At 29.7% G+C, this 115,343-nt stretch carries 88 protein-coding genes (2 of these 88 cut by a window edge); 49 read left to right on the top strand and 39 right to left on the bottom strand.

From position 1 onward, the window contains the following. The 4 genes in view from ACYPV9_RS11070 to ACYPV9_RS11055 are tightly spaced (at most 45 nt apart) and all read right to left on the bottom strand, a layout consistent with a single transcriptional unit that may run on beyond the window. Nucleotides 1–982 carry the 5' portion of an AI-2E family transporter gene (locus ACYPV9_RS11070; RefSeq protein WP_459743722.1) on the bottom strand. The gene continues 101 nt to the left of window position 1, outside the view, so the window shows 982 of its 1,083 coding nt (coding positions 1–982); it begins with the start codon at nucleotides 980–982; its stop codon lies beyond the left edge, outside the window. After that, nucleotides 982–2,259 (bottom strand): hypothetical protein, encoded by a 1,278-nt coding sequence (locus ACYPV9_RS11065; protein WP_459743720.1) that lies wholly within the window; start codon nucleotides 2,257–2,259, stop codon nucleotides 982–984. The genes ACYPV9_RS11070 and ACYPV9_RS11065 overlap by 1 nt, the downstream gene beginning before the upstream one ends. 45 nt (nucleotides 2,260–2,304) lie before the next feature. Continuing rightward, nucleotides 2,305–2,964, bottom strand: coding sequence for a pyridoxamine 5'-phosphate oxidase family protein (locus tag ACYPV9_RS11060; RefSeq protein ID WP_459743718.1), 660 nt, complete (start codon nucleotides 2,962–2,964; stop codon nucleotides 2,305–2,307). Between the two features lie 3 nt (nucleotides 2,965–2,967). Beyond that, nucleotides 2,968–3,258 (bottom strand): DUF1272 domain-containing protein, encoded by a 291-nt coding sequence (locus tag ACYPV9_RS11055; RefSeq protein WP_459743715.1) that lies wholly within the window; start codon nucleotides 3,256–3,258, stop codon nucleotides 2,968–2,970. An 82-nt stretch (nucleotides 3,259–3,340) separates the two neighbouring features. Here ACYPV9_RS11055 and pdxR point away from each other — a divergent pair, with 82 nt between their 5' ends. Beyond that, entirely contained in the window at nucleotides 3,341–4,834 is a 1,494-nt protein-coding gene (gene pdxR, locus ACYPV9_RS11050) for a MocR-like pyridoxine biosynthesis transcription factor PdxR (protein WP_459743713.1), read from the top strand. Here pdxR and ACYPV9_RS11045 read toward each other — a convergent pair. The 7 genes from ACYPV9_RS11045 to dnaN all read right to left on the bottom strand — a co-directional run bounded on the left by ACYPV9_RS11045 (nucleotide 4,809) and on the right by dnaN (nucleotide 14,032). After that, entirely contained in the window at nucleotides 4,809–5,672 is an 864-nt protein-coding gene (locus tag ACYPV9_RS11045) for an RluA family pseudouridine synthase (protein WP_459743710.1), read from the bottom strand. The two genes, pdxR and ACYPV9_RS11045, sit on opposite strands and share 26 nt — an antisense overlap. Before the next feature lie 59 nt (nucleotides 5,673–5,731). Next, nucleotides 5,732–8,974, bottom strand: a complete 3,243-nt coding sequence (locus ACYPV9_RS11040) for a S41 family peptidase (protein ID WP_459743707.1) — start codon at nucleotides 8,972–8,974, stop codon at nucleotides 5,732–5,734. Nucleotides 8,975–9,044: 70 nt separating this feature from the next. Beyond that, on the bottom strand, nucleotides 9,045–9,461 hold the full coding sequence (locus ACYPV9_RS11035) for a VOC family protein (protein ID WP_459743705.1): 417 nt from the start codon (nucleotides 9,459–9,461) through the stop codon (nucleotides 9,045–9,047). A 4-nt stretch (nucleotides 9,462–9,465) separates the two neighbouring features. Continuing rightward, the gene (locus ACYPV9_RS11030; protein ID WP_459743703.1) at nucleotides 9,466–10,239 is read right to left on the bottom strand and encodes a hypothetical protein; all 774 of its coding nucleotides are present in this window, start codon (nucleotides 10,237–10,239) and stop codon (nucleotides 9,466–9,468) included. Between the two features lie 10 nt (nucleotides 10,240–10,249). Then, nucleotides 10,250–11,935 carry a gamma-glutamyltransferase gene (gene ggt / locus ACYPV9_RS11025; RefSeq protein ID WP_459743701.1) on the bottom strand — a complete coding sequence of 562 codons (1,686 nt, stop codon included), beginning with the start codon at nucleotides 11,933–11,935 and terminating at the stop codon, nucleotides 10,250–10,252. Further along, on the bottom strand, nucleotides 11,935–12,528 hold the full coding sequence (locus ACYPV9_RS11020; RefSeq protein WP_459743699.1) for an acyl carrier protein phosphodiesterase: 594 nt from the start codon (nucleotides 12,526–12,528) through the stop codon (nucleotides 11,935–11,937). Before ACYPV9_RS11020 ends, ggt begins: the two co-directional genes overlap by 1 nt. Before the next feature lie 385 nt (nucleotides 12,529–12,913). After that, a complete protein-coding gene (gene dnaN, locus ACYPV9_RS11015) occupies nucleotides 12,914–14,032 on the bottom strand; it encodes a DNA polymerase III subunit beta (RefSeq protein ID WP_299061629.1) in 1,119 nt (372 codons plus the stop codon). A 179-nt stretch (nucleotides 14,033–14,211) separates the two neighbouring features. Between dnaN and ACYPV9_RS11010 the strand changes: the two genes are divergently transcribed. The 4 genes from ACYPV9_RS11010 (at nucleotide 14,212) to lon (ending at nucleotide 22,405) form a co-directional block, all read left to right on the top strand. Further along, complete coding sequence (locus ACYPV9_RS11010; protein ID WP_459743696.1) at nucleotides 14,212–16,731, top strand: PIG-L family deacetylase; 2,520 nt, start codon at nucleotides 14,212–14,214, stop codon at nucleotides 16,729–16,731. Nucleotides 16,732–16,947: 216 nt separating this feature from the next. Beyond that, nucleotides 16,948–18,816: a sodium:solute symporter family protein gene (locus tag ACYPV9_RS11005; protein WP_299061622.1), complete on the top strand. Its 1,869-nt coding sequence runs from the start codon at nucleotides 16,948–16,950 to the stop codon at nucleotides 18,814–18,816. Further along, entirely contained in the window at nucleotides 18,806–19,783 is a 978-nt protein-coding gene (locus ACYPV9_RS11000; RefSeq protein WP_459743692.1) for a Gfo/Idh/MocA family protein, read from the top strand. The genes ACYPV9_RS11005 and ACYPV9_RS11000 overlap by 11 nt, the downstream gene beginning before the upstream one ends. Before the next feature lie 168 nt (nucleotides 19,784–19,951). After that, complete coding sequence (gene lon, locus ACYPV9_RS10995; protein WP_459743690.1) at nucleotides 19,952–22,405, top strand: endopeptidase La; 2,454 nt, start codon at nucleotides 19,952–19,954, stop codon at nucleotides 22,403–22,405. A gap of 52 nt (nucleotides 22,406–22,457) precedes the next feature. Here the strand turns inward: lon and ACYPV9_RS10990 are convergent, their stop codons facing one another. Further along, nucleotides 22,458–23,564 carry an MBL fold metallo-hydrolase gene (locus ACYPV9_RS10990; RefSeq protein ID WP_459743688.1) on the bottom strand — a complete coding sequence of 369 codons (1,107 nt, stop codon included), beginning with the start codon at nucleotides 23,562–23,564 and terminating at the stop codon, nucleotides 22,458–22,460. A 218-nt stretch (nucleotides 23,565–23,782) separates the two neighbouring features. On the opposite strand from ACYPV9_RS10990, the gene ACYPV9_RS10985 reads away from it, so the two are divergent. Next, the gene (locus tag ACYPV9_RS10985) at nucleotides 23,783–24,379 is read left to right on the top strand and encodes an MCP four helix bundle domain-containing protein (RefSeq protein ID WP_459743686.1); all 597 of its coding nucleotides are present in this window, start codon (nucleotides 23,783–23,785) and stop codon (nucleotides 24,377–24,379) included. 39 nt (nucleotides 24,380–24,418) lie between these two features. Here ACYPV9_RS10985 and ACYPV9_RS10980 read toward each other — a convergent pair whose 3' ends face one another. Next, nucleotides 24,419–24,967, bottom strand: coding sequence for an acyl-CoA thioesterase (locus tag ACYPV9_RS10980; protein ID WP_299061609.1), 549 nt, complete (start codon nucleotides 24,965–24,967; stop codon nucleotides 24,419–24,421). A gap of 7 nt (nucleotides 24,968–24,974) precedes the next feature. Beyond that, entirely contained in the window at nucleotides 24,975–25,346 is a 372-nt protein-coding gene (locus ACYPV9_RS10975) for a 6-phosphogluconate dehydrogenase (RefSeq protein WP_299061606.1), read from the bottom strand. A 147-nt stretch (nucleotides 25,347–25,493) separates the two neighbouring features. Between ACYPV9_RS10975 and ACYPV9_RS10970 the strand changes: the two genes are divergently transcribed. Next, a complete protein-coding gene (locus ACYPV9_RS10970; protein WP_459743683.1) occupies nucleotides 25,494–26,669 on the top strand; it encodes a GlmU family protein in 1,176 nt (391 codons plus the stop codon). 69 nt (nucleotides 26,670–26,738) lie between these two features. Here ACYPV9_RS10970 and ACYPV9_RS10965 read toward each other — a convergent pair whose 3' ends face one another. The 5 genes from ACYPV9_RS10965 to ACYPV9_RS10945 all read right to left on the bottom strand — a co-directional run bounded on the left by ACYPV9_RS10965 (nucleotide 26,739) and on the right by ACYPV9_RS10945 (nucleotide 30,685). Further along, entirely contained in the window at nucleotides 26,739–27,473 is a 735-nt protein-coding gene (locus ACYPV9_RS10965; RefSeq protein WP_459743681.1) for a head GIN domain-containing protein, read from the bottom strand. A 28-nt stretch (nucleotides 27,474–27,501) separates the two neighbouring features. Further along, entirely contained in the window at nucleotides 27,502–28,581 is a 1,080-nt protein-coding gene (locus ACYPV9_RS10960; protein WP_459743679.1) for a hypothetical protein, read from the bottom strand. After that, complete coding sequence (locus ACYPV9_RS10955; RefSeq protein WP_459743677.1) at nucleotides 28,565–29,086, bottom strand: hypothetical protein; 522 nt, start codon at nucleotides 29,084–29,086, stop codon at nucleotides 28,565–28,567. Before ACYPV9_RS10955 ends, ACYPV9_RS10960 begins: the two co-directional genes overlap by 17 nt. Beyond that, on the bottom strand, nucleotides 29,076–29,642 hold the full coding sequence (locus ACYPV9_RS10950; protein ID WP_459743675.1) for an RNA polymerase sigma factor: 567 nt from the start codon (nucleotides 29,640–29,642) through the stop codon (nucleotides 29,076–29,078). Before ACYPV9_RS10950 ends, ACYPV9_RS10955 begins: the two co-directional genes overlap by 11 nt. A gap of 194 nt (nucleotides 29,643–29,836) precedes the next feature. Then, nucleotides 29,837–30,685, bottom strand: coding sequence for a DUF2911 domain-containing protein (locus ACYPV9_RS10945; RefSeq protein ID WP_459743672.1), 849 nt, complete (start codon nucleotides 30,683–30,685; stop codon nucleotides 29,837–29,839). Nucleotides 30,686–30,798: 113 nt separating this feature from the next. Here ACYPV9_RS10945 and ACYPV9_RS10940 point away from each other — a divergent pair, with 113 nt between their 5' ends. After that, the gene (locus ACYPV9_RS10940; RefSeq protein WP_459743670.1) at nucleotides 30,799–31,464 is read left to right on the top strand and encodes an MIP/aquaporin family protein; all 666 of its coding nucleotides are present in this window, start codon (nucleotides 30,799–30,801) and stop codon (nucleotides 31,462–31,464) included. A gap of 20 nt (nucleotides 31,465–31,484) precedes the next feature. Next, on the top strand, nucleotides 31,485–32,246 hold the full coding sequence (locus ACYPV9_RS10935) for a Rossmann-fold NAD(P)-binding domain-containing protein (protein ID WP_459743667.1): 762 nt from the start codon (nucleotides 31,485–31,487) through the stop codon (nucleotides 32,244–32,246). Between the two features lie 5 nt (nucleotides 32,247–32,251). On the opposite strand, the gene gldG is transcribed toward ACYPV9_RS10935, so the two are convergent. The 5 genes from gldG to ACYPV9_RS10910 are packed head-to-tail and all read right to left on the bottom strand — an operon-like array spanning nucleotide 32,252 to nucleotide 36,292. Further along, nucleotides 32,252–33,892: a gliding motility-associated ABC transporter substrate-binding protein GldG gene (gldG, locus tag ACYPV9_RS10930; protein ID WP_459743665.1), complete on the bottom strand. Its 1,641-nt coding sequence runs from the start codon at nucleotides 33,890–33,892 to the stop codon at nucleotides 32,252–32,254. Further along, nucleotides 33,885–34,601, bottom strand: coding sequence for a gliding motility-associated ABC transporter permease subunit GldF (gene gldF, locus ACYPV9_RS10925; protein ID WP_459743663.1), 717 nt, complete (start codon nucleotides 34,599–34,601; stop codon nucleotides 33,885–33,887). The genes gldG and gldF overlap by 8 nt, the downstream gene beginning before the upstream one ends. Nucleotides 34,602–34,603: 2 nt before the next feature. Then, the gene (locus ACYPV9_RS10920; RefSeq protein WP_459743661.1) at nucleotides 34,604–35,131 is read right to left on the bottom strand and encodes a GNAT family N-acetyltransferase; all 528 of its coding nucleotides are present in this window, start codon (nucleotides 35,129–35,131) and stop codon (nucleotides 34,604–34,606) included. Beyond that, on the bottom strand, nucleotides 35,132–35,428 hold the full coding sequence (locus tag ACYPV9_RS10915; protein WP_299061568.1) for a putative quinol monooxygenase: 297 nt from the start codon (nucleotides 35,426–35,428) through the stop codon (nucleotides 35,132–35,134). A 3-nt stretch (nucleotides 35,429–35,431) separates the two neighbouring features. After that, complete coding sequence (locus ACYPV9_RS10910; protein WP_299061565.1) at nucleotides 35,432–36,292, bottom strand: SAM hydrolase/SAM-dependent halogenase family protein; 861 nt, start codon at nucleotides 36,290–36,292, stop codon at nucleotides 35,432–35,434. Nucleotides 36,293–36,421: 129 nt separating this feature from the next. Between ACYPV9_RS10910 and ACYPV9_RS10905 the strand changes: the two genes are divergently transcribed. The 6 genes from ACYPV9_RS10905 to ACYPV9_RS10880 all read left to right on the top strand — a co-directional run bounded on the left by ACYPV9_RS10905 (nucleotide 36,422) and on the right by ACYPV9_RS10880 (nucleotide 41,243). Then, nucleotides 36,422–37,375, top strand: a complete 954-nt coding sequence (locus tag ACYPV9_RS10905) for a PhoH family protein (RefSeq protein WP_299061562.1) — start codon at nucleotides 36,422–36,424, stop codon at nucleotides 37,373–37,375. A gap of 3 nt (nucleotides 37,376–37,378) precedes the next feature. Then, entirely contained in the window at nucleotides 37,379–37,999 is a 621-nt protein-coding gene (locus ACYPV9_RS10900) for a hypothetical protein (RefSeq protein ID WP_299061558.1), read from the top strand. Nucleotides 38,000–38,045: 46 nt separating this feature from the next. Continuing rightward, entirely contained in the window at nucleotides 38,046–38,996 is a 951-nt protein-coding gene (locus tag ACYPV9_RS10895; RefSeq protein ID WP_299061555.1) for a phosphoribosylaminoimidazolesuccinocarboxamide synthase, read from the top strand. A gap of 119 nt (nucleotides 38,997–39,115) precedes the next feature. Next, complete coding sequence (fabV, locus tag ACYPV9_RS10890) at nucleotides 39,116–40,303, top strand: enoyl-ACP reductase FabV (protein WP_459743656.1); 1,188 nt, start codon at nucleotides 39,116–39,118, stop codon at nucleotides 40,301–40,303. 99 nt (nucleotides 40,304–40,402) lie between these two features. Further along, on the top strand, nucleotides 40,403–40,885 hold the full coding sequence (locus tag ACYPV9_RS10885; protein ID WP_459743654.1) for a hypothetical protein: 483 nt from the start codon (nucleotides 40,403–40,405) through the stop codon (nucleotides 40,883–40,885). Further along, a complete protein-coding gene (locus tag ACYPV9_RS10880) occupies nucleotides 40,878–41,243 on the top strand; it encodes a glyoxalase (protein WP_459743652.1) in 366 nt (121 codons plus the stop codon). The genes ACYPV9_RS10885 and ACYPV9_RS10880 overlap by 8 nt, the downstream gene beginning before the upstream one ends. A 52-nt stretch (nucleotides 41,244–41,295) precedes the next feature. On the opposite strand, the gene ACYPV9_RS10875 is transcribed toward ACYPV9_RS10880, so the two are convergent. Both ACYPV9_RS10875 and ACYPV9_RS10870 read right to left on the bottom strand, forming a co-directional pair. Then, the gene (locus tag ACYPV9_RS10875; RefSeq protein ID WP_459743649.1) at nucleotides 41,296–42,096 is read right to left on the bottom strand and encodes a TerC family protein; all 801 of its coding nucleotides are present in this window, start codon (nucleotides 42,094–42,096) and stop codon (nucleotides 41,296–41,298) included. Between the two features lie 93 nt (nucleotides 42,097–42,189). After that, entirely contained in the window at nucleotides 42,190–42,972 is a 783-nt protein-coding gene (locus ACYPV9_RS10870; protein WP_459743647.1) for a sulfite exporter TauE/SafE family protein, read from the bottom strand. Nucleotides 42,973–43,025: 53 nt separating this feature from the next. Between ACYPV9_RS10870 and acs the strand changes: the two genes are divergently transcribed. Next, a complete protein-coding gene (gene acs, locus ACYPV9_RS10865; RefSeq protein WP_459743645.1) occupies nucleotides 43,026–44,933 on the top strand; it encodes an acetate--CoA ligase in 1,908 nt (635 codons plus the stop codon). A gap of 61 nt (nucleotides 44,934–44,994) precedes the next feature. Here acs and ACYPV9_RS10860 read toward each other — a convergent pair whose 3' ends face one another. From ACYPV9_RS10860 to ACYPV9_RS10840, 5 genes are read right to left on the bottom strand one after another with little or no spacing between them, the layout of a single operon-like run. Next, a complete protein-coding gene (locus ACYPV9_RS10860) occupies nucleotides 44,995–47,619 on the bottom strand; it encodes a carboxypeptidase-like regulatory domain-containing protein (protein WP_459743643.1) in 2,625 nt (874 codons plus the stop codon). 5 nt (nucleotides 47,620–47,624) lie between these two features. After that, nucleotides 47,625–47,927, bottom strand: a complete 303-nt coding sequence (locus tag ACYPV9_RS10855) for a GLPGLI family protein (RefSeq protein WP_459743641.1) — start codon at nucleotides 47,925–47,927, stop codon at nucleotides 47,625–47,627. Beyond that, nucleotides 47,905–48,330: a hypothetical protein gene (locus tag ACYPV9_RS10850; RefSeq protein WP_459743639.1), complete on the bottom strand. Its 426-nt coding sequence runs from the start codon at nucleotides 48,328–48,330 to the stop codon at nucleotides 47,905–47,907. Before ACYPV9_RS10850 ends, ACYPV9_RS10855 begins: the two co-directional genes overlap by 23 nt. Before the next feature lie 4 nt (nucleotides 48,331–48,334). Further along, on the bottom strand, nucleotides 48,335–49,030 hold the full coding sequence (locus ACYPV9_RS10845) for a GLPGLI family protein (protein WP_077808902.1): 696 nt from the start codon (nucleotides 49,028–49,030) through the stop codon (nucleotides 48,335–48,337). A gap of 54 nt (nucleotides 49,031–49,084) precedes the next feature. Then, nucleotides 49,085–49,294: a hypothetical protein gene (locus ACYPV9_RS10840; RefSeq protein WP_077808903.1), complete on the bottom strand. Its 210-nt coding sequence runs from the start codon at nucleotides 49,292–49,294 to the stop codon at nucleotides 49,085–49,087. A 490-nt stretch (nucleotides 49,295–49,784) separates the two neighbouring features. Here ACYPV9_RS10840 and ACYPV9_RS10835 point away from each other — a divergent pair, with 490 nt between their 5' ends. Further along, nucleotides 49,785–51,551 carry an ABC transporter ATP-binding protein gene (locus ACYPV9_RS10835; protein ID WP_459743637.1) on the top strand — a complete coding sequence of 589 codons (1,767 nt, stop codon included), beginning with the start codon at nucleotides 49,785–49,787 and terminating at the stop codon, nucleotides 51,549–51,551. 71 nt (nucleotides 51,552–51,622) lie between these two features. Continuing rightward, nucleotides 51,623–52,390, top strand: a complete 768-nt coding sequence (locus ACYPV9_RS10830) for a DUF6503 family protein (protein ID WP_459743635.1) — start codon at nucleotides 51,623–51,625, stop codon at nucleotides 52,388–52,390. Between the two features lie 37 nt (nucleotides 52,391–52,427). On the opposite strand, the gene ACYPV9_RS10825 is transcribed toward ACYPV9_RS10830, so the two are convergent. Then, nucleotides 52,428–52,970 (bottom strand): NUDIX hydrolase, encoded by a 543-nt coding sequence (locus ACYPV9_RS10825; protein ID WP_459743631.1) that lies wholly within the window; start codon nucleotides 52,968–52,970, stop codon nucleotides 52,428–52,430. A 61-nt stretch (nucleotides 52,971–53,031) separates the two neighbouring features. Beyond that, nucleotides 53,032–54,120 carry a M42 family metallopeptidase gene (locus tag ACYPV9_RS10820; protein ID WP_299061530.1) on the bottom strand — a complete coding sequence of 363 codons (1,089 nt, stop codon included), beginning with the start codon at nucleotides 54,118–54,120 and terminating at the stop codon, nucleotides 53,032–53,034. A 140-nt stretch (nucleotides 54,121–54,260) separates the two neighbouring features. Here ACYPV9_RS10820 and ACYPV9_RS10815 point away from each other — a divergent pair, with 140 nt between their 5' ends. From ACYPV9_RS10815 to porD, 10 genes are all read left to right on the top strand, one after another. Then, a complete protein-coding gene (locus tag ACYPV9_RS10815) occupies nucleotides 54,261–54,677 on the top strand; it encodes a hypothetical protein (protein WP_299061529.1) in 417 nt (138 codons plus the stop codon). 10 nt (nucleotides 54,678–54,687) lie between these two features. Then, complete coding sequence (locus ACYPV9_RS10810; protein ID WP_299061528.1) at nucleotides 54,688–55,578, top strand: ATP-binding cassette domain-containing protein; 891 nt, start codon at nucleotides 54,688–54,690, stop codon at nucleotides 55,576–55,578. Nucleotides 55,579–55,659: 81 nt separating this feature from the next. Next, nucleotides 55,660–59,316: an ABC transporter permease/M1 family aminopeptidase gene (locus ACYPV9_RS10805; protein ID WP_459743627.1), complete on the top strand. Its 3,657-nt coding sequence runs from the start codon at nucleotides 55,660–55,662 to the stop codon at nucleotides 59,314–59,316. Nucleotides 59,317–59,804: 488 nt separating this feature from the next. After that, nucleotides 59,805–60,320: a DUF6913 domain-containing protein gene (locus ACYPV9_RS10800; protein WP_459743625.1), complete on the top strand. Its 516-nt coding sequence runs from the start codon at nucleotides 59,805–59,807 to the stop codon at nucleotides 60,318–60,320. Nucleotides 60,321–60,424: 104 nt separating this feature from the next. After that, entirely contained in the window at nucleotides 60,425–61,300 is an 876-nt protein-coding gene (gene dapA / locus ACYPV9_RS10795) for a 4-hydroxy-tetrahydrodipicolinate synthase (RefSeq protein WP_299061525.1), read from the top strand. A gap of 21 nt (nucleotides 61,301–61,321) precedes the next feature. Continuing rightward, nucleotides 61,322–61,831: a ferritin gene (locus ACYPV9_RS10790; RefSeq protein ID WP_459743623.1), complete on the top strand. Its 510-nt coding sequence runs from the start codon at nucleotides 61,322–61,324 to the stop codon at nucleotides 61,829–61,831. A gap of 125 nt (nucleotides 61,832–61,956) precedes the next feature. Then, nucleotides 61,957–62,817, top strand: coding sequence for an outer membrane protein assembly factor BamD (locus ACYPV9_RS10785; RefSeq protein ID WP_299061523.1), 861 nt, complete (start codon nucleotides 61,957–61,959; stop codon nucleotides 62,815–62,817). 9 nt (nucleotides 62,818–62,826) lie between these two features. After that, nucleotides 62,827–63,147 carry a DNA-directed RNA polymerase subunit omega gene (locus ACYPV9_RS10780; RefSeq protein ID WP_299061522.1) on the top strand — a complete coding sequence of 107 codons (321 nt, stop codon included), beginning with the start codon at nucleotides 62,827–62,829 and terminating at the stop codon, nucleotides 63,145–63,147. Continuing rightward, nucleotides 63,147–64,358, top strand: a complete 1,212-nt coding sequence (gene coaBC, locus ACYPV9_RS10775; protein ID WP_459743619.1) for a bifunctional phosphopantothenoylcysteine decarboxylase/phosphopantothenate--cysteine ligase CoaBC — start codon at nucleotides 63,147–63,149, stop codon at nucleotides 64,356–64,358. Before ACYPV9_RS10780 ends, coaBC begins: the two co-directional genes overlap by 1 nt. 57 nt (nucleotides 64,359–64,415) lie before the next feature. Continuing rightward, entirely contained in the window at nucleotides 64,416–65,306 is an 891-nt protein-coding gene (gene porD, locus ACYPV9_RS10770) for a type IX secretion system protein PorD (protein WP_459743617.1), read from the top strand. A gap of 11 nt (nucleotides 65,307–65,317) precedes the next feature. Here the strand turns inward: porD and ACYPV9_RS10765 are convergent, their stop codons facing one another. Then, the gene (locus ACYPV9_RS10765) at nucleotides 65,318–65,542 is read right to left on the bottom strand and encodes a helix-turn-helix domain-containing protein (protein ID WP_299061517.1); all 225 of its coding nucleotides are present in this window, start codon (nucleotides 65,540–65,542) and stop codon (nucleotides 65,318–65,320) included. 264 nt (nucleotides 65,543–65,806) lie between these two features. Between ACYPV9_RS10765 and ACYPV9_RS10760 the strand changes: the two genes are divergently transcribed. The 9 genes from ACYPV9_RS10760 to ACYPV9_RS10720 all read left to right on the top strand — a co-directional run bounded on the left by ACYPV9_RS10760 (nucleotide 65,807) and on the right by ACYPV9_RS10720 (nucleotide 78,648). Further along, entirely contained in the window at nucleotides 65,807–66,304 is a 498-nt protein-coding gene (locus tag ACYPV9_RS10760) for a hypothetical protein (RefSeq protein ID WP_299061515.1), read from the top strand. A 170-nt stretch (nucleotides 66,305–66,474) separates the two neighbouring features. Continuing rightward, nucleotides 66,475–67,092: a hypothetical protein gene (locus ACYPV9_RS10755; protein WP_459743614.1), complete on the top strand. Its 618-nt coding sequence runs from the start codon at nucleotides 66,475–66,477 to the stop codon at nucleotides 67,090–67,092. A 64-nt stretch (nucleotides 67,093–67,156) separates the two neighbouring features. Continuing rightward, nucleotides 67,157–68,809 (top strand): DNA repair protein RecN, encoded by a 1,653-nt coding sequence (gene recN, locus ACYPV9_RS10750; RefSeq protein ID WP_459743612.1) that lies wholly within the window; start codon nucleotides 67,157–67,159, stop codon nucleotides 68,807–68,809. 23 nt (nucleotides 68,810–68,832) lie between these two features. After that, nucleotides 68,833–69,639, top strand: a complete 807-nt coding sequence (locus ACYPV9_RS10745; protein ID WP_299061508.1) for an enoyl-ACP reductase FabI — start codon at nucleotides 68,833–68,835, stop codon at nucleotides 69,637–69,639. Nucleotides 69,640–69,853: 214 nt separating this feature from the next. Then, complete coding sequence (locus ACYPV9_RS10740; RefSeq protein ID WP_459743610.1) at nucleotides 69,854–70,801, top strand: glycosyltransferase family 2 protein; 948 nt, start codon at nucleotides 69,854–69,856, stop codon at nucleotides 70,799–70,801. A 485-nt stretch (nucleotides 70,802–71,286) separates the two neighbouring features. Beyond that, the gene (locus ACYPV9_RS10735; protein ID WP_459743608.1) at nucleotides 71,287–74,112 is read left to right on the top strand and encodes a sensor histidine kinase; all 2,826 of its coding nucleotides are present in this window, start codon (nucleotides 71,287–71,289) and stop codon (nucleotides 74,110–74,112) included. A 3-nt stretch (nucleotides 74,113–74,115) separates the two neighbouring features. Continuing rightward, nucleotides 74,116–74,868, top strand: coding sequence for a LytR/AlgR family response regulator transcription factor (locus ACYPV9_RS10730; RefSeq protein WP_299061500.1), 753 nt, complete (start codon nucleotides 74,116–74,118; stop codon nucleotides 74,866–74,868). A 104-nt stretch (nucleotides 74,869–74,972) separates the two neighbouring features. Further along, the gene (locus ACYPV9_RS10725; protein ID WP_459743606.1) at nucleotides 74,973–77,510 is read left to right on the top strand and encodes a T9SS type A sorting domain-containing protein; all 2,538 of its coding nucleotides are present in this window, start codon (nucleotides 74,973–74,975) and stop codon (nucleotides 77,508–77,510) included. A 136-nt stretch (nucleotides 77,511–77,646) separates the two neighbouring features. Continuing rightward, a complete protein-coding gene (locus tag ACYPV9_RS10720; RefSeq protein WP_299061494.1) occupies nucleotides 77,647–78,648 on the top strand; it encodes a N(4)-(beta-N-acetylglucosaminyl)-L-asparaginase in 1,002 nt (333 codons plus the stop codon). A gap of 70 nt (nucleotides 78,649–78,718) precedes the next feature. On the opposite strand, the gene ACYPV9_RS10715 is transcribed toward ACYPV9_RS10720, so the two are convergent. Further along, nucleotides 78,719–88,075: a LamG-like jellyroll fold domain-containing protein gene (locus ACYPV9_RS10715; RefSeq protein ID WP_459743603.1), complete on the bottom strand. Its 9,357-nt coding sequence runs from the start codon at nucleotides 88,073–88,075 to the stop codon at nucleotides 78,719–78,721. 292 nt (nucleotides 88,076–88,367) lie between these two features. On the opposite strand from ACYPV9_RS10715, the gene ACYPV9_RS10710 reads away from it, so the two are divergent. From ACYPV9_RS10710 to ACYPV9_RS10660, 11 genes are all read left to right on the top strand, one after another. Continuing rightward, complete coding sequence (locus ACYPV9_RS10710; protein WP_459743601.1) at nucleotides 88,368–91,175, top strand: helix-turn-helix and ligand-binding sensor domain-containing protein; 2,808 nt, start codon at nucleotides 88,368–88,370, stop codon at nucleotides 91,173–91,175. A gap of 208 nt (nucleotides 91,176–91,383) precedes the next feature. Next, entirely contained in the window at nucleotides 91,384–94,458 is a 3,075-nt protein-coding gene (locus ACYPV9_RS10705; protein ID WP_459743599.1) for a SusC/RagA family TonB-linked outer membrane protein, read from the top strand. A gap of 10 nt (nucleotides 94,459–94,468) precedes the next feature. Beyond that, the gene (locus ACYPV9_RS10700) at nucleotides 94,469–95,959 is read left to right on the top strand and encodes a RagB/SusD family nutrient uptake outer membrane protein (RefSeq protein ID WP_459743597.1); all 1,491 of its coding nucleotides are present in this window, start codon (nucleotides 94,469–94,471) and stop codon (nucleotides 95,957–95,959) included. A gap of 10 nt (nucleotides 95,960–95,969) precedes the next feature. Continuing rightward, on the top strand, nucleotides 95,970–97,961 hold the full coding sequence (locus tag ACYPV9_RS10695; RefSeq protein WP_459743595.1) for a carbohydrate binding domain-containing protein: 1,992 nt from the start codon (nucleotides 95,970–95,972) through the stop codon (nucleotides 97,959–97,961). Between the two features lie 30 nt (nucleotides 97,962–97,991). After that, the gene (locus tag ACYPV9_RS10690; protein WP_459743593.1) at nucleotides 97,992–99,704 is read left to right on the top strand and encodes a glycoside hydrolase family 16 protein; all 1,713 of its coding nucleotides are present in this window, start codon (nucleotides 97,992–97,994) and stop codon (nucleotides 99,702–99,704) included. A gap of 133 nt (nucleotides 99,705–99,837) precedes the next feature. Further along, nucleotides 99,838–103,272 (top strand): hypothetical protein, encoded by a 3,435-nt coding sequence (locus tag ACYPV9_RS10685; protein ID WP_459743591.1) that lies wholly within the window; start codon nucleotides 99,838–99,840, stop codon nucleotides 103,270–103,272. A 21-nt stretch (nucleotides 103,273–103,293) separates the two neighbouring features. Next, nucleotides 103,294–104,562, top strand: coding sequence for a glycoside hydrolase family 17 protein (locus ACYPV9_RS10680; protein WP_459743764.1), 1,269 nt, complete (start codon nucleotides 103,294–103,296; stop codon nucleotides 104,560–104,562). A gap of 15 nt (nucleotides 104,563–104,577) precedes the next feature. Next, a complete protein-coding gene (locus ACYPV9_RS10675; protein WP_459743589.1) occupies nucleotides 104,578–105,588 on the top strand; it encodes a glycoside hydrolase family 2 TIM barrel-domain containing protein in 1,011 nt (336 codons plus the stop codon). A gap of 7 nt (nucleotides 105,589–105,595) precedes the next feature. Beyond that, on the top strand, nucleotides 105,596–107,092 hold the full coding sequence (locus ACYPV9_RS10670; RefSeq protein ID WP_459743588.1) for a glycoside hydrolase family 30 protein: 1,497 nt from the start codon (nucleotides 105,596–105,598) through the stop codon (nucleotides 107,090–107,092). Between the two features lie 5 nt (nucleotides 107,093–107,097). Continuing rightward, entirely contained in the window at nucleotides 107,098–108,522 is a 1,425-nt protein-coding gene (locus ACYPV9_RS10665; protein WP_299061463.1) for an MFS transporter, read from the top strand. 376 nt (nucleotides 108,523–108,898) lie between these two features. After that, a complete protein-coding gene (locus ACYPV9_RS10660) occupies nucleotides 108,899–110,317 on the top strand; it encodes a T9SS type A sorting domain-containing protein (protein ID WP_299061460.1) in 1,419 nt (472 codons plus the stop codon). Nucleotides 110,318–110,386: 69 nt separating this feature from the next. On the opposite strand, the gene ACYPV9_RS10655 is transcribed toward ACYPV9_RS10660, so the two are convergent. From ACYPV9_RS10655 to ACYPV9_RS10640, 4 genes are all read right to left on the bottom strand, one after another. Beyond that, a complete protein-coding gene (locus ACYPV9_RS10655; RefSeq protein ID WP_459743585.1) occupies nucleotides 110,387–111,037 on the bottom strand; it encodes a peptidoglycan-binding domain-containing protein in 651 nt (216 codons plus the stop codon). A 48-nt stretch (nucleotides 111,038–111,085) separates the two neighbouring features. Then, entirely contained in the window at nucleotides 111,086–111,451 is a 366-nt protein-coding gene (locus ACYPV9_RS10650) for a YchJ family protein (protein ID WP_459743583.1), read from the bottom strand. A gap of 2 nt (nucleotides 111,452–111,453) precedes the next feature. Further along, nucleotides 111,454–111,810, bottom strand: a complete 357-nt coding sequence (locus tag ACYPV9_RS10645; RefSeq protein WP_459743762.1) for a hypothetical protein — start codon at nucleotides 111,808–111,810, stop codon at nucleotides 111,454–111,456. A gap of 82 nt (nucleotides 111,811–111,892) precedes the next feature. Continuing rightward, nucleotides 111,893–114,370, bottom strand: a complete 2,478-nt coding sequence (locus ACYPV9_RS10640) for a M14 family metallopeptidase (RefSeq protein WP_459743581.1) — start codon at nucleotides 114,368–114,370, stop codon at nucleotides 111,893–111,895. Nucleotides 114,371–114,576: 206 nt separating this feature from the next. Here ACYPV9_RS10640 and bshC point away from each other — a divergent pair, with 206 nt between their 5' ends. Beyond that, on the top strand, nucleotides 114,577–115,343 hold the 5' end (the start) of the coding sequence (bshC, locus tag ACYPV9_RS10635) for a bacillithiol biosynthesis cysteine-adding enzyme BshC (protein ID WP_459743579.1). The gene runs 826 nt beyond the window's last position; only the first 767 of its 1,593 coding nucleotides appear in the window; the start codon lies at nucleotides 114,577–114,579; the stop codon falls past the right edge of the window.

The raw sequence follows: 115,343 nt of genomic DNA, 5'->3' as shown, positions 1-115,343 counted from the left end.
CAATAACTCCAAAAAGTAAACCTCCAATAATAATAACTAAAAATATTTCTAAAGGATGAGATTTAGTTGTTTTCGAAAAAATTAATGGTTGACTGGCGAAATTATCTATTAATTGTGCTATTAAATAACCAATCATCACGTAAATTGTAGTTGGTAAAATTTCTTCTTGAAAGTTTAAACCAATATTACTTGTCATCGATAAAATAAACATTAAAACTGCGCCAATCATAGGGCCAACGTAAGGAATTAAGTTTAATAATGCGCATAAAAAAGCAATAACTACAGCATTTGTAATACCAAATATTAGTAGAATTAAAGTATATACAATAAATAGGATAGTAATTTGAAGTAGCAAACCAATAAAATATCTAGAAAGTAAATTATTAATTGTTTCTAATGATTTAGAAAATCTTGTTTCTGTGCCGTTTGGTATTATTGCAAGTACTCCTTTTTTTAATATTTGACTGTCTTTCATAAAAAAGAAAGAAATAAATAATACAGAAAATAAGCCAACGCTTAAAGAACCTACAGCACCTAAAACCGAATTTAAAAGGTTTGGAATTTCTTTAAATTGAGATAATAAATCCACATTTTTTAGTTCGCTTAAAACGTCAATTCCTTTAGAAGAAAAATATGAAGTTATTTGGTTAAAAATTTCTTGAATGTTATTTTGTAATTTGTTTACTTCTAATAAAGATAAGCTTTTTCCTTGTTCTGCTACCAAAGGAATAAACATCACAATTAAACCTGTTAAGAAACCGAGCATTAAAATCATTGTAAAAACAACTGCAAGCGTATTTGGGAATTTTAATTTTCTTCTAAGAAAAATAATTAAAGGTCTTGCTATTAAAGAAAGTACACTTGCAATAATTATATATACAATTACAGATTGAATAGCGTACAAGAAATAACCGAGTAAAACGATACCAATTATTATAGCTAAAGCTCTTAAAATACCGTTTGCAATTGTTTTAGAAGTCATTAATTATAAGCTTTTACGGTTCCCATACTTAAATTATTCCCATTAGCAAAAGTATGATTAGTTGGCAGCATTGTACCACTTTCTGTAGTAATCCAATCTTGCCAAGTTGCCGGAACTTCTACCATTTTCATACTAGGAACATTCATTTTGTAGCTAATTGGTATATAGTTTTCATCCAATATCCAAAGATAAGAATCTCCTGGTGTTGTTCCGCCAGAAGTATATTTTACTAAAAGCGCATCTTTATCATCTACTTTTTTAATTGTTCTAATGGTACCATTATCAAAAAGTTTGTGTGGTGCAACTAACCAAAAAGAATCGTTATTAAAAATATCCCAAGCACGTTTTACAATTTTTTCATCAGCAATATCTTGCTTAACATCATTATAAAAAACGGTGCTTTTTTCTTTTGCTTGTGGATGCAAGTTTACACGAATAGTATCCCAAGAAACATCTACAATATGATTTTTTTTATCCCATTTAAAATGCCTTCTACCTCCAAAGCTCCATTCTATAAAACGTGTTTTTTTATAGTTTTCATGCTTTATTGCTTTTAATATTTTGTGTGCCAACTCATCTGCTTTTTTGTTGTATGCTTTTACATTATTCATAGGTATTTCTAAACCAAAAAGCGATAGTTTATGTTTGGTTGGTAATTTTATACCAGATTGGGTTTCTTTCCAATCAGACCAAGTTGCAGAAACACCTCCAAGAGGTATTATAGAGGTCCACATTTTATAAGAAATCGGGATATTGTTTTCATCTAAAATCCATAAATAAGAGTCTCCAGGAGTAGAGCCACCCGTTTTGTATGTAATTAAAAGAGCTTCATTATCGTTGTAATTTACAAGGCGTCTTTCTGTGCCACTATCAAAAACTTTGTAAGGTGCAATTAGCCAAAAAGAATCGTTATTAAAGTAACTTTCTGCTTGCTTAATTAAATCTTCATTTTTAGTAAGTTTATTATTTATATAAACTTCAGAATCTGATGAATTGTTAGTTTTTAAAAGTACTTTATTATTATCCCAAGTTACTTCAACTAAATTTTCTTGTTTGTGCCAAACATAAAAATGTTCGTTTCTAAAATTCCATTCTATAATTTCTGTAGCGTCAAAAGCATCTTTATTTAGTGCATTTAACATTTTAGAAGCTAAGGCATCTGCTTGTTCGCCTTTTACTCCGTTTGGTAATTTTTCGTTATTAGCAAAGTAATAAATACCTAAAAATAAGATTAAAATTAAAAATAGAAAACCTATAATTTTGAAAAACTTCTTCATGAATATTAGATAAATTAGACTGTAAATTTATCAATTTTATATAAGTTATGATTTGTTTTCTTCATAATATTCTAAAATGTGTTTAGGTATTTCCATTTTCTTTGGTTTACCTTCATCAGCAATTGGGAATTTTGCAATTTGTTTTATTGGAATTACTCCAGCCCAAACATCGGTGTTGTAGTCTTCGGGTTCATCATTAACACCAACATCTCTTATTTTGGCAGAAGCCGTCTCTATTTTAAAAGCTACAACTAGAGTTCTATCTAATTCTTTTTCATTTATTGGTCTTAAAGAATCCCATTGTTTTGGTACCATTTGGTTTACAATTAACTTTAGAATTTCTGTTTTTTCGATATCATTTTCAACCTTAGTTAATTGCCCAAATAAGGTTGCAGATCTGTAGTTTACCGAGTGATGAAAGCCAGATCTTGCCAAAACTAAACCGTCTAAATGCATTACAGTAATAGAAGTTTCGCCACTTTTTAAAATTGCTTGCAACATTCTGTTTCCTGTAGAACCATGAATGTAAATCTTGTTTTCTCTTCTTGCATAAGCCATCGGAATGGTAATTGGTTTGCCATCATAAATGTAGCCAACATAACATAAAAAACCTGCATCTAAAATAGCATTGATTTTTTCTACATCATAACTTGCTCTATTTGCGCCTCGTTTTACTCTATTTAATTTCGATTGCTGATATTCCATGTTTTATCTTTTTGACGGATGAATATTTTTATACTGATTTGTATTTAATTTTGCTTTTGCTAAATCTTTTGGTTGATGTACAATTTTTGATGAAGCGACATATTTTTTAATCATTTTTGTAGGACGAATTGGTCGTTCCACAAAATTACCCGAACAACTTGGGCACACGTTTTCAAAAATTTCTAAAGCACATGTTTTACAATAAGTACACTCGAAAGAGCAAATCATTGCTTCTGTAGAAGTATTAGGTAAAGCTTTGTTACAATGCTCGCAATTTGGTTTAATTTCTAACATATTTATCTATCTATTACTCAAAAATAGTATATTTATGGACTCTTAAAGTAATCCAGAATTAAAATAAATAATAGTCCAGTTTGTGTTTCCATATAAAACAAGTATAAATTTAGATAGAAATAATAGGCAAGCCCTATATGTACAATTGTCAAATCAATTTATACAATTAATTAAAAATAAAAAACTTTTACCCAATACTAAGTTGCCTGGTAGTAGAACACTATCTACTTTATTAGAGGTTCATCGAAAAACAGTAGTAGCATGTTACGAAGAGTTAATGTTGCAAGGTTGGGTAGAAAGTATAGCCAAAAAAGGAACTTTTGTAAATGCCAATTTACCGGAATTACATGTACAAGATTTTAAATTTGATAATCAGGGAAAAGAAACAAATACAACTGGTTTTAGTTTTTATAAAAATGAAGAATTAGTAAGGAAACTTCCTGAAAAGAAAGATGGTTTTATGTATTTGAATGATGGAGTTTCTGATGCAAGATTAACACCAACAGAAGACATAGCAAGGATTTACAGAAGAATTTGTAGTAGAAAACATATTTATAAAGAAATGTCTTATAGTTCTTTATTCGGAAATGAAAAGTTGCGTAAAACATTGGCTAACTACCTGAATAAAACACGAGGTTTATCTGTTTCTTATGAAAATATTTTAATAACCAGAGGAAGTCAAATGGGAATATATTTGTCTTCTAAATTATTGTTAAAAAAGGATGACTTCATTGTAATTGGTGAAACAAATTATTCATCAGCTGACTCCACATTTTTACAAAGTGAAGCAAATTTAGCAAGAGTTTCTGTGGATGAAAATGGTTTAAATATTCAAGAAATTGAAGAAATTTGTAAAAAGAAATCTATAAAAGCAGTTTATGTTACTTCTCATCATCATCACCCAACAACTGTAACTTTGTCGGCTGAAAGAAGAATTCATTTATTGAATTTAGCAAAAAAATACAGTTTTGCAATTATTGAAGATGATTACGATTACGATTTTAATTACAATCATTCACCGATTTTACCTTTGGCAAGTCACGATGCAAATGGAAACGTAATTTATATTGGTTCTGTTTGTAAAACAGTAGCACCAGTTTTTAGAGTTGGTTATTTAATTGCGTCAAAAGAGTTTGTAAATGAAGCTTCAAATCAACGAAGGTTTATTGACAGACAAGGAGATGCATTGTTAGAATTAACGTTTGAAGAGTTTATAAAAAATGGCGATTTAGACAGACATATTAAAAAAGTAATGAAGGTTTATAAAACGAGAAGAGATTTGTTTTGCAGGCTTTTGGAAGATAAATTCAAAGATGTTTTCACTTTTGAAATTCCAAAAGGAGGAATGGCAGTTTGGTTGACTTTAAACAAAAAATATTCCTGGAAATCAGTTTCTGAAATTGCCCAAAAATACAAATTAGAAATAGGAGAGTGGCAACGTTATGATATTGCCAAATCTGGTCATAATTCTATACGATTAGGTTTTGCAATGTATAACGAAGAAGAAATTTACGAATTGATAAATAGACTTACTAAAACAATGAAAGAAGTTAAAAATTCGGAAAAATTTTTCTAAACTTTTTTGGTAATTCTTTCGAAATAGTAATTTTTTCTTGTGTAAACGGATGAATAAAATCTAAACTTGCTGCGTGTAAATACAATCCTTTTCCGTTTAAAACCAAACCTTCTTTAAAGTGTTCTTTATCTCCTAAAATAGGATTTTTTAGAGATAATAAATGTTTTCTTAATTGATGTTTTCTTCCTGTTTCTGGCTTTAGTTTTACCAAGTTTAAAAAATCAAAACGTTTAGAAGTTACAGATTCTAAAACTTCATAATTTGTAAAAGCTTCTTTATTATCTATTGGTTTGTCTGTGTAGCCTTTAGCGTTCATTTTACCAATTGTTATTGCAAAGTATGTTTTTTTGATGTTCTTTTCTTTAAACAATCTACCAAGTTCAATGATAGATAAACTAGTTTTACCAACCAAAAGTAAACCACTTGTTGGGTAATCTAATCTGTGAATTGGTTGCGGTTTTACTGCATCTGCAAGCGAACTCTTAATAAGGTTTTGCGATAACGCATTTGCAACAGTTACAAATTTATTACCGCTAACTAAAATTCCAGCAGGTTTGTAAATAATTGCTAAATAATCATCTTCAAATAAAACTTCTAAATTTAATTTCAATCTCTCAAAAGTAGTGGTGTTTTCAGATTCAAAAAGATCTATTTTTTCACCTCCAGAAATATATATTCCAGTTGAAGCTATTTTATCATCAATAAAAATATGTCCTTTTTTAATAGCTTTTTTAATTCCTGATTTTGTTGGTATAGCATTAAATATTCCGACGCTGTATTCTTGAAAACGAACCGGTTTCTCTAATTTTTTTACAAAATGGGTTTCTAATAAATTCAATACATAAAAATTTTTATAAAATAATAATTCCCACAAAAGTGGGAATTATTTTAATCATTTTAATTGTCTTTTTGATATCCTTTTGGTCTTTTAGATCGAATAGGTGCTTTTGGCTCTGGTTTTAAAATAAACTCGTTGTCTTTTAATAAACGTAAAGCTTCAGAAACTGCTCTTTCTAATTGAGGATCTTTACCAGATAATACCTCTTTTGGTGTTTGATGCACTTCAATATCTGGTGAAACACCTTCTGCTTCTACGGCCCAATTACCATCAATATCGTAAAATCCACCTCTTGGTGCAACCATTCTTCCGCCATCAATAAATTGCGGAGTATCCCAAGTACCAACTAAACCACCCCAAGTTCTTGTGCCAACTAATGGTCCTAAATTTTTTTCTTTAAACATATAAGGTAGTAAATCTCCACCAGAACCCGCTCTTTCATTAATAATCATCACTTTTGGTCCCCAAATTCCTGCCATCGGAGTTGTCCAAGGTTTTCTGCTCTCAGTTTTACTGTTAAAATAACCAACAACTTCTCTAGACATAATATCTATCATATAATCTGCAGCAGATCCACCGCCATTATTTCTTTCGTCAATTACAACTCCTTTTTTGTCTTGTTGAGAAAAATAATATCTATTAAAAGATGTAAAACCAGGATTACTTGTATTTGGTACATAAACGTAAGCAAGTTTTCCGTTAGATAATTTATCAACTTTTCTACGATTACTTTCTACCCAATCGATATTTCTTAAACCTCTTTCACTAGCTGTTGGTGTAATTAAAATTGATCTAGCACCCTTTCGAGATGGTTTATTATTTACCTTAATGTAAATTTCTCTACCAGCGGTTTGTTCTAATAATTTATAAGGATTCATATCCGAAGTTAAATCTGTACCATTTATCGCTACTAAATAATCACCTTTATTTACATTGATACCAGGCAAACCTAAAGGCGCAAAAATGTTCGGATTCCAGCGTTCACCTTTATAAATTTTCTTAAATCGATAAAAACCTCGATTCTTTTCTAAATCTGCACCCAGTAAACCAACCCCAACTCTGTCAATATTTGGGAAATCTCCACCAGAAACATAAGAATGGCCAATAGCAACTTCACCACTCATAATGTCTACAACATAGTTTAAATCAGATCTATGTTTTACATCATTTATCCACGGAGAATACCATTCGTATATATCATTCCAAGGAGCTCCATGAACATTATCTACGTATAGAAAATCTCTCATATAACGCCATCCTTCTTTAAAAATTTGATGTGCTTCTGCTTTAGGATCTACCTTTATTTTTAAATTGGTATTTAAGTTTTCTTTACCAGCTTTTGCCGTACTAGCTTTGTTGATGCTCCAGCTACCTCCTTTAGATAATAAAATAGAATTTGCGTTACTAGATGCAGTCATAGAAGAAACACCGGTAGCAAAAGTTGTTGCTTTTTCTTTAGTTACATCAAAACTATGTAAAGTTAAACCTCTAGAGTTAGGGATAGATTCTGCAACAAAAACTTTGTTTTTTGGACCTTTTAATAAGCCAACATAATTTCTTTCTGGTAAATTTAAAGCGACAGCTCTGTCAAAAATTCCATTTTCATTAATAATAGTTTTTGGAGTAGTTTCTTTTTTATTTTCCTTCTTTTTAGATTCATCTGATTTTAATTTAGATTCTTCTTCTTCGTCTGTTTTTGGAAGATTAGGCGCTTTATCGGTAGAATTTAAAACAATTGTGTATAGAGATCTTGTAACATTAGGGTCGTAAGATGACATATCTAACCAACCCGTTTGTAAACCATAATTTGTGCTTGCTAAAGTGTAAATATATTTACCTGAAGCATCCCAAACTGGTGAAATTGCATCTGCAATTTTGTCTGTAATTTGAACAATTTTTTGAGTACTTAATTGATATGTGTAAATAGATTTAAAACTGTTGTCGTTTTGTTTTGCATACACAATCCAATCACTATCAGGAGAAAACTTAGGATTCATAGTTCTATTAGGATGTGCAAAACCATCTGCATCTGCTTTTACAATCTTTTTTGTTTCTAAGTTGATAATCCAAATTACAAAATTGGTATCTGTATAGGCAATAAATTTACCATTTGGAGACCAATCTGGTTGAAAATAAAAAGTAGGATTTGGTAATTTTATAAACTCTTGATTATTTCCGTTTTGGTCGGCTAAAACTAGTTCATATTCGCCATTTTTATCAGAAAACCAAGCAATTTTATCTCCTTTAGGCGACCAGATAGGAGAACGATCTGCAACACCAGATGAATTGGTTAAATTTCGCCAAGTACCATTTTCTTTTGGTACTGTAAAAATTTCTCCTCTGTATTCGAAAATGGCTCTTTTTCCTTTTGGCGAAACATTAGGGTTGGTTAAGTTTCTGCCAGAAACATCCATCCATCTTGTTCTAGAGTAATTTAAATCACCTTTAACGTTTATTACAATTTGATTGGTTTCTTTAGTTTCTGGATTTAAAAAATGTAAAAAACCACCTTGTTCGTAAACAATTCCATTATTATTGGCATCAATATTTTTTACATCGAATTTTTTATGAAATGTAACTTGTGTTTCTTGCTTAGTTTTAATGTTGTAAGACCAAATATTTGCAGTATAATCTCTTTCTGAAATGTAATAAACATCATCCTTATACCAAACAGGGTTAACATGCCTTTCGTTGTCTAATTGTGGTGTTTTAATTAAATCTTTGGTTTTTAAATCTACAATCCAAATTGGCATTGCTTGTCCTCCTCTATAATTTCTCCATTCAGCATCCCAACTCGTAATTGGTGTGTAGGCGATGTACTTATTGTTTTCTGATATTTCACCATAAGCAGCTCTCGGAATATCAAAGGCTTCTGGCAAACCACCATCCGTAGAAATTGTATAAAATTTACTAGTTTGCGTAGGTTTACTTTCTCTGTTAGATCTAAACAATATTTTTCCATTAGGCGTCCATCCTTGTACATTGTCAGAAGCAGAATGATACGTTAATCTTTTAGGCTCGCCACCGTTTACAGAAACTACATAAACATCTGTATTGCCGTCATATTGCGCTGTAAAAGCTATCCATTTACCGTCTTTAGAGAATTTAGGTGTAGATTCAGAACCTTCATCACTAGTAAGCCTAACCGCATTACCGCCATTTAAAGAGACTTTCCATAAATCTGAAGCATGCACAAAAACAACTTGACTATTGCTTAAAGTAGGTTGCCTTAATAATCGTGTTCCTTGTGAAAAACTTGTGTAACTGAGAATTACAAAAAGTAAGAATGTAATTTTTTTCATGAGTATAAAGTTTGATTGAATCATTAAAGATACAGAAATTCAAACTTAAATAAATCATAAAAAAACGTGCTTACTTTGCAAATAACTGGTTCATATCTTTAAATGCTTTAAATTCTAAAGCATTTTTTTCTGGGTCTTGAAAAAACATCGTTGCTTGTTCGCCTACTTTGCCTTTAAAACGGATACAAGGCTCAATAATAAATTTAGTGTTGTGTTTTTTTAATCTTTCTGATAAATCATGCCAATCTTCCCAAGATAAAACCACTCCGAAATGCGGAACAGGTACATCATGACCATCTACAGGATTAGAAATTCTTTCTGGATTAAAACCATCTTTTTGATGAATAACTAATTGATGACCGAAGAAATTAAAATCTACCCAATTTTCTGTACTTCTACCTTCTTCACAATTTAAAATTTCTCTATAAAAAGTTCTGCATTTTTCTAAGTTTTGAACAGGAATAGCTAAATGGAATGGTTGTGTCATTTTTTTAATTTTGATTAGTTAATGTGTTAAGACCGTATTTGTTTAAATATGTTTCTATGTCTGATATATGAAATGCATACGAATAATTATCTAAGTCATCTAACGCTCTCATTGCATGATTAGAGCATCTACCAGATTCTAAAATTATAGAATCTTTTTTAATTTTAAAGTCGATATAATCTAAAGTTTTAAAAGGTAAACTATTTAAACAATCTTTATAAAGCCATATTGATTCATTAATTATTTCTTTGTCTTCGATGGTTGCTTTCTTATTTTCTAAATGAACAATATAATTTTCTATTTTCTTTCTTTTTTTATGAGATAATATTTTAATTAATTCTTTTTTACCTTTTGACGTTAAAATTGTATCTAAAGTTATTTTGTTTCCATTTCTTAAATTAAAATTATAAGAAATATCAAATTCTTCACAGTAGGCGCCACAACTTTCCGAATAAAAAGTTACAGAATATATATTCTGATTTAGTGTATTTACTTTATAATTTAAAAATGAAAGCCTAGACATAGGTCTATTTTCGGTTGCCCAAACATTTTCAAAAATACTCTTATACTTATCGTTTAAATTAATATCTAAAAGTTCGTTTGCAATTTCTCTATTAATTTTATTCGCAATTTCTTCTGATCCGTTCAGAAGTGGAAATTCATAAAAAAGAGTTGGGTATTTCGGACTTGGCTCTTTAATTTTTGTTATATAAAATTCATTTTTTTTACAGTTTGTAAAAAAAAGAGTTATTATAAAAAGGGATATAATTTTTTGCATTGTTACATATTTAAAATCCAGCTGCAGCATCATCACCTCGCTTATCTGCACCCGCTTCTAGTTTTCCGTTTGGTAGAACTAAAATCGCATCAACTCTACCAATTATTAACGAGTTTCTCTCTAGAATTTTATAACCTAAAGTTTCTAATTTAGATTTTGTTTCTTCATTAAAACCGTTCGGTTCCATTCGAACTACATCTGGCAGCCATTGATGATGAAATCTAGGTTGATCTACAGATTCTTGCATACCCATTTTATACTCAGTTACATTTAAAATATTCTGTAAAACAGAAGTAATTATTGTAGAACCCCCAGGTGTACCAACAACCATTTTTAATTTACCATTTTCTTCTACGATAGTTGGTGTCATAGAACTTAGCATTCTTTTTTCTGGAGCAATAGAGTTTGCTTTAGAACCAACTAAACCATAAACATTTGGTACGCCAGGTTTGCTACTAAAGTCATCCATTTCATTATTTAAAATAAATCCGGCACCTTTTACCACAACTTTAGAACCGTAACCAGTATTTAGAGTTGTAGTTACAGAAACAGCGTTTCCGAATTGATCTACAATAGAATAATGAGTGGTTTCATCGCTTTCAAAACCTAGAATTTTACCATGAGAAACTTCTGAAGAAGGTGTTGCTTTATCCCAAGAAAAACTTTCCATTCTTTTGTTGATGTATTTAGCATTTGTTAAGCTATCTACTGGCACATTTACAAAATCTATATCACCTAAAAAATTAGCTCTGTCTGCATAAGAGCGTCTTTCTGCTTCGGTTAAAAGTTGAATGTATTTTGTAGAATTATGTTCTATTTTTGATAAGTCATAAGGTTCTATTGCCTTTAAAATTTGTGCTAAACAAATTCCGCCACTAGCAGGCAAAGTCATAGAAGTAATTTTAAAATCTTTATAATTAAAGCTGATTGGTTTACGCCAAATTGCTTTGTATTTTTCTAAATCTTCAAGAGATATAATTCCGCCCAATTCTTTTATATAATCAACAAATAAATTGGCAGTTTTACCTTTGTAAAATCCGTCTTTACCAAAATCACGAATACGTTCTAAAGTATGTGCTAATTCTTCTTGTTTTAAAATGTCGCCTTTTTTCCATTCATTTTCAAAAACGGTAGCATAATTATTAACTTTTTTAAACCTTTCTGTGGCGCTGTTTAAAGATTTTGCTTGTTTTTCTGTTACGGTTATTCCGTTTTTTGCTAAATCTATTGCTGGTTGAATTAGTTCTTTAAAAGGAAGACTTCCAAATTTATTATAAACCTCAAAAACTCCGGCAATCGAACCCGGAACACCAACAGCAAATGCACCCAAAGTACTTTTGTTTTTAATAACATTGCCAACAGAATCTAAATACATGTCTCGATGTGCTGTAATTGGTGCTTTTTCTCTAAAATCTAAGGCACCTGTTGTGCCATCATAATTTCTATAAACCATAAAGCCGCCACCGCCAATATTGCCAGCAACAGGATATACAACTGCTAATGCTAAATGTGTCGCAATCATAGCGTCGTATGCGTTACCGCCTTTTTGTAAAATTGCAGCACCAATTTTAGAAGCTTCTTCTCTTGCAGAAACAACCATTGCTTTTTCTGCAATGAAACCTACAGTTTTGTCTTTGCTACAAGCATTAATAATTAGTATAAGAAAGGTGATAATTAGTAAGGATTTTCTTTTCATTAGATTGCTTTAATTTCTTTTAATTTGATATTTGTAAATGCTATTAAATCTTTAAAAAACAAGGTAAAATCCTCTTGTAGTTCATTTTCTAATACTTCTAAATCTTCAATAGCTAAATTCATTTGAGATAAGCCTTTGGTTCTGGTGTTCATTCCGTTTAAAACCTTTGCAATACCTGCTTTATTGTTGTAATTGAATAAAATATCATATTCAATCATATATTTTATAAAGTTTTGAGATTTTACAGGCAGTCCGTCTTTAATTTCATTAAATAATTGATAGATAGACTTAGTGTAAATATCTAAAGGAATTTCAGAGTAATTATTCCAATTTTTAGCTAAGAAATAATCATAAAAAATATCAATTATTACGCCGCTATAATGTCTATATCTAGGGTGTAATCTTCTCTTACTTTTTCTAACAATTTCATGTGCATCTGTAAATGTGTCTATTTCTCTATGCAAAAAAATACCTTGCTGAATTTCTATAGAGAACTCTTTGTAATTATTACCGCGAATATGATCTGCAATAAAATTACCAATCATAATATTTTTATTGTTTTGAGATAAGTAGAGGTGTGCTAGAAAATTCATTTTTTAAAAGTAAACATAAAATTATTATTATCTATTTTTTTAATGAATCTATTATTTTACTAAAAGGAAGTATTTGTAATAATGAAATCAAAGACTTATTTACTGCATTCATTTTTTTTATTGGCATAATCCAATAAACCACAAGAACCAGTAAAAAAGTCATACATAAAGATATTATAATTGTTTCCATACTTTATTTTAATTTTATATGGTGCAATTTAAAACATATCCTAGATACTAGCCTTTTCAATAATTATTTTTACTTCTTGCTTCTGTACACTGATTAGAATTAAATGTTTAGTAATAGTTTGGTTTTTAGATATTTAACAAAAAAAAACCACAACTATTTAGTTGTGGTTTTAATATATTATAAAGTAAGTTTTTACTAACTATTTAGCATTACTGGCATTACTAGCATTGTAACTTGTTCACCTTCATCTGTTCCATCAATAGGTGTTAAAATTCCTGCTCTGTTAGGTAAAGACATTTCAATTAATACTTCGTTAGAACTTAAGTTATTTAACATTTCACTTAAAAAACGAGAGTTAAAACCAATTTGCATATCATCACCTTGGTAATCACAATTTAAACGTTCGTCTGCTTTGTTTGCAAAATCTAGATCTTCTGCAGAAATATTTAATTCTGTTCCGGCCATTTTTAAACGAATTTGATGCGTAGTTTTACTAGAAAAAATAGAAACACGTTTAACAGAGTTTAAAAAAGAAGCTCTATCTACTGTTAATTTATTCGGATTTTCTTTAGGAATTACCGCTTCGTAATTAGGATATTTACCATCAATTAATCTACAAACTAAAACTACGTTATCAAAAGTAAATTTAGCGTTTGCATCATTGTATTCAATAGTTACTTCACTTTCAGATCCTCCTAAAATTCCTTTTAATAGATTTAAAGGTTTTTTTGGCATGATAAATTCTGCTGTTTGATCTGCAGTAACATCTGTTCTAGAATATTTTACCAATTTATGTGCATCTGTTGCAACAAAAGTTAAACTTTGAGAGCTAAACTGAAAGAAAACTCCGCTCATTACAGGTCTTAAATCGTCGTTACCAGCAGCAAAAATTGTCTTAGAAATAGCAGTACCTAAAATACTTGCAGGAACAACTGTTTTACTAGGCGATGGTAAAGAAACCGCTTTCGGAAACTCGTCTCCACCAAAATAAGCCATGTCATATTTACCTTGGTCAGAACTTATCTCAATTGTATTATCACCTTCTGTTTTAAATGTTAAAGGTTGATTAGGAAAAGTTTTTAAAGTATCTAATAATAAACGAGCAGATACAGCAATAGAACCAGAACTTTCACTTTCTACTTCTACCACAGAGCTCATTGTTGTTTCTAAATCTGATGCAGAAACTTTAAGTTCATTCTCAGATAATTCAAATAAAAAGTTATCTAAAATTGGTAAAGTATTATTACTATTTATAACGCCTCCTAAAACTTGCAATTGTTTTAATAATTGCGAACTAGATACAATAAATTTCATGTAATGTGTTTTCTTAATTTGATTTACAAATATATTCTAAATATGTGACTTTAAAAATTATTTTATTAACAGGTTATTAGTATTTTTATTGATGATTTTTGAAACGTTATAATTATGTTAACAAAATTTAATTTGATTTAGAAAAAACTACTTTTGTTACATTGACCAATCATATAAATATGAATAAATTTTTACCTACATCATTAGTATTTCTATTAATTTCGATTTCAATTTTTGCCCAAAAACCTTCAAAATTAACTTCGAATCAAATTTTTGAAAAGATTGAAAAATTAAATTTCTTAGGAACTGCTTTATATATTGCAGCGCATCCAGATGATGAAAACACGCGCCTTATTGCTTATTTAGCAAATAATGTAAAAGCAAGAACAGGTTATTTATCGTTAACAAGAGGAGATGGAGGACAAAATTTAATTGGTCCAGAAATAAGAGAATTATTAGGTGTAATTAGAACACAAGAATTATTAGCCGCTAGAAATGTAGATGGAGGAGAGCAGATGTTTACAAGAGCTAACGATTTTGGTTACTCTAAACATCCAGATGAAACACTAGAAATGTGGAACAAAGAATTGGTTTTAAGTGATGTTGTTTGGGCAATTAGAAATTTTAAACCAGACGTAATAATTAATAGATTTAATCACAGAACGCCTGGTACAACACATGGGCATCATACAACTTCTGCAATGTTAAGTGTAGAGGCTTTTGATTTAACCGCAGATAATTCTGTCTATAGAAACCAATTAAAATACACAGAAACTTGGCAACCGAAACGCTTGTTTTTTAACACATCTTCTTGGTTTTATAAAAATGAAAAAGATTTTAAAAATGCAACAGAAGGTAAATTAACGTCTTTTGATGTAGGTACTTATTATCCTTTAAAAGGGATGTCTAATAACGAATTGGCCTCTTTGGCTAGTAGCCAACATTTATGTCAAGGTTTTGGTAGATTAACAACAAGAGGTTCTCAAAAAGAGTATGTCGAATTTTTAAAAGGTGATAAACTAAAAGATCAAAACGATATTTTTTCAGGAATTAACACAACTTGGAATCGTTTAAATAAAGGAGGTGAAATAGGCGAGATTTTATATGAAATTGAAGAAAATTTTGATTTTGTGAAACCAGAAATACATTTACCTAAACTAATGGAAGCTTATGCTTTAATAGATAAGTTAACTGATAATCATTGGAGGGCAATTAAGAAAAAACAAATAAAAGAAATAATAGAAGCATGTGCAGGTTTGTATCTAGAAGCTTCTGCAGAAAGCTCTTCTGCCACACCAAATAGCGTAATTAATTTAAGTTTCGAAGCATTAAACAGAAGTAATCTTTCAATAGAATTAGAGTCTGTTACTTCTACTATAGATAATAAAAAAGTTAAAAAACAGATAGAGTTAGCAACTAATAAAAAAGTTAATTTTAAAGAGACAATTACTTTAAAAACAAATACATACTCAGATCCTTATTGGTTAAGAAAAGATGCAGCTTTAGGTATGTATTCTGTAGATAATCAAAGTTTAATTGGTAAGCCAGAAACGCCAAGAGAAACAAAAGTATCGTTTAATCTAATAATTGACGGCAACCCGATAATTTTCACAAAAAATGTTGTAAGAAGATATGCAGAAAGAGACAAAGGGGAGATTTACGAGCCTTTTGAAATTTTACCAAGAATTACAACGAAGTTAAAAGATAAAGTCCTAATTTTTTCTGATGATGATGCCAAAGATATTGTTGTAGAGGTTAGAGCAGGAGCTAATAATGTAAAAGGAAAACTGCGTTTAGAAGTGCCTTTAAACTGGACGGTTTTACCAAAATATATTGATTTTGCAATCAATCAAAAAAATGATAAAAATGCATTTACTTTTAAGGTTACACCTCCAAAAAATCAAGCGGAAGGAAAATTAAAAGTTGTTGCCATTTCTAACGGAAAAGTATTTGACAAAGAATTGGTAGAAATTAATTACAACCACATACCAAAGCAAAGTGTTTTATTAAATTCTGAAGCAAAAATTGTACGATTAAATATTAAAAAAGCCGGCAATTATATTGGCTATATAAAAGGAGCCGGAGATGTTGTGCCAGAAAGTTTAAGGCAAATAGGCTACAATGTTATTATGATAAATCCTTTAGAAATTAATGATAAAAATTTACATAAATTCGATGCAATTGTTTTAGGTATTAGAGCATATAATGTTGTAAAAGAATTAAAATTTAAGCAAAAATTTTTATTAGATTATGTAGAAAAAGGAGGTAATATGATAGTGCAGTATAATACCAATAGAAATGTGGATGTTGCAGCTCCTTTTAAATTAAATCTATCTAGAGATAGAGTTACAGATGAGTTTGCAAAAGTAACTGTTTTAGAAAAAGAACACCCACTTTTAAATTTTCCTAATAAAATTACTCAAAACGACTTTAAAGGTTGGGTACAAGAACGAGGTTTGTATTTTCCGAATTCTTGGGGTGAAGAATTTACACCAATTTTATCGATGCAAGATATAGGTGAAACACCAAAAAAAGGAAGTTTACTAATTGCAAAGCATGGTAAAGGAAATTACATTTATACGGGTTTAAGTTTCTTTAGAGAATTACCAGCAGGTGTTTCTGGGGCATATAAATTGTTCTCAAATTTACTTTCGGTTGGTAAAAGTAACTTAGAAGTAAAAAAGACAATTAAGCATTAAAAAAAATGCAAACAAGTTTAGCCCTGATTGAGCGGTTTGTTTAAGCTCGTTGAGGTACGAAACAGCGAGTAGCGAAAGCAGGAAATTGCTTCAATAAAAATAAGAATGAAACAAAAAAAACATACCTGGAAAAAAGAATATTCGTTGGTGTTAATTGCCAATGTTATTTACATAATTGCATTTTATTTTATTACTAATTATTTTACAATTTAGTTTATGGATATTGAAAGTAAATTACACGCCATAGATTGGATTGTTTTATCTGTAACTTTAATTTCTATTGTTGCTTACGGTACCTATGTTACAAGAAAAAACGCAAATGTAACCGACTACATTAAAGGAGGAAATGATACAAAATGGTGGACAATAGGTTTGTCTGTAATGGCAACACAAGCTAGCGCAATTACCTTCTTATCTACGCCAGGGCAAGCTTTTCATAGCGGAATGGGTTTTGTGCAATTTTACTTTGGTTTGCCAATTGCCATGATTATTATATGCTTGGTTTTTATACCAATATATCATAAACTAAAAGTATATACAGCTTACGAATTTTTAGAAGGTAGATTCGATTTAAAAACTAGAAGTTTAGCTTCTATTTTATTTTTAATTCAGCGAGGTTTAGCAGCAGGAATTACCATTTTTGCACCAGCAATTATTTTAAGCGCTGTTTTAGGTTGGAATTTATTAACCTTAAACATAATTATAGGATTTTTAGTAATAATTTATACCGTTTCTGGTGGTACAAAAGCTGTAAATGTTACGCAAAAACAACAAATGATTATCATTTTTATAGGAATGTTAATTGCATTTTTTATGATTATGAGTCAGTTACCTGCAAATATTACATTTACAAATGCGTTAGAAATTGCCGGCGCAAGCAATAAAATGCAGGTCTTAGATTTTTCTTCGGATCTAAGTAATCGTTATACTATTTGGACTGGAATTTTAGGTGGAACATTTTTAATGCTTTCTTATTTTGGTACAGATCAAAGCCAGGTACAACGTTATTTGTCGGGTAAATCGATTAGAGAAAGTCAGTTAGGTTTAATTTTTAACGGATTGTTAAAAGTGCCAATGCAGTTTTTTATATTGTTAATTGGTGTAATGGTTTTTGTTTTTTATCAATTTAACCCATCGCCATTAAATTTTAATCCTAATGTTAATGACGCTGTAACAAATTCTAAGTATCAACAAGAATACAAAGCGTTAGAAAACGAACACATAGCAATAGAAAATAGTAAAAAAATAATTTTTGCAGATGGTTTTCAGGTTGATGAAAAAGAGCAAATTCAATCTTTAAATGCAAGAGATTTAGCACTAAAAGCTTCATCAAAAAATGTTATTAAAAAGATTAATAATCAAATAGAAACCAACGATAAAGATTATGTATTTATCCATTTTATATTAAACAATTTACCAAGAGGTTTAATAGGGCTTTTATTGGCGGTAATTTTATCTGCAGCTATGTCTTCTACAGCATCAGAACTAAATGCCCTGGCTAGCACAACAACTATCGACTTGTACAAAAGAAACGTGAGTAAAAATAAAAGCGAAGAACATTATGTAAAAGCATCGAAATGGTTTACACTTGCTTGGGGTTTAATTGCCATATCTGTTGCATGTGTTGCTAATTTATTTGATAATTTAATACAGTTAGTAAATATTATTGGTTCTATTTTCTACGGAAATGTTCTAGGGATTTTCTTGTTGGCTTTTTTCTTTAAAAAAGTAAACGGAAATGCGGTGTTTAAATCCGCAGTAATTACTCAGATTTTAATTTGTTCTATTTATTATTTCGGAATTTATCAATTAGAGTCTGCTGGTTTAGAACCAATTATTAGCTATTTATGGTTAAATTTTATTGGTTGTATTTTGGTGTTGTTCTTTTCTTTATTCTTTGTTTTTAAAGCAATTAATAAAGAAAGTAAAGCAATTTTAATTGTTACCTCTTTGGCTATTTTTAAAATTTCTTACGATATTTTAAATGATGTTTCATTAAGTATAACACATGTTGTTACTTTAATTGTACTTTTCTTTTTCTTAGGTTTTTTTAACATTGATAAAACTGCATTACATGAAAAATAAGATTATAAAATGGGGAATTATTGGTCCCGGAAAAATAGCAAATAAGTTTGCTGCAGATTTAGCTAGGGTTAAAGACGCCGAATTGGTAGCAGTAGCATCTAGAAGCCAAGACAAAGCAAATGAATTTTCTAAGAAATTTAATGTTAAAAAAGCATACGATTCTTATTTTAAATTGGCACAAGATGATGATCTTGATGCGGTATATATAGCAACACCACATAGTTTTCATAAAGAGCACACAATACTGTGTTTACAAAATAATAAAGCTGTTTTGTGTGAAAAACCTTTTGCTATGAATTTAGAAGAGGTTTCTAAAATGATTTCTGTTGCTAAAGAGCAAAATGTACTGCTAATGGAAGGTTTATGGACAAACTTTTTACCACATTACAGATATGTTTTAGAACTGATTAAAAAAGAGAAGTTTGGGAAACTTTTAGAGTTAAAAGCAGATTTCGGTTTTATGACACCTTTTGATGAGTCTAGCAGGTTGTTTAAGAAAGAAGTTGGTGGAGGGTCTTTATTAGATATAGGAATATATCCAATTTTTACTGCATTATCAACACTAGGTTTACCAGAAAAAATTAATGCAAAGGCAACATTTTTTGAGAACGGAGCAGATTCTGAATGCCATATGACTTTTAATTATAAAAATGCAAAGGCATCTTTAAAAAGTACTTTCTTAAAGGAAACACCAACAGAAGCAATTTTTACATTCGAGAAATCTATTGTTAAAATAAACACGCGTTTTCACGAGCCTACAACTGTAAGTGTTTTCTTAGATGATAAAGAAGAAATTATCGATTTTAATTACAAAACTATTGGTTTTAGTTTCGAGATAGAACACTTTAATCAACTTTTAAGAGAAGGTAAAAAACAAAGTGATATTATGACTTTTGATTTTTCTAAAACTTTAATTAAAACCTTAGATGAGGTTCGGAATTCGATTGGTTTAATTTACCAATCGTAATAGTTTTTACAGCGCAAATATCCTTTGGCACAACAATTGACTTTTATAAGTAGAAAATGCAATGTTTTAAATTTTAAAATATTGATTTTCAATAAATTAGTAATAAGAAATTTGGTATTTATTTTTAGTGAAATTAAAATAAATGTCAGTATGACAGATATATAGAAGATGAGCAAACCAAAAGTAGTTAGAATAGACAATTTGTCGCTTAATAGCATGTTAAATGAAGATTCAGAATTGATTCCTTTAATGACGCCAGAAGATGAAGAAATTATAAACAATGAGAGTGTACCAGAGATTTTACCAATATTACCTTTAAGAAATACAGTATTATTTCCTGGAGTTGTAATTCCTATTACCGCTGGTAGAGATAAATCGATTCAGTTAATAAAAGACGCAAATAAAGGCGATAAAGTTATTGGTGTAGTTGCACAACGTAATGAAGATGTAGAAGAACCAGGCTTAAAAGATATACATACAACGGGTGTTGTTGCGCAAATTTTACGCGTTTTAAAAATGCCAGATGGTAATACAACGGTTATTATTCAGGGTAAAAAACGTTTTGAAATTGATACAATAATAGAAGAAAAACCGTATTTAAAAGCAACTGTAAAAGAAGCGATAGAAGATAAGCATGTAGATGATGTAAAGGAGTTTAATGCAATAATAGACGGTATTAAAGAGCAAGCATTAGAGGTAATAAAAGAAAACCCAATGTTGCCATCTGAAGCATCTTTTGCAATAAAAAATATCAAATCTAATTCGTTTTTAGTAAACTTTATTTCCTCTAACATGGATTTAACAGTTGCGCAAAAACAAGTTATTTTAGAAAAAGATAACCTTAAAGAACGTGCTTTATTAGCGTTAAAAAACCTTAATAAAGAACTTCAGAAATTAAAATTGCGTAATGATATTCAGTCTAAAACAAGAGAAGATTTAGATCAACAACAAAGAGAATATTATTTACATCAGCAATTAAAAACCATTCAAGAAGAATTAGGTGGTGCTTCTAACGATCAAGAATTAGAAGAAATGCGAAAGCAAGCCAAAACTAAAAAATGGTCTAAAGAAGTTGCAGATACGTTCGAGAAAGAAATCAACCGATTAAAGCGAATGAATCCGCAAGCAGCAGAATACGGTGTTCAAAGAAGTTACTTAGAATTGTTGTTAGAATTGCCTTGGGGAATTTATTCTGAAGATAAATTCGATTTAAAACATGCAACTAAAGTTTTAGATAGAGATCATTTTGGTTTAGAAAAGGTTAAAGAAAGAATTATAGAGCATTTGGCGGTTTTAAAATTAAGAGGAGATATGAAGTCTCCGATTATTTGTTTGTACGGACCTCCGGGAGTTGGTAAAACTTCTTTAGGAAAATCTATTGCAGAAGCCTTAGGTAGAAAATATGTAAGAATGTCTTTAGGTGGTTTAAGAGATGAGGCCGAAATTAGAGGGCATAGAAAAACTTATATTGGTGCAATGCCAGGTCGTTTAATTCAGAATTTAAAAAAATCAGGAACTTCGAATCCGGTATTTGTATTAGATGAAATTGATAAGCTAGGGCAAAGTCATCAAGGTGATCCTTCTTCTGCAATGTTAGAAGTATTAGATCCAGAGCAAAACGAATCTTTTTATGATAATTATTTAGAAGTTGGTTACGATTTATCTAAAATCTTATTTATTGCAACTGCTAATAATATTGGTCAAATTCCGTGGGCTTTAAGAGATAGAATGGAATTGATTAATGTTACAGGTTATACAATAGAAGAGAAAGTAGAAATTGCAAAAAGACATTTATTACCAAAGCAGTTAAAAGAACACGGTTTAACTACTAAAGATTTAAAGCTTGGTAAAAAACAATTAGAGCAAATTGTAGAAGGTTATACAAGAGAATCTGGTGTAAGAGGTTTAGAGAAAAAAGTTGCCAAAGTGGTACGTTTTGCTGCTAAATCAATAGCTTTAGAAGAAGCATACGACATTGCTTTGTCATCAGAAAAAATTGAAGAAATTTTAGGAACACCAAGAAACCGAGATAAGTTTGAAAACAATGATGTTGCAGGTGTTGTAACAGGTTTAGCTTGGACACAAGTTGGTGGAGATATTTTATTTATAGAATCTATTTTATCTAAAGGAAAAGGAAATCTTTCTATTACAGGTAATCTAGGAAATGTAATGAAAGAATCGGCAACAATTGCATTGCAATATATAAAGGCTAATGCAGAAGAATTTGGAATTAAACCAGAAATTATCGAAAAATACAATGTACACGTACACGTGCCAGAAGGTGCAACACCAAAAGACGGACCAAGTGCAGGTATTACAATGTTAACTTCTTTAATTTCTTCTTTTACTCAGCGTAAAGTTAAAAATAAATTAGCCATGACTGGTGAAATAACTTTAAGAGGAAAAGTATTACCTGTTGGCGGAATTAAAGAAAAAATATTGGCAGCAAAAAGAGCCAATATTAAAGAGATAATTTTATGTGAAGACAACAGAAAAGATATCCTAGAAATAAAAGAAAGTTATTTAAAAGGCTTAACATTTCATTATGTTTCTGATATGAAACAAGTAATAGAAATTGCGCTTACAAAGCAAAAAGTAAGTAATGCCAAAAAGTTAGTTTAATAAAAAAAGCCTCTCTAATTTAGAGAGGCTTTTTTATTTTGATAAAGTTTTTCTAAAGATTTTGCCACCAATTACTATATGTTGATGCAGTTTCTTTAACTAAAATTTCTTCTCCAATTTTTGGTGTTATAATTGGTAAGTTTAATTCTTTTGCTTTTGCAGTTACTCTAATTATTGGATCTTTCCAGCTATGTAAAGCCAATTTAAATCCGGCCCAATGTATTGGCATTATTTTATCGGCATTTAAATCTAAACCTGCTAAAGCAGTTTCTTCTGGCATCATATGTATATCTGCCCACATTTTATTGTACTGCCCACATTCCATTAGAGCAATATCAAATGGGCCATATTTCTCGCCTATTTCTTTAAAATGTTTTGCATAACCACTATCTCCGCTAAAATAAATGTTTTCAGATTTCGACTGAATAATCCAAGAACACCATAAAGTACTTTGCCCATTGTTCATTTTTCTTCCAGAAAAATGTTGCGCTGGTGTACACACTAATTTTAAGTTGTCAAACATTATTTCATCCCACCAATCTAATTCAGAAATTTTATCTTTAGAAATTCCCCAAGACTTCAAATGAACACTTAGCCCTAACGGAACATAAAAGTGATTTGTTTTCTCTTTAATTTTTAAAACTGTTTCATAATCTAGGTGATCGTAATGATCATGAGAGAAAATGACAGCATCAATTTTAGGTAGTTTTTCTATTTCTAAAGGAAAATCAGTATTAAATCTATTTGCACCTAAAAACGAAAGAGGCGCAGCAACTTTACCAAACATTGGGTCTAATAAAATTGTTTTACCTTCTATTTGTAATAAAAAAGAAGAATGTCCAAACCAAATTAATCTTGCTTCGCCTTTATAGTTGGCAATGCTTAAAGAGTCTGTTTTTATGGGTTTTAAATCTTCTTTTGGGCGACCATTTTCTACTTTTGTTGTAAAAAAGTTGTAAACTAATTTTATATTATCAGGAAATCCTAAATCTTTAGGAACCGGGTTCACATTATTAAATTTACCGTTTTTAAATTGTTTTGATTTCTGATAAACTAATTGCTTTTTTTTAGAAACATCACCACCAAAACTAGGATAGAATTTTGTTACCAAAAAGTAAGTAATAAGTAGCAAACCAATGATAGAGAAAAATATTATCATTATGCGTTTAAATAATTTTTTGAACATTTTGTAAAACTATATTCAAATGTACATCAAAATTAATTATTGATTAAGTGAAATCAATTAGTGAGTTTTTTTTAATAAAATGATTTATTCAAAATCTAATAATACATCCCTTTAGATTCATGTTAAAAATCTAGGATATTTTAGAGTCATTTTTTATATTAGATTTATAAGTTTCTAAAAAAGAACAAATTATGGCATTCTATAATAAAGTAAAATGGGTTTTAGGTATTCTAATGGTTTTTGTGCTAATTGTTGCAACAAATTTAATCGATAGAAATAATTTTTTACGTGTTAAAGATTCTGTGGTTACAATTTATGAAGACAGACTTGTTGTGAATGATTTGATTTTTGAAATGTCTAAAGCTATTCAAGAAAAAGAATTGGCAAGCATAAAATCGGACTCCGTTTTTTTCTTAACCGAAAACAAAAAAATAAACAAAGATTTACAAAATAATATTTTAAAGTACGAAGAAACAAAGCTAACTGCTAAAGAAGTTAAAGTTTTTAATAATTTAAAACAAAATCTTAAAAATGTAAACGATTTAGAATTATTGCTATTAAAAAATAAATTTGATAATAATAAAGGTTTAGAAAAGGCTATAATAAAAGTTAAAGAGAATTTATACCAATTATCTAAAATTCAATTAAACGAAGGAGGTAGGCAAATGTCTATTAGTAAAAAGGCAATTGATACTGTAGAGTTGTTTACTCAATTAGAAATTTATATTCTAATCTTTTTAGCAATCGTTATTCAAATAATTGTAATTTATAAGCCGAAAGAAGAGTGATCTTATATTATAATCAACATTTATAAAAAATATAAATACCTAATCTTTCAATTCGATTTTAGAGTTACTTTGTGCTAACAATTCTAAATAATCTTCCGTTTTAAAAGAATTACTACTAAATCTAGAAGTTCTATTTCTACCTTCTTTTTGACGAATAATAGACCTTGCATAACGTCTAATTTCGTCTTTACATGTTAAAATAATTCCGGGTACTGGTGTACTTTTTCCATTTTCATCTTTTGCTACCATAGTAAAGTAAGAAGAGTTACAATGCTTTTTTTCACCGGTTCTAATGTTTTCAGATTCTACACGTAAACCAACAACCATAGAGGTTCTACCAGTATAATTTACAGATGCTTTAAGCGTAAGTAGTTCACCAACTTCTATAGGATTTAAAAAATCTACTTTATTTACAGATGCAGTTACACAATAATTACTAGAGTGTTTAGATGCGCATGCAAATGCTATTTGATCCATTAAGTTTAGAATATGACCACCATGAATTTTTCCACTAAAATTAGAGTGCGAAGGCAGCATTAACTCTGTTATTGTTAATTGAGATTCTTCTATACTTTTAAATTTTTTCATAATGCCGTTAATTTTTTCCTCTAAAATGTGGTGAATCTTCTCTTGTTACTTCTGTAATAAAGTATTTGGTATCGCCTAACCAAAAGAAAGATGTGTAACGTTCTTTATAAGATAGTTTTACATATTTACCTTGATGCTTCTGTAAATCTTCAATAACTTTTTTGTTTTTATCTTCAACAGAAAAAGCAAAAATTTGTGCTCCAGAAATTCCTTGACTAATTTCTCCTTCCCAAGTTTTTACTAGAACTCCTTTTCTACTAATTTTTATCAATTCGCCAGATCTTACACCTGTACTATAAGTTACAAAGTAAATAAATACATAATACAACACAGTTAGTATTATTGCACTAGATATTAAAACGCCTAAAATTTTTTTCATAAATCAAAAATACAAATCTAAATTTTAGTAATTATTAATTTTTAAAGGATTTTACGATAAACAAGCTTTATATAGTAGTGATTTATAAGAATCAGTTTTTTTTGTAATCTATTTACAGTAAATTTGTGTACTTCAAAAAAAAGCAAAATGAACTACATTTTATTTGATAGTGATGCAAGACAATCATTATTACCTTTTACATATACAAGACCTGTTGCAGATATTAGAATAGGAATTTTAACCATTCGAGAAAAATGGGAAAAACACTTAGGTTTAACTACAACAACTATAACAGAGGAATATTTAGAAGAAAAATTTCCGATGGTAGAAATGGAAAAAAACATTTTAATAAATGCTTCTTTTTGTCCAACTGAATCTTTAGTAGAAAAAATTAAAAATCTTTCTGAGAACGAAGCAATTTTTAAAGGAGATAATGTAATTGCGTTCTATACCACAGATTCGCAAGAAGAAGTAGATTTTGAGCAATACATGCAAATAGATTTTAATGAAGATGTAATTCATGTTAAAAATACTTGGGATATTTTTACGCTTAATGGAGAAGCTATTAAGCAAGATTTTAAACTGATTACAGAAGGAAAAACTTCAGCACCAATTCCAGAAGGAGTTCAAGTTTTAAATAAAGATAATATTTTTATAGAAGAAGGAGCAAAAGTTATTTTTGCTACATTAAACGCATCCGAAGGACCAATTTATATTGGTAAAGATGCTTTGATTATGGAAAGTTCTAACATTAGAGGTCCTTTTGCAATGTGTAATAATGCAGTTGTAAAAATGGGTGCAAAAATATACAAAGACACTACAATTGGTCCTTTTTCTAAGATAGGAGGAGAGGTAAGTAACTCTGTTATATTTGGCTATTCGAGTAAAGGGCACGATGGATATTTAGGGAATTCTGTTTTAGGCGAATGGTGTAATTTAGGTGCAGACACAAACAATTCTAACCTTAAAAATAATTATGCAGAAGTAAAACTTTGGAGTTATGAGTCTGGTCGTTTTGCGAAAACAGGTTTACAATTTTGCGGATTAATGATGGGAGATCATTCTAAATGCGGAATTAATACAATGTTTAACACAGGTACTGTTGTTGGTGTAAGTGCAAATTTATTTGGCAGCGGTTTTCCTAGAAATTTTGTACCATCTTTTAGTTGGGGTGGTGCAGCTGGTTTTACAACCTTTCAAATGAAAAAAGTGTATGAGGTAGTAACTGCTGTAATGAAAAGAAGAAGTTTAGTTTTTGATGAGAAAGACCAGAAAATATTAGATCATATTTTTGAAGAAACCAAACAATATAGAAATTATTAAGTATAAAAATAGATTAAAAAAAGCCAAAATGAATTTTCATTTTGGCTTATTTTTATACTAAAAATTCTATTAATTTCTATCTACGATGCTACCAGAACCAACAGATTTACTGTCTACGTGTTTTGGATTTCCCTTGTAATATATGCTACCAGAGCCAACTAGTTTTGCTTTGATTTTATTTTTTACTGTAATCTTAATACTACCAGAACCAGCAATTGTTGCAGAGATTTCATCTGTAGTTAAATCATAAGCTCTTATACTACCAGAACCTGCTATTGAGCATTGCAGTTCGTTGGTATTTCCTTTTAAATCAATATTACCAGAACCACCAATATTTGTGTTTACAGCATCTGAGTTTATTTTTAAGTTGATATTACCAGAACCACCAAGACTTACATTAAAATTATTAGATTTTATAACTTCTTTACTAATTACATTACCAGAACCGCCTAAAGCAACACTTTCAATATCATTAAAAGGTACCGTAACCGTTAACCTTTTTGTTGTTCTAATATTGGTGTTTTTTTTATATTTAATTTTTAAAATTCCGTTATTAATTTCTGTTTCTATGTATGGTATTATATTTTCCTCACCTTCTATTGTAAGGTTTCCTTCTGTACCTTTTATTAAAATAACATCAAAAGAACCACCAGCAGCAATACCTCTATAGTTATTTGTGCTTCTTTTAACAGTTACAACATTTCCGTTTCCTTTAATTTTTTCACTTTTTCCCCACCAATTTTGTGCATTTACAGAAAAAGTTAGTGATAAGAATAAAAAAGCTAGAGCTATTTTTTTTGACATGATTTTCGTTTTTTGGGTTGATTTTATTTTATTTCTCTTCAATTCTAACGCTTCCGTATTGAGAATTGATGTTTATTTTTGCGTTTGAATTTCCTAATCCGTATTTACCTTCGTAATATTTTTTTGTTGATTTAGAAATGCTTTTGTAAAGTTCTATTTTGTCGTCATCTCTTTTAAAACCACTATATTGTAAATCTATAGTAAACATAAAAGAAATATTTGGTTCAACCGTTATTTTAATTCCTGTATACTGACCCGTAATATCTATTTTTTCAAACCCTTTTTTAAGATTTTTAATTGTTAAAGAACCATAATCTGTATTTACAGAAAGTTGTTTTCTTACCGTGCCAAAACGTAAAGCTACATAATCAGAATTTCCGTCTATATTTTCTGCATCATTAATTGTTATAGAACCATAATCTAAATTGAAATCAACAGTTTTAGCTTTATCTAATTTAATTGTAGAATAGTCTGCATTTATTTTTAAATTTTCTGAATTATCTATGGCAAGCTTCGAATAATCTGCATCTATTTCTCCGCTTTTCATATAAGCAATTGTAGAAGATGAGCAGTAATCTAAATTTATATCGTTATTTTCTGCTGATAATTCCCCAACAGAAATTTTACCATAATCGCAGTTAATAACTGCGTTGCCAATTAAGTTTCCTAAATAAATACTACCGTAATCGTTGTCTAAATCTACAGCATTTGTTTTTGGCATTTTAATGATATAATTTACCTTATAATTGGTGTTTTTACTTTTTCCCCACCAAGACCAGTTACTTTTCTTCTCGCCAAAAATTGTTTCTGCTTCTACCATAGATTTTGTAGTATTAAAATCTATTTTTATAGAATTTAATTTAGATTCTACTTCATCTAAGTCATCACCTTTTACAGTAATTTTTACTTCGATTTCTACTGAGTTTTTATTCCATGTTGTTATATTAAGATCGCCATATTTGTTATTAATAATAACTTTTGCATTCTCATTAACAGCATAACTTTTAGATATCGTTTTTGTTCTTTCGTGTTTCTTATCATCAGTATTTGCAAAAGCCACAAAAGGGATAAAAGTTAAAAAAAGTGCTATTTTAAATATAAATTTCATCCTGAATATTGTTTAAATTTTTTAATTTATCTATTTGGTTTAAAGTCTCTTCTAAAATGTCTAAGCGTCTTTGATAATTTTTAATCATTGCGTTAATTACACTTCTTTGTTTACCGTTTTTGTTAAGGTCTACAATAAAGACTTTATAACTATCTTCTAATTCTTCTAGCTCTTCTAAAGCATGTTCTATAATGGTTTCTGTTTCTAAATTTCGATTACTTTCTAAAGTTTTAATTTCTTGATTAATTGTAGATACAAAATAGTTTTGCACTTCTTCCATCTTAGGAGAAACATCAGCTAAGTCTAATTGCCTTTTTTGATGATTGCTACCCAACCAAAAACCTAATACTAAAACAACAGAAGCGGCAACACTTAACCATTTCCAAGAATTTTTCTTTTGTTTTGGATAGTTTAATTTTCTTTCAAATCGTTCTAAATGACCAGTGTTCGGTTCTTCAAAATCAAAATTATTTTCAGAAAAAAATTGATGTAATTTATCTTCCATATGCTTGTGTTTGTAAATTTTCTGCAAGTAAAACTTGCTTTAATTTTTTCTTTGCTCTAGAAACAGTAGTTCTTACATTTTCATTGGTGTAATCTAATATTTGCGAAATTTCTTCATAATCGTAACCCTCTACTAAATGTAAATTTAAAACAACTCTGTAATTCTCTTTTAAACTTTGCAAACAATTAAGTACAGTGTTAGCTTTAAATCCTCTGTAATCTATTGTTTCTTCTTCAACTTCATCATCAGTAACAACTGTCATCTTTACTTCTTGATATCTGTTGTTTTTCTTTAACTGTGTTAAACTTTTATTAATTACTATTCGTTTTAACCAAGCACCAAAAGTAACTTCTCCTTTATACATTTTCATTTTTGTGAAAGCTGTTAAAAAAGCTTCTTGTATCAAATCTTCTGCTTCAAATTCGTTTTTCAAAATGCGATAAGCTACATTATACATAGCTTTATAATAGCATTTGTATAATTCTAGCTGCGCATTTTTGTCTTGCTTTTGGCAGCGCTCTAATAGTTTGGTTATATGTGGTTGATTAGTTTCCAATAAAATGGTTCTATTCTATAGACAAAATGCTTTTTAAAATGTGACACTTTTAAAAAAATAAAAGTAAACTTTTTTAAAAGAATGTAATATTTTTAATTTAATTGCTGATTTTTAGATACTTAATATTGATAAATATGCCAAAAAAAATCTCGAAACAAACGTTCGAGATTTTTTATAAAGTATGTAAAGCAGTATTACATTGCTCCCCATTCTTTTAAAGAAGCCTTATTCATTTTTATATAACCTGCATTTTTTGCTATTTCTGCATATTTTAAAGATTGTTTTGCAGCAGCAATTGCACTTTTCTTGTTTCCTGCTTTTGCATGAATTAAAGATTGTTTGCGTAAATACCAAAATTTAGGAGCATTTGCAGACATTGCAACCGCTTTATCAATCCAAGTTTTTGCTTTATTAATGTCTTTACCTGCTTCTAAATAATAAGATGCAGCTGCATACATGTCGTTTGCAGATGGTCCGCTCATCAATTTTTCTATATTTTTAGAAACCATTACATCAGTTGGAGTTTTAAACTTTAAACCAACATACGTGTTTTCCCACATAATACCGATTACAGCAGAATCATTTGTCAAATCATCAAAACTAATTGTAAATGTTTCAATTACCATAGGTATGTTTTGTGCGGCAACTGTTACTTTAGCAGCTACTTTAGTTTCATCCCATTTTGCAGGATTTCCCCAATTTGTTGCATCAGAATATAAAATGATATCCCAATTTTTTTGACCAGGAATTGTGTACAAAGCGTAGGTACCTTTTTTTACGGGTTTACCATTTACAGTAATATCTGTAGAAAACGTAACTTTTGTATTTTCATTTGCACCCGTTCTCCAAACTTTACCAAAGTCTTCTAAACCTCCAAAAATCTTTCTACCTTTAACACTTGGTCTAGAATACTCAACAGTAACATCTGTTAAACCAACTTTTTGTTCAATTTTTTGAAACGGACTTGGTGCAGGTGTCTCAATTTGCGCGTTTGTAGCAATTGTTGTAGCCAAAACAAATAAGCTTAATATAATTTTTTTCATTTTATGTAAAATTTAATTTTTAGTTAAAATCAAAATTACGACATCTATTAAAGGTAAATGTTAACAATATCTTAAAAGAAAGCAATGTATCTTTGTTGCTTATATTCTAAAAAATGAAAAAATACTACTCAGAATTTATAGGAACTTTTTCTATGATTTTTTGCGGAACGGGAGCAATGACGATTAATGAAGTTACAGGAGGTGATGTAACCCATGTTGGTATTGCAATAACTTGGGGTTTAATTGTAATGGCGATGATTTATGCATTCGGAGAAACCTCTGGAGCACATTTTAATCCGGCAGTTACAATTGCTTTTGCATATGCAAAAAAGTTTTCTTGGTTAGAAGTACCAAAGTATATTATTGCGCAAGTTTTAGGGGCTTTTGTAGCAAGTTTAATATTATTATATCTTTTTCCTGCAAGTGAGACCTTAGGAGCTACCATACCAACAGTAGATGTTGGAAGAGCATTTGTTTTAGAATTATTATTAACTTTCTTTTTAATGCTTGTAATAATTAATGTTTCTACAGGTAGCAAAGAAATGGGAATTATTGCAGGTATTGCAGTTGGTGCTGTTGTTTTATTAGAAGCTATGTTTGCAGGTCCAATTACAAATGCATCTATGAATCCGGCCAGGTCTCTAGCACCAAATATTGTTACTGGTAACATAAAAGTACTTTGGTTATATATAATAGCACCAATTTTAGGCGCAATTTTAGCTGTACTATCCTGCAAGTTAATTAAAGACGATAATTGTTGTGATGAAATTTCTTGTTAGATAATTTATAATTTTTTTGAATGAAAAATGTTAGTATACTAGGTTGTGGTTGGTTAGGTAAGCCTTTAGCAGTTTCTTTTTTAGAGGAAGGTTATTTTGTAAAAGGATCTACTACATCAGAAGAAAAAATTACAGATTTAGAGGCCTTAGATATAGAATCTTATATTGTTAATATTTCTGAATTTGAAGAGTTTGATACTTTTTTAAATACAGATATTTTAATCATTGGAATTACCTCAAAAGATATTGATGGTTTCGAAAATTTGATATCTCAAATTCAAAATTCTAGTGTTCAAAAAGTTATTTTTATTAGTTCGACATCTGTATATGGTAGAATTAATAAAGTTGTTACGGAAGAGGATGATGTTTTAAATACACCATTAACTGAAATTGAAGATTTATTTAGAAAAAACACTTTTTTCGAAACAACAATAATTCGTTTTGCTGGTTTGTACGGAGGCGAAAGACATCCTGCAAATTGGTTTAAAAACGGAAATAAAATTCCGCAACCAAAAGGCTTTGTAAACATGATTCATAGAGAAGATTGTATAGAAATTATACATGAAATTGTAGCACAAAATTGTTGGAATACTACTTTAAATGCGTGTTCTAATCATCACCCTACAAGAAGAGAATTCTATACAATTGCTAAATTAAGTAGAGATTTTGAAACGCCAGAATTTGAAAATAATGATGTTTATGAATGGAAAATTATTTCATCAGAAAAATTGCAAAAAGTTTTAGATTACACTTTTATTCATGACGATTTATTATCCATATAAATTGATTAACTATATTTTCTTTTTCTTAGATAATTAAAAGTAATACCAAAGGAAATTAATAAAATTAAAGGCAATATTAGGTTTAAAAACTGCCAAAAAGTTCTTTCTTTATAAGCTTTTTGTTTGTCTAACATCTTAATTTTTAATGTCTTGTTTCTTAAAGCTAACAAACCAGCATCATCTAATAAATAATCTACAGCATTTAATAAGAAATCTTTGTTTCCAAATTGTTGATTCGTCCATTTATCTCTAGCCAAATCGTATGGTTGTCCTTTTAAGATTTGATTTTTCCCAATATCTCCATCAGAAATCACAATCATTTTATTTGGTTTTGATTGCTCTTGTAAAAGCGGTGTTTTAAATGGTTTTACTCTATTTTTGTAGGCTGAATTGAAAGAACCTTCTAATAAAACGGCAAATAATTGATGACCGCCTTTGTAATCTGTTTCAATAACTTCATCAGCAATAGATTGTAGTTCAATAATTTTTGGTGTTCCTACTTTTTGTGTTAATAAAGAACTAACTAATAAAGGTGTTTTTTTAATATTATTTTTAAGAGTATCGATTTGGTTTGCAAACTGTAATCTAACCGGAGAAACGTTTTTTGTAATTGTATTATTCGGATTTCCGTTAACTAACGGATGATAAAACCAATCTAAATTTTTAAACTGCGGTTGATTTGCAACCTGACCTGTTGCAACCGGAATCTTTGCCGAATATAAATCTTTAATCAAGCTTGTATTTATTCGAATTCCGTAAGCGAACAATAAATTTGTTAGACCTAAATCTCTAGGATACGCTAACATTTTACCTGAATTGGCCAAACTATCTTGATCTGCTTGCACATTATCAATCATCCATAAAGTTTTACCTCCGTTGGTAATAAATTGATCTAAAACAAATTTTTCTTTATCCGTAAATTTTACAGTAGGTTTCGCAATAATTGCTAAATCTAAATTAGATAAATCTTGTAAAGTTTTGTTAGCATTAGTTTCTACAGAATCTAAGGTAAATTTTGCTAATCTATATTTTTTTGCGACTTCACTTAAAAAGCTATATTGATAAATATCTTTCAATTCTCCGTTACCAGTAATTATGGCTACTTTTTTTTGCGCTTTTAATTGAATAGTATGTATGGCATTTGTAAAACTATATTCTAAATTTTCAATAGCTTTTTGCAATTGTTCTTCTTGTGATGCTACAATAGCATTTGGTAATAAAGAAACAATGGTAGATTTAGATCCCAAACTAACCTCTGCCCAAGGAAAAATAATCGCTTCAGACATTTTACCCTCTTCTTCAACAGTTAATTGACTGGGCATCATACCTTTTTTTATTAAAGCTTCTCTTTGGTTGTCTGGATTTTCGAAATTAATTTTTATTCTCGAATTTTGCGAAGACAATTCTTCTAAATATTGTTGAGTTTCTACTTGTAATCGTTTAAATTCTGATGGAAAATCACCTTCTAAATAAACTGTTATAAATAGATTTTTATCAACTTCAGAAATAATATTTTTAGTAGTTTCAGATAAAGTATATCTCTTGTCTTTTGTAATATCTAGCCTTTTGTAAAAAGATTGGTTTAGCAAATTAATGCTTACAAGTAAAACAATTATAATCGATATGTTTTTTATAGATTTATTCATTTTCTAAACGGGTTTTTGTAATGAATAAAAAGAAAAATGTTATGCTTAAAAAGTAAATAATATCTCTGGTATCGATAACGCCTCTAGAAATACTTTTAAAGTGCTCGTTAATACCTAATTTCTTAATAACATAGTTGTTGTCTAAAGAAACTGAAATGGCGTCGAAACCATAAAAAAGTAAAAAAGTAATTAAAACACCTAATATAAATGCAACTATTTGGTTTTTTGAAAGTGTAGATGTAAATAAACCAATAGCGGTATACGTTGCCGCTAAAAATAATAAACCAATATAAGAACCAATTGTTGCACCTATATCTAAATTACCAACAGAACTACCTAATTGATAAACAGTATATACATAAGTTAATGTTGGTAAAATTGCTATAATCACCAAAAGTAAAGCAGCAAAAAATTTACCTAAAACTATTTGCCAATTAGAAATTGGTTTCGTTTTTAAAAGTTCTATAGTACCATTGCTATATTCATCAGCAAAACTTTTCATGGTTATTGCCGGTATTAAAAATAAAAATACCCAAGGAGCTAAATAAAAAAACGGATTTAAATCTGCAAAACCTGCATTTAAAATATTAAAATTGTCTTTAAAAATCCATAGAAATAAACCGTTAATTAATAAAAAGACGCCAATAACCAAATACGCTATCGGACTCGAAAAAAACGAATTGAATTCTTTTTTTAGTATTGCAATCATTCCTAAAATTTACTTTCTAATTTAAAAATTCTATTATAATTAAATGTGCTACATTTTCTTTCTGGTAAAAAAACAAACCCATGTTTTTCTAACAACGCAATAGAAGCAATATTATTTTTATGTGTAAAGGCTTCTATGGTTGTTAATGCTAAATTCTTAAATCCAAAGGTAATTACTTTTTGCAAGGCCTCAGACATAAATCCTTTTTGATGAAATTTTGGCTTTAGTTTATAACCTATTTCTGCATATTTATTAACTTTAGAAATGTTATGTAAAACAATACTTCCTATTATTTGATTTTGAAACTCAATTAACCAAAAGATTCTTTTATGCTGATTGTATAAAGAATTACAAGAAGCTACAAATGCAGAAGCTTCTTCTAAATTCTGAATTCTTTTTGTAGCTACAAACTTATTTATTTCTTCACTAGACCTTAATTCTAAAACAACAGCAACATCTAAATCGGTTGCTTTTCTTAAAATTAATCTTTCGGTTTTTAAAACCGGATATTCAGCGAAGTTAAAATTCATTTATTGTAAGCTAACTTTTTTATCGACACTCCAAGCAGCAGGTTTGTCGTTAAAGAAAACTTTAGTTTTTGCCCAAACATCTTTAAAAAGTGCTGAGTTTCTGTAGTTTTCTAAATCTTGTTCTTCGTTCCAATAAGAGTATGTAAAAAATATATCTGGATTGTTTTTATCTTGATATAATTCTAATAATTGGCAACCTTTAGAACCTCTAATAAATTCTTTTTTTTCTTCGAAAATTGATAAAAAAGTAGGTATGTGTTTCTGATGAAAACTCATCTTTACAATTCTTACAAACATAGTTTAGTTTAAAGTGGTAAATTCTTGTTTTGGCTCGTTAATAAAATTTATGGTAACAGTATCTCGATATGCCAAACCTAATAAAGAACAAGCGCCACCAACAGTATCTAAATTGCTTCTATAAATTGCAATTTCTATATAATTTGCAGAATTAAAAATAGCTAATTTATGGCCTTCGTATTGTTGATTACTGTATGCGCTGTTAGATGCAACTTCGTTATATTTAGAAAACACTTTTGTAAATTTGTGTTTTTTAGCATTGATTTCGAAATTTCTTCCTTTACCAATTTCTTGAAACATTTTTTTACTGATGTTTGTAATCACATTTCCGTAGTTATCTATATAAACGATGCCTCCAATAATCTGATCTTGAGATTGATTTACCTTTGGCTGTATTTCTATTATTGTTTTAAATTCTGATATTTCTCTTCCAATTACAGTTAAATTTCCACCACGAGCAATAAAGCAAGCAACTTGTACAAAAACTTCTAATACAGGAAAACTACTTTCTATTCTGTCATGAATTGTAATTTCAACAATTTTAGTTGGTTTAAATTCGGCAACAATCATCGAAATAATTCCGTTATCTGGACACACAAAATAATGACCATCCAACTCTAACGCAATATGCTTGTTTTCTTCACTTAATTCAGAATCTACACCAATAACATGCACAGTTCCTTTAGGAAAACTTTTATAAGAATTCTTTAAGATATATGCAGTTTCCGTAATATTAAATGGCGAGATTTCATGCGTAATATCTACAATTTTCGCATCTGGAAGTTCAGAGTAAATAGCCCCTTTTACAGCACCTACAAAGTGATCTTTCGTTCCGAAATCTGTGGTTAAAGTAATTAGAGACATTAATTTTTTAGCTGTTAATTAATTGTGTAAAAGTTGTTAACTATTTATCGCAAATCTAATCATTTTAGAAATTTTATTCGCTATTTTTAGTTGAAATAAAATTGATATCAATCTATAAAAAATAAACATTTGAACGAACGCATTATAGAGCTAGAAGAAATAAACCCAAAAGACTTTTTTGGGGCACATAATAGTACCATAGAACAATTAAAAAGATATTTTCCGAAGATAAAAATTGTAGCAAGAGGATCTAAAATGAAAATTTATGGCGAGTCAGAACTTTTAGACGAGTTTGAAATTCGATTAGATCGTTTGATAAAATATTACAATCGTTATAATAAATTAGATGAAAATAGTATCGAACGTATTTTAACATCTAACGGAAACGAAGAAAAAACAACGGCTTCTAAAAAAGCAAAAGATGTTTTAGTACATGGTGTTAGCGGCAGATTAATTAAAGCACAAACAGAAAACCAACGTAAGATGGTTACTTTAATGGCTAAAAATGATATGTTATTTGCAGTTGGTCCTGCAGGAACAGGTAAAACATATACAGCAGTTGCTTTAGCTGTAAAAGCTTTAAAAGAAAAAGAAGTACGTAGAATTATCTTAACAAGACCTGCAGTAGAATCTGGCGAGAACCTAGGTTTTTTACCAGGAGATTTAAAAGAAAAATTAGATCCTTATATGCAACCTTTGTATGATGCGCTAAGAGATATGATTCCGCATGAAAGATTAGAGTCTCATTTAGAAAAAGGAGTCATTCAAATTGCACCATTAGCATTTATGAGAGGTAGAACTTTAGACAATGCTTTTGTAATTTTAGACGAAGCACAAAATACAACACACAGTCAAATGAAAATGTTTTTAACCAGAATGGGTAAAAACGCAAAGTTTATAATTACTGGCGATCCTGGCCAAATAGATTTACCAAGAAAACAAGTTTCTGGTTTAAAAGAATCTTTACTAGCTTTAAAAGATATTGAAGGGATTGCACAAGTTTATTTAGACGATAAAGATGTTGTAAGACACAGATTGGTTAAGAAAATTATTTCTGCATACAAAAGCATAGAAACAGAATAGAGAATGATTAAAATAGAAAAAGATAAACTAGGTTTACAAGACTATTTTTACATTGGTTATCTGTATTTAATAATTTTAGGAATTGTAAGTGATGCAATCTTCTACGGAATTTTTGGTGTTACTTATTTAAATTATACCACCATTTTAGACGCTTTAATATCTCCTATAAGTTTGCTTGCAAATAATTGGATTTTATCTCTTTTCCTAATTTTTATGTTTGGTCTATTGTATTTATATCTAACCAGATGGATGCCTAAATTGTATAAGTATTTAAGAGTTAAAAAATGGTATCAAAAAATATATAATGTAGAAAAATGGGATAAGAGGTATGCTAAAATTGAAGATAAAAACAACCTATTGCCAGGGTTAATGTTTTTGTTTTTTTTACTTTTTGTATCTATGAGAACTGGTATGGGAATCGGAATGAAACAAAAATATCAATCTAGAGAAATCACTCCAAATTACACACTAGTTTTTAAAGATAATCTAAAATTAGATGTCAGAAAAATAGGACAAAATTCGGCATATTTTTTCTATTTTATTCCAGGAGAAACAGAAATAACTGCTACACCAATCAGCGATAATTTAAAGCAAATAAAACGTTTAAAAAAGAAGAAAAAATAACTTTTTAAATTACTATTTTTGCAGACTTAACAACACAACAACTAAAATGAATACAATTAACGAAACTAATTTTAAGTTTCCGAATCAGAAATCTGTTTACAAAGGTAAAGTAAGAGAAGTTTATAATATAGATAATGAACTTTTGGTAATGATAGCCACAGATAGATTATCTGCATTTGATGTTATTTTACCAAGACAAATTCCGTTTAAAGGGCAAATTTTAAATCAAATTGCAACCAAAATGATGAATGATACAGCAGATATTGTTCCGAATTGGTTACTTGCAAATCCAGATGAAAATGTAGCCATTGGTCATTTATGTGATCCTTTTAAAGTAGAAATGGTTATTAGAGGATATGTTTCTGGGCACGCAGCAAGAGAATATAAATTAGGTAAAAGGTTGCTTTGTGGTGTAGAAATGCCAGAAGGATTAAAAGAAAATGATAAATTTCCAGAACCTTTAATTACGCCTTCTACAAAAGCAGATAATGGCGAGCATGACGAAGATATTTCTAGAGAAGACATTTTAGCGAAAGGAATTGTTTCTGAAGAAGATTACATCGTTTTAGAAAATTATACAAGAGCTTTATTTAATAGAGGAACTGAAATTGCAGCTAAAAGAGGTTTAATTTTAGTAGATACAAAGTATGAATTTGGTAAAACAAAAGATGGTAAAATTGTTTTAATTGATGAAATTCATACACCAGATTCTTCTCGTTATTTTTATGCTGATGGTTACCAAGAAAGACAAGATAATAACGAGCCACAAAAACAATTGTCTAAAGAATTTGTAAGACAATGGCTAATAGAAAACGGTTTTCAAGGAAAAGAAGGACAAGCAATACCAGAAATGAGCGATGAAAAAATCATTGAAATTTCTAACAGATACATAGAATTATATGAACAAATTACCGGAGAAGCTTTTACAAAAGCAACTACTGATAATGTTTTAAATAGAATTGAAAATAATGTGCTGAAGTTTTTAGCTTCAAAATAAATCATCTCGAATTTAGTTCGATAAAAAGTAAACAAATTCACTCGTTTAGGCAGTAATTATGTCAATTCGAGTGATTTAAATTTTAATCAACTATAACATAGAGAACAAACAAACAACAAATGATTATAGAACCAAGAACAAGAGGATTTATATGTTTAACATCTCACCCAACAGGTTGTGAGCAGAACGTAATCAATCAAATAGAGTATATAAAATCAAAAGGAAAAATCGACGGAGCAAAAAAAGTATTGGTAATTGGTACCTCTACAGGTTTTGGTTTAGCATCTAGAATTACAAGTGCATTTGGTTCTGATGCTGCAACAATTGGTGTTTTCTTTGACAAGCCAGCTACAGAAGGAAGACCAGGTTCACCAGGATATTACAATACTGCCGCATTTGAAAAACATGCACATAAAGCAGGTTTGTATGCAAAAAGTATTAATGGCGATGCATTTTCTAATGAAATAAAAGAAGAAGTTGTAAATCTAATTAAAGAAGATTTAGGACAAGTAGATTTAGTAATTTACAGTTTAGCATCACCAGTAAGAAAACACCCAAATACAGGTAAAAGATTTAAATCTGTATTAAAACCAATCGGAGAAGTTTTTACAAATAAAACTGTAGATTTTCATACAGGTATAGTGTCAGAAATTTCTATAAATCCTGCAGAAGGAGAAGATGTAGAAAATACAGTAACCGTAATGGGTGGTGAAGATTGGAAAATGTGGATGGATGCTCTAAGCAAAGAAAATTTATTGGCAGAAGGCGCTACAACAGTTGCTTATTCTTACATTGGCCCAGAAGTTACAAAACCAGTTTATAGAAACGGAACAATTGGTGCTGCAAAAGATCATTTAGAAGCAACGGCTTTTACAATTGCAGAAGATTTAAAAGCAATAAATGGTAATGCCTATGTTTCTGTTAATAAAGCTTTGGTTACACAAGCAAGTTCGGCAATACCTGTAATTCCTTTATACATATCTTTATTATTTAAAATAATGAAAGAAAACGGAACTCACGAAGGCTGTATCGAACAAATTCAGCGTTTGTATAGCGAACGTTTGTTTGGTGGTGATTTAGCTTTAGATGAAAAAGGTAGAATTAGAATTGATGATTTAGAAATGAAAGAAGAAGTACAAGCCAAAATTGCTGAACTTTGGAAAGATGCAACATCAGAAAATTTAGCTGAAATTGGAGATTTAAAAGGTTACAGCGACGAGTTTTTTAATTTATTCGGGTTTAAAGTAGACGGAGTAGATTACGACGCAGATGTAAATGAAGTGGTAGAAATACCAAGTATTAAATAATAATAGCCAATTTATTGGTTAAATTTGATAAATAATACCTTGCAATTTAATTTTGTGAGGTATTGTTTTTTTATCTTGTGGTTAAATTTTTTAAAACTTATGAAAGCAGTTACTATTAAGCAACTTAAAGATGAATTGTCTCATAAATCTGCCTCAGATTTAAAAGATTTATGCCTGCATTTAGCTCGGTTTAAAAAAGAAAATAAAGAATTGCTTGCCTATTTGTTATTCGAATCTCATGATGAAGAATCATTTATAGCAACTATAAAAGAAGAGGTAGATATGCAGTTTAGCGAGATTAACACTAAGAGTTTTTTTTATATTAGAAAAAGTGTTAGAAAAATATTAACATCAATAAAAAAACACTTACGTTATTCTAAGAAAAAAGAAACAGAAGCAGAATTGTTGCTGTATTTTTGTAAAAAATTAAAAGCTTTTAAACCGTCAATAAACAGAAGTACACGTCTGCAAAGTGTTTTTGATACACAGGTAAGAATGATAAAAAAAGCGATAGAAAAACTGCACGAAGATTTACAATACGATTTTCAATTAGAATTAAACGAATTATTAGAAAATGAGTAGAACAAGACCTGTATTAGAAAATTTAATAACAGATAATATGTCTGAAGCAGAAGTTTTTCAAAATAAAACTTTAAGGCCAGTTATTAAGATGCAACACAATTTGTTAGTTGCATTTTTTAAGAGTTATTTAAAGAAAAGAAAAATTGATTTTTCTGTTTTAACAGCTCAAAAGAAAAGAAGTAGAGTAAAGGCTATTTTTACAAAAGATATCAATTTTAAAAACCTAAATCTAGGTTTAATTATTGGAGATTTTTCGATGGAAGAATATGCGTTTTTCGATGAAAATTCATCAGAATTAAATAGAAGAATTTTACAGATAATTGTGCAAAGAATTCAAGATAGCTTAGATGAAATTTAAAAAAAGGTGTTAGTAATTTTACAAACACCTTTTTTAACATATAAATTTTAAATTATTGCTTCTTTTGTGCAGCTAATAATTTTTTCTGATATTTTCCTTGCACTACATCAACAATTACTAATACCGCTAAAACAAAGTAAAAAGTAGTTTTACTCATTGGTACAATTTCGTTGCCAAAAAGTTTAATATGTGCTAAATGTCCGCCTTCTGTAACTAACATTATTCCTACAATAAAAAGAATAAATAAACCCAATACCTCGTACATTCTGTTTTTTGCTAAAAAGCTAGAAATTCTATCAGCTAAAAACAACATTAACAAACCACTAATAACTATAGCAATTGCCATTACAATAAAAGCAGTTGTAGAATTTTCGATTTCACTAGTTAAACCGATAGCAGCTAAAATAGAGTCGAAAGAAAAAACAAGATTCATAATTACAATACTTGTTATAACTGCATTAGCAGATTTAGCTCTTTTAGAGTCTCCTTCAATATCATCATCTAAATTGGTAGTACCAATCATGTGCCAAATTTCTTTTATAGCCGTATAGATTATAAAACCGCCACCTAATAAAACAATGATGCTGTGTCCGTTAAATTCAAAATGAACAACATCTTTAATTTCACCTGTTAAAAAAGAAAAAGGTTCTTGAAAAAAATCGATGATAGAAACCAGTACAAAAAGTAAAACGATTCTTAAAACAATGGCAATTAAGATTCCTGTTTTTCTAACTTTTTTTTGATCTGCTACAGGTGCTTTTTTAGATTCTAAAGAAATATAAAGTAGGTTGTCAAAACCAAGAACCGCTTGTAAAAGTACAAGCATAATTAATGTAAAAATTACTTCTATCATAGTTTTTTATTGTTTAATAAGTATGAAGTTCAAATATATTTGGATTGTAGAAAATACACAATTAATATTCAATATACTTTTAACAATTTACTTTTAGGTAAATAAATATTTAACCAAAATTCTAATACTAACAAAGGCAATTAATATTGCAGTTGCCTTTTTTAATTGAATAGGAGTTAAGAAGTTGTTACTAATTCTACTGCCTATTTGGCCACCTATAAAAACGGTAAGTAATAAAATTGAAGTCAAATTCCAATCGATATTAAAATCAGGATTAGAATATTGTCCAATCAAACCAGCAATAGAGTTTACCAAAATAAAAAGACTTGCTGTAGCTGCTATTTTTTTAGGTGTATCCCAATTTGTAAGGTGTAAAAGTGGCGCTAAAAAAATACCACCTCCAATACCAACCATTCCAGAGATAAAACCAATAAATCCGCCAAAACTTATATTTTTAATAGTTTTAGACTTGTTTTTATCTTCATTTGAAGAAACTATTTTTTTTGAAAGCCACATGGTTATTGCTGCAAAAAGCAATGTAAAGCCTAATAGTATAAAAAAAAGATGCTGACTTATTTTTAGTTTTCCTCCTAAAAAAGCAAAGGGAATGCTGAGCAAAACAAGCGGAATTACTTTCTTTAAATTGAGTTTTTTTTGTTGAATAAAGAAAAACACATTACCTGATACCACAACAATATTACATAAAAGAGCAGTTGCCCTAATTTGTGTAAAAACGATTCCTGTAAGTGCTAAAATTGCCAAATAACTAGAACCACCACCAAAACCAACAGAAGAATATAGAACTGCAACTATAAAAAACAGCGAAATTAGATGCCAATTAAATAAAATTGATTCAAAAATGATTTGAATATCCATAAAGCAAATATAATTTTCTATTTTTATATACCTTACAATCTATAAAAGTAATTATGAGCAATTATCACATTAAACATTTAGAAGAATATTATCAAGTTTATAGAAAATCTGTTAGAGAACCAGAAAATTTTTGGGAAGAAATTGCAGAAGAACATTTTGTTTGGCGAAAAAAATGGGATAAAGTTTTAGAATGGGATTTTTCTAAACCAGAGATAAAATGGTTTCAGGGCGCTCAATTAAATATTACAGAAAATTGTATTGACAGGCATTTGGCAACTAGAGGAGATAAAACGGCTATTTTATTTGAACCAAACAACCCAAATGAACCATCAGAACATATTACTTATAAAGATCTATATAAAAGAGTAAATAAGTTTGCAAATGTTTTAAAAGAAAACGGAATTAAAAAAGGAGATAGAGTATGTATTTATGTACCTATGATTCCTGAATTGGCTATTGCAACCTTGGCTTGTGCTAGAATTGGTGCCATTCATTCTGTTGTTTTTGCAGGTTTTTCTGCAACAGCTTTAGCAACAAGAATAAATGATTCTGATTGCAAATTAGTAATTACATCAGATGGATCTTATAGAGGTGCAAAAACCATAGACTTAAAAGGAATTGTAGATGAAGCTTTAGAAAACTGTGCTTGTGTAGATACTGTTTTAGTTGCAAAAAGAATTAATTCAGACATTAACATGAAAGATGGTCGAGATAAATGGTTGCAACCTTTACTAGATTGCGCGCCTGAAGACTGTGAAGCAGAAATAATGAATGCAGAAGATCCTTTATTTATTTTATATACTTCTGGTTCTACAGGAAAGCCTAAAGGAATGGTACATACAACAGCAGGTTATATGGTTTACACCGCTTATACTTTTAAAAATGTTTTTCAATATAGAGAAAATGATGTGTATTGGTGTACTGCAGATATTGGTTGGATTACCGGACATTCTTATATTGTTTATGGGCCTTTAGCAAACGGAGCAACTACAGTTATGTTTGAAGGCGTGCCAAGTTATCCTGATTTTGGTAGGTTTTGGCAAATTGTAGAAAAGCATAAAATAAATCAGTTTTATACAGCGCCAACAGCAATTAGAGCGTTAGCAAAACAAGGAACAGAATTGGTAGATAAATACGATTTATCTTCTCTAAAAGTTTTAGGATCTGTAGGAGAACCTATAAATGAAGAAGCATGGCATTGGTATAATGACAATGTTGGTAAAAAGAAAAGTCCGATTATAGATTCTTGGTGGCAAACAGAAACTGGCGGAATCATGATCACTCCAATTCCGTATGTTACGCCAACAAAACCAACTTATGCAACGTTGCCTTTTATAGGTATTCAGCCCGCTTTAATGGATGAAAACAGCCAAGAATTAAAAGGAAACCAAGTAGAAGGAAGATTGTGTATTAAGTTTCCTTGGCCAAGTATTGCAAGAACTATTTGGGGAAATCATCAACGTTATAAAGAAACCTACTTTTCTACTTTTAATAATATGTATTTTACTGGAGATGGAGCCTTAAGAGATGAAGTGGGTTATTATAGAATTACAGGTAGAGTAGATGATGTAATAATTGTTTCTGGTCATAATTTAGGAACCGCGCCAATAGAAGATGCAATTAATGAGCATCCTGCAGTTGCAGAAAGCGCTATTGTTGGTTTTCCTCATGATGTAAAAGGAAGTGCATTGTATGGTTACATTACTTTAAAAGATGTTGGAGAAACAAGAGATCATGGTAATTTAAGAAAAGAAATCAATCAATTAATTGCAGATAGAATTGGACCAATAGCAAAATTAGATAAAATTCAGTTTTCAGAAGGTTTACCAAAAACACGTTCAGGTAAAATAATGAGACGTATTTTACGTAAAATAGCTTCTAATGAAATGGATAATTTAGGAGATACAAGTACATTATTAAATCCGGAAGTTGTGCAAAGTATTATTGATAATAGATTGTAAACTAATTTCTAGTAAGTTTTTTTTATTATATAGGTGATTTCTGAATTATAGATTTACAAAATTATAATTTATAGATTGCCTTTATAACAAATGTTCTAGGGAAAACAAAAGTTCTTCTTTCAGAAAATAAATTTGAAGTTAGAGTAGCGTTTAATTTAGAAATATTGTTGCCAATATTTGTGCCTAATAATTCAAAACCCCAAGGACTATTTTCTTTTTTATAAAAAATGGAAGCATTTAATTCGTTAAATGAATTGGTGTTTTTAGTAGCGTTATTTTTATAAAAATTATACAAATATTCAGTTTTAAATTTCCAATTTTCGTGTTCATAATCCAAAGCAACATCTAAATTAGATAAATTAGAAATTGCACTAAATAAAGAGTTAGTGTTGTCTTTATATGTTTGAGAATATGAAAAATCAATATTTGGTTTATTATCATAAACAGTTCTAAAACTGGCTCTTGTTACAAATGAATTATTATTAGATTTTATTTTATTGTTGTTTATAAATGTTGCGTAATTTGAATTTGTATATTCTGTTAATACAGTAGCTTTCCAGTATTTATAATTATATACAACTCTAAAATTGGTAGTTAAAGATTTGTTAGGAGTATCAATGTTAATAGGGTTTATAACATTAAAAATAGTTGAAGTATTAAAAATATTCTGAACTTGATTATTTCTTATTTTATAATAAATACTTGGGTAAAAACTCCAACCGTAGGTTTTGTAATTTCTATAGCTTAAACTTATAAAGTGATAAAAAGTTTCTTTTAAATCCGAATTTCCTGTATATATATTATTGTAATTATTTAAAATGTTATTAGAAATTAATTGTCTTGTGCTAGGAAATGTATTTGTAAGATTGTATTTAAAAATTAGCTTTTTTCTATTGGTAATGTCCCAATCCATTTCAATTTTAGGAAGTAGTAAATTAGATTGATAAGAGCTATTATTAATATCTGAAGTTGTTCTGTAGTAATTTTGATATTTTAATTCAGCAGTAAAAATAGCATCACCAATTAATTTTTTATATAAAATACTTGTAAAAATAGTAAATTGGTTGTGTTTTAAATTATTAGAGAAATTACTAAAAGTTGTATTATCTTGTTGTAAATTACTCTTAAATTCATTTTCTTCGTAATTATTACCAACATTAAAGTAAAGGTGATTTACATTGTCTAATATCCAAAAGTGTTTTAAGGCAACATTATATTCAAACTTTTCACTTGAAGATTTTTTTAAAACATTTATATTCTCTTTTTCAATTATAGGAATATTATTAGGAAAAATATTTGTGTTTGTTAACCAATTTGTAGAATCATCAATTTTATTAAAATTAAAATTTACAATTGCTTGAGATGTATGGTAAGTAGAAAACTTTTTTTCTGCTTTTAAATAAGAATTTATTTTATCAGAATTAATTAAATTATTTTCATTAAAGTTTATTACAGAATTAGCTAAATTTCTATTATTTTCGATGATTTGGTTTATCGAAGTCGTTTCAAATTTAGTATAATATTTAATTCTTGTGTTTTCTTTTGGTTTATATAAGAATTGTATTTTCCCTAAGAATAAATTCTGATTATTACTTTCATCTTCTCGCAATCTTTCAGTAATATTATCTATTAAATAATTTCTAAAATTCTCTACACGACCATTTGTTTTATCTGATAGTGCAATTAAAAAAGAACTAATACTCAATTTTTCATTTTTAGCATGTTGCATGTTAAAACCACCAAATTTGTGTTTACTAGCTGTAAAATTTTGATTTCGTAATAATTTTACAACCGGAGATTGAATTACTTCTTTTAAGTTATTCATGTCTAAACCACCATCAAAATTTATATAATCTCTTAGGGTAAAAGATTTTCTGTTTGTATTGTTAAAATCTCCAATAAAACTATAATTAGTTTTTGGGCTGTATTTAAAAATTGCGGGGTGCAATAAATACTTGTTTTTAATACCTAAGCCTGCTTCTACATCACCAAACACAAACTTTTTTTTGTCCTCTTTTAAGCTAATGTTCATGGCAATTTCATCAGATTTTTCGAGACCTTTCATAAAAGCATTTTCATGATAATCTTCTATAACATCTATTTTGGCAATTACATCTGCTGGTATGTTGTTTACTGCCAATTTTGTGTCTCCTGTAAAAAACTTTTTATTATCTACTAAAAGTGTCGTTACTTTTTTACCTTTTACAGTAACATTCCCTTTTCTATCTACTTCAACGCCAGGTAATTTTTTTAAAACTTGTTTTAGTTTACGTTCTTTACCATTTGTAAAAGCATCTGTATTATATGTGGTAGTGTCTTTTCTAATTCTTACAGGAATTTTATATTTAATAACAATTTCTTCTAATTTATTGGGGTCTTCCTTTAAAATAAAATTAATAATACTATCTTTTTTAGGAGTGTTTAAAGTTTCTTTTCTAGTTATAAAACCCATAAAACTTATAGAGGTATTATAAGTTGTGTTCTTTGTAAGCGATAAAGCATAATTGCCTAAATTATCACTAACACTATGGGCTAATTTTCCTTTATTGGTAGGGAAAAATAAAATATTTGCGCCAGTTAATGGTTTATTGTTTTCATCTAAAATTTTACCTTTTATTACTATTTGTGAGGATATAGCAAGAGAAAAGTTTAATATAAAAAATAAAATTAGATGTGGTTTTTTCATAATTTTTAGTCTATAGTAACTTTTCTAGCATCTCTCATTAATCTTATTTTTTCATTTACATCTATATTTTTTCCTTTTTTTATACTAGGAATTTTTTTTATTTTTTTTGGATTTAAAATAATTTTATCAACCAAATAATAAAAGTTATCTATTTCTAATTTCAAAATTAATCCGGGTAAACCACCATTACCTATTGGGCCATAAGGCAAGGGTATATCTGTAGTGTACCATGCAATATTAGTCATATAATTACCAGATCTAGTATTTAATTTTTTATTAACTGCTTTATAGCAAGCAAGTGTAACCATCAATAATTTTAATTTCATTAAAGAATTCCCATTCTTTCATTCTAGAGCTATCATTAACAATATATTGTTTACTTAAAATTTCTGTATTATACATAGCATCTTTATTAATACCATTAAATTGATACCAATTTTTGTTGGCACCTGTAGAAATATCAGCAAATTTTGATTCAAATGGGTAAAGAGGTATGTTTTTTTCTTTTTCAAAAAAAGATTTTTCTTTATTAAAGTGCAAAACATATGAACTTCTATTAACTTCCTCCGTAATTTTTCTAGTCATTTCAGGATTTGAAGTTTTACGAATTTTAGTTCTTTTTGTTTTGTAAGTAATCATTCCATTTTGACCAAATAGCGCTGTTAAATTTGTTAAAAAAAATAATGTAAAAAAGATGTTTTTTAATTTCATAACGTTAGTCTTTTGTATATTTCCTCTCTTTTCTTCTAAGGTCTACCATTTCTTTTACGGTAATTGTTTTACCATCCTTAATTTTTTCTACTTTAATATTTATTTTAGGGTTTAGTAGTATTTTATCTACGATGTAGATGGCTCTATTACCTATTTGTAATTCTAATATTAAACCAGGTAAACCTCCCATACCCGATGGTCCGTATGGTAAAGCTATATTTGTTGTATACCAAGCTGTATATTTTCTTTTACCACCTGTTCTATTAATATTTATGGTTTTTTCAGCTTTGTAACATTCAAACCCATCTATAATTTTAGTCTCATTAAATAATTTCCAATTCTTCATGTTTTTTTCAGAAAAATTAACCTTATAAATGGTGTCAAATATTTTAATGTTTATTAAAGAAAGTTTGCTTTTATTATATTGATAACTGTTAAAAGTAGAACCAATAACAACTGTAGCTAATTTTTGCATTAAAGGGTTTATTGGTATGTTTTTTTCAGATTTAAAATAAGATTTTTCACTATCAAAAAATAATTTAAATTTCATTAAATCTATTTCTGTTTTTATTGCTTTTGCCTTTGTTTTGTTTTTATCCGTATTAAGGTTTATAGATTTTGTTTTATATATAATTATACCATTTTGACAATTAATAGTTGTTATATAAAAAAGTATTAATATCAGGATTGTTTTTTTCATGTTTAGTTTTTAAAAGGGAATGGATTTTATGCCATTCCCGATACTTATTTTTAGTTATTTACCCATACAATCCTTATAGTAAAAGTCTACTATTGAATCTGCTTCAGCCTCTGTAAAATCTCCAAGATCATCTTCAAAAGCACTAAGTTCTTCACATGCATATGCAATACAATCATCTTCTGGATCATTTTTTTCAATATTTGTATTCGCATTCATTGTTGTAATACCCGCTATAAAAGCAAGTGTTAAAATTACTTTTTTCATAATAAAAGTTTTAAATTTTTTTAATTAAATATTTTGTACTAATCTATGAGGTGTGCTACATTTGTAATACTTTCCTCGGTTTGTCTTTTGTTTATTTACATAGGCATTAGTATTTGGGTTGACATTATTTAGCGTATTGTATTATTTAAATTTTACAAACCGAGTTTTTTATTTAAAATAACAAGCTTATTATTTTAAATAATTTGTACTAGATTACAAACCAATGTTTGGCGTAAAGTTTAATTTTAAATTTTAATGAAAGAAAGCAATTTTTTCTTCTCTTCCACAAAATAATTTTGATGGAAGATATCCAAATGTAAAAAAAAAAATGAAACTCACGTTTTTCTTTAAGTTAAAGTTTTAATTTATATGTATTTACGTTTAAGGTAAGTTCTTTCGGTATTTAAACTTTTAAGTTTTTTTGTTTATTGTAACTTTGTAATTCTGTCATGCTTTTTCCTTGTGGCATATAAATTGACAACTATTTTTTATGCAACATTTTAAAGAATCAAAGAAAAGTAAAACCAAACCAAAAGTTACTTTAAAGAAGGCTTTTAAAACCATTATTTGGCCACGAAAAAACATCGTTTTCTTAGGTTTAATCCTTATAATTATTCGCAGTTTATCTGGTTTTGTCTTGCCATTACAAAGTAAAGTTTTGTTAGATGAGGTAGTTCCTAATAAAGATTATAATCAGCTTTATACTGTAATATTCGTTGTTATTGCTGCTATTTTAATTCAGGCAATTACTTCGTTTTTATTAACCAAAGTTTTAAGTATTCAGGCACAATATTTAATATCAGAATTAAGAGCCCAAGTGCAGAAGAAAGTATTGTCTTTACCAATTAGTTTTTTCGATAACACAAAATCTGGCGCTTTAGTTTCTAGAATTATGAGTGATGTTGAAGGAGTAAGAAATCTTATTGGTACAGGTTTGGTGCAGTTAATTGGTGGTTCGTTTACAGCAATTGTAACACTTGTAATTTTATTAAGAATGAATGTTTGGATGACGCTTTTTACGTTTATTCCATTATCTATTTTTGGTTTAATTGCATTAAAATCCTTTAAATACATTCGACCTATATTTAGAGCTAGAGGAAAAATAAACGCAGAAGTAAAAGGTCGATTAACAGAAACTTTAGGAGGCATAAGAGTGATAAAAGCCTTTAATGCCGAAGAACAAGAAAGTGTGATTTTTGAAAAAGGTGTAGATGATATTTTTCAAAATGTGAAAAAAAGTATGACTGCAACTGCAATAATGACAAGTTCTTCAACTTTTTTAATAGGTTTAGCAACCACAGGAGTCATGGGAATTGGAGGTTATTACATGATGCAAGGAACTATGACTTTTGGAGATTTTATTCAATTTACATTTTTATTAGCATTTATGGTTGCGCCAATTGTACAAATGAGTAATATTGGTAGTCAATTAACAGAAGCATTGGCTGGTTTAGACAGAACAGAAGAGCTAATGAATATGGCCGCAGAAGAAGATGATGAAGAAAGAGATGTTGTTTTAGACGACATAAAAGGAGAGGTTATTTTTGATAACGTTTCTTTTGAATATGAAGAAGGAAAAGAAGTTATTAAAAATATTAACTTTAGTGTTCCTTCTGGTTCTGTAACAGCTTTGGTTGGTAGTTCTGGTTCTGGTAAATCTACAATTGCAGGTTTATCTGCAACTTTTTTAAATCCTAAATCTGGTACAATAACAATAGATAATCAAGATATGTCTAAAGTAAAACTTTCTAGTTATAGAAAGCATTTAGGTGTTGTTTTACAAGATGAATTTTTGTTTGAAGGAACCATAAGAGCAAATATTATGTTTCCAAGACCAAATGCAACAGAAGCAGAATTACAAAATGCTGTAAAAGCTGCTTATGTTAATGAATTTACAGATAGATTTGATAATGGTTTAGATACTTTAATTGGTGAACGAGGTGTAAAACTTTCTGGAGGACAAAGACAAAGATTGGCAATTGCGAGAGCAATTTTAGCAGATCCTAAAATTATAATTTTAGACGAGGCAACATCTAGCTTAGATACAGAAAGTGAGTCTTTAATTCAGAAAAGTTTATCAGAATTGGTAAAAGATAGAACTACAATTGTAATTGCTCATAGATTAAGTACAATTAAACAAGCAGATCAAATTTTAGTAATAGAAGCAGGTGAAATAGCAGAAAGAGGTACACATGATGAATTAATTGAAGCAAAAGGCAGATATTTTGATTTGTACACATACCAAGCAAAAATTTAATGCACAAATAGTGTAATCATTTTTTAGTTAAAACGACTTTAAATTTTAATTGAATTAATTTAAACCAAATTATGAAAAAAATACTTTTATTATTAGTTATTACTGTTGTAGCCGTTTCTTGTAAAAATGAAACAAAAAAGACTGTTGAAAATAATACAGTTAAAGAAATCAAAAAAGAAAGTTTTCCAGAAGAGTTAGGAAAAGTTTTTGAAAAACATGGAGGAATTGATACTTGGAGAAACGCTAAAGTATTATCTTTTAATAAAGGTGAAGAGACAATTACATCAGATTTACAATCTAGAAAAATTGTTATCTCATCTCCAAAATATTCTTTAGGTTTTGATGGTGAAACAGTTTGGTTAGATGAAGCAGAAGAAGGCACTTTTAAAGGAAATCCATCTTTTTATTCAAACTTATATTTTTACTTTTATGCAATGCCTTTTGTTTTATCAGACGATGGAATTATTTATGAAAAAACAGCTGATTTAGTTTTTGAAGGAGTAAACTATCCTGGTTTTAAAATTTCGTTTAAAGCAGATAAAGGAAGTTCTCCAGATGATAATTATAAATTGTATTACAATCCAAAAACATATCAAATGGAATGGTTAGCGTATACAGCAACGTTTAATTCTAAAAAACCAAGCGATAATTTTAATATTATTAGATATAATAATTGGAATACTGTAAACGGTTTAGTTTTACCAAAAGCAATTACTTGGTATAAAAAAGACGAAAATGGTGTGCCAACAGAACCAGCAAGACCAGCTACAGAATTTACTTTGCCTTTAATAAGTAAAGCTAAATTAGCAGATTCTTTTTATGAAAAGCCAGTAAAATAAAAACAGACGTTTTTTTTAAAATTAGATGGTAATAAGATTATTTTAAGTGTAAAATAATTTTATTATAAACAGAAACATAATATTCATGAAACCTCGGGAGCAAAACGTTTTCGAGGTTTTTTGTGTCCTTTAAAACTGATAAATCAAATAATTTAATGTCATCAACTTCTTCTTCTTGAATTTTTAAAGTTGATAAAGGAGCTTTTAATTCTGCAATAAAAATATGATGATGTTCGTTATCTTTAATTCCGTTAGGATGCTCAACTTGATGAATTCTCGTGCCGATTTTAATCAGTTTTTTTTCATCTAATTCTAGACCAATTTCTTCTAAAACTTCTCTTTTTGCTGATGTTAAAATAGTTTCTCCAGCACCAATATGTCCTGCAACAGAAATGTCCCATAAACCCGGAAAAACTTTTTTTGTTAAAGCTCTTTTTTGAAGTAATATTTTTTCATCTGAAGTAAAAAGCCAAATATGCACAGTGGCATGAAACCAACCATTTTTATGCGCTTCAGATTTTAAAGCTGTTTTGCCTGTTGGTTTTCCTTCTGGAGTTAAAATGTCTAAGAGTTCATCCATTTTTAAAAATTATGAATTACGAATTTGTAATTAAAAATTCGTAATTCATAATTAAAGTATTTTATTCGAAGTAAGAAAAAGTTTCTCCGTCTTTAATATTTAAAAGCGTTTCGTAAATCATTCTAATTACATTTTCTACATCTTCTCTATGCACCATTTCTACAGTTGTGTGCATATATCTTAATGGTAAAGAAATTAATGCTGATGCTACGCCACCGTTACTGTAAGCAAATGCATCTGTGTCTGTACCAGTTGCTCTAGAAAGTGCAGAACGTTGAAAAGGAATTTTTTTAGCTTCTGCAGTTTCTGTAATTAAATCTCTTAATTTTTGTTGAACCGCAGGGGCATAAGCAACAACTGGCCCTTTTCCAATTTCTAATAAACCTGCTTTTTTAGGTTCTATCATCGGTGTAGTTGTATCATGGGTTACATCGGTAACAATGGCAACATTTGGCTTAATGGTTTGTGTAATCATTTCTGCACCACGCAAACCAATCTCTTCTTGTACAGAGTTTGTAATGTACAATCCAAACGGTAAATCTTTTTTGTTTTCTTTTAATAAACGCGCAACTTCTGCAATCATAAAACCACCCATTCTGTTGTCTAAAGCTCTACAAACAAACTTGTCTCCGTTTAAAATGTGAAACTCATCTGGGTATGTTATTACACAACCAACATGCACGCCTAAAGCTTCTACTTCTTCTTTTGTAGCGCATCCTGTATCAATAAAAATATTGTCTGGTTTTGGTGCTTCTTCATTCGATTTATTTCTTGTATGAATTGCAGGCCAACCAAAGACACCTTTTACAATTCCGTTTTTAGTGTGAATGTTAACAATTTTACTTGGTGCAATTTGATGATCTGATCCACCGTTTCTTATTACATAAATTAAACCGTTATCAGAAATATAATTAACATACCAAGAAATTTCATCTGCATGCCCTTCAATTACAACTTTGTATTTTGCATCTGGGTTAATAACACCAACCGCAGAACCGTATGTATCTGTAATAAATGTATCAACATAAGGTTTTAGATAATCCATCCAAATTTTCTGACCTTCCCATTCGTAACCAGTTGGTGCAGCATTGTTTAAATATTTTTCTAAAAATGTAAGTGAATTTTTATTTAAAATTGATTTTTTAGCCATTATTTATAAATTTATAAAAATTGATTTTTTCTTGATAGATGTAAAAATAATACCATTTTTTAGCATTTCCATTAAAAAAATCACAAAATAGTGTAACAAAAGTGCTTACTTTTACACTTATAGAAAGTAAAAAAATAAATATGAAATATATTATAAAAGCTTTTTTTATAATGGCATTATTAGCACTTACAAGTTGTAATATAACAACAAGCAGCAGTTCTACTTCTGCAAGTAACCCAGATTTTAAAATAGGTAAAAAAGGTTTTGAAAAAGAGCTGAAAAAGACGTTAGATTTTGATATACTAACTATAGGTACCTCTATAACTTCAAAAAATGGAATTTCTGAAAAAGGTTTAACCTTAACTTTTAAAACTAAAGATTTAAGTAATATTTCTGATGATATTTTTAGAAAATATGCTAAAATTATAAAGATTGAAACAGAAAAATATCTCTTAAAAAAAGATACATACGATGTTGTTTTGATAAAATTTAAAGAGGAAATTAAAGGAGAAATTTTAAAATCAACTTCAATAGAAATAAAAAAAGAATTAAAATAAAACCAACCATATGAAATTAGTAATTGAAAATTTAACCAAAACTTATAAAAACGGTGTAAAAGCTATTGATGATTTAAGTATAGAAATTGGTACGGGAATGTTTGGTTTATTAGGACCAAATGGTGCAGGTAAATCTTCTTTAATGAGAACAATTGCAACGTTACAAAGTCCAGATTCTGGTTCAATTACTTTTGGTGGTATTAATGTTTTAGAAGATAATATGTCTTTACGTAAAGTGTTGGGGTATTTGCCACAATCTTTTGGCGTGTATCCTAAAATGTCTGCGGATGAATTGTTAGATTATTTTGCAACTTTAAAAGGAATTGCTAACAAAACAGAAAGAAAAGAAATTGTAAAAGAAGTGTTAGAAATTACAAATCTATATGAAGTAAGACACAAACACGTTGCGGGTTATTCTGGCGGAATGAAACAGCGTTTTGGTATTGCTCAATTGCTTTTAAATAATCCTAAATTAATTATTGTAGATGAGCCAACTGCGGGTTTAGATCCGGCAGAAAGACATCGTTTTTTAAATGTTTTAAGAGAGGTTGGTAGCAATTGTACCGTTATTTTTTCTACTCATATTGTAGAAGATGTAAAAGAGTTGTGTAATGAAATGGCAATTTTAAATGGTGGTAAGATTTTAAAACACAGTACACCAAAAAAAGCAACCGAAGAATTAGAGAATACCATTTGGACCAAAATAATAGAAAAAGACGATTTAGAGGAGAACATGAAGTTGTATAACGTTTTGTCTAGAAATTTTAATTCAGATGATACATTAAACATTAGAGTACATGCTTTAGAAAAGCCTTCGGAAGAGTTTATTGCAGCAACACCACAATTAGATGATGTGTATTTTATTGCTTTAAAACAAGATGAAACAGTTTTAACTAGTTAATGGTTTTTGATGACGAGTTTTAGAAAAAAAAAACTCAAAGAACTGAACATTTAAAACGAATTAATTAATAACTATTTCATTATGTTTTCTACAATTTTTAAACAAGAGATAAAATATTGGTTTAACAAACCACTTTTTTACATTTATATTTCAATATTTTTAATAATTTCTTTCTTTTTATCTGCAACATCTGCTGGTATTTGGGATGGAATTACAGGTACAATGGGTTCTTCTAGAATCGTAAACTCGCCAATCGGTATTACTGGTTTATTTAATGGGTTTACAACTTTAATTTTCTTTCTATTTCCTTCGATTATCGGAGTATCTATTTACCGAGATTTTAAAAGTGAAATGCACACTATTTTATATTCGTATCCTTTTACAAAAGCCAATTATTTATTTGCTAAATTCTTTAGCGGTATCGTAGTTGTTTCTGCAATTGTATTGGTTATTGCATTAGGTATGATTATTGGTTTTCGTTTTCCAGGAACCAATCAAGACATTGTTGCAAGTTTTAGTTTTGTAACCTACTTAAAGACCTATTTGGTTTATATTTTACCAAATGTATTATTCTTTGGCGCTGTGGTTTTTGCAGTTGTTACTTTTTCTAGAAATGTTACCGCTGGGTTTATTACAGTAATTATTTTGTTATTTGTAGAAGGTGCAATTTCTAGTATTTTGTCAGATCCAGAGCAAGCAAGTTTGTTGGCAATGTTAGATCCTTTTGGCTCTTCGGCATCTTCTTACTATACAAAATATTGGACGGTTTCAGAACAAAACGAATTGCAAATTCCGATAGGAAAATTGGTGATTTACAATCGTTTATTATGGTTGTTAGTCTCTAGTTTGATATTTGGTTTGGTGTACAAGTATTTTAAATTTACACAAAATGCGGTTACATTATCATTTAAAAAACCAAAATCAGAAAGAGTAACAAAATCTAATTTTAGCGGAGTTACCAAAATTACTTTGCCTAAAGTAACTTACGATTACTCATTTTTACAGAATTTAAAAGTGATGTGGAAATTGTCTAACATCGATTTTAAATACATTTTTAAGAGTTTACCATTTATATCAATATTAATTGTAGGGCTTTTAATGCTTTTTGGAACGTTATTTATTTCGAGTGAAATTTTTGGAACAGATACATTGCCTGTAACTTGGCAAATGTTAGGAGGCGGAAATATTTTTAGTCTATTTGTAATTAATATTTGTACTTTTTTATATGCAGGTATGTTGGTGCAAAGAGCAAAAATTGCAAAAATTAATCATTTAGTTGATAGTACACCTGTACCAAACTGGGCACTTTTATTCTCTAAGTTTATCGCTATTTTAAAAATGCAATTGGTTTTACTAGCTGTAATAATGGTTTCTGGTATGTTTTTTCAAACATATAAAGGTTATTATAATTATGAAATTGGTTTGTACATTCAAGAATTATTTGGTTTAAAATTTCTAAACTATGTAGTTTGGGCATTCTTAGCAATATTTATACAAACACTATTTAAAAACCAGTATTTAGGTTTGTTGGTGTTGCTGATATTGGCAATCGGAATTCCGTTTTTAGATTTAATAGGAATTGAGTTGGCAATTTTTAAATATAATGAAGGCCCTGGTTTTAGTTATTCTGACATGAATGGTTATGGATCTGCGTTGTCTAGATATTTATGGTATAAATTGTACTGGATTTTAGGTGGAACAATTTTATTGATTTTAAGTATTTTATTTTGGGTTAGAGGTATACCAAATTCTTTTTCAGAAAGATTAAACATAGCTGTATCTAGATTTAAGATGCCGCAAATAATCAGCTTAGTGGTTGTTGTAGTTGCTTTTGTAAGTTTAGGAATTTCAATCTTTATGGCAACAAGGTCTAAAGAGAAAAATTCAGCATCTAAACAAGCAGAACTAAATGCTGTAAAATGGGAGAAATCCTATAAAAAATACGAAAATTATAAGCAACCAAGAATCGTTGCTGTAAAGGCAGATGTTGCTATTTATCCAAAGAAAAGAACCTATAAAGCAAATGCTGTTTTTACAATGATTAATAAAACAGATACAGCTATTGATAGTATTTTCTTAAATCATAATTCGTTAGAAAGCACGTTCGAATTTAATAAACCAAACATTTTAGTTTTAGAAGACACGGTCTTTAATTTCGATATTTACAAGTTCGAAAATAAAATTTTACCTGGCGATTCATTACAACTTACAGTACATGTAAAAAGTAAAGAAAACACTGTTTTTCAAAGAAAATCGCCTGTTTTAGCTAACGGAACATTTATTAATAATTTTTCGATGTTTCCTTCTTTAGGATATTCTTCGGGAGGAGAATTGATTGATGACAAAACGAGAAAGAAATACGATTTACCACCCAATAATTTACGTCCGCTACCAACAGATTCTACCGCATTGGGTAATACGTATATTTCTAAAGATTCTGATTGGATAGATTTTGAAGCAACTGTATCAACATCCGAAGACCAAATAGCAATTGCACCAGGTTATTTACAAAAAGAATGGACAGAAGGAAATCGAAAATATTTTTATTATAAAATGGATAGTAAAATGTTGAATTTCTATGCATTTAATTCAGCAAGATACGAAGTTAAAAAAGAAATTTGGAAAGGAATTAGTTTAGAAATTTATTATCATAAACAACACGATTATAATTTAGATAGAATGTTAAAAGGAATGAAAGCGTCTATTAATTATAACGAGAAAAATTTTAGTCCGTACCAACACAAACAATTAAGAATTATAGAGTTTCCTAGAACTCAAGGTACATTTGCACAGTCCTTTGCAAATACAATTCCTTTTTCAGAAGGATTTGGTTTTATTGCGGCGGTAGACGATACAAATGATGACGGAGTAGATTATCCCTTTGCTGTAACGGCTCATGAAGTAGCGCATCAATGGTGGGCGCATCAAGTAATTGGGGCCGATGTTTTAGGAGCAACAATGTTATCAGAAAGTTTATCGGAATATGTGGCGTTAAAAGTTTTAGAACATCAAAATGGTAAACCAAAAATGAGAACATTTTTAAAGGAAGCTTTAGATGGATATTTGATTCAAAGAACGTTAGAAACTAAAAGAGAAAAACCATTAATGTATAATGATGGGCAAGGTTATATTCGTTACCAAAAAGGATCTCTAGTGTTTTATGCGTTAAGCGATTATTTAGGTGAAGAGAAATTAAACAATGCCTTAAAAAAATATGTAGAAAAAGTAAAATTTCAAGAAGCACCTTATACAACTTCTTTAGAAATGGTTAATTACATAAAAGATGTTACACCAGACTCTTTAAGATATGTGATTAAAGACATGTTTGAAACAGTTACATTGTATAAAAATAGAATTGTTGATGCAAAATCTACAGCTTTAGAAAACGGAACGTTTAAAGTTGATATTGAATTTGAGATTTCTAAATATAGAAATGATGAAAAAGGGAAAAAATACTATGGCGAAAAAGTAGGTGATACATTAAGTTACACAAACGAAAAGTTAAGCAAACCCCTGTTATCTGTTAAATTAGAGGATTACATAGATATAGGTATTTTTACTGAAGAAGAAATAGACGGTGTAAAAAAAGAAAAGCAATTGTATTTAGAAAAGCATAAGATTACACAAATTCATAATACTATTTCTATCATTGTAGATAAAAAACCAGTTGAAGTAGGTGTAGATCCTTACAATAAATTAATTGATACAAAATCTGATGATAACAGAATGAAATTATAATTTTTCAACATAATATAGAAAACAAAAAAAGCAACTACTTATAGGTAGTTGCTTTTTTAGATAGGGGTAAATGCTTTTATAAATATTACGTCAATTTCGTTAGGGGCAAAAAGAACGTATAAAATTATTTACCAGTTAGGGGTTAATTGTTATTTAATAATGAATTACTAAACAACATTACAATAATAGTAAAAAATATGTTAAAAAAACAAATAATAACTAAAAAAAGTTCGTTTTCAATTTATTTCTTTAATTTTTAAGAATGGTTTTTAAACTGTATTTTATTGTTTTTAAATGATTTAGGTGCTGTTTTTAAGGTCTATTTAAAATTTAAATTAATTGATTAGATTAAAAATTATTTTCAAATCAATAAAATAGATAGCTTACAGTTAAAAATAATTAGCAAAATTTAAACTGAAACCTGACTAAATTATTAAAGAAACTTAAGATAATAATTACTATTTTTATTTTTTTCAAATAGATACGAAATGATTTTTAAAGGATTAAAAGAGGGCGTTTTAAAAAAGAAACTAGATAAATTAGTTTCGTTAAAAGAAGAAACGAGTGCATCAACTTTAAAAAAAATACAATCTGTTGGTATTTTGACTACAGATGAAATGTCTTCTAAAATAGATCTTCAAAATACAGTAGCAAGTATTTTGGGTGTAAAAAATGTAAAAATATATAGTCTTAGAGATTTTAATAAAAACGATGAGGTTTCTTACAAACATTTTACCGAAAAAGATATAAACTGGAGTGGGAATTATGTTCAAACAAATATTAAGAGCTTTTTAGACGAACCTTTAGATTTGTTAATTGGTTACTTCAACAACAGTAATATGTATTTAGAAACTGCCGTATTAAAAAGTAAAGCAGATTTTAAAGTTGGTTTTTCTAATGTGAATTCTAAACTGTATCATGTAGAAATTACATCAGAAATAAACCACTATAAAAGTTTTATAGAAGAGTTAAGAAAATACCTTCAAATTTTAAAAAAACTATAAAATTAAACTTTCTTTTTAAAGTTGTTTATTCTTACTAATAGTGTGTAAATTCGTTATATTATTAATCTTAAAATTGTAATTTTGTATATCTAAATATTTATAGAATGCAAAAATTTATAGGAACAGGAGTAGCTTTAGTTACACCTTTTAATGAAGATTTAAGTGTAGATTTCGATGCACTAACTAAATTAGTTAATTTTAATATAGAAAATGGTACCAATTATTTAGTTATAAATGGTACAACTGCAGAAAGTGCAACTATAAGTAAAGACGAAAAACTAAAAATTATAGATGTTATTGCAACTGCAAACGCAGGAAGAGTTCCGCTAGTTTTAGGTATTGGAGGTAATAATACGTTAGAAGTTGTTAAAGATATAAAAACAACCAATTTAGAAAATATAGATGGTATTTTATCTGTAGCACCTTATTATAGTAAGCCAACTCAAGAAGGTTTTTATCAGCATTTTAAAGCGATTTCAGAAGCGACAGAGAAACCAATTATTTTATACAATGTGCCGGGTAGAACAGCAAAGAATATGGATGCTGAAACAACCATTAGACTTGCAAATGATTTTAACAATATTGTAGGTATTAAAGAGGCAGGTAACAATATGCAACAATATCTAGAATTGATAAAAAACAAACCAAAAGACTTTTTAGTAATATCTGGAGATGATGATTTGGCTTTAAGCATTGCGTTAGCAGGTGGTTCTGGTGTGATTTCTGTAATTGGGCAAGCGTATCCTAAAGAATTTTCTACATTAATAAATGCAGGTTTAGAAGGTAAGAACAAAGAAGGTTATGAGATGCATTTTAGATTAATGTCTATTATAGATTTTATTTTTGAAGAAAATAATCCGGCCGGAATAAAAACTGTTTTACAAGAATTAGGAATTTGTAAAAACGAAGTTAGATTGCCTTTGGTAAAAGCAAGTACGACACTTCAAGCAAAAATTGCTAATTTTGTAAAAAACTTTTAAGTTTACTAAAAAAGATAAAATATGTTAAAACCAAAAATACAAGAGGCCCTAAATAAGCAAGTAACTGTAGAAGCTCAATCATCTCAAATATATTTAGCTATGGCTTCTTGGGCAGAAACACAAGGTTTTGAAGGTGTTTCTCAATTTATGTATGCCCATTCTGATGAAGAAAGAATGCATATGCTAAAATTGGTAAAGTTTATTAATGAAAGAGGTGGGCACGCAATTATTTCTCCGTTAGCAGCGCCACCAGTTTCTTTTGGTTCATTTAAAGAAATGTTTCAGGAACTATTTAATCACGAAGTAGCGGTGTCAGAATCTATAAACGATTTGGTAGATATCTGTTTACAAGAAAAAGATTATGCAACACATAACTTTCTACAGTGGTACGTATCAGAGCAAATAGAAGAAGAGGCTTTGGCTAGAAATATCTTAGATAAAATTAGCTTAATAGGAGATGATAAAAGTGGTTTTTATCTATTTGATAATGATATTAAACAATTAATTACAGCGCCAGAAGAAGAAGTTTAATATTAACAAACTTTTAGTAGCGCTCTATGGCTATTTTTTGTTGTTTTGTAATGAAAATTACATAGCACAAATAACTGTGTAAAAAATCGTTTTATTTATCCATAATTAATCACTAATTTTGCCCGATGCAAAAAATTAAAAATTTAGCGTATTTATTTGTACTTAGTTTACTACTGTTTTCTTGTGGTGAATATCAAAAAGTATTAAATAAAGGTACAGCAGAAGAGCAGTATAAGATGGCTGTAAAATTGTACGAAAGCCAGAAATACAGTAAGGCTTTACGTTTATTCGAAAAAGTTACACCAACTTATAGAGGCAAACCTCAAATGGAGCGTATACAATTTATGATTGCGCAATCTAATTTTAATGTAAAAAATTACACTCAAGCAGGTTATTATTTTGATCGTTTTACAAAAAATTACCCTAAGAGTTCTAAGAAAGAGGAGGCTGCATTTTTATCTGCATACAGTTATAAATTGGCTTCACCAAGGTTTAGTATCGATCCTACGGATACTAATAAAGCATTAGAATCTTTTCAAAGTTTTATAAATACGTACCCAGATTCTGATAAAATTGAAGAAGCAAACAAATATTATTCTGAGCTTAGAACTAAGTTAGAAAGAAAATATTTTGAAATTGCGAAAACCTATTATAGAACTGCAGATTACGATTTAAGAAATTACAAAGCATCTATACAAGCATTTGATAATTTACTAGAAGACTTTTTAGGTACAAAATTTAAAGAAGAGGCTTTATATTATAGATTAAAAGCGGCGCATGATTTTGTTTTAAAAAGTACAGATAGAAGAAAGCCAGAAAGAATAGAGGCGGCAATGAAAGCTTATCAGAGATTAAAAAAGAGTTTTCCAAAATCTAAATTTATGGAAGATTCTGATAAAATGGTAGCTACATTAGAAACAGAAAAAATTAGAGTTGAAGCTTTAATTGCAAAGCAAAAGGAAATACTGAATACACAAAAGAAATAATTATTTAAGATGGATTATAAAGATACAAAAGCACCGTTAAGTACTATTACTTACGATAAAAATGAAATTGAAGCGCCTACAGAAAATATTTATGAGGCAATATCTATCATAGCAAAAAGAGCTAATCAAATTAATTCTGATTTAAAAAGAGAATTAGTAGATAAATTAGATGAGTTTGCTACTTATAACGATTCTCTAGAAGAAGTTTTCGAAAACAAAGAACAAATAGAAGTTTCTAAGTTTTATGAAAGATTACCAAAACCAACAGCTATGGCAGTTGAAGAATGGTTAAACGAAAAAGTATACCATAGAAATCCAGAAACAGAGTAATGTCTGTTTTAAAAGATAAGAAAGTTCTTTTAGGTATAACTGCAGGTATAGCAGCATATAAAACGGCTAGTTTAGTTCGTTTATTTATAAAATTAGGCGCAGAAGTTAAAGTTATTATGACTCCTGCGTCTAAAGATTTTATAACACCTTTAACTCTTTCTACACTTTCTAAAAACCCTGTTCATTCTACTTTTTATTCTAAAGAAGATGAAAATGAATTATGGAATAATCATGTAGATTTAGGTTTGTGGGCAGATTATATGTTAATTGCGCCTGCCACAGCAAATACATTGTCTAAAATGACAAACGGTACTTGCGATAATCTTTTACTTGCTACTTATTTATCTGCTAAATGTCCGGTTTATTTTGCACCAGCAATGGATTTGGATATGTACAAGCATCCATCAACCAAAGAAAGTTTAGATAAACTTCAAAGTTTTGGTAATATTTTAATTCCTGCTACTTCTGGCGAATTGGCTAGTGGTTTGGTAGGAGAAGGACGAATGGCAGAACCAGAAGATATTGTATCATTTATAGAAAACGATATTTTATCGAATTTACCATTAAAGGGTAAAAAAATATTACTTACAGCTGGTCCAACCTATGAAGCAATAGATCCGGTACGTTTTATTGGAAATCATTCTTCGGGTAAAATGGGATTTGCAATAGCAAAAGCGGCTGCAGATTTAGGTGCAGAAGTTTATTTAATTTCAGGTCCAAGTCATCAAAAAATTTCTCATTCTTTAGTAAAACGAATAGATGTTGTTTCTGCGGATGACATGTATAATGCGGCACATACTTACTTTTCAGATGTCGATATTGCTATATTATCTGCGGCGGTTGCAGATTATAAGCCAAAAAATACTGCCAATCAGAAAATAAAAAAGAAAGATGCTACGTTAGACATTCAGTTGTCTCCTACAAAAGATATTTTAGCTTCTTTAGGTGCAATTAAAAAACAGCAATTTTTAGTTGGTTTCGCATTAGAAACTAATAACGAACTAGAAAATGCAAAAGGCAAATTAAAAAGAAAGAATTTAGATGCAATTGTATTAAATTCTTTGCAAGATAAAGGTGCAGGTTTTGCAACAGATACTAATAAAGTAACGATAATTGATAAAGATTTAAATGAAAAATCATTTCAATTAAAGTCTAAAGTAGAAGTAGCAAAAGATATTATGAATGAAATAGTAGCTAGAATTCTTAAATAAGGTTCTAATAGTATTACAAATTGTTGCTTTCTTTTAATAAAAAATCTAAATTTGAGTATGCGCAAAATAACATCACTACTTTTTATATTTTTTACTGTAATAACTTTTACTGCACAAGAATTAAATTGTTTGGTAACCGTTAATTCAGATCAAATTGCGGGTTCTAACAAGCAAGTATTTACTACTTTACAAAGGGCTTTAAGTGAGTACATCAATCAAACAAAATGGACAGATAGAACTGTAAAACCAGAAGAACGTATCGATTGTGCCATGACAATTATTATCACTTCTAGAGATAATAATAATTTTACAGCCACATTACAAGTACAATCATCTAGACCCGTTTTTAATTCTAGTTATCCTTCACCTGTATTAAATATTAAAGACAACGAATTCAATTTTAAATACAACGAGTTTGATCCTTTAATTTATAATAAAAATGCTTTTGATAGTAATTTAATTTCTACCATTGTATTTTATGCAAATATAATTATTGGTGTAGATGCAGATACATTTGGCAAGTTTGCTGGTGATAAAGAATTAAAAGAAGCGCAAAATGTAATGCTACAAGCGCAACAAAGTGGTTTATCGTCATGGCAAAATGTTGTTGGTCAACAAAATAGATATTTATTAATAGATAATTTAATATCGCCTAAATTAAAAGCTTACAGAAATATACTTTACAATTATCATAGAAACGGACTTGATAATCTTGTAGGTGCAAAAGCTTCTGCACAACAAAGTATAGAAGATAGTGTAATTGCGTTAGAAAGTATTTACAACAAAACAGTTGGTAATTATTTAATTAGATTGTTTTTTGATGCGAAAGCAGATGAAATTGTAAATCTATATTCAGAAGATACCAAAACAAGAAATAAACAACGTCTTATACAAACTGTTCGAAAAATTTCTACCAATAATAATTCTAAGTGGAGAAAGCTAGATTAAAAATTATATATCTATTTTAAAATAAAACTAGTTTCAACCTCTAATATTACAGCAAGTTTTAAGAGCACATCAATTTTAAGACTTGTTTTGCCATTTTCTAATTTATGGTAAGCAACTTGTCCTATTCCTAATCTATCACCTACATATTCTTGTGAATATTCTTTTTTATTTCTTAAAAGTTTAATTTTACTAATGATACCTTTTACCTTTTTTTCAATATCTGATTCTAATCCCATTTTAATTTGTTATTTCTTTAACACTAATCTTTTTTTTCAAAAATAATATTATTTTTTAGATTTTACAATCCCTGAATTCAGTGATTCTTAAAAGTAATAATTTATAACTTTTTAAATATTGACATGATATTATTTCTTATTTATCTTTGTTGTATAAAATTGCAATTTTAGGTTTCTGCTATAAGAAGCGATATAAATATTATAGTTATAAGATGTTAATTAAATGGATACTTTTAAAAATTCTAGGTATTTATTTCTAAAAAAATGAAAAAAATATTAATTAAGTTATACTTATTGTCTTTGACAATAATTTTATTTTCTTGTTCTAATGAAGACGCAGTTGACAATTCAAAAATATTGACAAAAGTTGTTGATGTCGAATTCAAATTAAATGGTGAATATAAGTCTAAGGTTAATACTACTTTGGTTGGGCAAATAGAATTTACAATGAATGATGAAGAGGAAGATTATTTAGATTTTACTTTTTCAGATAATATTTTAAAACAATTACCAATAACAGAAAAAGAATTCTATCAAAAAATTGAGGATAATATTACTCTAAATATTGATGGATCTTATAAATCTAAATCGGGTAAATTTTTATCTGATATATCTGATTGTAAAGATAAATGTCAAGAAGATTTTACCAATGAAGATGGTTCAAAAATTAAAGGTAGGGGATGGTGTAAAGCCGGATGTTATGTAGACGAAGTAATTCGAGTTGCTGTAATCTTAGTGCCGATAATTTTAGCTGCCCAATAATAATTTATATTCTAAAAGAGGTAATATTTAAAAATTACCTCTTTTCCTATTGTTAAAAGTTTATGTTAAAAAAAATAATTATTTTATTAATTCTAGTGAGCTTTATAAGCTGTGGTAAAACTATTCTTTCTCTCATTACTCCCAAAGATGTAGAAAATAGTTTAAGAGTAATGAATAGAGGTAATGATACTATTATTTATTTACCGATGGTTCATGTTGCTAAACCATCATATTTTACACAAGTTAAATCTGTTATAGATTCCTTAAAAAAGGAAAATTACACTGTGTTTTATGAATCTATAACATTACAAGATAATTATTTAACTAATGATTTAGACTCAGCTACTCAAAAAGAATTATTCTACAAATTACGAAAGTTTAGAAAAATGTTGGGTAGATTTCAGATAAATGATTTAACAGACGATAATAATAAATCGTTACCAAATTACTACAAAAACAGTAGTTTTATATCTCAAACAAACTCATTAATTGGTTTAGATTCATTAGACATAAATGCAGATGTTTCAATGACTGAATTAATAAATGCTCAAGAAAATATTTATGGAGAAATTATTTTGAGTGATTGTGATATGAAAACAAAATTTAACGAAAAATATAAGTGTAAAAAAGTAAATAGCTTTTATAGTATTAACTCTTTTAGGGATAGCGTAGCAATAAAAAAAGTATTAAGCGCTAAGAAGTCAAAATCGTTATTAATTTATGGTAAAGGACATTGGTATGGTATATGGCCTTACCTTAGAAAAGAAGGTTTTAAAGAACTTGAATAATTATCTTAAAATTTTTAAGGTATAGTTAATTTTCACTAATTTTATCTTTTAAAATCTAGAGAATTTGCTATCACAATTATCCATAAATAACTACGCGTTAATCAATCAATTAAGTATCGATTTTTCTTCGGGTTTGTCTATAATTACAGGAGAAACTGGTGCAGGTAAATCTATTTTATTAGGTGCTTTGGGCTTAGTTTTAGGTAACAGAGCAGATCTGTCATCTTTAAAAGACACTTCAAAAAAGTGTATTGTAGAAGCCAAAGTTGCTATTTCTAACTACAACTTGCAAGATTTTTTCGAAGAAGTAGATTTAGACTACGAAGCAGAAACGATAATTAGAAGAGAAATTTTACCTTCTGGTAAATCTAGAGCTTTTATAAACGATACGCCTGTAACTTTATCGGTTTTAAATGAATTAAGAGTAAAACTAATCGATGTACATTCGCAACATCAAACAATGCAATTGTCTGATACTAATTTTCAGTTTTCGATATTAGATGCTTTGGCAAAAAACGCACCGAGAATAGCATCTTATAAAAGAGGTTTTGCACAATTAAGTAAACTAAAAAGAGAGCTTCTAAAATTAGAAGAAAAACAACAAGAAGCAAATAAACAGTACGATTACAATTTGCATTTGTTTAAAGAGTTAGAAGACGCTAAGATAAAGGTTGATGAGCAAGAAGTTTTAGAAGAAAAACTAGAAAAGCTTAACAATATAGAAGAGATTAAAGACAATTTAGCAGAAGCCTTAGAACTAACAATAAACGAAGAAATTGGTATCCAAAACTTGCTAAATACCTTAGACAATCGTTTGTCTAAAATAGCGTTGTTTTCTAAAGAATATCAAGAATTATCTGCAAGAATTACATCAGTAAAAATAGAAATTGACGATGTGGTTTCAGAATTAGAAGACGCAAACGAAAATGTAGAATTTAATCCAAATGAAGCAGAAGAAATTAATGATAGGTTGCAACTGTTGTACAACTTACAGAAAAAACATTTGGTAAACTCTAATAAAGAGTTGTTAGCGGTTTTCGAAGAAATTTCAGAAAAAGTAGTTGCAGTAGAATCTGCAGACGAGTTTATAAATAAGAAACAAAAAGAGATAGATTCTGTATCAGAAAAATTAGACAAAGTAGCAGGTTTAATTACAAAAGCAAGAACAGCATCAATACCAAAACTAAATAAACAATTAGAAGTTTTATTGGCAGATTTAGGTATGGAAAACGCTCGTTTTTCAATAAAAATAAAGCCAACTAAAAATTATTTTACAAACGGAAAAGACGAACTTGAATTTTTATTCTCAGCAAATAAAGGCGGTAACTTTGGCGAACTTAAAAAAGTAGCCTCCGGTGGTGAGTTATCTAGAATTATGCTGTCTGTAAAAACAATTTTATCAGAAAATACACAATTACCAACTATTATTTTTGATGAAATAGATACCGGAGTTTCAGGAGAAGTTTCTAATAAAATTGCTGCAATAATGCAGCAAATGAGCAAGAATATGCAAGTAATTGCAATTACACATTTACCACAAATTGCAGCAAAAGGTAACAGTCATTATAAAGTATATAAAGCAGAAGTTAATGGTGTTACAACTACAAATTTAAAACAATTAACAGCCGAAGAGCGTGTTAAAGAAATTGCAGAAATGTTAAGTGGTAAAGATATTTCAAAATCGGCATTAATTCATGCAAAAGAATTACTAAATTAAAAAAGCATTAAATTTTTATACATATGTACAATTTACTAAAAGGGAAAAAAGGTATTATTTTTGGAGCTTTAAACGAACATTCAATTGCCTGGAAAGTTGCAGAAAGAGCGCATGAAGAAGGTGCAGAGTTTGTCTTAACAAACGCACCAATTGCAATGCGAATGGGAGAATTAGACGCTTTAGCAGAAAAAACTGGTTCCCAAATTATACCGGCAGACGCTACTTCTATGGACGATTTAGAAAATCTCGTAGAAAAATCTATGGAGATTTTAGGCGGAAAAATAGATTTCGTTTTGCACTCAATTGGTATGTCTGTAAACGTTAGAAAAGGCAAGCATTACACAGATCCAAAGTACGATTTCACTACAAAAGGATGGGATGTTTCTGCACTTTCTTTTCATAAAACAATGAATGTTTTGTACAACAAAAACGCCATGAACCAATGGGGTAGTATAGTTGCCCTGACGTACATGGCTGCACAAAGAGTGTTTCCAGATTACAACGATATGGCAGACAATAAAGCCTATTTAGAGTCTATTGCGCGTAGTTTTGGGTATTTCTTTGGTAGAGATCACAAAGTTAGAGTAAACACAATTTCGCAATCGCCAACGCCAACAACTGCTGGTAGCGGAGTAAAAGGTTTTGATGGTTTTATAAAATACGCAGACGAAATGTCGCCGTTAGGTAACGCAACTGCTCTAGAATGTGCAGATTATACAATTTCTCTGTTTTCAGACTTAACCAAAAAAGTAACTTTGCAAAACCTGTTTCACGACGGTGGTTTCTCTAACATGGGTGTAAGCGATGCGGTTATGAGTAAATTCGAGTAATTTTTTTAGAAGCTATTTCCTGCTTTCGCTACTCGCTTTTTTCGTGCCTCAAAAGAGCTCAAACATACCGCTCAATCAGGGCTAGAATTTTTTGCTAGCAATTAGAAATATAAAAAAAAATAAGCATATTTAAAAGCTGAAAATTTTTAGAAATAAGAACTTTCAGCTTTTTTAATTTTTCTACATTTACAAAAACATACATTTCAATAATATCATGAATCTTAATTTTTCTATCATTGTTCCCGTTTATAATCGTCCTAAAGAAGTAGACGAATTATTAGAAAGTCTCACCAAACAAGATTTTTCTAACAATTTCGAAATTTTAATTATCGAAGACGGTTCAACAGAAAAAAGCGAACAAATTGTAGAAAAATATACCAATCAGTTAGATTTAAAATATTATTTTAAAGAAAATAGTGGTGCAGGAGCAAGTAGAAATTTCGGAATGCAAAAAGCAACCGGAAACTATTTTATAATTCTAGATTCTGATGTAATTGTACCTAAAAGTTATTTAACAGCTGTAAAAAAAGCCTTAGAAAGTAATTTTACAGACGCATTTGGCGGACCCGATGCAGCGCATGAAAGTTTTACAGATGTACAAAAAGCCATTAATTATTCGATGACGTCTGTTTTAACAACTGGCGGAATTAGAGGAAAGAAAAAAAGTGTAGGTAAATTTCAGCCCAGAAGTTTTAATCTTGGTTTGTCTAAAAAAGCCTTTGAAATAACACAAGGTTTTTCTAAAATGAAAAATGGCGAAGACATCGATTTAACTTTTAGACTGTGGGATAATGGTTTTGAAACTCAACTAATAGAAAATGCCTTTGTATATCATAAACGTAGAAGCACTATTAGTCAATTTTTTAACCAAACCTTTGGTTTTGGTACAGCAAGACCTATTTTAAATAAAAAGTATCCAAAAACTGCTAAAATTACCTATTGGTTTCCTAGTGTTTTTATAATAGGTTTAGATGTAAGTATTATTGCTATATTTTTTGGTTACCCACAACTATTATACTTTTACAGCCTTTATTTAGGTATACTATTTTTAGATTCTTTGTTTCAAAGCAAAAGTATAAAAGTTGCATTTTTAAGTATTGTAACTTCTTTTACCCAATTTTATGGTTACGGTTCTGGGTTTTTAAAATCTAAATTTCTTTAAGAGATTTCGCTAGTGTTTTTGTGTTATAGAAATAAGCTAATTTTATACACTCTCTTTTCGGATTATAACTGTCTCTTAATTTAATAAGTTTTTTTGATCAAGCGATTAAACTGCTATTTCTTGTATATGTGGTTGTGAGTTGTGCTTTTTAAATTAATAATTTTTTACTTTATGATGTCAATTATTAACGTATTAAAAGCTATTAGTCAAGAATTAACTCGTTATCCACCATTTTTGTGTTTTATAAGTTAGTAAGTATTTCTGAAATTTTTCAGAATCAAAGAGATAGTAGAAAAACGTCTTAGGTTATTGTGTACGTTTTTACATGTTTAGAAAAAAAACACTCACTTTCAGAAAAATTCACTCATAATTAATTGCATAAATAGTAAGTTTGTCAATAGATAGTTATGCGGTATTATTTTAAATACATATTTATGTTTTGTTGGGTCTCTTTTTTGACGGCTCAAAATCCAGTTTCTGTTAACATGTCTAAAATCTCAAATCTTCCAGATGTTGAGTTTTATGATATTGCAGAAGATAACCAAAAATACATATGGCTTGCTGCAAATAAAGGTTTATTCCGTTACAACGGAAAAAACTACAAACACTTTAGTAGTCCTCAACAAAGAGGAAATTCTCTTTTTCAGTTAAAGTTTGATAGTAAAAACCGACTTTGGTGTAACAATATTTACGGACAGCTCTTTTATGTTGAAAACAATAGTTTAAAGTTATTTTATGACGCTAGTAAATTAGTAAAAGGACAATTAGCAAATTTTGAAATATTAGAAAATAGTATACGTTTATTTACTGTTATTGGCATTTTTGATATTGATAAAAAAACAAAGCAAGTTACCAAACTATTTAAAGGTATGTGTATTACTAATGCTAAAGATAAAAGAAGTAACTATACGTTTATAATCAATTTTGAAGGTGATTTAGTGCGTAATCGATTATACAAATTTGATAATAATACAAAAATAAAAATATTAGAAATTACAAGTAGTAATCGTATACAATCACCAAGAATTTTTGCTTTTGAAAACACTATTTTTTTCACACATAAAAGTTCTAATGAAAATGTCATTTATAGAATAGATAAAATAAATAATACGTCAAAAAAGGTATTAACGCCTACAAGATTAAAAAATGAAACCATTTATAATGTAGTAAATATCGAAAACAACTATTGGTTTTTAACAAGTTCTGGTGTGTTTATTTATAGTTTTGAAAATAAAGTGTTTACTTTTAAAGAACAACTTTTTAAAACAGAATCTATTACCGATGTTCAAGTAGACTTTAATAACAACTATTGGTTTACAACTTTAGATAATGGTGTGTTTGTGTCGCCAAACTTAAATATTCGTCATGTTGAATTATCAAGTATCGACTCTAAAATAACAACTTCTGTAGCGTTACAAAACAATCAATTTATTTTAGGAACCAATGATGGTAAATTACTGTTTTACAATCAAAATCAGTTAATAAAAACACTGCAATTGCCAGGAAAAAAAATCATCGGGAAACTTTTTTTTGATTCACAAAGCGAAAAACTAATAGTAAGCATTAATGCTTCAGAATCTTTTGTAGTTAATCTAAAAAATGATGAAATTTTAGATGCAAATAACCAGTTTTCAGTTGCAAAAGCATTTTCTAAAATTGATGATAATACTATGTTTTATGGTAATTATCGTCAAGGTATTGTTTATAAAAACCCGTTTAATCATCCTGAAAAACGAATTCTAAAAGAAAGTCGTGTAAAAGCTTCAGTGGTTTCTAATAATCACCTATTTGTATCGTACATCGACGGACTGTACAAATACAATACGCAAACATTTAATGCAGAAGAAATCACGTTCAATTCTAAAAGTTTACTGGTTAATACACTAGCTAAAACCAACGGAACAGTTTGGATTGCAACGCAACACAACGGATTATTAAAATACGAAAACAATACGCTAAAATCATCAGGAATAAAGTTTCCTAAAAATCATCAAATTAACGCTATTTATACCGATGGTTTAGTGTTATGGATTTCAACCGATGCTGGGTTGTTTCAATACAATACAAAAATAAATCAGCTTAAATCGTTAAGTGGACATGATGTTTTTAATACAGCTGTTAATGATTTTTTAATACTTCAAAATCAAATCATTGTAAGCTTACCTAAAGCATTTTATGTGCTACCAAAATCTGTTAAGTTGTTCAAAGCATTTAAAATAGCCAAGGTTAGGTTAGAAGCTGTTAAAATTAACGACCGCGATACATTAGTTGCAACAAAATATAAACTACCGTACAATTTAAATAAAATTGATATTTCGTTCAATTCAAACGGATTTCAATCTAATCAACAAGTAAACTACCAATATCGAGTTAAAGAACTAGATACAAGTTGGCAAAACATATCTTTAAACACACATTTTGTTACTTTTAATAGTTTGCCTAGTGGCACGTATACTTTTGAGTTAAAAGCTCAGAATGTAAGTGCAAAAAAAGCTGTTTTTGCAACACCTATAACGTTTATTATAGGTAAACCATTTTGGGAAATGTATTGGTTTTATGGTTTAGTAATAGTAATAATAATAGGTTTTATCTGGTTATATTTTACATGGCGACTACAACAAAAAGAAAGACAACGTATTGCTCAAATTGATAAAATTTTAATCGATAAAAAAATAACGAATTTAAAATTGGAGAATCTGCGATCTCAAATGAATCCGCACTTTATTTTTAATGCTTTAAATTCTATTCAAGATTATATCAATTCGAATGAAAAGGAATTGGCGAGCTCGTATTTAGTTAAGTTTAGTCGATTAATCCGCATGTACTTAGATTACAGTCAGCAAAACGAAATCACTTTAGAAGCAGAGTTTAACGCATTACAACTATACTTAGAGCTAGAAAAAATCCGTTTTGAAGATGAACTAGAATACAAGATTACTATTGATAATCAGTTAAAAACAAAACAGATTAACGTACCGTCTTTATTCATTCAGCCCTATGTTGAAAATGCTTTAAAACACGGATTGTTACATAAATCAAACGACCGAAAATTGTATATTAAAGCGAAAATAATTCAGCATAATAAATTGCAAATTACTGTTGAAGATAATGGAATTGGTCGAGTACAATCTGAAATATTAAAGAGACCAAACCAACAACACAAACCCTTTGCTACCAAAGCCAATGAAGAACGTGTGCACCTTTATAAAAATAAATTAAAACGTGACATAGCCATAACTACCAATGATTTGTATGACGAAAACGACGCAGCTGCAGGTACAAAAGTGGTTATTACGATGCCAATACATTAAAATATGAAAGCAATAATTATAGATGACGAAAAACGCGCTAGACACTTACTATCAAACTTATTAAACGAACATTGCCCAAGTATTACAAGTATTGAAGTGACGCATGATCTAGTATCTGGTGTAGAATTAATTAAAACTAGTAAACCAAATGTTGTTTTTTTAGATATTGAAATGCCAAATCAATCAGGATTAGATATTTTAGAATACTTCCCAAATCAAATTGATTTTAAAATTATTTTCGTTACAGCATACAATCAATACGCAATTGAAGCTTTCAAATTATCGGCAGTAGCTTATCTCTTAAAACCAGTTGATACTTTTGAGCTAAAAGAAGCGGTTACAAAAGCAGAAGAAGCTATAAAAGCTCACAATTTAAACGACCAATTAAACAATTTACGCAACTCGTTGAAGCAATTATCTATAGACAAGATTGCATTAGAAATACCTAAAGGCATCATGTTTGCGTCTCATAATGACATTGTTTATTTTGAAGCCGATGGCATGTACACCAACGTACAGCTTATAGATGGCAAACAAAAAATTATTTGCAAACCGCTAAAGCATTTTGTAAAGCAATTAGAACGTAATGCGATGTTTTTTAAATGTCATCGTTCGTATTTAATCAACTTAAAATATGTAGACGAACTGGTTAAAGACGATGGCGATTATTTGTTGATGACAAATAGAAAACGCATTCCTATTTCAAAATCTAAACGCGATCAGTTTCTAGAAGTTATTAAGGAAACGTTTTTGTAATTGTTTCAGAAAGAAATTCCAATCATTCAGAAAAAAGCCAATTAAAAACCCTAAATCATATCGTTGTTTTGTAGTTGATTAATCATAACAAAATCTTAACTACAATGAAAAAAACATTACTCTTATTTACAGCCTGCTTATGTTTTGGAATGTTTTCGGCTTATGCTCAAAACGTAAACATACCAGACGCTAATTTTAAAAACTATTTATTAGCAGATGTAGCAATAAATACAAATTCAGATTCTGAAATTTCTGTAGCAGAAGCTCAAGCATTTTCGGGTGAATTATTAATAAATGACTTATCAATCACAGATTTAACAGGTATAGAAGCTTTTGTAAATATTACTAGATTAGATTGTTATAGTAACAATTTAAAAGCTTTAGATGTAAGTAATAACACCGCATTAACACGTTTACACTGTTCTAATAATCAAATAGAAACCTTAGATATTAGTGCAAATACATTAATTACCGATATTCAATGCCATAACAATGGTGTTTTATATCAATTAAATATAGCTAATGGTAATAATAGTAACTTTAGCTATATGAAAGCCTATGGAAATAGTTTATCATGTATTCAAATAGATGCTGGTTTTACACCGCCTGCAGATGAAGGAATTTACAGTCAAGGTTGGACTAAAGGGAACTCAGCAATTTATGGTGTCGATTGTGTTGCGCTTAATCAAGAAGTAAACATTCCTGATGATAATTTTAAAAACTTTTTAGTAAGCGATAACAATATCAATTTAAATGGAGATGCTAAAATAACAATGGCAGAGGCACAAGCAACAACCGAGTTAATTATGGACGGTATTGGTATTTCAGACCTTACAGGTATTGAAGCTTTTACCAATTTAACGCGTTTAGATGCACCTAATAATAGCTTAATCACTATAGATGTTAGTAACAATTTATCTTTAAAACGTTTGCATGTTGGTTTCAATAACTTAAAAAGTTTAGACATCCGTTTAAATACAAATATTGATGAATTGTTTTGTCATGAAAATAGTGCATTGGAAACCTTGTTAATATCTAACGGAAATAATAGCAACTTCAGATACATGAAAGCGTATAGTAATGCAAGTTTAACATGTATTCAAGTTGATGCAGGCTTTTCACCACCAGCAAACAGCGGTCAGTACAAAGTAGGTTGGACTAAAGATAGTCAAACAAGTTATAGTGAAAATTGTATACCAGCAATTTATTATGTAGATGTAAATGCTACAGGAGCCAACGATGGTAGCTCATGGACAAATGCTTTTACAAGTGTAACAGATGCTTTAGCACTTACCAATTTAAATGATGCTGTTTGGGTAGCAAAAGGAACATATACTCTAGCGGATAAAAATTCACCAATAGCTATTAGTACAAACGGAGTAGATATTATTGGTGGTTTTGCAGGAACAGAAATGACCCTTGCAGATAGAGACTTAACAGCTATTCATACCACAAATGCAACTATTTTTACGGGAGATATTAATGGCGATGATATTGATGGAGATTTCTCATCCAACAAAACAGATAATGCAGAACGTTTGTTTGAATTAAGAACAAGTAACGTGACCTTTGATGGGATTATTTTTGAAAACATTTACGACACATCACAATCTGGTGGAGTAGAAGAAAACGGTGTCATATTTATACCAAATAATTTAAATACTAATAACTTAAAAATTAAAAACTCTGTATTCAGAAGTAATTATTCAAATGGATATTTACTAAAAATTAGAAAATTTAATCAAGGATTACTAATTGAAAATACTAAATTTATAAATAACACCATTGTAAATATGGGATTGGTTTACATACAGTCTGATAGTACAAACGGTTATATTTTTACACGTTGGGCAAATGTATTGGTAGCAGATAACGATATTAATCTTTCAGCATTAAATATTTACAGAGAAGATTGGAATAACGGAAGTACTTTAGATGTTGTAATTAATAATAGTACGTTTGTTAATAATGATTATAATGGTACTTATGGCAATTCTATTACGGCATCAGGTAATGGAAGTGTAAACCTAAGTGTTAATAATTCTATCTTTTGGCAGAATACTGTTAATGGTTCAGCAGCTACTAGAGACATTTCTAATGGTATGAATTCTACTTACGACGTGTTTATTAGAAATTCCATCGCAAATGTATCATCAGACGCCGGAACTAAAGGCACATTTTCTGCTACCAACGTCACCACTTTAGACCCGGCAACAGATAATTTAAATTTAGATACTGAATATAAGCCAACATCAGCTTCAAATTATGTTATTGATCAAGGAGATAATGTTTATTATGATGTAGCTTTATTTGGTGATTTAGATGTGGCTGGTAATGACAGAGTATTTAATTCTACTATTGATTTAGGTGCTTATGAGTACAGTTCTACGTTAAGTGTTGATGATGTTTTTTTAAGTACAAATTCAGTAAAATTATATCCTAATCCTGTAAATGATAAATTATTTATTAAGTCTACAGATCAAGTTGAAAGCCTTACTATTTACAACATTAGCGGACAACTAGTAAAACAAGTTAATACAATAGATAATGGTATAGAAGTATATAATTTAAGCACTGGCTTGTACATAATTCAAATAAAAACCAATAACAATACTATAAATAAGAAGTTCCTTAAGGACTAAATTGATGTTATATTAATTAAAAAAAGCGCTCACTTCGTGGGCGCTTTTTTTATTATTCTACTCAAAATAAGAAAAAGCTAACAACACTAAGTTTTAATTTCTGTTATATTTGGTAGAAATTTTAGAATCTATTTTAATGAAACGTAGAAATTTTATAAAAAAGGCATCTGTAACGGGTTTGGGTATTGCAACAGTTTCTTCATCTTTAGTAGCATGTAAAGAAACCATAAAAGAAGATGTAACTACTAATAAAGAAGAGAAAGTTGTTTTACCTGTTGTTGTGGCAACTTGGCGTTTTCACAATGCCACAAAAGCTGCTTGGGAAGTTTTAAAAAATGGCGGTACTGCAATTGATGCAATAGAACAAGGTTGTAGGGTAGAAGAGGCAGATGTAAACAACACAACGGTAGGAAAAGGTGGTACACCAGATAGAGACGGAAATGTAACTTTAGATGCCTGTATTATGAATAAAGATGGAAATTACGGAGCCGTAGTTTGTATGGAAAATATTGCGCATCCCATTTCTGTGGCGCGTAAAGTTATGGAAGATACGCCGCATGTGTTATTGGCAGGTAAAGGAGCAGAAGAGTTTGCGGTTTCTAAAGGTTTTGTTAGAGAAAATTTACTTACGGCTTCAAGAAAAAAAGCATGGGAGAAATGGAAAGAAAAATCAGAATATAAACCTATTATCAATATCGAAAATCATGATACGATTGGTATGTTGGCAATTGATAAAAATGGTGATATTTCTGGTGGTTGTACTACAAGTGGTTTGGCTTACAAAATGGCTGGTAGAGTAGGTGATTCTGCAGTAATTGGTTCTGGTTTATTTATAGACAATACCATTGGTGGCGCAACTGCAACAGGTATGGGAGAAGAAGTCTTAAAAACAGTTGGAAGTTTTTTAATTGTAGAATTGATGAGACAAGGTAGAACGCCACAAGAGGCTTGCGAAGAAGGTGTAAATAGAATTGTAGCTTCTAATCCGAATTATAAAAACTTTCAAGTTGGATATGTAGCTTTAAATAAAAAAGGAGAATTTGGTAGTTATTGCATTCATCCTGGTTTCGGAGTAAGTAAATATCAAGAAGATAAACAAACGTATGTAGCGTCTGGTTCTTATATTAAGAAAGCATAGTTTTCTTTTGATTTAAAATTTAAGATAAAAAAAACCGAAACTTTTAAGTTTCGGTTTTTGTATTTTAAAATTATTCTATTAGTACTTTTTTAGAAAGTTTACCTTTATCTGTAATTAAGTTTACTGTATAAATTGCAGTTGGAAGTTTACTAATTTTAAGCCTATTTTCTATAATGTTATCAAAATTAGAATAGGTCTTAATTTTTTGTCCTAATAAATTATAAACTTCAACCTTTTTTATGTTTAATAGGTCGTTGTTTCTAATAACAATTTCATGGTTTTCATTATCCATAAATAGATCTAAGTGCTCACTTAAAAGATCTTCGTTATCCACAGATAAAGAATTTTGATTAGAGAACGTAATAAAGAATCTATCAGAATATGTACCAACAGGTATGTTTAATTCTGTTGCAGCATCACTTAGTAAATAAGATGTATTTGTAAGTTTGTCTAATAAGTAAATTTTACCAGTAATATTTTCAACTTCATCAATTTGTACCGTAAAGCTATTGTTAGAACCAATAACTACGCTTAATGGTATTTCCATATCCTTTTTTAAAGTAGGTACACCAGCAATAATTAGTTTTCTATTTGAGTGTTTTGGAAAATGCCAGTAAAAATCTGTGCTATTTAAATCGTAAATATCACTATCGTAACCATTGTCATAACCAAAAGTATTGTTTCTTCTAAATGAAATACCAATTTGTCGGTGTGATTTGATTTCTTCTGAAACATTATAGTTAAAACCTAATTTTAATTTAGGTAATAGACTTGTTTCTTGGTCTAAAGCAGTTTTTTTCTGATCAGATTTGAAGAAAAAAGTACCTCCTGATGCATAATTATTATTTCTATAATTTCTTTGAGAGTTTTCGAATCTAATTCTTCCACCAACAGAAGATGATGATACGAAGAATCCTTGACCAACACTAATATATCTATTAGGCGCATGATAAATACCGTTACCTAAACTTGGTAAATTTCCTTTCGTAAATTTTAAATCATCTATTATTAAATTATAAGGATTATCTGTTGTTATGGTAAAAGAGGTTACATCTTCCCAATTTAAAGTGATTTCTTGACCTGTAATTCCAGATAATTCTTGAGTTATAGGCGATTCTCCTCCGTTAGGAGTTAACGTTACAGTTGGATTTGCTAAAGGTAAAATTACATTATTAAATAAATAGATAGATTTTAAATCTACTTTCGCGTTAAAATCAAAAGTCACATCATAAGTACTAGTTGTTAAACCTACATCTCCAATAATGTTACCTAGAGTACCTCCAAGTCCTAATACATTAGGTAATAAACCAATGTTTCCAGAAGATTTTGTTACCGTAGTAGTAATTCCAGAGACTGTTTGGGTTATAGTGTTACTACTTAAAATAGCGTCTGTCCAATCAAAAACTAATGCAGGTAAACTACCAACACCATTTGCAGCAATTCCCATAGAAATGTTTCTTTGAGAATATCCACCTTGATATCCTGTTAAATTATGTCCTTCAGAACTTGCCGGATTAGAACGATCTTCTCCTGTATGTTCCCAAAAATAAATTGTACCGTCGATTTCGTTAATATTTGTATTTATAAAATCTGTAGCATCTAAAGCACTAGGATAAGGGTTACCTAATAGACTTGTTGTTGCTGGGTCAACATCAAAAGTTATAGAACCATCATTTGGTGTACCTACAAACGTAAAGTTTTGTGGATTTTGTCCTGTACTTTTCATTGTAAAACCTTGCCCTCTTTTTATTGGGCTTGATTCTCTTCTTTGTACATATTCTGCTTGAGTAGTACCGTTAAAATAAGAATATATCCAATATGGCGCAATTTTTATAGGTGTAACGCCTGCAACTCCAGGTGCTCCATCATAAATATTTCCGTTTCCAGACCAATCTATTTCTGTAATAGTAGATGCAGCAGAAGTAGGCTCGTTTCCATCTTTCATAACTTCTCTTACTCTAAAAGAATCTTGATTTAATTCTCTAACAGGTGATGACCAATAATGATATCTGTATATACTTGGTACAACAGCTTGCTGATCTCTATATAATTTACCATTACCTTGAACGTTAGAAAAGCCAGTATGAGTTTGAATCAATTGACCGTCTCCAATCAATTTCATTTCTCCGTCTAAAATAAAGTCTTCATCAAATTCTAAGTATCGGTTATCTGATACCATAAGTTTAGAGTTTTCTTTTATCCAAACACATTCAACTCTTGCATTTTCTGTTAATACTGCATGCGTAAGTGATGTTTGGGCATCAATAACCATAACTTTATCACGGTCTGCAGCATTTGTGCTTGGTCCGCCAGCAATTAAGCTACTATTACCTCCTGTCCAAGCATTTGCGTCTCCATTCCAGAAAATACCGTTAATTTCTGAGTAAGTAAAATATTTTATACCGTTAAAATTGTATTGTGCAGCATATACATTTTCTGAGTTAATAGTTGTATCTGATAACAACACATAATTAACATTTGAAGTAAAGTTTGCGTCATCTGCTACTTTTAAGACTTTAATAGTGTTAGGTGTGGTTAAAGCAGCGTCTATAATGGCTTTATTTGCTGTAATTTGAGTTGAACCAACATTACCAGTTTCAACTATTTTCCAGGTTCTACCAATTGTTTTTTCTGGCGCACAAATTAACTCTGTTTCTGTAATTGAGTTTATGTTACCATTATTATTACCCCAAACTAAGAAATCTTTATTTTTAGAAAAACTACCTGAATTTGCTAAGTTTGTGGAAGCAATGGTATTTAAACCAATAGTAATCAACGCATCTGAATTTACCGATTTAGATTGTTTTTGCTCTAAAGCCATTGCATCGTCTTTACCAATACCGGCAATATCGTTATGGAAAGTACTATTAGCAGTGTAATCCCAAATCTTTGTATTACCATCTGTTAAAACATAATCTCCGTCGGTTACAGAAGTATTGTTACTATTACTTAGCGTAAATCCATACTTAATGGCTAAATAAGTTTCTACTCTTTGTTTCTTTTCGTCTGAATGTGCATCACTATAAAGTATAACTTCTGCTACACTACCATTTATAACTCTGTCGGTAAAGTTTCGATCTCTACCCACAGTATAAGTATATGAACCTTCTGAGTCTGGAGAAATATTTGTAGTAAATATTCGAGAATGCATTTCAAAATCATCTGGCCTTGGGTGTGCAGTTAATTGAGTTTCTAAACCATTCACATATTGGACACCGCCTCTTACTTCTATTGGATTAAAATTAGAATCGAAAACAAAATCGGTACCGTTTGATGTATTACCGTTTCCGTGTCCTAAACCTGCACCGTCATTATGAGTAAATGGAGTGGCCCAGTCAGTGTTAGATGTGTCGTTATAGACAATGTACATTGTTCTTGGGTTTAATAATCCATTATAAGCTAAACCATCTCCGTTAGCTTGATTAAACGTTACTGTTGGATTAAAGTTTAAATTATTAGCAATTATACTAGCGTCTGGTTCTTGACCGGCAGTAGCATCAAAATCTAAACTTGCTGTTTGGTCTTCCCATCTAGTAACTGTACTACCTCCGGTTACATCTTTATCTGCTCTTAACCACAATGTATTTCCTGTAAAATCAGGTGAAACAGGATCAGAATCTTCATCACGATAATCTACATCATCTACACTTACATCAGAGTCTTCATCAGGTAGGTCTTGCGATGGCGTGTTAATTTCATCATTAACATCATATCTGTCATTTGTATTTGCACCTTCAAAATTATCATCTAGTCCATCGTTGTCAGAATCTGTTCCGCTTACAGCATTATCTGTAAACCCATTTTCTTCAATATCTAATAAACCATCGCCATCAGAATCGGTATCTAGATAATCTGGAATTGTATCTGAATTTGTAAGTGATACATCTGTATTTTCTTGAGTTGTTAAATCTATACCAATAATGCCTGCACAATCACTAGCTAACGCACAATCAGGATCGTAAGCATCATCTAGTCCATCGTTATCAGTATCTAATCCGCTTGGAGAAATATACCCTACTGTTGGTTGTGCTTCTATATTATCTGGAATACCGTCATTATCTGCATCAATATCTAAACTATTTATTATGCCGTCGTTGTCTGTATCACTTCCTAAAGCAACTTCTGTTGCAATATCTTCTGCAGAAAAAACACTGGCAGGAGTATTACTATATCTGGCAGCATCAATTAAACCAGAGTAAAAACCATTAGCCCCAGCGCTTGTACCTCCATCAATAGGTCCACCAAGACCGCCATCACTTCCGTGACCAGGTATTGTTGTGTAATCTGCAGAAATATCTAAGCTTACAGGGTTACCATCTACATATAAAGTTAATACACCATTAACAAATGTAGCTGCAACATGGTGCCATGCATTATCTACAGAAATAGAAACAGGGTGTTCTAAATTTCTTTGGCTAGTTGCACCACCGCTTCGAGTTGATAATGTGATTACACCATTATTAATCCATAATGTAACACCATTTGTTCCTCCTCCTTCTTCGTAAATAACTCTTTGTCCTGAAACGTCATCTGGTTTTATCCATGCAGAAAAACTTATGTGTGTATAAGTACCTTCCATAAAGCCGTTATTTTGACTGTATCTTAACACATCATTACTACCGTTAAATTCGGCCGAATGAGTTCCCTGAATAGCATCTGTAGAATAATCTGGTTGATTTGTTTCTGGTCTTTCGTTATTGCCATTACCAGAAACATCATCAGAATTATTATCTAATGGCCAATACGCATCTGGGTTTGTAGCAAAAGTTGGTGAAATTGATGTGTCTGCTTGATTTTCTATAATATCAGGAATACCATCATTATCATCATCAATATCAATATCATTTGTAATTCCATCTCTATCTGTATCTACGCCAATAATGTCATCTCTATAATCTAAATCTCCTCCAATATTAACATCAGCATCACCGTCTGTAAAATTATCTGTAGGTGTATTATCAAAAGAACCGTTTACATCAACATAGTCATCGCCATTATCTAAGGTGTTGTCTAAACCGTTTTTACCAACTGGGTTGGTAGTTGTACTACCATTGTTAGGTAAAGTAGTTAAACCAGATTCTAAAATATCGTTTATTCCATCATCATCTGAGTCTAAATCTAAGTAATCTGGCTCACCAGTTTCGTCTGTATTCACAGGTGATATACCTGTGTCATATGCTAAATCTATACCAAAAAGACTATAACTACCTGTTGGTGCAATGTAACCAGAAGTAGTTTGCGCTTCGATGTTATCTGGTATTCCGTCGTTATCTGCATCTAAATCTCTAAAATCAAACACAGTATCACCGTCGCTATCTATTGGAGTACAAAAACCGATATTGCCAATTGCAATGTTTTGAGTGGCAGTTAGACTACCAGAACCTGCGTTCTCATATACAATTTGAACTTGTGTAATCCATTCTGATATCGAGTTGATTGTTACATTAGATGCGGTTGTGCTTGTTCCTAAGAAAGTATTATTGCCTGTAAAAGAGTTAGAGGCACCGGTAACATAGTCTGCTGTTGTAAGGTTGTAATTTGTTCCGTCTTGTTTTGTTATAATAATTTTAACCCTATCTATTGCGATTGTATTTACGTCAATATTTACATCGTATATTGTGAAGTTTATTCCGTATACAGGAGTATCAAAATTAATGGTGTGTCTAGAAAAAGCAGAAAAAGAAGCTCCTTGATTTAAATTGTAAGAACTATTTGTTGTTGTTGCATTGTTTATCCTAAATTCACTTTCACTAAGTACGTTAGAAGTTCTAGATAATAACATGTTTACGTTATTATTAGATAGATTTACTGATGTATCTAAAGGATCATCACCTGTATTGATGTTAGTATCTCCATTTGTGAATTCATTATTCCAATTTAGTGATCCGCTGGTAGGATTTGAAACTAAACAGCTTCCTGGTCCTAATTCTATAGCATCTACGATACCATCATTATCATCATCTAAGTCTAATTCATCGCTAATACCATCTTTATCATAATCGTTTGTAAATGTATCATCTCGATAATCTACATCACCATTATTAAAAACATCAGAATCTTCATCAGGAAAATTATTGCTTTGTGAATTGTCAAAAGAACCATTTACATCATTATAATTATCACCATTATCATACGCATTATCTAAACCGTTAATTCCATATACACCCGTAAGCGTTAAGCCAGCTTCAAAGTTATCTAATTTGCCATCGTTATCTGAATCTGTATCTAAATAATCAAAAGCGCCATCTGTATCTGTATCTTCTGGAGTTAAACCACCAGTATATGCGGTATCTACACCATTGGCATCATAAATACCGTCTGGTGCTGTGTAACCTAAAGTGCTTTGAGCTTCAATATTATCAGGAATTCCGTCGTTATCAGAGTCTAAATCTAAACAGTTTAAAATTCCGTCTCCGTCAAAATCGTCAGCAGGATTTGTAAATTCAATTTGAAAATTGTTTAAATCGAAATTAGAAGTTTGTCCAAAAAAAGAATTATCTATATAATAATCGTTTCCTCTTGCTGTTTGTGAACTTGTGTAGACTACAACTCCGTTAACTAAATAGCTAACAGACGAACCTGTTTTTCTAATACTTAGTGTATTGCCATTTGCCCCGCTACCATAATTACCAATGTAAGTTCCGTTTTCATAAATTTGTAGTGTTTGGCCGCTACCAGTAATGTAAAAACTATAATCTACATCTTGCCAACTGTTTGTAGATTCTGTTCCTGCTTCATTAATTCCAATAACAACTCTTCTGTTAGTAGAATTTGTATAGGTTCCGTTTACGGTAAATTTCATTTCAAAATTACCATTAGCCCCATAAGTAGAGAAATTAGGAGAATGTGTACTATTTACATAACCAGCAGTACCGTTGGTGAAGTTTAAATTATTACCATTATAACTAAAACCAGAACCAGAAACGGTTGTAAAGGATAGGTTTTCTATTGCAGGACTTGAACTACTACAGCCTTCTACAGTATCTAAAATTCCATCATTATCATCATCTAAATCTACACTATCCGGAATTCCGTCACCATCAGTATCAATAAAAGAACTAGTAGAGTCTCTCCAATCAATTTCGCCTCCTGTTGGATTGTCTGGAAAATCATTGAAAGGAGTGTTGTCGAAACTTCCATTAACATCATTATAATTATCAGATGTTTCGTAGTTTGAGTCTAGCCCATTTAAACCAAAAGTACCATGTAAAACTAAATTTGCTTCAGCTCTATCAGATGTTCCGTCATTGTCAGAATCTAAATCTATATAGTCTGGAATACTATCATTTGCACTATCTGTATTTATAGGATTAATATCTGTACCGCCTTGTGCTGTTTCATAATTATCATCTAAACCATTGTTATTTGCGTCTGTAAAGCCAGCGTTTGGTGCACCACTAGGAGCTATGTATGTATTTGTTGCTTGAGCTTCAATATTATCTGGAATACCATCGTTATCTGAATCTAAATCTAAGTAATTAGGTACACCATCATTGTCACTATCTAAAGAGCAATTTGTATTCTGTATAATTCCGATTGCATCGACTTCATAATCTACAGTATTTAAAGTTCCTTTGGCAAATCTTAAGTATCTAAAACTTACGTTTGAAGTAACAATTGTATTTTGAAAAGTAACATTGTTAGTGCTTTGCGGTCGTATTGGATGTAAAACATAAGTGGTGTTGTTAGAAGATTCGCTTAAATCTATATATGCAGTACCGGTAGTAATATTGTTTCTTCTTCTCCAGGTTATTTGATATTGGGTTCCTGCAGGATATGTTTGTCCAAAATCAAAGTCAAAAGTACTAGCTGCATCATAAACTTGTCCGAAATTACCGTTCGGTTCGCCAATTATGTTATTAGAATTTACAATACTAACTTCAGATTCTATAGTACCATTTTGGTATTTTGCACATTGGCTTTCATAACCTTCTAAAGTGTCTATAATACCATCATTATCATTATCTATATCTACAGAATTCGCAATACCGTCACCATCTGTATCAATAAAACCAGCAACAGATACATCTCTCCAGTTTACGTCATTTGGCAACCCTAAATTAGCATTATTGTCTTGATCTGGAAAGTTGTCTACTTGAGTATTGTCGAAAGCTCCATTTACATCGGAATAATTATCTTCGTTATCATAAATATTATCTAAACCATTTTCACCAACGTTGCCACTTAAAATTAAATTAGCTTCTACTGTGTCAGAAACAGTATCATTATCAGAATCTAAGTCTTTATAATCAGGTTCTCCGTCACTTTCAGAATTCACAGGTATAATTGCAATACCTGCTGTTCCGCCGGCAACTACCGGATCATATTTGTCATCTAGTCCATCATTATCGATGTCGGTAAATCCGTTTCCTACTGATCCACTTGGGGCAATATATCCATTTGTAGTTTGAGCCTCAATGTTATCTGGAATTCCGTCATTATCGGTATCTAAATCTAAGTGATTAGGAATTCCGTCATTATCAAAATCAAAAATATCAGGAACACCATCTGAATTTGAATCTGCATAACTTGTATTAGAGCCATCACCAGTACCGTCATCTCTAGTGTCTAGATAGTTTGGTAGTTTATCACCATCTTCATCACCTAAAGGATCATAAGTAGTTGCGCCTACTGTTAATTCTATAGTGTCTATTATACCATCATTATCATCATCAATATCAACAACATCTGGTATACCATCTTTATCTGTATCTAGTTCTTCGATAGCATTCAATTCTATTGCAATTTGTAAGCTTTCTAATCCTTGATATGGAAAAGGACCTTCATTTGCATCTGTTCTAGGGTAAAAAGAGATACTCATGTTGCCTGAATTTGGTTGCGCAATAAAAACGATATTGTTAGTTCCCCATTTATCTCTAGTTATAGAAGAAATAGTTTGTCTACCATTATTATCGATTTCAAAGTCGAATTGATCCATATAAGTTCCGGAATAATAAGAGTTTGCTGGATCTGTACCATCTGCATTTGATAAAGCAGTTAATGTATAAATTTTTAAAATATATATCTTGTTTGCAACTAACTCTCCCATTGTAGCAGTTACAGATTCTTCTGTACCTGTTAATCCAACACCATCACCAATGTCTCTTATAGATACCCATGTTAAATCTCCTGTTGGAGGAAGTGGTAGAGGATTAACCCATGTTGCATTACCACCGGCACTACCTTGTCCACCGGTATTAAATCTGTTAGAAATATCTGGTGTACCACCAGTATCTAACCAATTTGTGGGTGTACAGTTACCACAATTAGATGATACTGTTCCTGTGCCCGGTATAGTTTGCGAAAATGAATTATTACAAAATGTAAAAATTACAATTATTAAAAAAGATAATGTAAAGTTATTTCTTTTGTTTTTTAGATTATGAACTTCCCCAAATTCAGTAATCTTAAGAAAAACATTCGTCATGTAGATAATATTTATTTTTTGTTAACACTAGTGTTAAATGCAAATATAATGTTAAAATTTTAAGAAAACAACAAAGTGGTGATTATTAGGTTTTTGTGAGTTTTTTTTAGTTTAAAAGCTATATAAGGTAATTTTAAAGGTAAAATATTGTAATAAGCATATAAAGTTTGTTATAATCAATTTAGTATATTTTAAAAGTATTTGTAAAATATAATTATAAAAACTATACTAATTTATATAAATATCTTAATTTTAGACTATTATTACTAAATAAAACTATACAATTTTAATTATGGAAAAGTATATTTCTAGAAATATTGTTGTTGTCATTTTGTTGTTTGTAGCAGGTGTGTTAAGATCACAAGAGGTGCCTCCAATAGATGTTTATACGACTGAACAATATGGTGGGGAAAACCAAAATTGGTCTATTTCTCAATCTGAAAACAAATATATATATGTAGCTAATAATAAAGGTTTGTTAGAGTTTAATGGAGAAGATTGGCAACTTTATGTTACGCCAAATGAAACTATAATGCGTTCTGTAAAATGTATTTCTAATAGAATTTACACCGGTTTTTTTATGGATTTTGGTTATTGGGAAAAAGATGAATTTGGATTGCTAAAATATTCTTCTCTCGTTAATATCGAAAAAGTTAAGATGTTAGAAGATGAGCAAATATGGGAAATTATAGAGTTAGACGGTTGGGTGTTATTTAAATCTTTACAAAGAATTTATTTATACAACTTAAATAGTAGAAATGTTAAAATTATAGAAAGTTTCAACTCTATTACCAAGATTGCCAAAGTAAATAATGTCGTTTATTTTCAAGATATTGAAAAAGGCTTGTTTAAAATTGAAAATGGTGCCTCTCTTTTGGTTTCTGATGATGCGGTATTTAAGAAGAATAAACTAATAAATATTTTTTATTTAAACGATAAGCCTCTTTTTTTAACGCAAAAAAAAGGGTTTTATTTTTTTGAAAATAATAAGGTTGTAATATGGAATATTAATGCAGATGAAGTTTTAAAATATAATACGATTTACAGTGCAGAAATTTTAGTTGATGATTCTCTTGTTCTAGGTACGATATCTAATGGTTTAATATATATCAATAAATTAGGAGAAATTGAATATGAACTCAATCAGAATTTAGGATTAAGTAACAACACTGTACTTTCTATTTTTCAAGATTTTGAGAAAAACTTATGGTTGGGTTTAGATAACGGAATAAACTTAGTTAACTTTAATTCTCCGTTTAAAACTTTCTCAAATCAGAAAGAATATTTGGGGACAATTTATACAACCTTATTATTTGAGGGAAACATGTATTTAGGTACAAATCAAGGTTTGTTCGTTAAAAAATACAACACAACAGATCCTTTTAAATTTGTGAATAAAACTCAAGGTCAGGTATGGAGTTTAAAGGCTATCAACGGAACTTTGTTTTGTGGTCATGATTCTGGTACTTTTATTATAAACGATAAAAAAGCAAACTTAATTTTTGATTCTCAAGGAAGTTGGGATTTTAAGGCAATTAGCGGTAATTTAATTATTCAAGGAAGTTATGATGGTTTGTATGTATTACAAAAAAATAATAATAATTGGGTTTTAAGAAATAAGATCAATGGTTTTGATAATTCGAGTCGTTATTTTTTAATTTTAGACAATTCCAAAATTTTTGTGAATCATGAGTATAAAGGCGTTTTTAAATTAAAGATTGATTCAGATTTAAAAAATGTTGAACAAGTAGAAAAAGAAATGTCGGTAAATAAAGGACTGCATTCTAGTTTAATTAAATATAATAATGATGTACTTTATGCATCTAAAGAAGGTGTTTTTAAGTACAATTCTTTAGAAGACATTTTTAAAATTGATTCAGTTTACAGTAATTTATTACCTAAGAAAAACTTTGTATCTGCAAAGTTGATTACAGATAAACGAACCAATAAGTTGTGGGCGTTTACAAATGAAGGGCTAAGATATTTAAGTCCCGGAGCTTTAAGCAACAAACCTAATTTAAATATTATTCCTATAAAAAATAATCTACTAAAGGGGGCTTCTGGTTTCGAGAATATTATTCACTTAGAAAATGATAAATATTTGGTTGGAACAATAAACGGGTATTTAATAGTGGATTTGAGTAAAATTGAGGTGCCAAAAAGTTTCAATATAAGTATAACTAAAGTAATTAATTATGAGACTGATAAGCCTATTAAGCATATAAAATTAACTAAAGAAGTAATATTTAAAACCAAAGAGAATAGTGTAGAGTTTTCTTATAGTGTACCAAGTTTTGTAAGTTCTGCTAATATAACATATCAGCATAAATTAGAAGGTTACAATAGCAAATGGAGCGATTATTCTGAGTCTAATACTACACTTTTTGAAAACTTACCTCATGGTAATTATACTTTTAAAGTTAGAGCTTTAATGTCTGGTAAAATTAGTAGTAACATTGCTAGTTTTAATTTTAATATAGCAAAACCATGGTATTTGTCTGAGTTTGCAATTTTAGTGTATGTTCTAATTTTTATTCTTTTAGTGTTGATATGGTATATGTTATCAAAGAAATATTACAATGATAAGCAGCAAAAACTATTAATGAAAGCTCAAAGAGAGATAGAGTTAAAAGAGTTAGAAAGTTCTCAAAAAATTATCAAACTTAATAATGAAAAGTTAAGAAACGATATTGCTAGTAAAAATAGAGAATTGGCAACATCTACAATGAGTATTATAAAGAAGAATGAGTTTTTAAGTAATTTAAAAACTGAACTTCTTAAAGGTGATGAACAAAACATTAAAAAGGTAGTTAAAATTATTGATAATAATTTAAACAATACAGACGATTGGAAAATGTTTCAAGAAGCATTTAATAATGCAGATCAAAATTTCTTAGATAAAATGAAAGAGAAGCACGATAATTTAACACCTAATGATTTGAGGTTGTGCGCATATCTTCGGTTAAATTTATCTTCTAAAGAGATTGCTCCTTTGTTAAATATTTCCCCTAGAAGTGTAGAGGTTAAAAGATATCGATTAAGAAAAAAGATGAATTTAGAGCACGATATGAACTTAACAAATTATATTTTGAACATTTAAGACCACATCAAAGTATATTTTATACTATACAATACCACAACATTAATAATTTCTTCGGATTTACTAAGGTCTGCGTTTCTACATAAAATAAGGGGTCACAAAGTGTTTTGTGTTAAAAATTGCTATGTATGTTTTTTGTTGAGGTGTTTTTTATCGATTTAGCAATTAAACAGTGTTAAATTTATCAAAAAAATAAAACTCTTTATTTATGAGAAAACAAATCACATTTTTACTTCTATTATTTATAGGTTTTTGTGCAACTGCACAAACTATAAATATAAAAGGTGTTGTTAAAGATGCTGCTAATGGAGATCCGCTACCAGGAGTTAGCATCATATTAAAAGGTACAGCTAAAGGAACAAATACAGATTTCGAAGGAAATTACTCTTTAAACAGTTTAGAGAAAGGAGCAATTTTAGTTTTTAGATATCTAGGTTATGCAGAAAAAGAGGTTGAGGTTACAGTTTCTACTATCAATTTAAATGTTTTTTTAACAGTAGAATCAGAATCTTTAGATGAAATTGTTGTAGTAGGTTATGGTGCTCAGAAGAAAAAGGAAATTACAGGTGCAGTTGCCGTTGTTTCGAGTGAAGAAATTCAGAATTTAAAACCAACAAGAATAGAACAAGCTTTACAAGGTCAAGTTGCAGGTGTAAACATTACATCTTCTTCTGGTGCACCAGGTGCAGCTTTAAATATTAGAATTAGAGGTATTTCTACAAACGGAAATAACAACCCTTTAATATTGGTAGATGGTAATGTTATAGAAGATTTAAGTGTTATAAATCCATCAGACATCGAATCTATGAATGTTTTAAAAGATGCTTCGGCTGGTATTTACGGTGTACGTGGTGCAAACGGAGTTATTATTATTACAACAAAATCTGGTAGAAAAAATACAGAGTTTAAATACAATTTAAACGCTTATGCAGGTTTTCAAAGAACTACTAGAAGCATCAGCTTATTAAACGCTACAGAATATGCTCTTTTAGCAAACGAAGCTTTTGCTGCAAATGCAGAGAGTTTGCCTTTTAACAATATTTCTAATTTGGGTGTAGGTACAAATTGGCAAGACGAAGTTTTTAAAGACGCTGCAATTTCTAGTATAGATTTTAATGCTACCAAAGGTACCGATAAATCTACGTATTCCTTTGGTGCATCACATTTAGATCAAGATGGTATTGTAGGTGGTTCTAAAGCGAATTTTAATAGAACTACAGCTAAATTTAATTTTAGTACAGATATTTTAGAAAATTTAAAATTTACATCTTCTTCAATTTATACGAATACCAATAGAAGAGGTTTGCCAGAAAATGCTTTAGGTTCTGTTTTATTTAATGCCTTAAACATGCCTTCTAATATTGCAATTAGAGATGCTAATGGTGATTATTCTTTTGCGCCAAACACAGGTGTTGGTATCGAAGTTGTAAATCCTCTTGCGCAAACAGAAAACGCTTACAATAGAACATGGGTAAATAAATTTGCTGGTAGCTATGGTTTAAATTATTCTTTTTTAGACGGCTTTTCTGCAGAATCTAGAATTCAATTTAACCATGCATCAGTAAAAACAAAAAGTTATAGTCCAGAAGTTTATTATGGTTCTGGTAAGGTGTTTAATACTGTAAGTGCTCTTGCAGATTTAACGGATGCAAATAATACTTCATCTGTTTTTGAAAGTGAACAGACTTATAAAGATTATACTTTTGATGCTTTATTAAAATATGAGAAAACTTTTAATGATGTTCATGATGTTAAAGTCTTATTAGGTACTTCGGTTTTTAGATCTCAAGGAATTAATAAGTCTAATTTATTAGGTTTCGGAGCTAATGGTAATACATTAGAGAGTGTTAGTGTTTCAGGGGCAGATACATCTCAAGATAATTTAGCACTTAGCAATCAACCAAGACGTTTTTTTGACAGTAGGTTGTTATCTTATTTTGCAAGATTGCAATACAATTATGATGGTAAGTATTTAATGTCTGCAGTAATTAGAAGAGATGGATCTTCAAACTTCGGACCAAAAAATAAATTTGGATATTTTCCTACTGCATCAGTTGGTTGGGTAGCTTCTAAAGAAAAGTTTTTAGAAGATAACGATGTTTTAAGTTTTTTAAAATTAAGAGCAAGTTACGGTGTAATTGGTAACGATAGAATTTCGAGTTTTGGTTTTGTTTCTACCTTATCAGGTGAAGGAGAATATGTTTTTAATAATCAATTGCAATTCGGAACTGCTCTTGGCGCAATATCGAATCCAGAAATTAAATGGGAAAAACAAATTCCTTTAGATATTGGTGTAGATTTAGAGCTTTTTAATAAAATAAATATTACTGCAGATTACTTTAATAAGAGAACTGAAGATTTATTGTTAAATCCAGAAGTTTCAGGAATCTTAGGTGCTTCTGCACCAGGTTCTGGAAGTCCTATTGTAAATGCAGGTACTGTAGAGAATAAAGGTTTCGAGTTCTCAATTGGTTACAAAGAAACGGTTTCAGAAGATTTTAACTTCGGAATTAAGTATAATTTCACAACTTTAGAAAACGAAGTTTTATTTGTTGGTAATGAAAGCGGTGTTTTATTTGGCGGTTCATTTGGTGTAGGTCAAGATCCACCTTCTAGAATGGAAGCAGGTATGCCAATCGGTTATTTCTACGGATATCAAACAGATGGAATTTTTCAAACTCAAGCAGAAGTTGATGCACATGCAACACAGACAAATGCGAATCCTGGAGATTTAAGATTTAGAGACATTAATAACGATGGAGAAATTACAAATGAAGATAAAACATACATCGGAGATCCTATTGCTGATATAACAATGGGTTTAAATTTTTCTTTTGACTATAAAAATTTCGATTTTAACATGTATGCTTTTGCATCTCTTGGAAATGAAATTGTAAGAAACTTCGAAAGAAATTTACCATTAACAAACAGACCAAGATATTATTTAGATAGATGGACAGGTGCCGGAACATCAAATACTTTTCCGAGAGTTACAACAGGGGCAAATAGTAACGCACTTTTTTCTGACTTTTTTGTAGAAGATGGTTCTTTTGTAAGGTTGCAAAATATACAATTGGGGTATTCTTTAGACCAAAAAATATTAGAACAAGTAGGTTTAAGTAAGTTCCGTTTTTATGTATCTGCAAATAATTTAGTTACGTTAACTAAATATAGAGGTTACGACCCAACAACTTCTAACGGAGCACCAATTGGTGGCGGAATTGATCAAGGATTTTATCCAACTCCAAAGACTTTTTTAGTAGGATTAAATGTTAATTTTTAAAAAATAGACCATGAAAAAATTACATATAAAATATATAGCTTTCTTTTTATTCTCTTCAATTTTAATTACAAGTTGTAGTGATGATTTTGTTGATGTAGAATCGACAGCAGAAAACTCTGAAGATTATTTTAATACAGAAGAAGATTATCAAAACGCTTTAATTGGTGCTTATGATATGTTACAATCTTCGTATTTAAACGTTCTGTTAGGTGAAATTGCATCAGATAATACATTAGCAGGCGGAGAAAGTGCAACAGATGTTGTTGCTATTCAAGAAATTGATGACATGATTCATACATCAGAAAATCAGCAATTAAGAGATATCTGGAGTTGGATGTTTGCAGGTGTTAACAGAGCGAATTATATCTTAGAGTTTAAAGATAAAATAGATTTTTCTGGTAAAGAAGAAGTGATTGCACAAGCAAGATTTTTAAGAGCTTATTATTATTTCGAGTTGGTAAAATGGTTTGGTGATGTGCCTTTGGTTGTAGATCAAAGAATTCTTTTTGGAGATCAATTTAATGTAGATAGAACGCCTAAAGCAGAGGTTTATTTGCAAATAGAACAAGATTTAATATTTGCGGCAAACAATTTGCCATATGTTCAGTCAGAAACAGGACGAGTTACTAAAGGAGCAGCAGAAGCTTTGTTAGGTAAAGCATATTTATATCAGAATAAATTTACAGAAGCTGCCAACGTTTTAGATAATTTAATTTTAAATGGACCACACAGTTTAGTTACGGATGCAGCTACGTTTATGGATTTGTTTGAAAATGATAATGAAAATAGTGTAGAATCTGTGTTTGAAGTGCAATATACAGAAACACAAGGTGCGGGTTTTGGATGTTTACAGTGTAGTGAAGGTAATGTTGCTGTTGGATTTAACGGTGTAAGAGGTTATGAAGGACCAGAGTTTACTTCTGGATTTAGTTTTAACGTGCCTGTACAAGATTTGGTAGATGCTTTTGAAGACGGTGATATGCGAAAAGATCTAACAATTTTAGATATCAATGCTTGGGCAGCTCAAACAGGAGCCGAATTTAATACAGGTTTTGAGCATACTGGTTATTTTAATAAAAAATACTTACCAAGAAAAAGAGGTACAGATGCACAAGCTGATAGAAATTTAACAAATCCTAATAATTACAGAGCAATTCGTTTTGCAGATGTTTTGTTAATGGCTGCAGAGGCTCATAATAGAAAACCTACGGCAAATGATGCTAAGGCATTAGAATATTTAAATTTAGTAAGGCAACGTGCTTTTGGAGACATGTTACATAATATCTCAGAAACCGGAGCAAATTTAACAGCTATTATCTTTAATGAAAGAAGATTAGAATTAGCTGGTGAAGGGCATCGATTTTTCGATTTAGTAAGAACGGGAGAAGCAGCAGCGAATATTTCTGGTTTTCAAACAGATAAAAATGAGCTGTTTCCAATTCCGGCAATAGAAATTCAATTAACAGGTAATCGTTGGTCTCAAAATCAAGGATATAATTAATAGTTAAAAGATGAAAAAAATAAATAATATATATAGATTCTTTATCGTATTGTTCTTGTTTGCAGCGTGTAAAGATAATTTAAACGACCTTTCTTTTGCAGATAATATATCGGCACCAACAAATGTTACAGCTAGTTATAATATAAAGCAAGATAATACTGGCGAAGTTACAATTACGCCAAATGCAGAAGGAGCAACTTATTACGATGTTTATTTTGATGCAGATACTACTACGCCGGTTAATTTAGAACAAGGCGAAAGTGCATCTAATGTGTATACAGAAGGTACGCACGATGTAAAAATTGTTGCTTATAATTTAAACGGAGATAAAACTGAAGCTATACAACAATTGGTAGTTTCATTTAAAGCACCTCAAAATATAGTTGTAGTTTTAGAAAATGATGTAGCAATATCTAAACAAGTAAATATTACTGTAAATGCAGATTTTGCATCCATGTTCGATTTTTATTCAGGTGAAGTAAATGCAACCGAACCAGTTTCTGGTAATATCGGAGAAACTATTTCATATCAATATAAAGATGCAGGAGATTATTCTATAAAAATTGTGGCAAAAGGAGCTGCAATAGCAACTTTAGAATATATAGAAGAATTTACAGTTACAGAAATTTTAGCACCATTAGAAGCGGCACCAAATCCGAAGAACAGAAAAGCAGAAGACGTTATTTCGATTTTTAGTGATGCTTATGCAGATGTTACATTAAACGAATTACCTACAACTTGGTCTTCTTCTGGTTTCGAAGCAGTAACAATAGATAATAATAATGTTTGGAAATTAACAAATTTAGATTTTGTTGGTATGGTTACCAATTACGATAGCGGAATCGATGTATCTTCTATGGAAAAATTACACATAGATTATTGGGTGCCTAATGATGCTACCAATGAGTTGTTAGTTAAAATAGTTAACACTGTAGATGGTGGTGAAGATGTAGAATCTTTAGGCACAACCGTTGGTGGATCTTGGCAAAGTATAGATTTAGATATTACAGGTTTTGACGATGGTGATCTAGCAAACAAGAATAAGATTACTCAAATTTTAATTGATTCTGATGGCATTTCTAATGTAGTTTATATAGATAATTTTTATTTCTATAAAGAGCCAGATGCTTCAACTACTTTTAACGATGGTTTATTAACAAACGGAGATTTTGAAAATGGAAGTGAAGCTTGGTTAATTGGTGTTGATGATAATTCTTCTGCACCAGTAGTAACAGATAATGGCAGTACTTATTATTCTGTAAATGTAACAGCTGCAGGAAATCCTTATGATGTAAACCTAAGTCAGAAAGTAGAAATTATTCAAGGCAATACTTACACATTAACTTTTGATGCTTGGTCAGACGTAAATAGACCAATTATTGCAGGTATTGGTTTAAGTGCTTCACCTTGGTCTAATACTACAGAAACAGTTAACATTACTCCAACAAGATCTTCATATTCAATAACACTTATGGCTACAGAATTTGGGGCAATAGATGCGAGAGTAATTTTCGATATTGGTGCAGCAGTTGGTTTAGTAAATATTGATAACGTATCGTTAATCATAGGAAAAGGAAATGTGTTAAATAATTCAGATTTTGAAAACGGAAGCGATTCTTGGTTAATAGGCGTAGATGATAACTCTTCTGCACCAGTAGTTACAGATAATGGTAATACATATTATTCTGTAAATGTAACAGCTGCAGGAAATCCTTATGATGTAAACTTGAGTCAGAAGGTAGAAATAGTTCAAGGCAACACGTACACATTAACTTTTGATGCTTGGTCTGATGTAAATAGACCAATAATTGCAGGAATTGGTTTAAGCGCAGCGCCTTGGTCTAATACAGCAGAAACTGTAAATATAACAACAGAAGTAACAGCGTATAGTGTAACCTTAACTGCAACAGATTTTGGTGCAACAGATGCCAGAGTAATTTTCGATTTAGGTGCAGCTGTAGGTCAAGTTAATATTGATAATGTTTCATTATCTAGCAACTAATATAAAAGATAACTTTATAAAAATATAAAAATGAAAACATTAAAATATATACTATTATTTTCATTGACAATAACACTATTTAGTTGTCAAGAAGAAGATCAAGAATTTGGTCAAATAGCAGTTCCTAGTAATATTAATATTCAAAATGAAATTATAGGGAAAGATGATGTGAACGTTTATGGTGATGGATCTGGAATTGTAAAATTTAAAGCCACTGCAAACAATGCAGTAAGTTATATTTATAATTTTGGTGATGGTTCTGATAAAGTGGCTTCTTCTAGCGGAGAAGTAGAACACAGATTTACTAAAACAGGGGTAAACACATATAATGTAACAATTATTGCATCTGGTAAAGGTGGTGTTTCATCATCTTCTACAGTGCTTTTAGAGGTTTTTAGTGCTTTTGATGATATTCAAGCTAGATCTTTTTTATCTAGTGCACCTTTGACTAAAGATGCTGCTGGTAACGATATTTTAGAAGTTACTACACCGGTTTCTAAAACTTGGTACATCGACAATACTGTTGATGGTGCTTTAGGTGTTGGACCTTCTTTAGCGTTTGATATTCAAATTAACGGAGGACCAAGTCAGTATTATTATCCAGCATTTTTTGCAGCCGCAGCAGGTACAACAAATGATTGTTATGCAGATGATGAATTAACATTTACTATTAATGAAGACGGCTCGATGACGTATGCTTTAGATAACAAAGGAGAAACTTTTTTCAACGGAAATGCAGCGCACCAAACAGTAGTTGGTGGTTCTGGTGCAAACGGCGACGAATGTTTTACTTTTGATACTTCCTTTGATAGTAATGTCTCATTAGCACCTTCATCTGAAGATTGGTCTAAAGTAGCAGATCCTGCTTTTCAGCCAAGAGGAACTCAAATGAATTTTTCTAACGGTGGTTTTATGGCATATTATGTTAGTTCTACAAGTTTCGAAATTTTAGAAATTTCAGAAACAGAAATGTATGTTAGAACTTTAGATGGTGTAGATCCTAATTTAGCATGGTATTTTAAATTTACAACAGTAAAACCAGGTTCTGCAACAACTTCTGCTTTTACAAATTTAGTTTGGGAAGATGATTTTAATACTGATGGAGCGCCAAATGCAGCAAACTGGACTTACGATCTAGGTGCAGGTGGCTGGGGAAATAACGAGCTTCAAACGTATACGAATAATGCAGAAAATGTAATTGTAGAAAACGGAAGTTTAAAAATTAAAGCAAAGAAAAATGGTGCGGGTTACACTTCTGCTAGATTAAAATCGGAAGGGTTACAAGAATTTACTTACGGTAGATTTGAAATTAGAGCCAAATTGCCAGCATCGCAAGGTACATGGCCTGCAATATGGATGTTAGGAGCCAATTTTAATTCGGTTGGTTGGCCAAATGCAGGAGAAATGGATATTATGGAGCAAAAAGGGAGTGATAAAAATACAGTTTTAAGCACCATACATTATCCTGGTAATTTTGGTGGAGGCGGACCATCAATGTCTACTAATTTGCCAACATCTACAACAGAATTTCATGTGTATTCGATAGATTGGTCTGAAACTGAGATTAAATTTTCTATAGACAATGTTGCTTACCATACACTTGCAAATGATACTTCTTTGCCTTTTAATTCAGACTTCTTTTTTATTATGAATGTAGCTATGGGAGGAACACTTGGTGGTGATGTAGATCCAGCTTTTATAGAAGATGTAATGGAGGTAGATTATATTAAAGTATTTCAATAATAAACAACTCTTTTGTAAGTAGTTGTATTAAATAAAATTAAGGTATTTAGGTCATAGAATTGTACATTCTTAAGAATTAGAGTGCAAGATTTTTATATCAATTTTTTAAAATAATAAAATAAAAATAAAGTCAATGAGTACTGATTTTAAAGATAAGCCAATAGTAACTAATAACGGAAAATTGGTAACTATAGAAAAAGAGTCTTTTTATAAGATTGAAAACACACATACAATGCGTCCTTTTTTTATGACCATTGTGTCAGACTCGAACCATTGGATGTTTGTATCGAGTAATGGTGGTTTAACTGCTGGTAGAAAAAATGCTCAATATGCTTTATTTCCGTATTATACAGACGATAAAATTACAGCGTTAGCAGAAACAACAGGTTGTAAAACTATTTTTAGAATAAAAGAGCAAGAAAGCACAAAACTTTGGGAACCTTTTTCTGATAGACAAGCCGGTTTGTATGATATAACAAGAAATATTTATAAGAATACTTTTGGTAATAAAATTGTTTTTGAAGAAATTAATAACGATTTAGAATTAACTTTTAAGTATGAATGGAATTCTAGTGATAAGTTTGGTTTTGTTAGAAAAGCAACTCTAGTAAACAATGCTAAAACCAATATAAATGTTGAAGCTCTAGATGGTTTTCAAGATATAATTCCGTTTGGTATTGGGTCAGATTTACAAGCAAATGTTAGTAATTTGGCAGATGCTTATAAAAAATGTGAATTAGAAGAACATGTTGGTTTAGGTATTTATGCTTTAAGTGCAATTATTGTAGATAAAGCAGAACCTAGTGAAGCATTAAAAGCAAACATTGTATGGTCTTTAGGTATCAACAATCCTACTTATTTACTATCATCACTACAAATTAATAACTTTAGAAGAGGTGTTGCTTTAGAGCAAGAAACAGCAATTAAAGCAGAAAAAGGTGCTTATTTAACTGCTTTCGAATTCAATTTACCTTCTAATTCAGAAAAAAAATGGTTGCAAGTTGCTAACGTAAATCAATCTGTAGCTGATGTTGTAGAAATTTCTGAAATAATAAAATCTAAAACTGCAGTAGAAAATTTATTGCAAGATGATATTGATTTAGGTACAAAGAACTTAATAAAATTAACGGCTTCCGCAGACGGTTTACAGTTAACAGAAGACGATTTAGTGAATACAAGACACTTTTCTAATACGCTTTTTAATATAATGAGAGGTGGAATTTTTGACGATAATTATACTATCGAAAAAGAAGATTTTATCAACTATTTACAAAAAGCAAATAAGAATGTGTTTCAAGATAATAAAGCTGAATTAAATAAATTAACTGCTGTTTTTAACTTATCCGAAGTAAAAAAGATTGCGAATTCGAGCTCAGATAAAGATTTTAAGCGTTTATGTTTAGAGTATTTACCATTAAAGTTTAGTAGAAGACACGGAGACCCAAGTAGACCTTGGAACAAATTTTCTATCAATACGAAAAATGAAGTTGACGGATCTAAAGTTTTAGATTATGAGGGGAATTGGCGTGATATTTTTCAGAATTGGGAGGCCTTAGCGCATTCTTATCCGGAGTTTATCGAGAGTATGATTCATAAGTTTTTAAATGCAACAACTTTTGATGGTTATAATCCTTACAGAGTTACAAAAGGTGGTTTCGATTGGGAAGTTATAGAAGAGCACGACCCTTGGTCTTATATTGGTTATTGGGGTGATCATCAAATTATTTATTTGCTTAAGTTTTTAGAGTTTATCGAGAAACATTACCCAAGTGAATTAACAAAATTATTTACAGAGGATATTTTTGTATATGCAAATGTGCCATACAAAATCAAATCTTACGAAGAAATATTAGAAAATCCGAAAGATACAATTGATTTTGATTACCAATTAAATGCAGAAATAGATAATAAAAGAAGTAAACTTGGTGCAGATGGAGCGCTTTTAGAAGTTAAAAATAAAGAAATTTATAAGGTTAATTTAATAGAAAAATTATTAGCAACAGTTTTAGCAAAGGTTTCTAATTTTATACCAGAAGCAGGTATTTGGTTGAATACCCAACGACCAGAATGGAACGATGCCAATAACGCTTTGGTAGGTAATGGTGTTTCTATGGTTACACTTTATTATTTACGCAGATTCTTAAATTTTTACGAGAATATAGTAAGCGAATCTTCAATTTCTGAAGTAAATATTTCTTCTGAATTACAAACTTTGTTCAACGAAGTCTTAGCTACTTTAAATAAATATCAATCTATTTTATCTAGAGATTTTACAGATAAAGAAAGAAAAACAGTGTTAGATGGTTTAGGCAAACCCGCGAGTAAATACAGATTAGATATTTATAAAAATGGATTTTCTGCAACAAAAAAAACTATATCTAAAGAAGATTTATTAGCATTTATAAATGTTACAAACAAGTACTTAGAACATTCTATTAGAGCAAACAAGCGTAAAGATAATATGTTTCATGCTTATAATTTAATGACGATAGAAAGCAAAGAAGAGGTATCAATTTCTTATCTGTCTGAAATGTTAGAAGGGCAGGTTGCTGTTTTAAGTTCTGGCTATTTATCACCAAAAGAAGCGCTTAGTTTGTTAGATGGATTAAAAAACAGTGCGCTTTTTAGAGAAGATCAGTACAGTTACATTTTATATCCAAATAAAGAGTTACCAAGATTTACAAAGAAGAATAACATCGCTAAAAACAGTGTTGAAAATTCAGAATTATTATCTGCTTTAGTAAAAGAGAATAATAAAGAAATTATTGAAAAAGATATTTTAGGAAATTATCATTTTAACGGTAATTTTAATAATGCAAATAGCTTAAAAGAAGCTCTAGGTAATTTATCAAAAGAAAAGTACCAAAAATTAATGGATAAAGACTCAGCTAAAGTTTTTGCAATTTTTGAAGATATTTTTGATCATAAATCATTTACAGGTCGTTCAGGTACATTTTTTGGTTACGAAGGTTTAGGTTCAATTTATTGGCACATGGTTTCTAAATTATTAGTTGCTGTGCAAGAAAACTGCTTATTGGCAGTAAGAAATAATGAAGATGAAGCTATTATTGGAAGACTTTTAGATCATTATTATGAAATAAATGCAGGAATTGGAGTGCACAAATCTCCAAAATTATATGGTGCATTTCCTACGGATGCTTATTCTCATACACCTGCTGGTAAAGGAGCGCAACAACCAGGTATGACAGGTCAAGTTAAGGAAGATATTTTAAGTAGATTCGGTGAATTAGGGGTTTTTGTTAAGGATGGGAAAATTGTTTTTAATCCTCGTTTATTAAAATCTTCAGAATTTTTATCAGAAGAAAAGCTTTTTAATTACGTCGCAGTTTCTGGTGTTGAAAAATCAATTAAAGTTTTAGAAAATCAATTGAGTTTTACGTATTGCCAAGTACCCATAGTTTATGAGAAATCAGGAACTAAAAATGTAATTGTTTTTTATGAAAATGGCGAAAAAGATGTTTTTAAAAAATTAGAGTTAACTCAAAAAGTTAGTACGAAATTATTCAAAAGAACCAATGAGGTGACAAGTATTAGAGTGTCATTTTAATAAAGTATTATAAAAATGGAAATGATAAAAAAGAAGAATAGTGTCCTTTATTTTGTGTGGATAATTATGCTCTTTTTTATCATTTCATGTAAAGGTAATGCAACTAAGAATAAGGTTGAAGATGGAAATTTGTCTGCATCAGAAATTCTAGGGAATGCAGAGTATTTAGCTATTTCATATGGCGGATATCGACAAAAATCAAGAGATATTCAGCCTACAATTCAAGAACTAAAAGATGATTTAAAAATTTTGTCTGCAATGAACATTAAAGTTTTAAGAACGTATAATGTTCATTTAAAGCAAGCGGCAAATTTGTTAGAAGCTATTTATCAACTTAAACAAGAAGAAAATGGTTTTGAAATGTATGTAATGTTGGGTGCTTGGATCGATTGCAAAAACGCTTTTGGGAGTAATAATAAAGCTCCTAATCATTTTGAAGAAAGTGATAGAAATACCATTGAAATAGAAACAGCTGTTACATTGGCAAAGAAATATCCAAAAATTGTAAAAATTATTTCTGTTGGTAATGAGGCAATGGTAAAATGGGCGACAAGTTATTATGTTCAGTCCAAAGTGATATTAAAATGGGTCAATTATCTTCAAAAGTTAAAGAAACAAGGCGAGTTGCCGAGTAAACTTTGGGTTACAAGTTCAGATAATTTTGCCTCTTGGGGTGGTGGTGATACAGCTTACCATACAAAGGATTTAAAACAATTAATTAAAGCTGTAGATTTTATTTCTATGCACACATATCCAATGCATGATACACATTATAATCCTGTTTTTTGGAAAGTTTATAATGATAAAAGTTTCGAAAAAATTAAAGAAGTTAAAATAGACTCTTTGATGAAAAAAGCTACAAAATATGCGATTAATCAATATGAAAATGTAAAAAAATATGTTGAAAGCCTTGGTGTTCAAAAACCGATTCATATAGGCGAAACTGGTTGGGCAACAAATTCTAATGGTTTTTATGGTTCTAAAGGATCTAAAGCAACCGATGAATATAAGCAAGCCTTATATTATAAATCTATAAGAGAATGGTCTAGTAGTAATAGAGTTACTTGTTTTTATTTTGAAGCTTTTGATGAGCAATGGAAAGATGCCGAAAATCCTGATGGATCAGAAAATCACTTTGGGTTAATTAATAATAAAAGTGAGGCCAAATATGCGCTTTGGCAATTGGTAGATAAAAATGTGTTTAAATCATTAACAAGAAATAATTTACCAATTATAAAGTCTTATAACGGGAATAAGCAAAAATTAATGGAGGCGGTTTTACTTCCCTAAATACTAAACTTATAAATGAAAAATTACGTATTAATTTTCTTATCGATATTACTTTTTACCACTTGTAATAAAGAGGTACAAACTGATGTTGTAAGTGTGGCAAAAAATAAGATTTTAGTAAATAATACACCTTATTTTATTAAAGGAATTTGCTATCATCCGGTTCCTAAAGGAAGCAATAAAAGAAGTTTTAAAAGTATAGATCAAGATTTAAAATTAATGCAAGATGCAGGCATAAACACTATAAGAGTATATGAACCTATTGCAGAGGTTGCAATTTTAAATAAATTGGAAAAAGCAGGTATTAAAGTAATTATTGGTTTTGGATATAAACAAGATGGTAAAAATGATTTGTTTTCGGGCTCTTATTTAAATTATATAGAGAAATTTAAAAATCATAAGGCAATTTTAATGTGGGAGTTGGGGAATGAATACAATTACCATCCAGAATGGTTTGATGGTGATATTTTAAATTGGTATAACGTTATGGATAAAGCTGCAGTAGCAATTCATAAAATAGATAGTAATCATCCTGTAGCAACGGCTCATGGTGAGTTGCCAGATGCTATTGCATATGAAAAGGGTAAAAATATAGATGTTTGGGGGATGAATGTTTATAGATGGGATAATCCGGAAGAAATTTTTATGCAATGGCAAAAAATTAGTTCTAAACCTATGTATTTATCAGAAGCAGGAAGTGATAGTTATATGACAATTGCTAAAGATGGTTTTGAAAAAGGAATTAACGAGAAGGCACAAGCCGCAGCTACTTCAAAAATTTTAAGCAAGATTGTAGCGAATAAAGATAAAGGTAACGGTGTAACATTGTTTTCTTTTACAGATGGTTTATGGAAAGCCGGTAATAATAATCAACAAGATATTGGCGGTTGGGCTCCTAATAGTTCTGGTGTGCCATACGACGGTTCGCCCAACGAAGAATTTTGGGGGATAGTAGATATTAATAGAAAGAAAAAAGAGGTTTTTTCTATTGTGAAAAACGTGTATTCATCTTTAGATAAAAAATAAAAATATTATGAAAATAGATCTAAAAAACATCTTATTATTTATGTCAATTTTGATGATAGTAAGCTGCGGAAAAAAACAAGAAGTTTTAGATGTAAAAATTTTTGAAACTTCTGCAAGAGGAAATAAACTTTCTAAAATAAAACCTTTTTCTGGAGACAAAAACTCATCAACAATAAAAATTAACGATCAAAAGAAGTTTCAAACGATAACAGGTTTTGGAGGTTCTTTTACAGAGTCATCTGCGTATTTGTTAAATAAATTGAGCAAAGTAAAAAGAAATCAGATTTTAGAAGCCTATTTCGGAGAATCAGGTGCTAAATATTCTCTTACCAGAACTCATATGAATTCATGTGATTTTTCATTATCAAATTATTCTTATACACCAGTCGCAGACGATGTAGAATTAAAACATTTTTCTGTTGCTGAAGATAAAGATGATATTATACCTATGATTAAAGATGCAATGGCGATTTCTAAGGATGGTTTTAAAATTATTGCTTCTCCCTGGTCTGCTGCACCTTGGATGAAAGATAATAATAGTTGGGTTGGTGGTAAATTATTGCCAAAATATTATGATACATGGGCTTTGTTTTTTTCTAAATATGTGGATGCTTATAAGAATGAAGGAATAGATATTTGGGGCTTTACCGTAGAAAATGAACCGCATGGAAATGGTAATAATTGGGAAAGCATGCATTATTCACCAAAAGAAATGACGGATTTTGTTCAGAATTATTTAGGGCCAAAATTAGAAAATGAAGGCAAAGGAGATGTTAAGATTTTAGGATACGATCAAAATAGAGCAGGTTTAAAAGAGTGGGTAGATGAAATGTATAAAACCGAAGAAAGCGCTAAGTATTTTGACGGAACAGCAATTCACTGGTACGAAAGCACGTACGAGGTTTTTCCGGAGGCTTTGCAATATGCTCATCATAAATCTCCAAACAAATATTTAATAGAAACAGAAGGTTGTGTAGATTCTGAAGTGCCAAAATGGAAAGATGATTTATGGTATTGGTCTAAAGAAGCAACAGATTGGGGTTGGGATTGGGCTTCTGAAAAAGATAGACATTTACACCCAAAATACGCGCCTGTAAATAGATATGCAAGAGATATTATTGGTTGTTTAAATAATTATGTAGATGGTTGGGTAGATTGGAATATGGTTTTAGATACACAAGGCGGACCCAATTGGTTTAAGAATTGGTGTGTTGCACCTGTAATTGTAGATCCAGAGAAAGACGAAGTGTATTTTACACCAATATACTACACTTTAGCTCATTTTAGTAAATACATAAGACCAGAAGCTGTAATAATAGAAGTTACAAATTCTGATAAAGATTTACAAGTAATAGCAGCCAAAAATCCAGATGATTCTATTGCTGTAGTAGTTTTTAATGAAGGCTTCAATCAAAAAAGTTTCACTTTAAATTTTTTAGAGAAATCGGTATCTATAAAAATTGATGCACAAGCAATTCAAACAATTATTATTCCCGCAATCTAAAAAATATGGAATCAACTAATTTATTAAAAAAGAAAAAAGTTTCTTTCGGACAAAAAGTTGCTTTTGGTTTAGGGATGTTGGCAAATCAAATGTTTCCCGCAGTATTAGGAATTTTTACTGTGGTTTTAGTAGAAAATTTGGGTTTTCCTGGTTGGATGTTAGGTGTTTTATATTTTCTTCCTAGAATTTTTGATGCAATTACAGATCCTATTATGGGGTTTATTTCAGATAACACTAAGTCAAAATGGGGTAGAAGAAGACAATATGTTTTAATTGGTGCAATTATAATGGGTGTTTCGTTTGCTTTGATGTGGCAAATGTATACATCAAACTCTGTAAACTATAATTTTACGTATTTCTTACTTTGGTCTTTTGTCTTTTATTTAGGGTTAACCATTTTTAGTGTTCCATATGTTGCTATGGGCTATGAAATGAGTGATGATTTTCATGAACGAACAAATATAATGGCGACAGCGCAATTAATTGGGCAATGGGCTTGGGTAATTGCTCCTTGGTTTTGGGTTTTAATGGCAGATACAACATTATTTACGTCTGGCGATGTTGCAACTAGATCTTTAGCAATATATGTAGCAATAGCTTGTGCTTTTTTGGCTGCGGTACCTGCAATTTTTATCAAAAGTAAGTCAACTTTAAATGAAAATTACTCGTCTTTAACATTAGGTAATATCGGTGGTAGTTTTAATGAAATAATAGAAGGTTTTAGAGCTGCTTTAAAAATTGAACCTTTTAAAAAATTATGTATTGCAACTTTTTTAATATTTAATGCTTTCAATACAATTGCAGGTTTTTCTTACTACATTATTAAATATTACTTATTTGCTGGAAACGAATCTAATTTTGGTCTTTGGCCCACTTTATTTGGAAGTGTTGGTGCAATAGTAACTACTTTTTTAGTAATACCTATTGTAGCTAAAATGTCTAAAAAAATGGGTAAGAAAAAAGCATTTTTAATTTCTCAAGGTATTTCTGTAGTTGGGTATATACTACTTTGGTTTTTATTTATACCGGGTAAACCATATATGTTTTTGTTTGCGTTACCATTCTTTTCTTTTGGTATTGGAAGTTTATTTACTTTGATGATGTCTATGACTTCTGATGTTATTGATATCGACGAGTTAAATACAAATAAAAGAAGAGAAGGTATTTTTGGCGCAATTTATTGGTGGATGGTTAAATTTGGATTAGCAATTGCAGGTTTATTAAGTGGATTAATTTTAACTTTTGTAAATTTTGAATCTGGTGCGGCTATTCAAACTGAAGAATCAATGTTTGGGTTAAGAATTTTCTTTTCGGGATTACCAATCTTAGGAACTTTGGCAGCAATGTACGTAATGAGAAATTATGATGTTACAGAAGAAAAAACATTGCTTATAAGAGCTGAGTTAGATAAAAGAAATAGCAATACATAGCCAATTTAGTGGCTTATTTTAAGGTATTTGTAGCACAACATAATTATATTTGTATCTAGTTTTATATCTTGAAAAATACCTTAACTGCTTGTTATATAGTTAATTTGTTAATTGTTAATTCTTGTTTTCTGTATTTTATTTTTGCTGTAAGATATTTTAAAACCATACATTACCTATACAACAAGATTTTATTTATTATTTTATTTTAGTCAATAAATAAATTGTTTCTAATTTTTCTTATTATTACTGGTTTTGTGGTTATTTGATAATAAAATCATTATTATTTTATGATGTATGTTTTTTGTTGTGGTGTTTTTTAAGGATTGTTAAATATTTTAAGTTAATATTGATTAATTAACTAAAAAACAATTAACACATGAAAAAAATTACTTTATTACTTCTTTTAATAACTGCTTTTGGATTTGCTCAAAACACTGTAAGTGTTGATGGTTCAAAAACATGGAGTGGTTATGTTAATGCTTTTAATACTTCTGATGATAGTTATGCTTTTGGTTTTAGTTATGATGTTCAGAACCTAAAAACTACGGTTGCAGCTTCTTCAGTAACATTACAACCTAACTTTGCTATTTGGTCGGCAGAAAATACAAATACATCTTGGTTTGATAATGCAACAACTCCAAATAAGTATATAGAAGCAAGTTCTTATGTAGAAAATAACGGATTAGCAGGTTCGGATTTAACTTTTTCTGCAAATTTAGATGCTTTTACCATGGATTCTGCATACAAAGTTGTCGCTTTTATTAAAGCCTTAGATCCAAATAATGGTTATGCAACTGTGGTTAACAAAAATATCGTTTTAACAAACGGAATGAGCTCTTTTACCATATCTGCAACAGGTGCAGAACTGCAATCTGGTTTTATAATTCAATATGGTTTTTCTGTCACAGGTGCATTAGGAGATCCTGCAAATGAAGCATCATTAGGTAGTGTTGTAGTTACTGAAAATGCGAGTGATAATTCTGGAAATGCAACTAATGATGGTGTAACTATCGATGGTTCTAAAACTTGGAATGGATATGTAAATGCATTTAATACTTCGGATGACAGTTATGCTTTTGGATTTTCTTATGATGTTGCAAATTTAAAAACTACTGTTGCAGCTTCAACGGTAACATTACAACCAAACTTTGCTATTTGGTCGGCAGAAAACACAAATGCATCTTGGTTTGATAATACAACAACACCAAATAAATATATAGAAGCAAGTTCTTATGTAGAAAATAACGGATTGGCAGATTCAGATTTAACTTTTTCTGCAAATATTGATAGTTATACAATCGATGCTGGTTATACAGTTGTTGCATTTATAAAAGCTTTAGATCCTAATAATGGTTATGCTACAGTTGTAAACAAGAATGTAACATTAACTAGTAGCATGTCTTCTTTCTCTGTTTCGGCATTAGCTGCAGAGTTACAAGCAGGTTTTATAATTCAATACGGTTTTTCTGTAAAAGGTGCTTTGGGTAATCCGTCTAACGAAGCTAGTTTAGGTAGTGTTGTTTTAAGCTCTAATGCGGCAGTAGCAAGTGTAGATAGAGATTCTTTATTAAACATTTCTATGTATCCTAATCCTACAAATAATTACTTAAATATTTCTTCGGATAATATAATTTCTAAAATTAGTGTTTATAATATTTTAGGTAAACAAGTAAAAAATATTCAAATAAATGAAAAATCAAAAAGTATTGATGTATCAAATTTGAGTAAGGGAGTTTACATGATTAAATATACAATAGATAATGCTGTTGGTAGTTTAAAGTTTATGAAAAATTAGAGTTTCATTATTTTTTTAAAAACGTCTAGATGCTTTAATGTTTCTAGACGTTTTTTTCTTTATAAATATTTATTTTAAAAGTGCTTCTAAAGTTAAAAGGTCTAAAACACCATCTGATAAAAAATTGTTTTTAGTTTCAAAATTCTTAATTATATTAAAAGTTTCTTTTTTATAAACACCATCTAATTCTAGTTTGTATCCTTTTTTTATTAAAATCTTTTGAATTTCAAAAACAATTGGATGTTTGCTTCCAAACTTAATTTGAGGAGTATTCTTAAATAACGTGATTAACTTATTTTTGTAAAGATTTTTATTGTAGGTTTTTAAATCAATACCGTTTTTATCTAAAAATTCAATTTCTTTATTTGTTAATCCTTTCGATTTTAATTCCGAAGATTTAGATAAAATATCTTCATAATATTTAACAACGGCTAATTTTTTAGCATAGGTTTCAACAGCAATTTTGGTTTTATTATCATCGTCCTCTGGCGTTCTTACATCTATGTTGTTTGCAGACCATTGTAGCATAACATAACTATTAAGTTCTTCTACAGACTCATAATACTTTAAAACAATATCTTGGTTATAATGTTCTAAATCTACAGTTTTTGAAGATGTATAATTAACCTTTGGTGAGTTGTATCTTTTGTACTGATTGTATTTTCCGTAGCCAATTAAAATAACAATAATTAACAACAAAAAAATGATAATTTGTTTCATAAAAAATAAGTTGTAGTTAGGTATGCAAAAGTAATAAAATAGCTCTACTTAAACTGCATTTAAATATACCCAATGATTATTTTCAATACAAAATATAGAATGTTCTTTAATTGTTTCTAAACTTCCGTTTTCTATAAAAAATGCAGTAAATTCTACACTATTATCCGTAGAATTATGAATTTGAAGTTTTACCCAATCAACAGATTGTGTCCATTTCTTTAATTCTTTATACTCTCTATTAGACAATCTTGTTGTACTGTGATGACTTTTATGTAAATAATTTATATTACCCAACACAAAAGCACTGTATCTAGAACGCATTAATTCTTCTGATGTTTCTGCAGAGAAAATATTATCATGAGTTTTTTTGCAGCAATTTTTATATAATTTATTTGGATTGCAAGGGCACTTCATACTTAATTTAATATTTCATTTTTTTTAATTCTAAAGCACCTTTCTTCTCCTAAATAATTTGGGTTACCAAACTCTTCAGACCAAAAACCATCTAGAATATCTTTTGATAGGCACCTGTATACAGCTGTTCCTTTGTAAATATTGTTTTCATCACCCTGATATTCAAAATTAATAACCAAGATATTATCTTTAAAAAAACCTTCGCCAAATTGTTGTTGGCTCTTATTAATTAGCCAAACGGCTTTAAGTTTATTGTTGTTTAATAAGCTTAAATTTAAAATGCCTTTATAGGTGTTTTCAGTATTATCTTGATTTTTACCTATTATTTGATATTCACCAACTAAATCTTCTATTTGCATCATTGTTATTAAGATTACAAAGGTAAATGTTTCTTGATTAACAAATAAAAACCACTCAATTTGAGTGGTTTTTTTTATTAATTTATTTTAATTGATTGGAGTTTAATAGAAAAACGGCATTGGCTACAAATAGCTTTCCGTTTTCCCAAAAAGATCGAAATAAAGGATTATCAACCATATAAACAATACTTCCTCTTCCCATGGTTTGCTCTCCAAAAAGCAAAGATTCTGGTACATTTTTTACAGCTTTACTACCAGCATAACCAGATACGTTGTTAGAATCTTTATCAAAATAACCAACATTGTAACCTTTCTTTAAATAACTATAAGAAGTTCCGCTTAATTTTAAAGAATAATATTCTTTATCATAACCAAAAGCTAACGGATGTGAATTGTCTAAAGTACTTTTAAAAATACTTCCTGTAATTAAGTTGGCTACACTTTTACGTTCTCTTTCTTCGTAAGGAATTAAGTTATTATTCGTTACTTCTTCAGCATTTTTTTTAGTTTTTAAAGAGAAACCTTCTTTATTTGCAAAGCTATTTAAGGCATTTCCTATTGCTACTAATGTACCGCCAGATCTTACCCATTTTTTTAAATTAGATAAAGTAGAATCATTTAAAATACTATTGTAATAACCACTTGGTAAGATTATTACATCGTATTTGCTTAAATCTGTATAACCAAAATTATTAGAGTTAATGTTAGTAATTGGGTATTCTAATTGGGTTTCAAAAAAGTGCCAAACTTCACCAAAACTTAAAGATGAAGTTGCTTTACCAGAAACCACGGCTATTTTCTGTTTATTAATTGGTTTAATTGCTGATGAACCAAAATCTACACCAGATTGAGAAAAACCAGTTGCAACAGAAGTTAATTGACGTTGATGTTTGTCTGCAATTGTTACAATTATAGAATCAAAATCTATGTTTCTGTTATCATTTCTAAGTATTACTAAAGTTCCTTTATCGTAAGATATATTATTTGCTGAAAAAGATTTTTCAGCAAATCTAGGTACAATGTTATTCTTTAATAAATCTGCTAAAAAAGATGCGTCTTCAAGACTATTCCATTTAGAAACATAAGCGTAAGCACTTTTGTCTTCAAGATTTACAATTGTATTTTTAGTATTATTAGTTAAAGAGCTTACTTTATTTTTAGATGCAATTGCATTAAAACCATGTGCATACGGTAAAGACCAAGCAGTAATATCATAAGTTAAAGAATCTACCAATTTAGCATTTGGCTCAAATAAAGCTTTTACCATTTTACCTTTTGGTTGATCTGTATGAATAACCAAATCTTTACTACTAACGTCTAACTTAGCGTCTTTTAGAGTCGCATAACTAAATCCTTTTACAGAGCCATTTTTAGCATTTTCATATTTTATTTCATGGGTATCTAATAACTCTTTTAAACCATTCATTTTATCTTCATTTTCATTTTGAAGAACATAACTTTTATAGTTTAAGTTAGCATTATTGAAGAATTTTCTAAATTCTGAATTTAGCCTTTTAGCATTTTTTGAAGAAATTTCTACAGTAGATAAACCTGTAGTTAAATGATGTGTAGCTCTATCCTTTAGTGTTAAAACTTCACCTTCATCTGTATTTATACCTAAACCTGCACGCCCATGTCCAGCTTGTTCATAGGTCATACCAATTGCACCCATATATGTTGGGTATGTATCACCATAACTCGGGTATAATAAATCGAAGCTTTCTTTTGTAAAATACAACCAACCTTCTTTATCAAAATATTTTGCGTGATTTTTACCAATTTGTGTTTGAAATTCTCTTTGCCAATCAGTAATAATTTCATGAAAAGGTTCTGCAGCCGGAGCGAAGTAATACGGATTGTTGATACCTTGTTCATGAAAATCTACATGAATATGAGGCATCCATTTATTATAAACCTTAATTCTTTGTTTAGATTCTACTTGTGTTGCCCAAGCCCAATCTCTATTTAAATCAAATAAATAATGATTTGGTCTTCCACCTGGCCATGGTTCTGAATGTTCTGTAGCATTTTGATCTACATTATAAGGAGTGCTTTTAACTTGATTATACCAATTGACATAACGATCTCTACCATCTGGATTTATACAAGGATCTAGAATAACAACTGTATTTTCTAACCAGGCTTTTTTAGAAGTAACCAATTCATATAAGGTTAACATTGCAGCCTCTGTACTAGAAGCTTCATTACCATGTACATTGTAACTTAACCATACAATTGCAACGTCGTTTTTAGAATTACCAGAAATTACCCCCGTTTGACTTAGATTATTTTTTCTGATGGTCTCTAAATTGTTAATGTTTTCTACTGATGAAATGTAACTAACATATAAAGGTCTGTGTTCGTTTGTTTCGCCATATTTTTCTAATTTTACATTTGATAAAGTATTGCTAACATAATTAAAATAGTCTATAACTTTATGGTGTCTTGTAAAACGAGCGCCAATTTCGTAACCTAAAAATTCTTTTGGAGATTTAATTTTTTGAGAAAATAGTGTTCCAGATAATAAAATAAGAACAACTACAATAGATTTGATTTTCATGTAAGTGTTTGATTAGAAAACCAAATGTAATAATATATTTTTAAAATTGTTAATTTGCATAAAATAGAACTTGTTAAAAGTTTGTTAGATTGATTTGTAGTGATTTACAAAGCTTAAAATAGTTGTATTTTTATAAAAAATTTAGAAGTTAAAATGAGCAGTAAGATAGATATAGAATGTTGTTGTATTAAAAACTTTGCAGCCTAATGAAAGTTACTCAAATTCCGTTTAAAAAAACAGGTTTTTTCTCTAATACAATGATAGATTATTTAGAGCAAAAAGATTCTTTAAAACCTTTTTACAATAATTTTCCAGACATTACAGGGTTTTATAATCAAATAGAAGAAAAAGAAACATCTTTTAGTTTGCAAACACGTTTGGTTTTAGCAGAAGCATTAAAAAATCAATATCTAAATTTTGATGTTTCGTCGAAAACGGAAGAAAACATACATCTTTTAAAACTTAAAAATACTTTTACAATTACAACTGGTCATCAATTAAATTTATTTACAGGACCGTTGTATTTCTTATATAAAATTATTTCTGCAATTAATTTAGCAGAAGAATTGTCAGAAAAATTTCCTGAGAAAAATTTTGTGCCAGTTTATTGGATGGCAACAGAAGATCACGATTTTGATGAAATAAACTATTTTAACTTTAAAGGTAAAAAAGTTGTTTGGAACAGAGAAGATGGTGGTGCAGTAGGAAGATTTTCTACAAAGGGTTTAGAAAATGTTTTAAATGTTTTTGCAAATGAATTAGGTGGTTCTAAAAATGCAACATATTTAAAAAATCTTTTTTCTGAAGGTTATTTAAAGCACAATAATTTAGCAGAAGCAACTCGATATATAGCAAACGAATTGTTTAAAGAGTATGGTTTGATAATTGTTGATGGAGATGATAAAGAATTAAAAGAACTCTTTATTCCTTTTGTTTATGAAGAATTAGAAAATGGTATTTCATATAAAGAAGT

It is taken from the genome of Polaribacter sp. OB-PA-B3 (assembly GCF_054589375.1).
The sequence above is the reverse complement of the archived record's forward strand: the minus strand, read 5'-3'. Positions and strand labels throughout refer to the sequence as shown.

Coding starts and splice junctions, on each gene's coding strand:
- ACYPV9_RS10755 (WP_459743614.1), top strand. CDS start 66,475: ATGAATAGAGGTAATGATACTATTATTTATTTACCGATGGTTCATGTT.
- dapA (WP_299061525.1), top strand. CDS start 60,425: ATGCAAAAATTTATAGGAACAGGAGTAGCTTTAGTTACACCTTTTAAT.
- ACYPV9_RS10685 (WP_459743591.1), top strand. CDS start 99,838: ATGAGTACTGATTTTAAAGATAAGCCAATAGTAACTAATAACGGAAAA.
- ACYPV9_RS10660 (WP_299061460.1), top strand. CDS start 108,899: ATGAAAAAAATTACTTTATTACTTCTTTTAATAACTGCTTTTGGATTT.
- ACYPV9_RS11005 (WP_299061622.1), top strand. CDS start 16,948: ATGGATATTGAAAGTAAATTACACGCCATAGATTGGATTGTTTTATCT.
- ACYPV9_RS10800 (WP_459743625.1), top strand. CDS start 59,805: ATGATTTTTAAAGGATTAAAAGAGGGCGTTTTAAAAAAGAAACTAGAT.
- ACYPV9_RS10945 (WP_459743672.1), bottom strand. CDS start 30,685: ATGAAAAAAATTATATTAAGCTTATTTGTTTTGGCTACAACAATTGCT.
- ACYPV9_RS10785 (WP_299061523.1), top strand. CDS start 61,957: ATGCAAAAAATTAAAAATTTAGCGTATTTATTTGTACTTAGTTTACTA.
- ACYPV9_RS10820 (WP_299061530.1), bottom strand. CDS start 54,120: ATGGCTAAAAAATCAATTTTAAATAAAAATTCACTTACATTTTTAGAA.
- ACYPV9_RS10680 (WP_459743764.1), top strand. CDS start 103,294: ATGATAAAAAAGAAGAATAGTGTCCTTTATTTTGTGTGGATAATTATG.
- ggt (WP_459743701.1), bottom strand. CDS start 11,935: ATGAAAAGAAAATCCTTACTAATTATCACCTTTCTTATACTAATTATT.
- ACYPV9_RS10935 (WP_459743667.1), top strand. CDS start 31,485: ATGAAAAATGTTAGTATACTAGGTTGTGGTTGGTTAGGTAAGCCTTTA.
- ACYPV9_RS10830 (WP_459743635.1), top strand. CDS start 51,623: ATGAAAAAAATACTTTTATTATTAGTTATTACTGTTGTAGCCGTTTCT.
- ACYPV9_RS11065 (WP_459743720.1), bottom strand. CDS start 2,259: ATGAAGAAGTTTTTCAAAATTATAGGTTTTCTATTTTTAATTTTAATC.
- ACYPV9_RS10765 (WP_299061517.1), bottom strand. CDS start 65,542: ATGGGATTAGAATCAGATATTGAAAAAAAGGTAAAAGGTATCATTAGT.
- ACYPV9_RS10670 (WP_459743588.1), top strand. CDS start 105,596: ATGAAAATAGATCTAAAAAACATCTTATTATTTATGTCAATTTTGATG.
- ACYPV9_RS10835 (WP_459743637.1), top strand. CDS start 49,785: ATGCAACATTTTAAAGAATCAAAGAAAAGTAAAACCAAACCAAAAGTT.
- ACYPV9_RS10970 (WP_459743683.1), top strand. CDS start 25,494: ATGAACTACATTTTATTTGATAGTGATGCAAGACAATCATTATTACCT.
- ACYPV9_RS10665 (WP_299061463.1), top strand. CDS start 107,098: ATGGAATCAACTAATTTATTAAAAAAGAAAAAAGTTTCTTTCGGACAA.
- ACYPV9_RS10985 (WP_459743686.1), top strand. CDS start 23,783: ATGGCATTCTATAATAAAGTAAAATGGGTTTTAGGTATTCTAATGGTT.
- ACYPV9_RS11040 (WP_459743707.1), bottom strand. CDS start 8,974: ATGAAAAAAATTACATTCTTACTTTTTGTAATTCTCAGTTACACAAGT.
- ACYPV9_RS10840 (WP_077808903.1), bottom strand. CDS start 49,294: ATGAAAAAAGTAATTTTAACACTTGCTTTTATAGCGGGTATTACAACA.
- ACYPV9_RS10910 (WP_299061565.1), bottom strand. CDS start 36,292: ATGTCTCTAATTACTTTAACCACAGATTTCGGAACGAAAGATCACTTT.
- ACYPV9_RS11010 (WP_459743696.1), top strand. CDS start 14,212: ATGAATAAATTTTTACCTACATCATTAGTATTTCTATTAATTTCGATT.
- ACYPV9_RS10960 (WP_459743679.1), bottom strand. CDS start 28,581: ATGAAATTTATATTTAAAATAGCACTTTTTTTAACTTTTATCCCTTTT.
- porD (WP_459743617.1), top strand. CDS start 64,416: ATGCGCAAAATAACATCACTACTTTTTATATTTTTTACTGTAATAACT.
- ACYPV9_RS11030 (WP_459743703.1), bottom strand. CDS start 10,239: ATGCAAAAAATTATATCCCTTTTTATAATAACTCTTTTTTTTACAAAC.
- ACYPV9_RS10760 (WP_299061515.1), top strand. CDS start 65,807: ATGAAAAAAATATTAATTAAGTTATACTTATTGTCTTTGACAATAATT.
- ACYPV9_RS10720 (WP_299061494.1), top strand. CDS start 77,647: ATGAAACGTAGAAATTTTATAAAAAAGGCATCTGTAACGGGTTTGGGT.
- acs (WP_459743645.1), top strand. CDS start 43,026: ATGAGCAATTATCACATTAAACATTTAGAAGAATATTATCAAGTTTAT.
- ACYPV9_RS10850 (WP_459743639.1), bottom strand. CDS start 48,330: ATGAAATTAAAAAACATCTTTTTTACATTATTTTTTTTAACAAATTTA.
- ACYPV9_RS10790 (WP_459743623.1), top strand. CDS start 61,322: ATGTTAAAACCAAAAATACAAGAGGCCCTAAATAAGCAAGTAACTGTA.
- ACYPV9_RS10745 (WP_299061508.1), top strand. CDS start 68,833: ATGTACAATTTACTAAAAGGGAAAAAAGGTATTATTTTTGGAGCTTTA.
- ACYPV9_RS10860 (WP_459743643.1), bottom strand. CDS start 47,619: ATGAAAAAACCACATCTAATTTTATTTTTTATATTAAACTTTTCTCTT.
- ACYPV9_RS10705 (WP_459743599.1), top strand. CDS start 91,384: ATGAGAAAACAAATCACATTTTTACTTCTATTATTTATAGGTTTTTGT.
- ACYPV9_RS10825 (WP_459743631.1), bottom strand. CDS start 52,970: ATGGATGAACTCTTAGACATTTTAACTCCAGAAGGAAAACCAACAGGC.
- ACYPV9_RS10650 (WP_459743583.1), bottom strand. CDS start 111,451: ATGAAGTGCCCTTGCAATCCAAATAAATTATATAAAAATTGCTGCAAA.
- ACYPV9_RS10640 (WP_459743581.1), bottom strand. CDS start 114,370: ATGAAAATCAAATCTATTGTAGTTGTTCTTATTTTATTATCTGGAACA.
- ACYPV9_RS10815 (WP_299061529.1), top strand. CDS start 54,261: ATGAAATATATTATAAAAGCTTTTTTTATAATGGCATTATTAGCACTT.
- ACYPV9_RS10740 (WP_459743610.1), top strand. CDS start 69,854: ATGAATCTTAATTTTTCTATCATTGTTCCCGTTTATAATCGTCCTAAA.
- gldF (WP_459743663.1), bottom strand. CDS start 34,601: ATGATTGCAATACTAAAAAAAGAATTCAATTCGTTTTTTTCGAGTCCG.
- ACYPV9_RS10990 (WP_459743688.1), bottom strand. CDS start 23,564: ATGATAATATTTTTCTCTATCATTGGTTTGCTACTTATTACTTACTTT.
- ACYPV9_RS10690 (WP_459743593.1), top strand. CDS start 97,992: ATGAAAACATTAAAATATATACTATTATTTTCATTGACAATAACACTA.
- ACYPV9_RS10855 (WP_459743641.1), bottom strand. CDS start 47,927: ATGGTTACACTTGCTTGCTATAAAGCAGTTAATAAAAAATTAAATACT.
- ACYPV9_RS11000 (WP_459743692.1), top strand. CDS start 18,806: ATGAAAAATAAGATTATAAAATGGGGAATTATTGGTCCCGGAAAAATA.
- ACYPV9_RS10645 (WP_459743762.1), bottom strand. CDS start 111,810: ATGCAAATAGAAGATTTAGTTGGTGAATATCAAATAATAGGTAAAAAT.
- coaBC (WP_459743619.1), top strand. CDS start 63,147: ATGTCTGTTTTAAAAGATAAGAAAGTTCTTTTAGGTATAACTGCAGGT.
- ACYPV9_RS10955 (WP_459743677.1), bottom strand. CDS start 29,086: ATGGAAGATAAATTACATCAATTTTTTTCTGAAAATAATTTTGATTTT.
- lon (WP_459743690.1), top strand. CDS start 19,952: ATGAGCAAACCAAAAGTAGTTAGAATAGACAATTTGTCGCTTAATAGC.
- ACYPV9_RS10715 (WP_459743603.1), bottom strand. CDS start 88,075: ATGACGAATGTTTTTCTTAAGATTACTGAATTTGGGGAAGTTCATAAT.
- ACYPV9_RS11055 (WP_459743715.1), bottom strand. CDS start 3,258: ATGTTAGAAATTAAACCAAATTGCGAGCATTGTAACAAAGCTTTACCT.
- ACYPV9_RS11035 (WP_459743705.1), bottom strand. CDS start 9,461: ATGACACAACCATTCCATTTAGCTATTCCTGTTCAAAACTTAGAAAAA.
- ACYPV9_RS10880 (WP_459743652.1), top strand. CDS start 40,878: ATGAGTAGAACAAGACCTGTATTAGAAAATTTAATAACAGATAATATG.
- ACYPV9_RS10980 (WP_299061609.1), bottom strand. CDS start 24,967: ATGAAAAAATTTAAAAGTATAGAAGAATCTCAATTAACAATAACAGAG.
- ACYPV9_RS10900 (WP_299061558.1), top strand. CDS start 37,379: ATGATTAAAATAGAAAAAGATAAACTAGGTTTACAAGACTATTTTTAC.
- ACYPV9_RS10885 (WP_459743654.1), top strand. CDS start 40,403: ATGAAAGCAGTTACTATTAAGCAACTTAAAGATGAATTGTCTCATAAA.
- ACYPV9_RS10915 (WP_299061568.1), bottom strand. CDS start 35,428: ATGTTTGTAAGAATTGTAAAGATGAGTTTTCATCAGAAACACATACCT.
- ACYPV9_RS10965 (WP_459743681.1), bottom strand. CDS start 27,473: ATGTCAAAAAAAATAGCTCTAGCTTTTTTATTCTTATCACTAACTTTT.
- ACYPV9_RS10875 (WP_459743649.1), bottom strand. CDS start 42,096: ATGATAGAAGTAATTTTTACATTAATTATGCTTGTACTTTTACAAGCG.
- ACYPV9_RS10730 (WP_299061500.1), top strand. CDS start 74,116: ATGAAAGCAATAATTATAGATGACGAAAAACGCGCTAGACACTTACTA.
- ACYPV9_RS10710 (WP_459743601.1), top strand. CDS start 88,368: ATGGAAAAGTATATTTCTAGAAATATTGTTGTTGTCATTTTGTTGTTT.
- ACYPV9_RS10725 (WP_459743606.1), top strand. CDS start 74,973: ATGAAAAAAACATTACTCTTATTTACAGCCTGCTTATGTTTTGGAATG.
- ACYPV9_RS10975 (WP_299061606.1), bottom strand. CDS start 25,346: ATGAAAAAAATTTTAGGCGTTTTAATATCTAGTGCAATAATACTAACT.
- ACYPV9_RS10735 (WP_459743608.1), top strand. CDS start 71,287: ATGTCTAAAATCTCAAATCTTCCAGATGTTGAGTTTTATGATATTGCA.
- fabV (WP_459743656.1), top strand. CDS start 39,116: ATGATTATAGAACCAAGAACAAGAGGATTTATATGTTTAACATCTCAC.
- ACYPV9_RS10675 (WP_459743589.1), top strand. CDS start 104,578: ATGAAAAATTACGTATTAATTTTCTTATCGATATTACTTTTTACCACT.
- ACYPV9_RS10845 (WP_077808902.1), bottom strand. CDS start 49,030: ATGAAAAAAACAATCCTGATATTAATACTTTTTTATATAACAACTATT.
- ACYPV9_RS10655 (WP_459743585.1), bottom strand. CDS start 111,037: ATGAAACAAATTATCATTTTTTTGTTGTTAATTATTGTTATTTTAATT.
- ACYPV9_RS10700 (WP_459743597.1), top strand. CDS start 94,469: ATGAAAAAATTACATATAAAATATATAGCTTTCTTTTTATTCTCTTCA.
- ACYPV9_RS10940 (WP_459743670.1), top strand. CDS start 30,799: ATGAAAAAATACTACTCAGAATTTATAGGAACTTTTTCTATGATTTTT.
- ACYPV9_RS11060 (WP_459743718.1), bottom strand. CDS start 2,964: ATGGAATATCAGCAATCGAAATTAAATAGAGTAAAACGAGGCGCAAAT.
- ACYPV9_RS10695 (WP_459743595.1), top strand. CDS start 95,970: ATGAAAAAAATAAATAATATATATAGATTCTTTATCGTATTGTTCTTG.
- ACYPV9_RS11020 (WP_459743699.1), bottom strand. CDS start 12,528: ATGAATTTTCTAGCACACCTCTACTTATCTCAAAACAATAAAAATATT.
- ACYPV9_RS10895 (WP_299061555.1), top strand. CDS start 38,046: ATGAATACAATTAACGAAACTAATTTTAAGTTTCCGAATCAGAAATCT.
- ACYPV9_RS10920 (WP_459743661.1), bottom strand. CDS start 35,131: ATGAATTTTAACTTCGCTGAATATCCGGTTTTAAAAACCGAAAGATTA.
- ACYPV9_RS10780 (WP_299061522.1), top strand. CDS start 62,827: ATGGATTATAAAGATACAAAAGCACCGTTAAGTACTATTACTTACGAT.
- gldG (WP_459743665.1), bottom strand. CDS start 33,892: ATGAATAAATCTATAAAAAACATATCGATTATAATTGTTTTACTTGTA.
- dnaN (WP_299061629.1), bottom strand. CDS start 14,032: ATGAAATTTATTGTATCTAGTTCGCAATTATTAAAACAATTGCAAGTT.
- ACYPV9_RS10805 (WP_459743627.1), top strand. CDS start 55,660: ATGTTTTCTACAATTTTTAAACAAGAGATAAAATATTGGTTTAACAAA.
- ACYPV9_RS10810 (WP_299061528.1), top strand. CDS start 54,688: ATGAAATTAGTAATTGAAAATTTAACCAAAACTTATAAAAACGGTGTA.
- ACYPV9_RS10870 (WP_459743647.1), bottom strand. CDS start 42,972: ATGGATATTCAAATCATTTTTGAATCAATTTTATTTAATTGGCATCTA.